Origin of the sequence: Paraburkholderia haematera, assembly GCF_905220975.1 — a bacterium.
Lineage (GTDB): Bacteria > Pseudomonadota > Gammaproteobacteria > Burkholderiales > Burkholderiaceae > Paraburkholderia > Paraburkholderia haematera.
The window spans coordinates 459,881-547,498 of sequence record NZ_CAJNBK010000003.1 but is presented as its reverse complement, the minus strand read 5'-3'; the positions used below and the strand labels follow the sequence as shown (position 1 = coordinate 547,498).

Here is an 87,618-nt window from a genome sequence, read left to right as displayed (position 1 = left end):
GTTGTTCTATCTGTACTACGAGCAGCACTACAACACGCGCGCGCTCGGCGCATTCGTGCTGCTGGTGATCAGCGCGGCGGTCGGCTTCCTGATGTGGTACTCGGTCGCGCGAGACGCCCAGCAGATCCAGCCGCTGGTTCCCGCGCTGCAGAGCTGGTGGATGAAGATCCACGTGCCGGCTAACTTCATCGGCTATGGCAGCTTCGCGCTGTCGGCGATGGTCGGCGTCGCGTATCTGGCGAAAGAGCGCGGCGTGCTGGCGGACCGCCTGCCGCCGCTCGATGTGCTCGACGACGTGATGTACAAGTCGATCGCCGTCGGCTTCGCGTTCTTCACGATCGCGACGATCCTCGGCGCATTGTGGGCCGCTGAAGCCTGGGGCGGCTACTGGAGCTGGGACCCGAAGGAAACGTGGGCGCTGATCGTCTGGCTGAACTACGCAGCCTGGCTGCATATGCGCCTGATGAAGGGCCTGCGCGGCGCGGTGGCGGCCTGGTGGGCGCTGACCGGTCTGCTGGTGACGACCTTCGCGTTCCTCGGCGTCAACATGTTCCTGTCGGGGCTGCATAGCTACGGCAAGCTGTAAAAGAATGCCGCAGTGTCGTACCCGCGCCCAAGCCCGCGCCTGCACCCTTCGCCAGAGGCTCCGGCCCACGGAGCCTATAGTTCCGTGGGCGGCACACCCTGCGGGTCTCTACCCATTCCGTTCGATGAGCATTCCTACTTTATGGCGCCGCCAATCCGCGCAATGATGTAGCCACGGGGCAGGGTGAACCCCGATCTACGGTCAGCGAGGCCACCATGAGACGCATATACTTTTTGCTGCCGAGCACACAATGTGCGCGGATGATTGTTGACGAGCTTCTGTTGAGGCGGGTCGATTGGCGGCATATCCACGTGATTGCCAACCATAGTGTACGGCTCGACGATTTGCCGGAGGCCTCGCTTGCACAGAGCAGCGACTTGCTGCACGCACTGACGCGAGGCACGGCGGCGGGTTGCGCGACCGGCATGTTGACGGGACTGGTTGCATTGGCTTATCCGCCTGCGGGCCTGACCATTGCGGGCGGCGTTGTCGTTGCGCTCACGCTCGCGGGCGCCGGGTTTGGCGCATGGACGGCGACGATGATCGGTGTCGATGTGCCGAATACGCGGCTGAAACGTTTCGAAGAGGCGATCGAGCGCGGTGAACTGCTGATGATGATCGACGTCCCGAAGGATCGCGTCGAGGAAATTGAAGCGATGATCAAGCTTCACCATGCGGAGGCCGAAATCCGGGGAACGGAGCCGACCATTCCCGCGTTTCCGTAATCCGTTCGCGGGCTCAGCAACTGTACGACCAGGCCGGCGGCCGGTCATGCGCGGAGTGTCCGGGAGGCCCGAATAGCCCAGAAGTCATGGATACCGGCGCCGGCTCGCCGCCCGGGTACGCAACGTTAGCCCGCTGCGAGCATGCGCCGATAGCGCGCCAGAACCCGTGGCACGTAAAGCCGCGTTTCCGGCAGAGAGGGCACGCGATACCCGGCCCGAATCACGGCATTCTCCCCTGCGTTGTACGCGGCCAGGGTGAGTTCGACATCGTCCTTGAAGAGATCGAGAAGGAAGCGCAGATAGCGTGCTCCGGTCAGCACGTTGTCGCGCGGATTGAACATGTCTCGACCGGCAAAGCGCCGTGCTGTATCCGGCATCAACTGCATCAATCCTTGCGCACCTTTGTCCGAGACCGCTTTCGGGTTGTAGCGGGATTCGACGTCGATCACCGCGCGCAAGAGTTCGGGCTGAACGCGAAAGGTGCGGCTGGCTTCGTCGATCACATCGGCGTACAGCGACGCGTCGCCCCCCCTGGACGATGCGGCTTCCGCACGTTTCGTATTGCGTTCGGCAAGCGGATCGCCGGCAACGATGACGGCCAACCCCGCTTTGCCAGGTTCGTTGGTCAGGATGATCGCGCCGTTACTCGCAACCGCTCCAAAAATCTCTGCGCGTACCGCACCCGGCGTTGCCACGATCAACATCACGCATGCGATGAAGATCGCGTTTCCCGGTCCGGATAAAGGGCTATTGCGCATGGTCGTGTTCCCCCGCATCTCAATTGTGGTGTGGAGAAAAGCCCATCTGCAATGGGGCACCTCCCTACACTTCGAAACGCCGGACAGACGCGTCGGAGGGCTGTACAGAATCGTTACGTTCGTAATGATCGGTAAACGTTTTAAATCCCACGCGTCATGGCCTCGTTACAGGTCGAGAGGGGAATATTTCTGATTCGAACAGGCGATCGGTAAGTCCTTCTCCGTTGATCCAGTCAGCGCGTAATACCTGCCTTATCGGTATTGCTACTGATCTCCCGCCGGGCGCAAATCAGTTCAGATTTGAATCATCCAGGTAGCTGTTTCCGGCCACTTCAAACATCGTATGAATTTCACATACTGATCAACGCTGGCTTTCAGAGGCCTGGCGCGAACCTTGCGGAGGAGAGACGTGTGCTGCGTGGCTGCCTGCGAAGTGAAAGAGAAGGTTAGGAATTCGAAGGTAGGGGATGTCAACAAGACGAGACATTGGGTCGCCGTTTAACGGCTGCACCGCATTGTCGCGACCGGTTCCTGGCTGCCGGGGGAAAAACATGAATACCAAGTTCCGCGTTGTGATCGCCGAAGACCACGATCTGCTTCGAAACGGTCTGCGCTCGATGCTTTCCGCGCAAGGGGGCTTTGACGTCATCGGTGAAGCGAGAGACGGCAAGGAAGCCTGTCAAATGGCGATGACGCTGAATCCCGATCTGATGCTGATGGATCTGTCGATGCGAGGCATGAACGGAATCGATGCCAGCGCGGCGATCAAACGCCGGTCGCCGAACATTCGAATCGTGGTGCTCACGGTTCACCAGAGCGAAGAGTATGTGCGTGAGGCGTTGAGGGCCGGCGTCGAGGGTTACGTGCTGAAAGATGTCTCGTTCGACGAGCTCCTGGTCGCCATGCGTATGGTGATGCAGGGGAAGAAACATCTGAGCGCCGACGTGTACGGGTACATGGTCGACTCGTTCGTCACGGGCCGCGAGGCGCCCGCGCCAAAGAAGGCATGGGACGTTCTGACGGCGCGGGAGCGCAGTGTGCTGAAACTGATCGCCGAAGGGCGCACCAACCGGCAGGTCGGGCAGTACCTGAATCTCAGCCCGAAGACGATCGAGAAGTATCGGGCCAGCATGATGCACAAGCTCAATATCGCCAATCTGACGGAATTGGTGCTGGTCGCTATCAGTATGGGTCTGCTGACTTCTCTGGCCGAGAAGTGCTCCGAGCCCCATGCAAACGACACACTTGTCCGATTGCCGGTCGACCCGGATCGACTGCCGGAATCGCCGGTGGACACGGGGTTGCTCAAGTACCAGCTTGGCGGGGGGGCGCGCTGAGCACGAACGGAAATTGCATCAGGCGATCCATGCCGCCGAGACCAGCGTTCCGCCCGTACCGATCGACTGGATTGAAAACGTGCCGCCGTGCGATTCGACCCGGTGTTGCATGCCGATCAGGCCAAGCCCGGTTGCACAGGCGTCCCCGGTGGACAGGGGATGGTTTTCGTAGCCGACGCCGTTGTCCTGAATCGTCATCAACAGGCCGCCCGCGATACGCCGGAACCCGAGCGTGACTTCCGTGGCAGCCGCATGCTTGACGGTGTTGTTCAGCGCTTCCTGAGCGAGCCTGAATATGTCGGCCTTCAGATGCTCGGGCACGTCCTCGTCGCCGACGTCGCAGTTGAACACGACCGAGATGCTTTCGGCGCCGCGCTCGATGCGCCGGCATAGCGAACCCAATGCGGCGGGCAGGCCGAGTTGATCGAGCATCACGGGGCGTAGTTCGCCGCATATCTGCCTCACGTCGCCGATCGTCTCGCGAATTCTGAGCACGGTTGCATCCAGCAACTGAGCCGCGTCGTCGACCTGCCCGCGGCGTATCCGCATCAGCGCGTCCTCGGCCATGAGTTTCACGAGCGTCAGTGCTTGCCCGAGGCCGTCGTGCAGTTCCGCGGCAAGTCGTTGACGTTCTTTCTGTTGGCCCATTGTCAGGTACGTGAGACGCTCCCGTGCACTCGCATCGAGCAAACGCATGGTATCCGCAAGCTCCGGTCCGGGAATCAGGGACTCCTCAAAGAGCGTCAGCAACGCACCGCGCCCGGTCTGGCCGGCAGGGACCGACTGCTGATGCAACATGAGCCGGGTGGGGTGGCCGGTGCGCCCGCACAGTACCGCGGGAAAGGAATGAAAATCGCGATGCGCACTCACGGACAATTCTCCTGCGAGCGCTGAGCAAAAGTCCTCCGGCGCCATGTCGGCGAGTTGCTTGCCGACCAGTTCGGCGCTCGAGTAGCCCAACAGGGCTGCCGCAGTACGGTTCGCCGAAAGGAACGTTCCGTCCGGCGCGAGAACGGCAAGAGCCGCGCCGCGCGCATCGGTGACGCTGCCGGTACCTGGCTCGTGAGTCCCGGCCGCAATGCAAAGCTTGCGCATCGCTTCGATCAGGTCGAGCAGTTTCACTTGCGGTCCGGCAGGCTTGTTTGCATCCATTGGCGCTCCCGATGCGTTTCCTTAAGGGAATCTTAAGCCTATGCGAATTGTAGGCCTCGACGCACGCTCGCCGCAACGGGGCAATTACTAAGTCGCGACGTGGGGACTCCCCGGATAAGCGCGGCGGGTTTTCCCGCAGGCGGACATGCCCTACCTCGCTTTGGGGGCTCTCATCCAATGACGCTCACGTGCAAATTCATGAGACTGAACATACACGATGGCGCGCCTTTCATGCGGTCACGCCGGTATCGGCGCCGTGTTCGTGACACTTCGGGAGCCAGCGATGAGAACGACCCACGTAGTCCTGATCGGCGCGGTCCTGTTAGCCGGCGCCGGACTGGCAGGTCCCACGGCATGGTGCGCATCTGCCGCGCCTGCTGCGGATGCCGCCGATGGCGCCGACGCGCACATGCATCATCACATGATGTCGGGCACCATGCGCTCGACCGTCGACTACACGCTGCCGCCTGTGAAGCTGGTCAGGGACGACGGCAAGACGGTCTCGTTGATCGATGAATTGAACGACGGCCGGCCGGTGATCCTGACGTTCGTCTACACCACGTGCACCACCATTTGCCCAATGGTCAGCCAGACGCTCGAGAGGTTGCAAAGCGAGTTGGGCAGCGACCGGGCCAAGGTGCATATCGTGTCGATCTCGATCGATCCTGAGCAGGATACGCCGGCACGCCTTAGAACCTATGCAGCCCGATTCGACGCCGGCCCGGAGTGGCAGCACTACACCGGCAGCGTCGAGGCCAGCATTGCGACGCAACGCGCCTTCAACGTCTATCGCGGCGACAAGATGAATCACACACCGGTTGCCTTCCTGCGTGCGGCGCCCGGAAAACCGTGGTTGCGTATCGACGGCTTCGCGACGCCGGCGGAACTGCTGAGCGCCTACCATGACGCCGTTGCGGCCAACTGATCGCGCACGGTGCTGCAAGGAGCGACGAAATTGGACAACCAGCATCGCGTGCTGATTGCTGAGGATCAGCATCTATTGCGCACCGGCCTTTGCCGTATGGTGTCCGAACTATACGACTACAGGATCGTTGGCGAGGCGAGCGACGGGCTCGAAGCATACCGGCTGGCGATTGCGACGATGCCCGACCTGATCCTGATGGACCTGTCGATGCCGGGCGGAAGCGGTTTCGAGGCGATCGCCGCAATCAAGCGCCGCGCGCCGCGGATCCGCATCATTGTCCTGACGGTTCACCGCAGCGAAGAACATGTGTGGGAGTCGTTTGCCGCGGGCGCCGACGGATATGTGATCAAGGACGCGGCATTCGAAGACCTGGTGGATGAAATGCGGCTTGTCATGCAGGGCAAGCGCCGCACGAGTCTCGACGTTCGTGGCCGCTGTGCCGGATCGCTTGACTTCGCTGCGGGCACCCCGCAAAAAGCGCACCTCTGGGATACGTTGACCGGCCGCGAGCGGTCGGTGCTGCGGCTCGTTGTCGAGGGGCACACCAATCGGCAGGTCGGCGAGCAGCTGAAGCTCAGCCCGAAAACGGTCGAAAAGCATCGCGCGAGCCTGATGCGCAAGCTGGGTATCACGAACGTGACAGGGCTTGTGCGTATCGCCATCGATATGGGTGTGCTGACGCTGCCGGACGAAGAGCGCGTGCATAGCCCCTCCGAGTAAGGGCGGTGCAACTGGAGGGTCTTTACCCATGTCTTTGGACGGCTCTTCCTACTTCTTACCCGAATCGACCTGAACAAGAATGCATTCAACAGCTTCGGCAATGCCGAATCTGTGGGTCGATACAGGGGGAGCCGTGTACAACGAATTGTCCTCTACCAAGCCCGGCATGCCCGGGCGTCCGTGGCCGTGCGTCCGCCCTGAAAAGGGCGCGCGACGCAGCCGCGGTTTCACACTGCTCGAGCTGCTCGTGGTGATGGTCATCATCGGCTTGCTGGCGGGTCTGGTTGCCCCTCGATATTTCGAACAGGTCGGCAAATCGAATACGAAAATCGCGCGCGCGCAGATCGTCTCGCTGGGGCAGGCGCTCGATCAATACCGGCTGGATGTCGGGGAATATCCGACGACCGAAGAAGGGCTGCAGGCGCTCGTGGCGAAACCGCAGGACGCGGCACATTGGAGCGGGCCGTATCTGGCGAAGGCGGTGCCGGTCGATCCGTGGGATCGCCCGTATCAGTATCGTTCGCCGGGTGAGCACGGCGACTACGACCTGTTTTCGCTCGGCAAGGATGGGCGCGGCGGCGGCGTCGGCGAGAACACGACCGTTTCTTCGTGGTAAGGGTGCGCCGCGGGTAAGCCGCGCGGTTGCCGCGGCACCGGGCCGGTAGCGGGTGGTTTGCAAGGAGAGTCGACGTGAAGTACGTGCTGCGTGTCTTCGATACCAGTGGTGCGGTCCAGACGCTTCGCATCGATAGCGAGTCGTCGTCGACTGCGGCGTCGCTCGCGCGTGCCCGTGGCCTTCGCGTCGTATCGGTTCGCGCCGACGCGGGACGTCGTCGCCGGAGGAACTGGGCGGCGCTGCCCGGCACGAGGTTCAACGTCGAACTGTTCGCGCGCGAGCTTGCGGCATTGCTCGATGCAGGCGTCGGCGTCGTCGACGCATTGCGCACGCTTGGCGGCAATGAGCGCCGCGAGGCTTCGTCGCAGGTGTACCGCGAACTGTTGCGGTTACTGGAAGAGGGGCAGTCGCTTTCCGCCGCGCTCGAGCACGCGAGCCACGTCTTTCCGCCGGTGCTGGTCGCCTGCGTGAAAGCCAGCGAACAAACCGGCGGCCTCGCGGATAGCTTGACCCGCTATTCGCGCAACAGCGCGATGCTTCACGAACTGCGCGGCCGCGTGGTGTCGGCAGCGATCTATCCCTCTGTCCTGCTGCTGGTGGGCGCGGCGGTCGTGCTGTTCCTGCTGGGTTTCGTCGTGCCGAGGTTCGCGACCCTGCTTGAACACAGCGGGCGCGAGCTCCCGCTGCTCTCGCGCTTGCTGATCACCTGGGGCAGCATGGTGCACGCCCATGGGGCGGGGTTGAGCGCCAGCCTTGCCGTGCTGGCGATGGCGGCCGGTTTCGCGCTGCGCAGACCGGCGGTCCGGACCTGGATCGCCGATCGCATGTTTGCCCTGCCGGGCATCGGGCAACACTTCCGGATCTTTCGCCAGTCGCAGTTCTATCGTACGACCGCCATGCTGGTCGACGGCGGCATTCCCGCCGTGCGCGCGTTCGATCTTGCGCGTGGGCTGGTAAGCCGCGCGGACCAGTCCGCACTCGCGGACGCGCTGCAGCAAGTGCGCAACGGCACAAAGATCTCCGACGCATTTCAGCAGGGCGGGCTCGCCAATCCGATTTCCTATCGACTCCTGACGGTGGCGGAGAAGACCGGCGGTCTTGGGCCTGTTCTCGACAGAATCGCCGCGTTTCAGGAGGCCCAGGTGTCACGCACGATCGATCTGATCTCGCGTTTGATCGAACCCGCGATGATGATTTTCATCGGTGTGGTGATCGGCGGAATTGTCGTGCTGATGTACATGCCGATTTTCGAGATCGCATCGAGCATTCAATAGATACTCGTGGAGAAAAGACGTGGATATCGTCAGCACGACTCTGGCAAGCCTCGACACCGAACCGCGTACCGAACCGCGAACCGAACCGCGAGTCGAGTTGCGCGACGCATTGCGAACGCTCGGCGAGCGGCATGGTTCCGGCATTCGTGCGCTGGAGGAATTGATGACGCAAACGGCACTGAGCGCGGACGAGATGCGTGCCCAGCTGGCCGTGCAATTCCGCATGAAGCCGATCAGCATGCGCGAGTTGAATCAGTACGAACCCGATTTCGACGTGATGTCGTTCGTCGAAGCGACGACCCGCCTGTGCTTGTGTTTTCGCGAGGCAAACAGCACGAACGGCGGCCAGGGTCTGCTGTTCGTCATTGCCGATCCGCTCGATGCGCGCACACGAGGCTGCGTCGAACACCGCATGCGCTCGCGGCCGACCGTGCCGTACAGCTGGGCACTCGCGAGCGCGGGGGACATCAGCGCGTATCTGGCCGTGCGCGAAAAAGACGTGCGGGCGATGGATTCGCTCGCATTCGACGACCCGATTCAGAGTGCGGTCGATCCGTCTTCGCTCGCGTTGACACTGCAGGGCATCAGCAGTGACGACAGCCCGGTGGTGAGGCTGCTCAACTCGACAATCTATGACGCGCTGAAGATGATGGCAAGCGACATTCACCTCGAATGCCGTGCCAATGGGTTGATGATCAAGTGCCGCGTGGACGGCGTGCTGACTGTGGTGCGCCGGGTAGAAGGCCGTGATGTCGCGGACCAGGTCCTGTCGCGCGTGAAAGTGATTTCCGAACTCGATATTGCCGAGCGACGCGTTCCGCAGGACGGGCGTTTCAAGGCGCAATACGCGGGGCGTGACATCGATTTCCGCGTGTCGATCATGCCGAACCAGTTCGGCGAGGATGCGGTGCTGCGGATTCTTGACCGCTATCAGCTTTCGCAGGCCTCCGGCGGGTTGACGCTCGAGGCGCTGGGTTTTCAGCAGGCCGATACCCGCTTCATGCGCTCGGTTGCGTCGATGCCGTATGGAATGCTGCTCGTGACCGGGCCGACCGGCAGCGGCAAGACGACAACGCTCTACGCGATTCTTACCGAGATCAACAATGGTCTCGAGAAGATCGTGACGATCGAGGACCCGGTCGAATATCAACTGGGCGACATCCTGCAGATTCCGGTCAACGAAGCGAAAGGGCTGACGTTCGCGCGCGGACTGCGGTCGATCTTGCGGCATGACCCGGACAAGATCATGGTCGGCGAAATCCGCGATGCGGAAACCGCGCAAATCGCCGTGCAGGCAGCGCTGACCGGTCACCAGGTGTTCACCACCGTGCACGCGAACAACGTGTTCGACGTCATCGGCCGCTTCACGAACATGGAGGTCGATCCATACAGCTTCGTGTCCGCGCTCAACGGCGTCGTCGCCCAGCGTCTCTTGCGGCAATGCTGTCCGGATTGCACGACCGACGAAGTGGTCGACGCTGACACGCTGGTCCGTTCGGGCATCGATCCGGATACCGCTGGCAGCTACCTGTTTCATCGCGGCACGGGTTGCGCGGCGTGTCGCGGCAGCGGCTACCGCGGACGCCGCGCAATCGCCGAAGCGCTGCGCATGAACGACGAGTTGCGGCAGCTGCTGTCGGAGCGCGCGCCGCTTGGTGCGATCAAGGCTGCGGCAATGCGCTACGGCATGCAGTCGCTGCGTACCGCCGCGGTCGAACTCGTGAAGCGCGGCGAGACGACTCTCGAGGAGATTAACCGTGTCACGATGGTTGAATAGTCCGGTTGCAGTCGGGGTCGGCACCCGTGAGGTTGTCGTCGGTGCGCGCGTGCCCCGGCTGTTGCGCCTGCGCAAACCCGCACCTTCCGCTGAGCCGGCCAGCGTTTCGATTCCCGAGGAGCAATGCTGCACTGAGCCGGGTGTACTCGATACGCTGCGCGCAGCGCTTGCCGATACGCTCGTCGTCACGCCCTCAGCCGATGCCGCGCCAGTGCCGCAGGAGGGTGTGCAGAGACGCAGCGCACACATGGTGCTGGATGATTTCTGGGGCAATCACGCTATCTTGCGTGGCGATTTCCGCGCGCTGCGCGCGCGCGAACTCGAAGAGATCGCGTTAGCCCATTTCACCGATACCTACGGGATGGACGGCGCGTCGCTGGTGGTGCGTTTCAGCGTGCAGCGTGGCGGTCGGGCGCTGTTTGCCAGCGCGATGTCGCGCGAACTGGTTGAGGGTATCCACGACGTGAGCACGGCCGAACAAGTCGGGATTAGCCGTTTGACGCTATGCCTTCCGGAGATGCTCAATCGCATCGGTGACGCGGTCGAGGGCGGTGAGGCGCTGCTGCTGTTCGTCGCGGACGAGCAGATGCAGGCGGTCATGATCGAACAGAATCGCTGGGTCGCCTATGACGCACAGCGCCTGTTTCCCGGTGATGCTGGCGACTCGTCCCGGCTGGCCGAACTGGCCGAGCAGTTGTTCGAACGCTCCGCGACCCGGGCGAACCTGAAGCACGAAGACTGCAAGATCTATCTGTTCGGGGTCGAGACCGAGCTGGCGCCGTTCGAAGCGCGTTTCGCCGCGGCAATCCGGCAGGCACCGGCAACGGACCGCTCGCCCGCGCATCGGCTGATGGAGTGTGCACAATGATCCCGCGCCTTGACCTCGACTTCAGCGGGCGCCGCGCCACCCCCGCGGCAGGCGGCATGATCCTGCTGTGCGCCGCTGCCGTGCTGTTGCTCGCAAGCAGCGCGCGGCTCTGGCATGTGCACGCGGAAAACGATCGCGTGCAGGCGCAACTGGAGGCCGTCCGGCAGCAGACAATGGCAAGCCGGCACGTGGCGAAGGCGCCGTTGACGCCGGCCGCCAGGCTCGCGGAAAAGCAGAGCCAGTCGGTTCTGCGGGAACTGACCGTGCCGTGGCAGGACCTCTTTTCGATCGTCGAAGACTATCCGGATCACGATGTCGCGCTGATCGGCATCGATCAGAACCCCGCGCAAAGCCAGATACGTATCACGGCCGAGGCGAAGAACTTCGACGCGATGATTGCGTACCTGAAGTATCTGCAAAGCAGCGTTCTGTTGCGCGAAGCCGTGCTTAACGACCACCTGATCGAGGCGAACGTGCCGGGCAAACCCGTGCGCTTCCAGATCACTGCTGTCTGGAGGAAATCATGAAAACGGACCAGCTACAGGACAGGCTGTTGACGCTGCGCTTCGAGATGCAGCGCTCGTTCGGGCTGCCGGGACTGCTTGGCGCGCTGGTGATCGGCGTTGCCGCCATCGTCGCCGTCTCGACTCCCAGTGTGGACTCCGGGACGCACGGAATGCGTGAGATGCAGGATCCCGCGCGAGTCGCGCGGACGGCGAACGCGCATCGCCTTGCAGGCGAGCCCGGCGCGGCGGTGGATGCGGTCGCACTCGATACCTTGCCGGGACTGTTCCCGGGTTTCACGCAAAGCGCGGACGATATCGCGGTGATTCTCGCGCAGGCTCGCGACAGCAATCTGACGCTCGGCTCAGCCGAATATCAGGTGACGACCGAAGCCGGTGCGCCCTTTACGCGGTATCAGGTGCTGTTGCCTGTCAAGGATCAGTACAGTGCGATCCGGCGCTTTCTCGCGGCGGTTTTGAACAATGTGCCCAACGCGGCGCTACAGGCGATCCACGTCGAACGTCCTGCGGTCGACGGCAATATTCTCGATGCACGGGTCCGCTTCGAGCTCATCTATCGGACAGCACAGCCATGAAAGCCGCTCTGGTCAATCGCGTTCGAGCGCATCTTTCGGACAGCGCTGCCATGAACCTCGCTCTGGTCAAGCGTGTTCGAGCTTGTCTGCCGGACAGCGCAGCCAACAAACCCGTTCTGGTGAAACGCGTGCTGCTGACGCTCTGCGGGATCGCCGTTTTGGGGCTCGGGTATCGCGCCCAGGTGGCGGCGACCCAGACGCCGGTGGTGCTTGCCGCGGTCCGCGGGCAGGGGCACGACGACGTGCGGGCACGGCCTGCTTCCGTTCATCTCCAGTCTTCAGCATCCGCCGCATCCGCCGCCTTGCGCGCAACCTCGCACGCAGCGGCGCCAGCCCCGGTTCCTGCGTCGCGTGTGGGCGCCGCCAGCGCGAAGCCGGTCATTGCGGCAACGCCACGCGCAAAACTGATGGCCCTGCGCGCGCCTCTGTCCGTCGACTCGGCCAACAATCCGTTTGCCACCTCTTCGTGGCTCCCGCCGCCGCCTCCTGTCGAGGTGGCGGTCGTACCCGAGGTGCGCGCGCCGGCGCCGACTGCGCCGCCAGTGCCGTTCACTTACCTGGGCGAACTGGATGCGAAAGCGGCCAAACCGCAGGTATTTCTCAGCAATGGCGACCGGTTGCTGATCGTTTCACCGGGTGACGTTGTCGATGACCAGTACCGGGTCGAGTCGGTTTCGGAATCCGACGTAGTGCTGACCTATCTACCGCTTAACCAGACGCAGGCCGTATCCATTCCAAGAGAGGCAAAGTAGATGAAAACCTCACGCACACGGGGTGCGGGCCGCATTGGGGACAGCGGCCCAGCGAACCATCTCTCGCCGACTGTCCCGTTCCGTGCCCAGTGCACCCCAATAGGGGGGATCGCGAGAAAGCGCGCGCTCGCGGTCGCTATCGCCATGCTTGCCGTCAGCGGTTGCGTGCAAACGCCGATCCTGCAGGACACGCCGACCGGCGCCGAGGCGAAAGTCAACTATCTGAACGATCGCAACAATCAGGTCAACGCGCTGCTCGATCAGGCCGACCAGTTCCGTCTGAGCTACCAGTTCGATGCCGCGATCCAGAAGCTCTATGCGGCAAGCCAGATCGATCCGACCAGCGAACGTGGCCGCAAGATCGGCGCACTGATCGACCAGGACCGCCGGGATCTCGCGACCCTGCAGGAAGCGGACCGCATGATGCAGCGCGGCTCGTATGGACCCGCGGCCGATCGCGTGCACCGCGTGCTGTTGGTGAATCCAACCAGTGCGCTGGCGTTGCAGTTGAAAAAGGAAATCGACGAGAAGATCCGGCAGCAACGCGCGGACAAGGAGGAGGGGCTTGCCGCTTCGTCGATCATGCGCACACCGATCACGCTGCAGTTTCGCGATGCCAACGTGCGCATGGTCTTCGAAGCGTTGTCGCGCACGTCGGGATTGAACGTCATCTTCGACCGCGATGTCCGTGCGGACCTGAAGACGACGATCTTCGTCACGAACGCGTCGCTGCAGGATACGGTCGATATGATCCTGATGCAGAATCAGCTCGACAAGAAGCAACTCAACGCGAATACGCTTTTCATCTACCCGGCGACGCCGGCCAAGCAGCTCGAATATCAGGAATTGAAGGTACGCACCTTCCAGTTGTCGAACGTCGAAGCCAAACAGATCCAGTCGTTGCTGAAGAGCCTGCTGAAGATCAAGGAAGTGGTGATCGACGAGCGCGCGAATACCGTGACGATTCGCGGCACGCCGGACACCATCAAGGTTGCCGAAGAGATGATCGCCGCGCAGGATTTGCCTGAACCGGAGGTGATGCTCGAAGTCGAGGTGCTGGAGGTGTCGCACGAACGCCTGTCCAATCTCGGGATCGAATGGCCGAATTCGTTCACGATGTCGACGCCCTCCACGGTGGACACATGGGGCGCGTTGCACCATCTCCCCCTCAATGCGCTGAATGTCAGCGGTTTATCCGCGACGGCGAACTTCAAGCTCACCGATACCGACGCGAATCTGCTGGCGAGTCCACGTATCCGGACGCGCAACAAGGAGAAGGCGAGGATTCTGATTGGCGACAAGCTGCCGGTGATTTCGAGTTCCAGCACGCCTAGCACGAGCGGTCCGTCATACACGCAAATGATTCAGTACATCGATGTCGGCATCAAGCTCGAAGTGGAGCCGCAGGTCTATCGGGATGGCGATGTCGGCATCAAACTGAATCTCGAAGTCAGCAATATCACCAATACGATCCAGAGCGGCAATTCGCAAACGGGCTTGAGTTCGCTCGCTTATCAGATAGGAACGCGTAGCGCGTCGACAAGCCTGCGCCTCAGAGACGGTGAAAGTCAGATTCTCGGCGGCCTGATCTCGGACCAGGACCGCAGGTCGGCCGACAAGGTGCCCGGCCTCGGGCAATTGCCGGTGCTCGGGCGCCTGTTCTCGGATCACAACGGCGACCATGTGAAGACGGAGATCGTGTTGCAGATCACGCCGCACATTGTCCGCCCGCAGCTCGCGGCGGATGTGGACACGCAGGAGGTGTGGTCCGGCACCGACGTCAACGTGCACGCCGACCAGCTTCGGCTCGATCCCGTCATCGCCGCCGCGGCGGTGCCAGGCGCGCCTGCCGTGAAGCCGATGCCCGGTAGCGTAGGTGGCGGCACGACGGGCAGCAAGGCCGCTCAAGCCGGCTCGGCGGCGGGCAGTTCGGCGACGGTGCCCGCGACCGGTTCGTTTGGGCAATTGCCGCCGCCGCAGCGCACGACGCCGCCACCCCCGCCGTATGGCGGACGCTTCGCGCCGCAGCCAACCGCGCCGGCCCCGGTGCCGGTTCCCAGTGCGCCGCCGGCTGCGGAGCAGGCGGGCGGCGAAGCGGAGCCGGCCGGCGGGGCAAATGCGGCGGCCGCCCAGCCGGCCGCGCCTGCCCAGGCGGCGCCCGCACCGGCGCCCGCGCCCGCTCCGTCGATCCTGCAGATGCCGCCGGGTGACATGGGGAACGATAACCCGCTTCGCTCGATTCAGAACGGGTATTGAGTCGTGGCCATGCTGACGAAAACGGTCCGCTCGCGTGGCGCAAGCCAGCTCGATCAGCGTGGGTTCACGCTGATCGAGCTGGTGATCACGCTCGCGCTCGTGTCCATTCTGGCGCTTGCGATCATGCCGTTCTCCGAACTGATCGTGCAGCGTCAGAAGGAACAGCAGTTGAGCGCCGCGTTGCGCGAGATTCGCACGGCACTCGACGCCTTCAAGGATTCGAGCGACGCGGGGTTGATCGACAAGGAGGCGGAGGCGTCCGGCTATCCGCCGTCGCTGACCGTGCTCGTGACGGGCGTGCCGAACGCGAAGGATCCGAAAGGCAGTTTGCTGATGTTCCTGCGCCACGTGCCGCGCGATCCGTTTTTTACAGGCGACCCGGACACGGCCGCGGAAGACACCTGGAACGTGCGGGCCTATGGGGTGCCGCCGGATCAGACCGGTGCCGATGTGTCGCCCGGGAATGATCGGGCCGGCATGGACGTGTTCGATGTTTCGTCGAAATCAGATCGCGCCGGCATCAACGGCGTGCCGTACAAACAATGGTGACGGTGCATCATGAAACCCGCTCATACGCGCAGATTCCGTGGTTTTACGCTGATCGAACTGGTTGTCGTGATGGCGATCATCGGCCTGCTTCTGACGATCGCACTGCCGCGTTATATGCACAGCATCGAGCGCGGCAAGGAGCAGGTCCGGCAGCAGAACGTCGCCGTCATGCGCGATGCGATCGATAAATACTACGGCGACAACGGCCAGTACCCGGACACGCTCGATGAACTGGTGGCGAAGCACTATCTGCGGGCGGTTCCGGTCGATCCGGTCAACGGCGATGACAAGTGGGCGGTGATCGCCTCGCCCGACGAAACCAAAACGGGCGTGTACGACGTCGTGCCGGCGAGTGGTGCGCAGGGCATGCCCGCCGATTCAGCGGGAGCCGCCAAGTGAGTCGCGGCGCTTTTCCGGCGCGAGGCGGCGCGCGCATTTCGTCGGCATCGAAGCGGGCTGCCCGGCACCGAACCGGGCCTCGCACCACGCGCCAGCGTGGGCTCGTGCTGCTGGCGCTTTTGATCGCGCTGACGCTGATGTCGATCGCGTTGGCGGGCGCGCTCGACGTCTGGTCGCTGGAACGGCGGCGCGAGCAGGAGAAGCAGCTTTTGTTCGTCGGTGACCAGTACCGGCAGGCGATCGTGCGGTATTACCGCGTCGGCCGCGTCTATCCGGCGTCGGTCGACGATCTGCTGGACGACACGCGCTTTCAGGTGCCGATGCATCATCTGCGTCAGGCCTATCCGGATCCGCTCACCGGCAAGACCGATTGGCTCTTCCTGCGGCAGGGCGATCGCTTTTTTGGCGTGTATAGCAGCTCGGAGGCGCCGACGATCAAGCGCGCGGAGTTCCCGCGGCGATATGCGGACTTCGAGACCGAGGAGACCTACGCCGGGTGGAAATTCATCTATCTTGCTCCGGGGCTGCGCAGCACGCCCACCAATGCGGCTACCGCAGCGCCGGGTCGTCCGTTGCAGACCATTAATCCGCAGAATGGCGGGGGACGCTTTCCGTCGACCGGCTTCGGCGCAAACAGGATTGGCGGTCATTAGCGTTGCGGGCGCCAATGGCGCAAGCGCGCGCCGCTTCACGATAAAGCCGTTTTTTGCATGCTACGATGCTCCGCGAAGCGATTCCCGGCGAGGTCGAGTAAGCAATGGCAACCCTATATGACATGCTCGGCGTGCCCATGCACGCCACAGACGAAGAAATCAAACGGGCCTACCGCAAGGCCGCCATGAAATGGCATCCGGATCGCAACAACGGCGCCGAAGAAGTGGCGCGCGCCACCTTCCAGGAAATCAAGGACGCTTACGCGATCCTCTCCGACGCGGCACAACGCAAGGTGTACGACGCGGTCTATAACGAGCAGATGCGCGGCTGGGAAGCGCAACGTGCTCGCCGGCAAAGTGCCCAAGCCGAACGCGAGGCGGCGGCGCGGACAGCGGACGAAGCGGCCTACGCCGAAATGGTGTCGCTCGCCATGCGTTTCGCCGACGAAGGCCACAATCGCGATGTGCTGTTCGGCGTGCTGCTAGGACGCCGATGCGAGGCACAGCGGGCCGCGCAGATCGCCGACAGTGTCTCGGCCTTGCAGGCGTCGCGACGCGAGGCGGAAGCGATGGAAAAAGCGGAGGCGGCTGCCCAGGCGGCAGCAAAAGCGGCGGACGCCCCTGACGTTTCAGCCGGGGCGCAGGCGAGCGCCGTGAACGGCGAGGCCGTCGATCGTGGCACGCCGGCTAACCACGCTCACCCAGGCAAGCGCGAAGAAAGTACAAGCGATGAGCACCCGGCCGGCGGATTGGGGGGACTCTGGTTCCAGTTCCTGAACGGCTTGCGCTTTTGAAAAGACGATTTTGGCCGGTAGACCATAGACCTAGACCGAATTGATATAGAGCGCGGCCTTCGGCGTTTGGATAGCCGCTTCTAAAATCATAAATAAGTCTGTGACATGTTCGCTTGACCTCCACGTTGCAGATTTTGAGAGGCACGACGGCCATGGTTACCTTTATTTTTGTTGTTGCGGTAGCGGCGTTTATCCCGTACATCGCAGCGCCCGGCATTGCGAACGGCATCAAGTCGCTCACCGCGCAGCCTGCGGCAATGCTGTTCGAAACCCCACCGGCGGCGTCTGACTGCAAAAGCGATGCTGCAAATCGGATCGTGTCCGAACCGCGCGACAGCGCAGCTTCTGTCTGAGGAAAAGGCGCCGTGCGAAAGCGCGGCGGCACTTCGCGGGCCGTGCCGCGAAGGCTGCGGCGGAGCGTATGCGTGATTGACAGTGAACTGAAAGATTCCAATTTACGCTGCCGCACTTCGTCGCAAATTCAACACACCACGCCCTTGGCTTGACCACCCTGGTAAAAATTCTCGTGGCGCAACAAATTAAGACATCGTAGTGTCACGGGGGCGCAAGACTGGGCCGGCAGAATGACACAGATCGCTAAAAAAACACGGGTACGGGGTGAGCGTGACCAGAAAATACAAAGTGCTGTTTCTCTGTCGCGAGAATTCAGCGCGCAGCATTATTGCCGAAGCATTACTGCGCGAACTGGCGGGACACCGGTTCGACGCATTCAGCGCGGGGCCTGAGCCCGCCGCGCGAGTTCATCCCATTGCGATCACGCAATTGCGGCCCGGTATATCGGACCTCGGCGTGCTCAGCCCGAAAAGCTGGCTGGAGTTCACGGGCGAGTGGGCGCCGCGCATGGACCTCGTGATCGCCATGGACGAATGCGTCGCCGGACATCATGCGCCGCTCTTTCCCGGAACGCCTTCGTTGAGTAGCTGGATCTTTGCCGATCCGCTCGCCGACGGCATGCCCGAGCCGGAGCGGGGCCGTGCGTTCGAAAAGGTGTTCTGGCAAATCGTGCGGCAGCTCAGCACATTCATCGAATCGCCCCAGTACGCGGCGCAGCGGAAAGCGGCCGCAAGCGTGGAGGCGCCGGCTTGCATTAGCGACACGTTATGACCACCCCCCGACGCCTTGAGCGCGTCGACGAACGTGTCGAACCAGCGGATGCCACCAGGAAAGTGCGGGGGTAATACCGACGCGCTAGCGGTTTAACAACCTGACGGCTTAGCGGTTGTTCGGACGTGCAAGCGGACTGCCTGCGAACGGGTCGTTTAGCCAGTCCACCTGTTTTTTCGGCTGCGGGGCGGGTGCCGGCGTGGCCGACAATTCGAAGTGGTCAATTGATTGACCTGCGCTGATTGCCTGTTTGAGCCATTGGGGCATTTCACCCTGGCCGTCCCAGCTATCTCCGGTTGCACTACGGTAGCGTGCAGCCTTTTGCCCCTTCGGTTCGGCCGCCAGTACAGCGGCGAGGTCTTCTGGTTTGATGCCAAACTCTTCCATGCGATGGCGGAGATACGCAATCATGCTATCTCGCTTCCTTTCGTCCATAAGATATTCGTCCTTCTAAAGCGTCTGGCGTTCTGTCAGTTGCAGATTGCAGGGGGAAGCCGCGAAAGCATTGAGCCCACGTGAATGAGGTCAGCTCGCGGTAAAGGGTTTGATCGAAGGAAATCCTATTGGCAGCGTCAAAAAACGCTGCGTCATACATTTCGGTATTGCATATGCCCGGTGAGGCCGCCTATACGGCTGGTCGCGCCAATCAGTGAATATTCAAGTGCTTCGCCGCGCGGCAGGTACGGCTGGGTAAGCCCTACGGCCGCTATGGAAAAAACGGTGATGACGACGCACTGACGGCGAATCGCCGGTCTCATGCCTGCGCTCCGTCTCTCGCCGGTGCCTCGCGCGGGGCTGATTTTTACGTTATGGCAACATCATAACGCACTGTTCGGGTAAAGCACGCGCCTCGCTGGCTGATTTTGTTGTTGTATCGCCTCGACCGGGCGGCAACCGGGGCCGCTAACAGCGTGCGCCGCCGGGTTTGAAATCCTGAGCGGCCGACCTATAACGAAACTGCGGAGCAACACTCTGCGTTTCCAGCCTGGTGGCGACCGATTCCGGCTAGGCGCGCGTGCACGCCTGACATCGGTTTCAGGTCTGGCAACTATTTACTCGTTTAATTCGGTGACTCGCGGCAGCAGTCCCGCATAGGCATTCGCCCGTCCGTCAGTTCGTTCGATTTGGTGACGCGACGTTTTTCGCGGATCAATTCTTTTTGAGGGGGATGAGCGCTGCTGCGCCGGATTCGAGGAGTCTGGATATGAAACTACGTTTATTGATGGCGTTGGCAAGCGCCGCGCTGTTTCTGGTGCCGAACACAGCCGGCGCACAGGAAATCCAGCAAGGCGAAAGTGTGTCGGGCCGGGCGCTCATGCAGAACGCGAACGAATCGGCGCAGGACATTACCGACATGTCGTTTGGTGAAGCTGGGCGGGCCGTGATGCCTGCCGCTCAACCGATACAGAACGTTTCTTATGGCGGTGTGGCCGCAGGCGCTGCGCAAGCGGGCAGCCGGCAGGAACGGCCATGCTCTTCCGGGCCGCAGTGCAGGATTTATTTTGGCCAATAGCGGGCCGGCAGTTCAGGAGGCGGCGGGGGAGCAGCACACACCGCCTCTCACCGATTCGCGCCGCGGCACCCTGATCGGAATACCCACACGCCCAACTGCAATTTTACGGAGTGGTCAGCGGGCGATTTAATACGATGTTAAGGTGTGTTTCATTCAGGGTGTCACCCGCTGTTTTTTCCAATCGCAATCAAAAGCAGGCCAATACCGCCTGCTTTTTTATTCACGATTTGCTGGCCTTGAATTGCGTCCGTGAATGGATTAGAGCGGTGCGGCTGCGCCAATCCCACCCGTTGTTTAGTTACTCGCAAACAATACTATGTTAATGGAAGATAATCTGCCGGCGAGCATTGCCTCGCCGGACGATAGTGCCTCGTCGTCTCTGCGCTCGTGGCTTGCTGTCGTGGCCGTTGCAATCGGTGCTTTTGCATTCGTGACCACGGAATTTTTACCTGTTGGACTGCTGCCACGCATCGCGGCGGAGCTGGGCGTGATGCCCGGCACGGCAGGATTGATGGTCACCGTGCCGGGTGTGATTGCCGCCATCTCCGCGCCCGGTTTGATGCTGGTGGCCGGGCGCATGGATCGTCGGCGAGTTTTTCTGCTGCTGACGGCCTTGCTGCTGGCGTCGAATCTGATTTCCGCGTTTGCGCCCGATTTTCTGGTCATGCTGCTCGGCCGCGCGCTGCTCGGTGCGGCGTTGGGCGGATTCTGGACGTTGGCGACAGCGGCATCGGGGCGCCTCGTGCAGCCGAAGGATTCGGCCAGGGCCATGGCGACGATCCTGACCGGCGTGACCTGCGCGACGGTGATCGGTGTGCCGCTCGGCACCTTCATCGCCAGCTTCGCGTCGTGGCGTACTTCGTTTATGGCAACCGGCGTCCTCGTCGCTATCGCGCTCGTGGCGCAGTTCGTCTTCGTGCCGTCCTTGCCGTCGTCAGCGGCATTGCGGCTGCACGATCTGGTGGCGCTGCTGCGCCGCCCCCATCCGCGTCGAAGCATGCTGATGGTGGCGCTTGTATTCGGCGCGCATTTCTCTTCGTACACGTACATCACGCCGTTCCTGTTGCGTAATGCGAATTTCACGATGTCGACGATTACCTGGCTGCTGCTCGGCTTCGGCATGATCGGGTTCTTCTCGAACTTCGCCGTGTCCTCCACGGTCACGCGCAACCTGAAAATGTCCGTGGGCGCGATGGTTTCCCTGCTGATGCTTGCGCTGTCAGCGATGCCGCTGCTGCAACAATCGTCGATCGGCGTCGCAGCGCTCGTCCTTGCGTGGGGTGTTTCGTTCGGCGCGCTGCCGCTGTGTTTCAGCGTCTGGATTCAGCGTGCCACGCCGGATTCGCCGGAGGCGGGCTCGGCGCTGTTTGTCAGCATCATTCAGGTTGCCATCGCGCTGGGATCGCTCATTGGTGGCGTTGTGGTCGACCATGTCGGCGTTTCGGCCGATTTCCTCTTCGGCAGCGGTTTGGCGTTGCTGGGTCTCGCGGCGCTCGCGAGATTTGGGCGCGACGAGAAGACGGTGCCCGCGCAAGCGATAGCGTGTCCGGCGTGTACTGACTAGTGGTCGCAGTGGGGGCGTCGCAGCCGGTGCGCGTCCTCGAGCGGAGTTGCATCTTTGGCCGGCTAAAGCGACGCATTGTCACAATCGGTTGATATACAGGAGGTGCATTCCGCGTAGGAGATTGATTTGGGCGTTCAAAAATCAGTGTTACACGTCGAAACTGCAACGAAGCATCCGTTTGAGAGCTGCTTCGTTGACCTCGGTGGCCATTCCGCCGAGCAGGCCCTTACTGTACTCACCGCAGCCGTCCATGCCGCTCAACGCGAAATGAACGCGTTTGACTGGATTTCAGACGCGCTTCCCGGCGCGACGCTCAAACCCGCCCTGGCATTCGGCACGGTTGGCGAACTGTACCGGTCATACACCAGACCGGCAGAACTGGTGCGCCTGAAGGGCGTGCTGCGTTCCTGAGCGCATCCATCGGCTGTCGGTCGCCGCGCTCGCAAGTTGACGCGCGCGCGACGCTCAAGAAGTGCCTCCTGGAGGCCGTTATCCTGACGGTCGGATGGACCTGAGGCCATGTATGGTTAAGCCGCACCCCAATCGTTCAAACAGCGGGCAGCCGCGGCAACGTGAAACCATAGCTGTCGCCGGGTTGACGTTCAACCGGGAATTCGCCCGCAAAGCTTTCGTGGCAATTGCGGTCGCTTTCATTCTCTCCGCGATTGGCATCAACACGTTTTTGGCCCATCGCCAGACCTCCGAGCAGGAGAATTCACTCAGGACGCTGCGGGAATCGGGCCGGCTGAAGCATGACCTCGACCAGGTCCAGCAGATGATGCTTGACGAACATGGCGAACTCTACACGCTGATCAGCACACGTCCGTTTTACAAGCGCGCCGGCTACACCTTTCCGATGTCGACGCTACTTGAGTTGACGGCGGATGCACGCGTCGGATGTCGTGGCCGTGGAGATTGCGTCTCGCGCCTGAACGAACTCGACGAGATGATGCGAAAGCTGGGCGAACGCAGCAATGCGTTGGCACGACGCGTCAACCAGCTTCCTGGAAGCGTCGGCCTTGGAGATCCGGCGCTGGGTGAGATCGATGCTTACTTCTATAGCGTTCTTGAGCACGTGGTCGATGTCCGTATGGAAGCCGACGCGACGCTTGACTCCGTTGTCGGTCAGTCTTCGTCGGACGCAAAGCGGGTGTCCGCTGCGCTGCTCGCGAGCGGGTTGACGGCTGCGGCGCTGCTGCTCGCCCTGATGCGCTGGAACGCCAGAATAGCGAGGCGGCTCCGTGCAGCGCTTCGTCTGGCTGACGGAACGCGTGCCCGGTACCAGCGGTTCTTTGATGAGCATCCCTTGCCAATATGGATCTACGACAATCAGTCGCTGAGCATTGTCGCGGTCAACGGTGCCGCGCAGCGGACCTTTGGGTACGAGGAAGCGGAACTGCTCAAGATGTCGTTGGAAGACGTCCATCCCGCGGATGAATTTAGTCGTCTGAAGGAGGGCTTCCAGTCAACGCTCGGGATCACATCCGGCGAGACGAAGGCAGTCGGCGTGTGGGTCCACCGCACCAGGTCGGGCGAGCGAAGGTCCATGGACGTTCACCACCTGAATGTTTCGTTTGAAGGCCGCGCTGCCACGATGGCCGTCATGGTGGACGTCACGCTGGAAATGGTCGCGAGAGCCGAACTGTTCGAGTCCAAGCAGACGCTTGAGTACGTGCTCGACCATATTCCCCAGGGCATTGCCTGGAAGGACGCGAGACACCGCTACGTTGGCGGTAACGAGATCTATGCGCGCGATGCGGGCTTGCCATCCCGGGACGCGTTGATTGGATTGAGCGACTTCGATCTGCTTTGGGGCGACGACGCAAGCGCGTCGCAACTCGAAGACGACCGGGTCATGTCGGGTGAACTCACCCGGCGCCATTTCGAGCGTACCGCGATAGCCGTCGATGGAACGGAAGTGTGGATTTCCGAAACCAAGCTCCCGCTGGAAGACCAGAATGGAGCGGTCGTAGGCGTTCTGATCGCCTACGAGAACATCACAGGTCGGCGCAAAGCCGATCTGGCGTTGCGTCTTCAAGGCAGGGCGATCGATGCGAGTATCAATGGGATTGTGATTGCCGAGGTGCGGCAGGATCTGAACGTCGTGATTTTTGCTAACGCGGCGTTTGAGCGCATCACGGGGTATTCATCCGGCGACGTGAGCGGGGTGGATTGCAATTCGCTGTTCAATCTCGCGGATGAACCCCATAAATGGGCTGAAGTTCGGCACGCCATGAACAGCAATACAGAGGCAAATGTCACGCTACTCTGTGTCCGAAAGAACGGTGAACGTTTCTGGAATAACGTTCTGGTGGCACCCGTGCGTGATGAGCAAGGGCATATCACCCACCATGTCGGTGTCATGAGCGACGTGACCGCGCTGGTGGAATATCAGGCGCGCCTCGAGCACCAGGCGAGATACGATGCGCTGACGGAACTGCCCAATCGCACCTTGCTTGATGAGCGGCTGGGTGAAGCGATCAGACGCGCTTCAGAGGCCGGTAGCGAGGTATCGGTCATGTTCCTCGACCTTGACCGTTTCAAGGAAGTCAATGACTCCCTTGGCCATCGCGTAGGCGACACCCTGCTGGCGAGCGTGGCAAGACGGTTGCAGCGACTGGTCCGGTCAAATGATCTGGTGGCGCGTTATGGCGGCGACGAGTTCATCATTGTTGCCGCGCGTTCAGGCGGCGAGCAGTTGATCCCCATGCTTGACCGGGTCATCGCCGCGATGACCGAACCGTTCTATGCCGGTGAGCGGGAGTTGTATGTCGAGGCCAGCATAGGCGTCGCCACCTATCCGCAGGACGGCTCCGATGCCGATACGTTGATTCGTAATGCTGACGCGGCGATGTATCTGACGAAGTCGCACGGGCGCAACGGCTATCAGTTTTACCGGCCCGAACTGAATCGTGCCGCCGCCGAACGCTTGCATCTGTCAACCCGGCTGCGGCGAGCGGTCAAGGCGAGGACGCTTCAGGTGGCTTATCAACCTCAGATCGACATGGTCACCGGACGGATCTTCGGCGCCGAGGCGTTGTTGCGATGGCACGATGCGGAGCTTGGCGCGGTGTCGCCTGCCGTCTTCATCCCGATTGCCGAAGAAACGGGCCTGATTCAAGGCATCGGCGAGTGGGTGCTGCGAACCGCCTGCCTGCAGGTAAGCAAGTGGCGGGAGCAGGGCCTTCCTTCGATTCGTGTTTCGGTGAACGTCTCCCCGCTTCAGTTGGAGCGGGGAGACATCGTTCGCGTAGTGCGTGACGCGTTGCACGACGCGGCTTGTCCTGCCGAATTGCTTGAACTGGAAGTGACGGAAGGCGCGCTGATGCGCAATGCCGATGACGCGGCCAGGGTGCTTCACGACTTGCGCGCACTCGGCGTCAAAGTCGCCATCGACGATTTCGGAACAGGCTATTCGAGCTTGAGCTGTCTGAAGCGCTTCAGTATCGACCGCATCAAGATCGACAAGGTTTTTGTGCATGAAATCGGCCGTGGAACAGAATACGAAGCGCTGACACTCGCCGTCATCGCGATCGCTGAGGCCTTGAAATTCGATGTCATCGCAGAAGGCGTCGAAACGGACGTACAGAGGGGATTTCTGGTTGAGCACGGGTGTATCGAGGGGCAAGGATTTCTGTACAGTGCCGCTGTTTCCGGAGACGCCATTGCAGACATGCTTCGATTGCCGGCTTCAGAGGCAGGCCACGCTGAAACGGGCGAGGGAATTCCTGCGGGCTCGTGAGGTGCAGGTGTCCTCCAGCATTGCCGGGGCAGCGGCCGGGATTTCGTGTCGGCTGGACATCAGGGAACGTCGGGGAGCGTCGCGGGTGAGGGGAGGTGTTTCAAATTACACGTCTCGTTACACACAAAAACACCGGTAATCTGCTGTCTGAATATAGTGCGTTCACAACTTACAAGTGAGGCACGTCATGAAGAGAATTTTTGCGCTAACACTGCTGGCCGTATGCCTTGGAAGCGCGCTGGGCGGCTGCATCGTGGTGCCTGCAGGCGGCTATTACCACCGCTATTAAACCGCGGGCAAAGCGGGCGGCGCAGGGGCAAAGGTCCGATGCGCCGCCGGCAAGACGAAAGGCGCGGATATCGCCGAAACCACAACACCGCGGAAGTGCCGCGATTCCAGATCGGGAGTGGCCCGACCTGGGAATGGCCGCGTGTGGGCAGTCCAGAAAGTTTTACTGGACAGTCTTTGTCGACATGCTGCTGTCTTCGGGGTGCATAGTGGACATACCCATGCCGCTCGTGGTGTCCGCGCGCTTGCTCATGTCGCCAGGATCCCGGTTCCACGGACTCGATACAGGCTCGCTGTGGTAGGTCATCCCTGCGGTCGCGGCACCGTGTGCGCCGCCGCTGCCATTTCCGCCGTTGCCATTTCCCCCGGCCTGCGCAACGGTCGCGGCACACACGCAGAGCGACGCGACAGCGACACGCGCGAACAGCGCTTTCATCGTCAACTTTTCCATGATATTTCTCCTGTAATGTCGGCTCGTGCCCTGGCAGCGCCGAATTTCCGAACGCCGCGAGGGACCGACACTTTGCGCGGCGGCAACGCGCAAGAAGTTACTCGCACCTGAACAGAACACGCATGGGCCGCGTCCAGACGCGATGCTTGAGTGTCAGTCGTGGCAACGCGCCGAAAATGACAGTGCCGCGGTGAATAATTCAAACCCGTGACGGTGCGCGCCGGCCTCGCTACTTCGGCATCAGAACCTTGTCGACGACCATGATCACGCCGTTGCTCTGCGTGACGTCATAGGTCGATATGTCGGCCGTGTGGCCACCGGCATCCGTCACTACAATGTTGTGCGGGCCGTTCTCAGTGAATGTCAGCGGCTCTCCATTGACCGTTTTCAGTTCCGCCTTGCCGCCACCAGCCTTGATAGCCTGGTCGAGCTTGCGGAAGTCATAGCGCCCGGGAATGACGTGGTACGTCAGGATGCTGGTCAGCATCGCCTTGTTTTCAGGTTTGACCAGCGTATCGACCGTGCCGGCCGGCAATGCCGCGAAGGCCTCGTTCGTCGGCGCAAACACGGTGAACGGGCCTGGGCTCTTTAACGTATCGACGAGGCCTGCGGCTTTGACTGCGGCAACAAGCGTCGTGTGGTCGGCCGAGTTGACCGCGTTATCCACGATGTCTTTGGTCGGGTACATGGCCTGGCCGCCGACCACGACCGTGTCGCTGGCAGCAAAGGCACCGGAAACCGCTGCCGACAATGCGACAGCAACCAACATAGTCTTGCGTTTCATTGCGTACTCCCGCTGAGTCGCCATGCGTCATTGCGTGGCTCTGACCGTATATACGGGGAATACTTGCGACTGGATTCGAAATCGGGCTGCGTCGCGACGATATAGCTCGATGTGTCGTTCCTCAGCGCAGGATTTTTCGTTGTGTGCAAAAATCGGCGCGCGCGGTATCTGCGGCAGCGAAGGGGGCGTCCGGCATCATGATTCGGTTCCCCTTCCACGCCGGTATCCCGGCGCCGATATCGCCAACGTCCACACATTCTTTTGGGTCAACGAGATGGACAATCTCGCACAAATTCAGCTTGCCAGCTCCTGGCTGAGGGCGGCAGACGGCGTGCTGGTCACGGCAGGTGCCGGCATGTGCGTCGATTCGGGTTTGCCGGATTTCCGGGGGGCAGAGGGTTTCTGGCGGGCCTATCCTGCTTTGAAGTGGCACAGGCTGACCTTCCAGGACATGGCGAATCCGCGTGTTCTGGGGCGCGAGCCGTTGCTGTACTGGGGATTCTACGGTCACCGGCTCAACCTGTATCGCAAGACAAAGCCGCACGCGGGCTTTCAGATTTTGCGTCGATGGCACGCCAGCGTGCCAAAAGGGTTGGCCGTGTTCACGAGTAATGTCGACGGCCAGTTCCAGAAGGCCGGCTTCGCCGACGATGAAGTCGCCGAGTGCCACGGCTCCATCCATGTGCTGCAATGTTCGGAAGTTTGCTGTTCGGCTTTATGGCCGGCGGATGAATTGCAGCCTGTGGTCGACGAAGAGACTTGCCAATTGCTCAGCGAAGTACCGCGGTGCCCTTTCTGCGGAGCGGTCGCTCGTCCAAACATTGTGATGTTTGGAGATTACGACTGGATAGCGTTGCGGACCGAACATCAGGAAGAAAGACTTCGAACCTGGCTGGCAGGGGTGAGTAATCTGGTCGTTGTGGAAATTGGCGCGGGGACGACAATACCCACGGTCCGCCGGTTTGGAGAGCAGCAGAACGCACGCCTGATACGCATCAATCCGTTTGAATCCCGGATCGACGCGCGACGAGGCATCGGACTCGCCATGGGCGCGGAAGAAGGTTTGAGACATCTCGACGAGTTTTTCTGAGCGTCTTGACTGTAAGCTTCGAAAGCGCCGGGCGCATTGGCATTCAGGAATTTGTCGTTGTACGATTTGAATCAGTGGGCCGATCACGTTCGAAATCCCGGCACGTTCTGAAATTCCCCGGCGGGCCGATATTCGTCGCTTACGGCCACTGCACATCCTGTCGTATTCGAGGGCATCCCGGAAATGAGCTCCCAGATTCTCGTGTCGGCAACAACAGGAACGTCCGCATCGATCGCCGACGACGACAGCGGGAAAGCGAATTCGATAAACCTGTCCATGTCGACGGCCGACGGGTTTGCATGTCTGGCGACGTCAATTTCTGAGGATGCCGCCCGGCGTGCCCACGCATTGGATTTGAAAGCAGACCCTGACGTACTGCACAAGCTTCGCGTCGCGCTGCGCCGTTTGCGTTCGCTCTGGTGGGCGTACGAACCGCTACTCGACAGGAAAGACTCCGCGCTGCAGCGCGGCGAGTTCAAATCCCTGGCCAATGCTGCAGGCAAAACGCGCGACTGGGATATCCTGCGCGATCTGCTGACAGCCGACCGCTCGACGCAGCACACGTTTGCCGCGCTTCTCGAGTCTGTGGACGAGCATCGTGCTGACGCTCTGTCGTTCAGTCGAAAAACGATCGGCAATGCTGGTGTCGAGCGGATACTGCAGCGCGCATTGACAGGTGCTCGACAGCAACTGGATTCGCGATCCACCATGCCCGCGCTGCCCCGGTTTGCCGAGGACCGTGTGGAATCCGCCGAGAATGCGTTGCGAAAGCGGGTGAAGCGAGCGGCATCGGATAAAGACTCAGGGTACGTTGCGCTTCATGAAGTGCGCATCGCAGGGAAGAAGTTGCGATATCTGCTGGAGTTCTTTTTGCCGGTTCTCGATGGCAGTCATCAGGCCACGATTGAACGGTTGAGGTCGGTGCAGGACGAACTCGGGACGCTCAATGACCTCGTCACGAGCGAAACGTTGCTTCGGGAGTACTCGTTCCAGCTCGGTGAGTCAAAGGTGGTCAGAGAGGCCGTCAGGTATCTGCAAGACCAGAAGAAGCATCACATGCACAACGTGCACGAGACATTGCGTACGGCATGGTAGCCGCCGGGTTGCTGCACGGCCGCAACCCGGACGGCGACTCACCTCCCGATCGTCAACGCCGCGGATACCGTGAAGCCATGTGATGCACGCTGAGGCCGTCGCCTAGTGCCGGTCTTTCGAAACACTGCGCAGATTTTCACGAACACGCTTGGTGACGAGGACAGTGAGGTAGTCAAGAACTCGCGCACCGTCACTGTATTCGGCCCAGACGTCCGCGTACATTTTCGACACGGTCTCAGCAGGTGTATTGGTGTCAGAGGCAATTGACCTGACCACATGCTCAAAATTAGATGGTGCCATGGTGTGTTCCTGGCTTTCGGCGAGAGGGGCGCGCGCGGAAAGGCGATTAGACGATGTTGCCGACCTGTATGCAAATTGAATCGACCTATCGTTGAGGCAGAATCGGTTGCCATCGTTTTGTCTACACAGATTCTTTCGCGCACCTGACCAAGGGGGTGCGTACTCCGCAGTTCGGTGTCCGTCAGTGGTCACCCGTCAAATGCACGCGCTCGGTGCGCACTGCACAAATCCAATCGTTTCAGCAACTTGCCTCGCTTTCCAGTGAGTTTTCCACAGCTTTGCAAACAGATTGTGTGGACAACTTGCGGGCCATACCCGTTTGGCGGCCGCCTCGATGCCTTTCTGAAAATGTTTTAAAACTATATATACTGTTTATATCGTTTATCAGGCGGAAGACGAATGTGAGCAAAATCAGCATCAGGATGGCGAAGAAGGAGTCCTTTCACTTTCCCCGGCACGCAAACGGCCAGGCGAAAACCGCCGCTGTTCATATGAACCGGGGCATTGTGTAACTGGGCATTGCGTTGCGGGCCAGTTTGGCTGAGGAGTGAAGATGTCGGATAAGCATCTTTCCAGTGGGTTTGACTTCGACCTCAACCTGCTTTTAACCCGGTTGCTCGAAATGGGCGGCTTGGTGGAGGCGCAGATTGCATGCGCGACGGAGGCGTTGAACACGTTCGATCTGGCACTTGTTGAGCAGGTCCTGGAGGACGAACAACGGCTCAACGCGATGGAAATAGAAATCGACGAAGAAGTCAGCAACATCATCGTTCGCCGGCAGCCCACTGCTCGCGACCTGCGGCTCCTGATGGCCGCCTCGAAATGCATCACCAACCTCGAGCGTGCGGGCGATGAGGCACGGAAGATTGCGAAGCGAACACGCCGCATTGCCATGGAGGCCACCGCGCGGACCGTCAATATCGCGGAAATCAAGGCCTCCGGCAAAATGGCCGCCGATATTCTTCGTCACGCGCTGGATGCTTTTGCACGGATGGATACCGTTGCCGCAGCGCAGATTGTTCGGGATGACGAAGCGATCGATAACGAGTTCCGGGCCTTCGTGCGCAAGCTCATCACGTCCATGACGCAGGACCCCCGGACCATTCAGATCGGGTTTCACTATCTGTCCATCGCGAAGGCCATCGAGCGTATTGGCGACCACGCCACCAATATTGCCGAGCTTGTTGTCTACATTGTTAAGGGTACCGACGTTCGCCACGCACCCCGAGAGCAGATCGAGCGTTGCTGAATTGGGCGAGTGGCCTCGAGGACATCCGCCGCTCGTTCGGCAACCCCGACCGGTTCGCGGTTCCGGGCCAAGACCCTGGTTTCGTTACGCATGACGTCCATCGCCATGAGGCTGGTTCGGCGTCAGTTTCCGATACGGCTGAGCCCATGCCGGCCGCATTGTTCGCTCTGTAGCAATTGTGATTTCACCCTATTGGTATAGAAAAAAGATAGGCGCCGCCTAAAATGGATCCTGTCAGCGCCGTGCGTCTTATTCGGCTTGCGGCGCTCCTAAAATCGCATTGGGATCCATCATGAAAAGCAAACTTTTTGCAGCTCTGCTCATCGCGGCGACTACCGGTATCGCTGCGCCTGCTTTTGCCAGCGGGTACGGCCCGGCACCTTCGTACCGGCCTTCGGTGGGCGCGCCGGCGTCGCAGCGCGGCCAGAGTGCGCAAACCGTTGCAGCCGAACGCACCGATGCGGTTGGCTCAGTCAATGATTCGTACGGTGGCGTAGTTGCGTCGTCGTCGGAATCTGGCAGCCGTGAAACTGCCGGGTCGGTTGGTCGCGTGTACGCGGGCCACTAATCTGAAGGTCGTCAGCTGACTGAGGCTGTAGCGAGGTGTCGACATGTTGAAACTTATCGAAGGTGCGATGGTATTGGGTGCGCTGATGCTGTATCTTGTGCCGGCAATGATTGCGGACGCCAGAGAACGCGAAGACGCATTTGCGGTGACGATGGTGAACATCCTGCTCGGATGGACAGTCATCGGCTGGTTCGCAGCGCTGGTATGGGCGCGGCATCCGGTCAGCGATCGCCGTCTGAAGCATTTCGCGAGGCGAGCACAGCGCGCGGTTGCACGAGTCACGATTGATGCAATCGTTGCGCGAGCAGAGAGTCGTGGTAGCGCGATCCCGACGTTTAACCCTCGCCTGGTGCCAATGGTTGCGCGTATTGCAGCAAGCAGTATGCGTCGCCAAAGGGATTAAGTTCTAATGCGCAATCAATTGAAAACGAACCCGACCTCGCTGAACCTGCATCGTTGGTGGCGCGCCTAACCTGGGCGGCCCGATTTTCTTCGACCATCGAAAAACGTGATGCCGTCAGTCCTGGCGGCATTTCTGTTTCTGCGCGCTAATGACTGGTGGTGTTGCAAACACGGATAGGTGACCATGTCGCACGCAAACGAATCTGAAAAGCAACTCGTCATCCTCACGGGTGACCGTACCACCGGCCCGCTTCACCTGGGCCACTACATCGGCTCGTTGCGCTCGCGTGTGCAACTCCAGCACGAAGCGCAGCAGTTTCTTCTGCTTGCCGACGCACAGGCCATGACCGACAACGTCGGTCGACACCAGAAAGTCACAGAAAACGTCATCGAGGTAGCACTCGACTATCTTGCGGTCGGAATCGATCCAACGAAGTCGACCATCTTTATCCAGTCGCAAGTGCCGGAGTTGGCAGAACTGTCGCAGTACTTGCTCAATCTCGTGACGGTCGCGCGCCTTGAGCGGAACCCGACCATCAAGGCGGAAATCGTGCTCCGCGGTTTCGAGCGGGACATTCCCGCCGGCTTCCTGACGTACCCGGTCAGCCAGGCTGCCGACATTACCGCGTTCAAGGCGACACGCGTGCCCGTCGGTGACGACCAGTTGCCGATGATTGAACAAACCAATGAGCTGGTGCGTCGTTTCAACAACACGGTCGACAAGCCGGTGCTGGTGGAATGCGAAGCGGTGCTCTCGCACGTGGCGCGGTTGCCTGGCTTGGATGGCAAAGCCAAGATGAGCAAGTCACTGGGCAATGCCATTACGTTGGGGGCGAGCCCGGACGAAATTACCAGGGCCGTGAACAACATGTACACGGACCCTAACCATCTGCGCGTCAATGACCCAGGCCAGGTCGAAGGCAACGTTGTATTCGCGTTCCTCGATGCGTTCGAGCCGGACGTACCCATGGTCGACGAACTCAAAGCGCACTACCGCCGCGGTGGTCTTGGCGACAGCGCGGTCAAGCGTGTGCTCAATGAACGGTTGCAGGCGATGCTCATGCCTATTCGGGAGCGCCGCCGCGAGTTCGAGGCCGACCGCGCGGAGGTGCTGAATGTCCTGCGCCGTGGGACTATGCGTGCGCGGGAAGTGGCAGGTGCGACGGTATCGGAAGTGAAAGATGCGCTCGGGCTGAATTACTTCCGGAACTGAGCGGCCGACGAGAGGGCGTCGAAGCAACGGGTACACACCGTCAGGTAAGACGACACGTTGTTGCCTCAAGCAAGCCATTTCAAGCTTGAAGTCAAATCTGTCCAGGACGAGTTGCCCACCGTACGGTTTGCCTTGCGGGGTGAGTAGGGGTGAACAGCGATTTCGTCCGCCGATCCGCTTTTGTTATCACCCCCTTCAATACACGGATTGTTAGCGCATCGCACCGCTCGTATATTTGCTGAACGAAAGCAGGCGCAGCACGAACAGCAGAAATACAACAACTGAACGGCAAACCGCCCGGGCTTGCCACAGGAGCACAGCGATGAATCGAATCGATCTGGAGGGGCGTGTCGTCGCAATTACCGGCGGCGCGCGCGGCATTGGCTACGCGGTGGCCCAACGGGCCCTGAACTCGGGGGCATCGGTCGCCCTATGGGATATCGACACCGAGCGTCTCGCCCGCAGCGAGCGCGAACTCAGCGAACTGGGCAAGGTAACGGCCGTCACGGTCGAACTCACCCAGGAAGCCTCCGTTGTTCAGGCCGTGGCGCAAACGGTCGCCGCCCATGGCGCGATCGACGTGCTGATCAACTGCGCCGGCATCACCGGCGGCAACGGCACGACATGGGAGCTGGACCCCGAGGTCTGGCGCCGCGTGATCGACGTGAATCTGATCGGCCCGTATCTCACCTGCCGCGCGGTTGTGCCGCAGATGCTCAAGCAGGGCTACGGCCGGATCGTCAATATCGCGTCGGTGGCCGGCAAGGAAGGCAACCCGAACGCGTCGCACTACAGTGCCTCTAAAGCCGGGCTCATCGGCTTGACCAAGTCCCTCGGCAAAGAGCTTGCGACGAAGAACATCCTCGTCAACGCAGTCACGCCCGCAGCGGCCAAAACGGAGATCTTCGATTCGATGTCGCAGCAGCATATCGACTACATGCTCTCCAGGATTCCCATGAACCGGTTCCTGTTGCCGGAAGAGGCGGCGTCGCTGATTCTCTGGCTTGCTTCCGAAGACTGCGCGTTCAGCACCGGCTCGGTTTTCGACCTGTCCGGCGGCCGCGCCACTTACTAGGTCGTCATCGCGTAGCCGTAGCAGTCATAGTGCAAGCGGTAATAAGCAGCGCGTGATGCGCCTGCCCGGCGAAGCGGATGACATGAATCCGCGCGTTCGACGCACCAACAACGGAGCCCTCTTCATGGCCATGCCTACTATCCGGCACGTGCGTGCCTTCATCGTCCGCGGCGGCGGCGCGGATTATCACGATCAAGCCGACGGACACTGGATCGACGATCACATTTCCACGCCGATGGCGCGTTATCCGGAGTATCGCCAGAGCCGCCAGTCGTTCGGGATCAATGTGCTCGGCACGCTGGTTGTAGAGATAGAAGCAAGCGACGGCACGGTAGGCTTCGCGGTGACGACGGGCGGTGAGATCGGTGCCTTTATCGTCGAGAAACATCTCGCGCGTTTTCTCGAAGGTCAGCGCGTCACCGACATCGAAAAGATGTGGGATCAGATGTATTTTTCGACGCTGTACTACGGCCGAAAAGGCGTGGTGCTGAATACGATCTCGGGCGTCGATCTCGCGTTGTGGGATCTGCTCGCGAAGGTCCGCAAGGAGCCGGTGTACCAGCTATTGGGCGGCCCGGTGCGCGACGAGCTCGTGTTTTACGCGACTGGCGCGCGTCCGGATCTCGCGAAGGAGATGGGTTTTATCGGCGGCAAATTGCCGTTGCAGCACGGTCCTGCTGAAGGCGAAGCGGGTCTCAAGAAGAACCTGGAGAAGCTCGCCGACATGCGTAGCCGCGTCGGCGACGACTTCTGGTTGATGTACGACTGCTGGATGAGCCTCGACGTGCCGTATGCAATGCGGCTCGCACAGGCCGCGCATGAATACGGCCTGAAATGGCTCGAAGAGTGCCTGCCGCCGGACGACTACTGGGGTTACGCCGAACTGCGCCGCAACGTGCCGCGCGGCATGATGGTGTCGACCGGTGAGCATGAAGCGACGCGTTGGGGTTTTCGCATGCTGCTGGAAATGCAGTGCTGCGATCTGATTCAGCCGGATGTAGGCTGGTGCGGCGGCATGACCGAACTCATCAAGATTTCCGCGCTCGCCGACGCCCACAATGTGATGGTGGTGCCGCATGGTTCGTCGGTCTATAGCTATCACTTCGTCGTCACGCGGCACAACTCGCCATTCGCCGAGTTTCTGATGATGGCGCCGAAAGCGGATGAGGTGGTGCCGATGTTTACGCCACTATTGCTCGATGAACCGGTGCCCGTGAATGGACGGATGAAAGTGCCGGAGACACCGGGTTTCGGTGTGCGGCTCAATCCGGAATGCGTGCTGGTGAGGCCCTATCCGCGTTGAACGCGTGATGAAGGTGGGGCGAACCCGTCTTCTATCTGCAAGACTTCATATTGATCCAGCCAACAGGAGAATGACGTGTTGCTCAAGGACAAGGTCGTGATCGTTACTGGCGGCTCGCGTGGCATCGGCCGTGCGATAGCGGTTGCGTGCGCAACCGAAGGCGCGGATGTGGCGATCAACTACTGGGGCGAAAACGACGCATCTTATGGGCGCCGTTCGGCCGTCGCTGAAGTGGTCGAGGAAATCGAAGCATTGGGGCGGCGCGTGATCGCGATCGAAGGCAACGTAGCCGCGCATGAAACCGGCCAGGAGCTCGTTCGCCAGACCGTCAAAGCCTTCGGCAAAGTCGACGTGCTCGCGAGCAATGCCGGCATCTGCCCGTTTCACGCATTTCTCGACATGCCGCCGGAAGTATTGGAGTCGACGGTGGCCGTCAATCTGAACGGTGCGTTCTACGTCACGCAAGCCGCCGCGCAGCAGATGAAAGCGCAGGGCACGGGCGGCGCGATCGTGGCGACGAGCTCGATCAGCGCGCTGGTAGGCGGCGGCATGCAAACGCACTACACGCCGACCAAAGCGGGCGTGCATTCGCTGATGCAGTCATGCGCGGTGGCGTTGGGGCCGTACGGTATTCGCTGCAATTCGGTGATGCCCGGCACGATCGCGACCGACCTGAACGCGGAAGATCTCGCGGACGAAGCGAAACGGGCCTACTTTGAAAAGCGCATTCCGCTGGGCCGACTGGGCCGCCCGGAAGATGTTGCGGATTGCGTGGTGTTTCTTGCTTCCGACCGCGCGCGTTATGTAACAGGCGCCGCGCTGCTGGTGGACGGTGGGCTCTTCGTCAACTTGCAGTAACGCGCGATGCCGATGTCAATTGACCGGTGTGGATGCGATCACAGGCTTAGCGGCCGCAGAAGCGGAATCGTCGCGCGCGAGCTTGCGAGAGAAGCCACGCAGCAAATCGATAAAACGCAGCGCCGGATCGGCGAGGGCTTCTTCCTTGCGCGTGAGAATGCCGAACCCGGCGAGGCTCTTGCCGATTTCGAGCGGCAGCACGACCAGCAGCTTGCCGCGCACATGATCGCGCACCACCGACTCGGGCAGCATGGCTACAGCGTCGTAGTTCTCGAGCAATTGCAGCGTAGCGAAGATCGACGCGCACTCGGTCAGATTGACAGGCGTTGCAAGGCCCGCACGCGCAAGTTCTTCCTCGAACAGCACGCGCGCCGGACTGGTAACGGGTTGCGCCACCCACGGCCAGTCGATCAGTTCTCGCAGTGTAATGCGGGAGCGTTGCGCCAGCGGATGCACCGAACGCACCACTAGCAGCAAGGTTTCGCGTGCCAGCGGCTCGAAACTGAAATCGTTGTGTTGCAACGGGCTGGTCAGGCGCCCAAGCGCCAGATCGATTTCGCGGCGATGCAGCAATTGCACGACCTGGTCGCTGGTTTCGCCAAGAATGCGTACGTTCAGCAAGGGGCTTTCGGTTTTCAGGGCGGCGACCGCCATGGCCAGCAGATCGGGCGCGGCGCCCATGATGGCGCCGACGGTCAACTGTCCATGCCCGCCGCGGCGTTTGACGTCGAGGTCTTCGGCGAAGCGGGTCAGCTCGGCGAGTGCCCGCCGCGCATAGGCCAGCGTGACTACGCCGAGCGGCGTGGGCGTCATGCCGCGTGCGTTGCGTTCGAACAGCAGGAAGCCGAACGCTTCCTCGATGTCGCCGAGCATGCGGCTCGCGCTGGGTTGCGCGACGTTGATCGCCTCGGCGGCCTGATGGAGATTGCGCGCGTCGTCGAGTGCGACGAGCAGCGCGAGGTGCTTGAACTTGAGCCGGTTGACGAGTGCGATGGCAGCTGAATGTTGGCTCATGGTGGCGGTGCGATTCGGTTTGTGGATCGCCCAATCCCAACAACGGATTGAGATGCTATCGACGCAGGAATTATAGTCGTATCAGACGCTTCCACGCTTCTCGGGGAAAGCGCCCGGATACGACGGGAGACAGGCCGCAATGGAAACAATCGCTTTCCGGATGGTGCTCAACCCCGGCATGCGCGAGGAATACGAACGACGTCATGCGCAAATCTGGCCCGAACTGGTTGATGCATTGCACAACGCCGGCGTGCGCGAGTACCGGATTTTCTTCGACGCGGATTCGCATCATCTTTTTGCCGTTCTCACGCGCACCACGAATCACACCATGAACGCATTGCCGCAACTCGAGGTTATGCGCAAATGGTGGGATTACATGGCCGACATCATGCAGACGGCCCCCGACCATACGCCGCTTGAGCGACCACTCGAGCCGGTCTTTCATCTGAATTCGCTTAGCTAACGTTACTGACTGTGCCTGGGCCCGGGCCTGGGTCTGGGTCTGGGTCTTTCGGCGGAGGATGTCGCATGCAGGTTGTCGATTCGCATATCCATCTTTGGGATCTGAAGACGCATCGCTATCCGTGGCTGGAAAACCCTGGTGTGTCGTTCGTAGGGGACGCGCGCGATCTGAAGCATGACTATCTGCTCGACGATCTGCTTGGCGAGGCGGGCGATATCGAGGTGCTGAAACTGGTACACGTGGAAGCGAATCACGATCCCGCCGATCCGGTCGAGGAAACCCGCTGGTTGCAATCCATTGCGGATCGTCCGGGGTCGCGTGGTATGCCGAATGCGATTGTGGCCGCCGTCGATCTGTCTGCCGCGAATGCGCCTGCAATACTTGAGGCGCACACATCGTTCGCCAATACGCGTGGCATCAGGCAGATCCTGAACGTGCACGAGAACAAGCTGTTCGATTACGTGGGCCGTCATTTCATGCGCGAAGCGCAGTGGCGCGAGCATTTTGGCTTGCTGCGCCGTTACGACATGTCGTTCGATCTGCAACTGTATCCGGCACAGATGGAAGAGGCGGCTGAGTTGGCGCGTGCGCATGGCGATACGATTTTTATCATTAACCATGCGGGCATGTTCGTGGACCGCAGCAGCGTCGCCGGCTATCGCGCGTGGCGTGACGGCATGCGGGTGCTGGCCAGTTGCAGGAATGTCGCGGTGAAGATCAGCGGACTCGCGATGTTCGATCATCAGTGGACCGTCGAAAGCCTGCGGCCTTATGTGCTCGAAACGATCGACACGTTCGGCGTCGAGCGCGCGATGTTCGCGTCGAATTTTCCGGTCGACCGGTTGTTCGGCTCTTACCGGGATGTGTGGCGTGCGTACGCGTCGATCGTCGAGGGCGCGAGCGTTGCTGAGAAAGAAGCACTGTTTTGCCGTAACGCGGAGCGCTTTTATCGTATCTGATGGTCGGTATGGGCAGCATTCCAGAAAGCGAAGAAGAAGGAGACACGTAGTGCAGCAATCCCCATCCGCTGTGCCCAGGCTCGAACTACGGCACGCGAGCAAATCGTTCGGCCGGGTCCGTGCGTTATCCGACGGCGATCTCGCGTTGTGGCCAGGCGAAGTGCATGCGTTGCTCGGCGAAAATGGCGCGGGCAAATCGACGCTCGTGAAGATTCTCGCGGGCGTGCATCAGCCGGACACCGGCGAGCTGCGGGTCGACGGCGTGGTGCGTCGTTTCGCGACGGCAGCCGTTGCGCGCGACGCGGGTCTCGCGGTGATCTATCAGGAGCCGACGCTGTTCTTCGATCTCTCGATCGCGGAGAACATCTTCATGGGGCGGCAGCCGGTCGACCGGATCGGCCGCATTCAGTACGACACCATGCGCCGCGAGGTGGACGGTCTGCTGGCCTCGCTCGGGGTCGATCTGCGCGCGGATCAACTGGTGCGAGGTCTGTCGATTGCCGATCAGCAGGTGATTGAAATTGCCAAGGCGCTATCGTTGAACGCGAACGTGCTGATCATGGACGAGCCGACCGCCGCCTTGTCGCTGCCCGAAGTGGAGCGGCTCTTTGCGATTGTGCGCAAGCTGCGCGAACGCGACGTGGCGATTCTGTTCATCACGCACCGGCTCGATGAAGTGTTCACGCTGACGCAGCGCGTGACGATCATGCGCGACGGTGCAAAGGTATTCGACGGGCTGACCGCCGATCTCACCACCGAATCCATTGTCGCGAAGATGGTGGGCCGCGATCTGGAGACCTTCTATCCGAAGACCGACCGGCCACCGGGCGAGGTGCGCCTGTCAGTGCGTGGACTCACGCGCGTGGGCGTTTTCAAGGACATTTCCTTCGACGTCCGCGCCGGGGAGATCGTCGCGCTGGCGGGCCTCGTCGGCGCGGGCCGCAGCGAAGTGGCGCGGGCGATCTTCGGCATCGATCCCCTCGACTCGGGCGAAATTTTGATTGGCGGCAAACGCCTCGCGCGAGGCAGTCCGCCCGCTGCGGTGCGTGCCGGCCTTGCTCTGGTACCGGAGGACCGTCGCCAGCAAGGGCTGGCGCTGGAATTGAGCATTGCGCGCAATGCCTCGATGACGGTGCTCGGACGTCTCGTCAAACATGGCCTGATTTCCACCCGTAGCGAGACGCAGTTGGCCAATCAGTGGGGCACGCGCTTGCGACTCAAAGCGGGGGACCCGAATGCGCCGGTCGGCACGCTGTCCGGCGGCAACCAGCAAAAGGTTGTGCTGGGCAAGTGGCTCGCTACCAGCCCGAAGGTCCTGATCGTCGACGAGCCCACACGCGGTATCGACGTCGGCGCCAAGGCCGAGGTGTATGGCGCGCTGGCGGAACTGGTGCGTGACGGCATGGCCGTGCTGATGATCTCGAGCGAATTGCCGGAAGTACTCGGCATGGCCGATCGCGTGCTGGTCATGCACGAGGGCCGTATCAGCGCCGATATAGCGCGTGCCGAAGCTGACGAAGAGCGCATCATGGGCGCCGCACTCGGCCAGCCGGCTTCATTGCTGGGGCAGGCTCCCAAGCAGGTTCTCCGCCCCGAAGGAAGTGCCCCTGGGGGATTGGGGGGCGCCGCATGATGCGCCATTCTTCGACCCATCCCGTGCCGGTTCAGGCGCCCGTCTCCAAGCGCAAGGCCGGCGCGCCGGGCGGCTTTATCGCAAGCATCGCGAAGAGCCGCGAGACGACGCTCTTCGTTGTGCTGATTCTGTTGATCGCGGGCACGGGGCTCGCGAAACCGCAGTTTCTGAATCTGCAAAATCTGCGTGACGTGCTGCTCAATGTGTCGATTGTCAGCTTACTGACAGCCGGCATGACGGTGGTCATCCTGATGCGGCATATCGATCTGTCGGTAGGGTCGACGGTCGGTATCAGCGCCTATGCGGTCGGCAGCCTGTACGTTGCGTTTCCGCATATGCCGGTTATCGTCGCGCTGCTGGCCGGACTCGGGATCGGTCTCGTGGCGGGCGGTATCAATGCGTTGCTGGTTGCCGTGGGGCGCGTGCCGTCGCTGGTGGCGACACTCTCCACGCTCTACATCTTTCGCGGCGCGGACTATGCGTGGGTACACGGCGGGCAGATCAACGCGACCAGTTTGCCCGATGCGTTTTCCCGTCTTGCCACCGGCATGTTCCTCGGCATACCCACGCTCGCGCTGATCGCGATCGTCGTGCTCGCCGGTCTGGCTGTCTACATGAAGCAGTTTCGCGGCGGACGCGAACACTACGCAATCGGCTCGAATCCGGAGGCGGCACGGCTTGCCGGCGTGAACGTGGAACGTCGCGTCATGGCGGGTTTTTTGCTGTCCGGTGCGATTGCCGGTTTCGCGGGCGCATTGTGGCTCGCGCGCTTCGGCACGGTCGATGCAAGCACGGCGAAGGGCATTGAATTGCAGGTCGTTGCCGCCGCCGTGGTGGGCAGCGTCGCGATCACAGGCGGCGTGGGCACGATTCTCGGCGCGACGCTCGGCGCGCTCGTGCTGGGTGTGATCAGCATTGCGCTCGTCGTGCTGCACGTCTCGCCATTCTGGGAGCAGGCAATCCAGGGCGCGCTGATCGTCGCCGCGATTACCGCCGACACCTTGCTGGCCCGCTCCGTCGCTAAACGCATGATGAGGAAACGCGATCATGGCTAAACCCGATTCCGGCCTGCTCACGCGCAAACGTGAAACACCGTTGCAATGGGAAGTGTTGCTGGTCGTCGTGCTGGCTCTGTCGCTCGCGCTCGGGCGTTTTTTGTCGCCGGTGTTTCTCACCGGCGCGAATGTCAGCAACATCCTTGCCGATCTGACCGAGATTGCCTTGATGGCGCTGCCCATGACCTTGATTATCGTTGCCGCTGAGATCGATCTTTCGGTGGCATCGGTGTTGGGGGCGTCCAGCGCGCTGATGGGTGTGCTGTGGCACATGGGCCTGCCGATGCCGGTCGTGATCGTGCTGGTGTTGATTGCCGGCGCCTTGGCGGGCTTGCTGAACGGTCTCGTGATCGTGAAGCTCAATCTGCCTTCGCTCGCGGTCACCATCGGCACGCTGGCGCTGTTTCGCGGTCTGGCATACGTGCTGCTCGGCGATCAGGCGGTCGCGGATTTTCCGGCGGGTTATACCGCGTTCGGCATGGATACGGTCGGCTCGACCTTCATTCCGTTGCCCTTTGCGATCGTGATCGTCGGCGCGGTGCTGTTTACCGTGCTGCTGCAGTCCACCGCGTTCGGCCGCAGCCTCTACGCAATCGGCGCGAATCCGACCGCCGCGGCTTTCTCCGGGATCGAAGTCGCGAAAATCAGACTGCGTCTATTCGTGCTGTCCGGCGCAATGAGCGCGCTGGCAGGCGTCGTCTATACCCTGCGGTTCACCAGTGCGCGCGGCGATAACGGCGAAGGTTTCGAATTGTCGGTGATCGCGGCGGTGCTGTTCGGGGGCGTGAGTATTTTCGGCGGACGCGGCTCGATGTTCGGCGTCCTGCTGTCGCTGCTGATTATCGGCGTACTGAAGAATGCGCTGACGCTCGATGATGTGTCGAGCGAAACGCTGACCATCGTCACGGGTGTCCTGTTGCTGGCATCGGTGCTGATTCCGAATCTGGTTGCCCGCTGGCGCGCGGCGCGTGACCGGCGTTTCATCGCGAAGTCCGCTTCTTCTTTATAACGTTCCCCTAAAACCGGCTTCAGAAGAAAAATTCAATACCCCATACCGACAACCCGGACAGCATGTCGTCCAACAACAAGGCAGGAGACACCTCATGTTCAATCTTCTACGTCACACCGGCAAGACCGCGCTCTGCATTGCTTTAGTCGCGATCAGTTGTGCCGCATCCGCGGCGGGCCTGAAAAGCGGTCTGAAGATTGCCTTCGTGCCGAAGCAGATCAACAACCCTTACGAAGTAATTGCCGACGACGGCGGCATGGCCGCGATCAAGGAATTCAACGGCGTGGGTAAGGTAGTGGGGCCGTCGGATGCGGGCGCATCGTCGCAGGTGCAATACATCAACACGTTGATCACGCAGCGGCAGGACGCGATCGTGATCGCGGCCAACGACGCGAATGCGGTCGTACCGTATCTGAAGAAAGCGATGTCGCAAGGCATCAAGGTCGTGACCTTCGATTCGGACACGGCGCCTGAAGGACGCCAACTATTCGTGAATCAAGCGAACGCGGAGGGCATCGGTCGAGGTCAGATTCAACTGGTGGCGAAACTGATGGGTGGGGAGGGGGAGTTCGCCGTGCTGTCGGCCACGCCTAACGCGACCAATCAGAACACGTGGATCAAGTGGATGCAGGAGGAATTGAAAAAGCCTGAGTACTCGAAGATCAAGCTCGTGAAGATCGCGTACGGCAACGATGACGACCAGAAGTCGTTCGTCGAAACGCAAGGTTTGCTACAGGCGTATCCGAATCTGAAGGCGATCGTTGCGCCGACCACGGTTGGCATTGCAGCGGCGGCGCGTTATATCTCGTCGTCGTCGAGCAAGGGCAAGGTACAGGTCACCGGGTTGGGCACACCGAACCAGATGCGCGCGTTCGTGAAGAACGGGACGGTCAAGGCGTTCCAGCTTTGGGATCCGAATCAGCTTGGTTATCTGGCCGGTTATGCAGCCGCGGCGTTGGCCTCGGGGACGATTGCCGGCAAGGAAGGTGAATCGTTCGATGCCGGCAAGCTTGGCAAGCGCACGATTGGACCGCAAGGCGAAATCATTCTCGGACCGCCGACCACGTTCGACGCGAGCAACATCGATAACTTCAGTTTCTGATCAGCGAGCCCGGCGCCGTCGCGCAAGGTGCGCGGCGGCAGGCGGCTAGCAGCCGCCGTACTCAATATGGCACTCAGTTTGGTACGGAATATGCGTGCGGGGCGATCAAGCCGGAAGCCGATGCCGACGTACGCTGGAGCCTTCGGCGTGAACTTTAAGACCTATACTTTGAATCGGCAAATCGACCGTGGGCGTCGCGGGCCTGCACTGCTATCTTGGGTGAGAGCGGTTCGGACAAATCCCTGCCTGGAGGTGCATGATGATCGAAGTGACCTGGCTGGTTGTGGCTGACGGTGGTCGCGCGCGTGTTTTCCAGATGCCAGGGCTGACGCTCGACCTGCAAGAAAAAGAAGAGCTCACCAACACGGAATATACCGGCACGATGCTGACGGAAAAGGACCGTGAGAAATTCGCAAAGCGCGTTGCCGAGTATCTGGAGGCTGGTCGGCTCCATCAACGCTACAACCGGCTGAGACTCGCCATCGAGCCAAAATTTCTCGGCATGGTCAAAGCCGATCTCAGCGAGGAAACCCGCCGAATGATATTCGAGCAAGTTAGTGAGGATCTGTCGACGCTCGATACCCGGGACATTGAGGCGCACCTGCGGCGACACTGATCGGCCGCCTTGGGTGTCATCGCGCATTCATATAGTGATTCCGACCTTGCCTCGGGTCGTGGCCTCGCAGGGCCTGCGCGTACTGATGCGTGACCAAGCGCGGCGTATGCGCGACTTAAGGGCGACTTAAGCGCTGGTTTCCGAGTCACCCGATTCCTCGGTATCACGGAACCAGCGTTCCGCATGCGACCGCTCAGCGACCCAGGAACGACCCTGCGGCGTGTTGAACTCACGGTCGATGAACCGGCGCCCCCATTCGACCCCGTCTCTGATTGCCTCTTCTTCGGTTAGCCACTCGGGTTGAACGGTTTTGGGGCGAATATCGATGACTGTTCGGGCGCCGTGACTCACACTCACACTGGCGATCCAGGCGCCGAGCGGGTTACGCTCAGGGCGCACAGCGATCTCGAATTCGCCATAAGAAACAGTGCGTGCTGGCATCGTTCTCTCCTTTGCAGCGTTCAACGATTGACATCCGCCCGCGAGGCAGCGTGCGCGCTCCTCTCCAGCACCATCATGCCGTAACCCCGGCAGTCCGACACGCGGATATTGCGGTTGAATGACAAACCGGTAGACGTATTTCACCAATATCTAGCATCGGAGAAATCCATGTTCACATGGTCATGACTTGCTCATAGACTTCGACTACAAAGCAATGGTGAGTCTCAAACGTTTCAGTTGAGGGGAGGTTTCATGGCACAGAATGAACTTTCATATCGGCGGTTTCTGATCGCCTCAACGATCGCACCGCTGCTGGGTAACCGGGGGATCGTCACGGTCGATGTCACCGCCTCGGATCCGGAGCGAATCGCCGATCTCGGAACGGCACGCTTTATCCATGTGGAACGGTGGGTTGAAAGAAATGAACCCGCTTTCCTTCAGGTTGTGGTGGACGAGTGTAAGGTCGCTATCGACCACTACGCGGACAACGTCGACGATAGTTGATTCTCCCGTCTCTCGCATGAGGTGTTGCCATGCAGGAATTCGATTTCTACATCAATCAGAAGAAACCGACACTCGGGCTCTACGTGCGCAAGGGTGCAGGCCTCCCCGACCTCGTTGACACAAGAGAGTGGCAATTCGACGGACACGTGTGGCAAAGCGAGCTGACACCCGACATCCTGAAGGGGCTCGAGGCCAACGGCCACGCATTTCAGGAGCTGGGTGGGTGATGGGTGATGGGTGATGGGTGATGGGTGATGCTACGGCGACCCGTGCGCGCTCTTGCGAAGCGGCCGCGCATCGATTCCACAAGTCGCTCAACCCGGGGGGGCCTTGTATCGGTCGAGGCAGCGCTTTGATCTCTACAAATTAGTACTATCCTAGCCTTAGGCTGGATGAAAGCACGCCGTTGCATGACGTTGCATGATCGTCATTCGGCGCGAATCGCATGTCGGCCATGGCGAGGGAGAGAATCATGCCGGAGCGGCCAGTCAATTTGAGTGACGATTTCATTGCGCTGCAGCGCAGGCGCCTTATGGCATTGCGCCAGCAACTCCTGGGCGGAGAGGAGAATGCGATCGCGGACGAGCGGACGGCCCGGGAGGAGCATGGCGATGAGGCCGAAGAGTCCGAGGACGCGGCGCAAGGCATGGCACAGAATGAGGTCAACCAGGCGCTGCACGACGTGAACGACCAGCGCATTGGCGATATCGTGCGGGCGCTGCAGAAGATCGACGAAGGCACCTACGGCCTCTCCGATGAAAGTGGTGAACCGATACCGAAAGCCCGGCTCGAAGCGACACCCTGGGCGATCCTGACCGTTGAAGAGCAGAGTCGCCGCGAGGCACGCAAATGACGGCTTCCAACGCCCAGCGCGCGATATCGCTGGGCGGCTCGCATGCCAAAGAATCGGATCGTTGGGCTGAGACGCCTCGGGCAGAGGCCACCAATGCCTATCATCGGAAAAACCAATATTCCCTTATCCACGAGCCACTCTTAGAATCCAGGTGCGGATTCAGGGCTTCGTTATGCTAATCATCCTGAAGTCGGCGTTGTAAACAACCCGTGTTCTTCGGACAGCGTTCGTCGAAAACGGACGGGATCACGAACCTCGCGACATGCCGCGTTCGATGCGCCATCGCTATCGCGGTTCTCCGCTCAATGAACAAAACAAACGGACCGTGGACGGCGGGTCTGGAGTGTTCGCAATTCACATGGACGCGTCCTATAACCTTTGAACTGGCCGCGTGTTTTAACCGAAAAAGGTGACTCTCGATGCCCGCCCTCTGCGAAATCTGTAACGCCCGTCCCGCTGTCGCCCGCGTAACCGTTGTGCAAAACGGCGAGCGGAAATCCATCTCGATCTGCGACTACGACTACCGGCAATTGATGCGGCACCAAAGCATGCTCAACCCATTCGATTCACTGCTAGGAGGAAGCGGTCTGTCGCGCTTCTTCGGCGGCATGGAGGATGGGGCCGAGGACGAAGATGCCGGGTTCGCCGCCGAGGTGCCGCGTGAATCGGTCGATGCGACCGATGCTTTCAGTGAGCAGACGCTCGAGTTGTTGCAGCGCGCCGCGGAGAAGGCACATGAGCTTGGCCGCAGCGAACTCGACACCGAACACCTGCTGTACGTGCTCGCGGACACCGACGTGTGCGCAGCGCTGCTGAAGGAACTCAAGCTCTCGCCGCAGGACATCAAGGGATATATCGATCAGCATGCGCAAAAGGGAACCGTCGATCCCGACGCGCCGATCGAGAAGATGACCGTCTCGCCTCGTTTGAAAAAGGCGTTCCAATATGCGTTTCAGGCATCGCGCGATCTGGGGCACTCTTATGTCGGCCCGGAGCATCTGCTGATCGGGCTTGCGGCGGTGCCGGACAGCATTGCGGGCACGCTGCTGAAGAAATATGGTGTGACGCCGGAAGCGTTGCGTCAGAAGGTCGTGAAAGTCGTGGGTAAAGGCGCGGAGGACGGCCGTGTCGACACGCCAACCGGCACGCCCAACCTTGACAAGTTCGGACGCGACCTCACGGCCATGGCGCGTGAGGGCAAGCTTGACCCGGTGCTGGGTCGCGCGCAGGAAATCGAGAGCACGATCGAGGTGCTCGCGCGGCGCAAGAAGAACAATCCCGTACTGATCGGCGAGCCGGGTGTCGGCAAGACCGCGATCGTCGAAGGGCTGGCCCAACGCATCATCAACGGCGACGTGCCTGAAGTGCTGCGCGGCAAGCGGCTCGTCGAGGTGAACATCAACTCGATGGTGGCCGGTGCGAAGTATCGCGGCGAATTCGAAGAGCGTGCCAAGCAGTTGATCGATGAAGTCACGGCCAAAAAGGATGAACTGATCCTGTTTATCGACGAACTGCACACGATCGTGGGCGCGGGACAAGGCGGGGGCGAAGGCGGCCTCGATATTGCGAACGTGCTCAAGCCCGCGCTTGCGCGTGGCGAGCTCAGTCTGATCGGCGCGACGACCCTCAACGAATATCAGAAGTACATCGAAAAGGATGCCGCGCTCGAGCGGCGTTTCCAGCCGGTGTTGGTGCCGGAACCGACGGTCGAGCAGACCATCGTCATCCTGCGTGGCCTTCGCGACAAGCTCGAAGCGCACCACCAGGTGACCTTTGCCGACGATGCGTTCGTTGCCGCCGCCGAACTGTCGGATCGCTACATTACGTCGCGCTTTTTGCCTGACAAGGCCATCGACCTGATCGACCAGGCGGCGGCGCGCGTGCGCATCGGCGCGACCTCGCGTCCGGCGGCCATCCAGGAGCTTGAAGCCGAGATGGTCCAACTCAAGCGCGAGCAGGATTATGCGTCCTCGCGCAAGCGCTTCGATGAGGCGAAAGCGTTCGAGGCACGGATTGGCGAAAAGCAGGAGAAACTCGACGAGCAGATGGAGGCATGGCAGCGCAAGACCGGCTCGGAAACGCTCGAAGTGACCGTGCAGTCAATCGCCGAAGTGGTGTCGCGTCTCACCGGCATTCCGGTCACGGAGCTCACGCAGGAGGAGCGCCAGAAGCTTCTGGAGATGGAGAAGAAGCTGCGCGAGCGCGTGATCGGCCAGGACGACGCGGTGGTGGCCGTAAGCGATGCCGTGCGCCTGTCACGTGCGGGACTGGGCCAGACGAACCGGCCTATTGCGACGTTCCTGTTCCTGGGACCCACTGGCGTCGGCAAGACCGAACTCGCGAAGGCGCTGGCGGAAACAGTGTTCGGCGACGAGCAGGCGGTCATCCGTATCGACATGTCCGAATACATGGAGCGTCACGCGGTTGCGCGGCTGATCGGCGCGCCTCCGGGCTACGTCGGTTACGACGAGGGCGGACAACTGACCGAGCGCGTCCGGCGGCGCCCTTACAGCGTGATCCTGCTTGACGAGATCGAGAAGGCGCACCCTGACGTGAACAACGTGCTGCTGCAAGTGTTCGACGACGGGCGGCTGACCGACGGCAAGGGCCGCGTCGTGGACTTCAGTAACACGATCATCATTGCGACGAGCAACCTCGGCGCATCGATCATCATGGACAACCTCGAGAAGCCCGAGGCGGATCGCCTGAACGAGAAAGCGATCCGCGAGGAATTGATGGGCGTGCTCAAGGGGCATTTCCGCCCCGAATTCCTGAACCGGATCGACGAGATCATCGTCTTCCATGGGCTTTCGCGCGACAACATCCGCTCGATCGTGCAGATCCAGCTCGAACGGGTCGTGCGCACCGCGGCCGCGCAGGACATTACCCTCAAGATAGACGAGTCGGTTGTCGATCACCTCGCCGAGGCCGGCTATCGGCCGGAGTTCGGTGCACGCGAGTTGAAGCGCCAGATTCGCCAGGAACTGGAAACCCGGCTTGCGAAGGAGATTCTCGGCGACGCCCTGAAGTCGGGCGATAGCGTCGAGGTCCGTTATGACAAGGAAAGCGGCGAAGTGAAGTTCAGCAAGCGCGAGGCACCTCCTCCCGCACCTAAGGCGACGGGCGGGAAGGGGGCTAACGGCCGCGCGAAGAAAAAGTCGCCCAAAGAGGTCAGCAGCCCCGAGCCAACTGATAGTGCCGCCTCGAAGGCGTGATGTTTGCAACAAGCCGGGAGGCGCCGCCGCGTCATCGCCGACCGTGTGCGGCTCCCAGCCTGGTCGTGACCGGCGGCGGTGTCACCGTATCTGTACTGTGCTCTCCCGTCACCGGTCGATCTGTACCGTTTGCCACGCATCAACCCAACTAGACTGAACCCGTATCCAAGCCTGTGCCGTGATACGGCGTAACCCAACATAAGATAGCCTTAAGGTATCCTAAGGCAGTTCATGGAGTCTCATATGAGCACGCGACGCGAAGTTCCGGGAATCCGGCCGTATGACGCACCCGCTGGCGGGTGGGGGGCGCTTCGAGCGACAGCTCAAGCCGTCCGAACCCAGATGGAAAGCATTGAGGCGCCGATTACGTTGATGCGGACCAATCAGCCTGACGGCTTCGATTGTCCGGGTTGTGCCTGGCCGGACAAGGAGCACAAGTCGACCTTCCAGTTCTGCGAAAACGGCGCCAAAGCGGTCACATGGGAAGCGACAACCAAGCGGGTGACGCCGGAGTTTTTCGCAAACAACACGGTGTCATCGCTGCTGCAACGCACGGATTTCGAACTGGAGGATCTCGGCCGGTTGACGCATCCCCTCGTTTATGACCGCGCTACGGACAAGTTCCTGGCTGTCGAGTGGGAGACCGCATTCGCCCGCATCGGTGAAGTGCTTCGAGGACTGTCTTCGCCCGACGAAGCCGAGTTCTATACGTCAGGCAGGGCGTCGAACGAGGCCGCCTACCTCTTTCAATTGCTCGCACGAGAGTATGGGACGAACAATTTCCCTGATTGCTCGAACATGTGTCACGAGCCGACCAGCGTTGGGTTGCCCCAGTCGATCGGGATCGGCAAAGGCACGGTATCGCTGGATGATTTCGATAAGACCGAACTCATCCTCTCGATCGGCCACAATCCGGGGACCAATCACCCGCGGATGATGGGGACACTCCACGAGTGCTCGCGGCGCAACGTTCCGATCATCGTGTTCAATCCGCTGCGCGAGCGCGCGCTTGAGCGCTTTGCCGATCCGCAGAGCGTCATTGAAATGGCGACCTTCGGATCGACCCGGATCGCGTCGACCTATTTTCAGCTCGACGCGGGCGGAGACGCGGCCGCGCTCAAGGGCATCATGAAGGCGCTCCTGCAGATGGATGCAGAACAGGGCAACACCGTCCTGGACCATGAGTTCATCGCGACGCATACCCAGGGTTTCGACGCGTTTGCCGCCGATCTGGAAGCGACGTCATGGGAGGATATCGAAAAGGCCAGCGGACTCACCCGTGAAGATCTCGATGAAGTTGCCGTTGCCTACGCTAAATCGAATGCGACGATCGTCACCTACGGAATGGGCGTCACGCAGCATAACAAAGGCACCGCCAACGTCCGTCTGATTGCCGATCTGTTGTTATTGCGCGGCAACATCGGCAAGCCCGGCGCAGGCATCTGTCCTTTGCGCGGGCATTCCAATGTGCAGGGGAACCGCACGGTCGGCATCACCGAAAAACCGTCCGCGACCTTCCTCAAGCAGATCGAAGATGTGTTCGGGTTCACGCCGCCGGCGGCGCACGGGCACGATGCCGTTCAGGCGATGCAGGCAATGATCGCCGGCACGGCCAGGGCGCTGATTTGCCTCGGCGGAAACTTCGCGGTTGCGTTACCCGATTCCGAGCAGTCCTTTCCGGCGATGGGCAAGCTCGATCTGAGCGTCCATCTCGGTACCAAGCTCAATCGTTCGCACCTGCTCGTAGCAAAGGAAACGTACGTGCTGCCGGTTGTGGGCCGCACGGAACTGGATATCCAGGCGACCGGCCGGCAATCCATTACGGTCGAGGATTCCATGTCGATGGTCCACGCTTCGTCGGGCAAGCTAACGCCCGCGTCCGAATACCTGCTATCCGAACCGGCGATCGTCGCCGGTATCGCCACGGCAACATTGCCGAACAGTAAGGTGGCATGGTCGGACCTGGTTGCTGACTACGACAGGATCCGCGACCTGATCGAGCAAACCGTGCCGGGATTCGAGGCATTCAATGAACGAATCAGAGTGCCAGGGGGATTCCGTATGCCGCTTCCCCCGACGGAACGTGTGTGGCCCACCCCGTCGGGCAAAGCGATGTTCTCGGTGTACGGCGGCGTGAAGGAAGACGCGGATGTTCTAGGCGCTGAAAATGTGCTGCGTCTCATCACGATCCGCAGCCACGACCAGTACAACACCACCATCTACGCGCTCGACGATCGTTACCGGGGCGTGTTCGGCCGGCGTGACGTGCTGTTTATGAACGAAGACGATCTCGCCGATCGTGGGCTCGAACATGGCGATCTGGTCGACATTGAAACCATTTCAGCGGGCAGACAGCTTCGCCTGAAGAAGATCACGGCAATCGCCTACAACATCGCGCCGGGTTCGGTGGCGGCCTATTATCCTGAAGCCAACGTGCTGGTGCCACTCGACTTCATTGACAAGGAGAGCGGCACGCCTTCGTACAAGTCGGTTCCTGTTCATGTTGTGCGCTCGGCGGAAGATTGACTTCAAGCGATGACGGGGTGATCAACCGGATGCGCGCGTCCCGTTGACCGCCCTGCAGGATCCCGGGCGCGAACGCTGGTTGGGCAGGGATATCCGGCGGGAGTCGCCTATCCGCATTGCCTGACCTGCGTGCGATTCCTGTTCGGTCGATTTGTCAGTAGACGTTGTGTTATCGCGCTCGATGAGCCGCGTAGCCGTTCCGTCGCCACATGGCGCCCGTTTTTACGCCATTGCCGTTATGACCTGGAGCCATTGATCAATCATGGAAATCTTCGATGCATTCCACCTTGCCAGGTTGCAGTTTGCGTTCACGGTTTCGTTTCATATTATTTTTCCCGCGATCAGCATCGGCATGGCGAGCTTCCTCGCCGTGCTCGAATGGCGCTGGTTGCTGACCGGCGACGTTGCCTACAAGGACATGTTTCTGTTCTGGTCGAAAATCTTCGCGGTCGGCTTCGGTATGGGGGTGGTCTCGGGTGTGGTGATGGCCTATGAGTTCGGTACCAACTGGAGTGGATTTTCCAGCTTTGCCGGCAACATCACGGGACCGCTGCTGACTTATGAAGTGCTGACGGCGTTCTTCCTCGAGGCCGGATTTCTCGGCGTCATGCTGTTCGGCTGGCAACGCGTCAGTCCACGCGCGCACTTCTTCGCCACGCTCATGGTGGCGGTGGGCACGCTCATTTCCACGTTCTGGATTCTCGCGTCGAATAGCTTCATGCAGACGCCGCAAGGATTCGCCATCGAGAACGGCCGAATCGTTCCGGTCGACTGGATGAGAGTGATTTTCAACCCGTCGTTCCCGTTTCGCCTTGCGCATATGACCATTGCGGCGTTCATTGTTGCGGGCTTCATCGTCGCCGCGTGCGGCGCGTGGCATCTATTGCATGGGCGGCGCGACAAACCTGTCACGCGTAGTTTTTCGATGGCGCTGTGGATCCTGCTTTTCCTGGCACCGATCCAGATTGTCGTTGGCGACGCGCACGGCCTCAACACACGCGAATATCAACCGGCCAAGATCGCTGCGATCGAAGGGCTGTGGGAAACCGAAAAAGGCGGGACGGCGCTCAATCTGGTCGGCCTGCCTGACATGGAGGCGGAAGTGACGCGTTACGCGATCCAGATACCGCACCTGGGCAGCCTTATCCTGACCCATAGCTGGAACGGAGAGATCCGCGGGCTGAAGGAGTTTGCGCCGCAGGACCGCCCGTACTCGCCGATCATATTCTGGACCTTCCGGATCATGGCGGGTCTGGGCATGTTGATGCTTTTGACGGCGCTGCTCGGCTTACTGCTCAGACTGCGCGGCCGCCTCTACGAGACGCGCTGGTACCAGATCCTCGTGCTGTGCATGGGACCTTCTGGAATTGTGGCGCTATTGGCAGGGTGGATAACGACGGAGGTTGGCCGCCAACCGTGGACGGTCTACGGTGTCTTCCGTACTGTGGACTCTGTCTCGCCGGTCAGCTCGCAGCAAGTCGGCGTTTCGCTGCTGATCTTTGTGCTGGTGTATGTCCTGGTGTTCGGCATGGGGTTCTACTACATGATGAAAATGATGAAGCGCGGACCCGAGGAGCATATCGACCGTGGCAAGTCGCGCAGGTATCCGGTGCTGACTAATCGCCCGCTCGACGCACTGGAAGGGGAGTGACGCCATGCAAATCGATCTCCCTGTCGTGTGGGCCGCGATCATCGGACTTGGCGTGTTCATCTACGTGATGCTGGACGGATTCGATCTTGGCATCGGCCTGCTGTTTCCGTTCTTCGAGGAAAAAGGCGATCGGCAAGTGATGCTCAACACCATCGCGCCGGTTTGGGACGGTAACGAAACCTTCCTCGTGCTCGGCGGTGCCGGGCTTTACGGGGCGTTCCCCGTGGTCTATTCCACACTGCTGCCGGCGAACTATCTGCCGTTGATCCTGATGGTGGTGGGCCTGATCTTCCGCGGGGCTGCCTTCGAATTACGGGCCAAGGCCGTCAGGACCCAGCACGCGTGGGACCTCGCCTTCATTGGCGGCTCCGCGCTCGCGGGGCTCTGCCAGGGCATTGTGCTGGGCTCGCTGCTGCAAGGCATCAAGATCGTCGATGGCCGTTTCGCCGGCGGCCCGTTCGATTGGCTCTCGCCGTTCAGCCTGTTCTGCGGAATCGGTGTGCTTTTCACGTATGCGACGCTCGGCTGCGGCTGGCTCATCCTGAAGACCGAGGGTGAACTGCAGCGCAAGGTACGCGAGGTGATGCGGCCGCTCGTGAGCATCCTGCTCGGGGTGATGGTTATCGTGAGTCTCTGGACCGTGATCGGCTTGCCGGCGGTAGCGTTTCGCTGGTTCGGAAGCGGCAATCTCGGCTGGTTTCTGCCGGTGCCGATTCTTGTCGTTGCCTGTGTATGGGGCGTGTTCCGTTCGCTTCGGCTGAAGCACGAAGCGATCCCGTTCCTTCTCACGCTCGCGCTGTGCTTTCTCGGCTACAGCGGCTTGCTCATCAGCATCTGGCCGAACATCGTTCCACCGTCCCTGACGATCTGGGAGGCTTCGTCGAGCCACTCGAGCCAGTTGTTCACGCTGGTCGGCACCGTGATCGTGCTGCCCGTCATCCTCGTCTACAACGCCATGCAGTATCGCGTTTTCCGGGGCAAAGTGCGGGAAGGGGACGCCGGCTACCACTGAGGGTGACGGCGCAATCAGACGACTAAAAGAGCACATCATGATAGTAAGACCAGGGGAGAACTGGTTCCGGCTGCTGTTTATCTGGAACGGTTCCGTGTTGCAGTCGATTATTCCGCAGCTCGTTTTCATGGCGATCGTCAGCAGTGTTGCTGTCGTGACGCAAGGGCGCATTTTCGGCGAGAAGATCCCACTGAATACCGCGCCGTTTACATTGTTCGGCCTCGCGCTCGCGATCTTCCTTGCGTTTCGCAATAACGCGAGTTACGAGCGGTTCAATGAGGCGCGCCATCTCTGGGGCAGCATCCTGATCTCGGCGCGCGCACTAACCTCACAGATGCTGTGTTACGTGCCGCGGGGCGATCACAACGTTCAAATGGCCCATACACTGATTGCGACCGTGTACGCGCTGAAGCACCAGTTGCGCGGGACCGACCCGACGCCTGATCTCCTGCGCTTTCTCGGACGTACGCGAACCGAGGCATTGCGGCAGACCTGCTACAAACCGACTGCGCTGCTCAATGACGTTCGTCGTGACTTCGCCGATCTGCACGTTCGGGGCTTGATGTCGGATACGAAACTCTGGATGGTCGACGCGCAGATCAACGAGTTGGGAAGGACTGTAGGAGGATGTGAGCGGATCGCATCCACGCCCATTCCGTTTGCCTACAGTGTGTTGCTGCACCGCACCGTCTATGCCTATTGCGTGTTGTTGCCGTTCGGTCTTGTCGATTCAACGGAATTCTTTACGCCGCTTCTTTGTGTTTTCATTTCTTATACGCTGATTGCGCTCGAAGCGATTGCCAGCGAAGTCGCGGAACCGTTCAGCCTCGCGCCGAATGCGCTGGCGCTTGACGCCATGACCCGCAACATTGAACGATCGATTCTCGAACTGTGTGGCCGTGAACTTCCCGACGAGGTCGTACCGGTGCGCTCGTACCAACTGACTTAGGATGCGTTTTTCGACGCATCGGGTCGGTCTACCCAGCGGTATGCGCGTCTGCCTCGCGGTGACACCCGATACGGCGCGCAAACTGTACTCCTGGCATTCAGCACAGACTGTGCGTCCCCCAAGCAGGACCGACGCACTATCCTGCCAGAAGGTCATGCAATGGCGGGCGGCTTGTCCGGCCAGAAAGATCGACTGCTGTTGCTCCCTTGCTCCCTTGCTCCCTTGCACCGTTCGCCGCCGCACACTGCCCACCTTCGGATAGATCGTGAACATCATCGACCAGCCCATACCCGCCGATACGGCATTCCGCTATAACGTATCCGCCGGCGGTGTCGCGACCACGCTCGACAAGCTCGATCGTCCGCTCCGGGATTTACGTCTGTCCGTCATCGATCAATGCAATTTTCGCTGTACGTACTGCATGCCGCGGGACACCTTCGGCGCAGACTACCGGTTCCTGCCGTCTTCGGAACGCCTGTCGTTCGAACAGATCCTTAAGCTCGCGAAAGCGTTCGCGCTGCTCGGGGTGGAGAAGATACGCATCACTGGCGGCGAACCGCTCCTGCGGCGCGGGCTCGAATCCCTGATCGAACAGCTCGCGAAACTGACGACCGAAAGCGGCAAACCGATGGAGCTCGCGCTGACGACAAACGGCTCCTTGCTTGCCGCGAAAGCACGCTCGCTGCGCGACGCGGGTCTCGGCCGCGTGACAGTTAGCCTTGATGCAGTGGATGACGCTGTGTTTCGCCGGATGAGTGACGTCGACATGCCCGTCGCGCGGATACTGGACGGGATCGAGACGGCGCGCGCGGTGGGACTCGCGCCGATCAAGGTCAATAGCGTGATCGAGCGAGGCGTCAACGACAGCCAGATTCTGCCGCTCGTGCGGCTGTTCAAGGGCACCGGCGTGGCCGTGCGCTTCATCGAGTATATGGACGTCGGCGGCGCGGCCGGATGGTCGAATACGAAGGTGATCACGGCTCGCGAGACGCGCGAGATCGTCGAATCGGCGTTCCCGCTGGTGCCTGCTGTTGTTCGTGAGCAGACGGGCACCGCCGTCAACTATCGCCATGCCGACGGCACAGGCGAAGTGGGATTCATCGCGAGCGTATCGCAACCCTTTTGCGGATCGTGTTCGCGCGCCCGCGTATCCGCCGACGGGCAGCTTTATTCGTGCCTTTTCGCCACACAAGGCACGGACCTCAGACCCTGGCTCACTGACACCGCCGCGATCGAGCAACTGGCCGGGGTGGTCCGCAGCCGCTGGGCCCAACGCGACGACCGCTATTCCGAGCTTCGCTCAACGCCGCGCAGGCCGGAATCGGGAAGAGCCTATCCCACCGTTCGTATGTCGCTGGTCGGCGGTTGACGGCTGGCTTGTCCTTGCGAAGCAGACACAGACCGGAGAGCCGCCATGACAATACCGTCGTCCAGTGATCGCGCCCGTCCCGACGCACCGCATGCCGACGAGCGTGCGAGCGATCCGGCGATGCTTGATGCCAGCATCGCGTCGGCCTTTGAAGTACGTGTCCAGCAGCAGCCGATCGATATCCAGTCGGAGATCATGCCGATCACGCGCAATCCCAACGTGGGGGCGATCGTGAACTTCCTCGGCGTGGTGCGTCATAGCGGTGATGTCGACGACGTCGTGGCACTCGAGCTTGAGCACTACCCGGGGATGACCGAGCAGTCGTTCAGCAGCATCGTCGACGAGGCGATCGCACGATGGCGTCTGGAAGCGGTGAAGATCGTGCATCGGGTTGGCCGTGTGGCGCTCGGCGACGCTGTGGTACTCGTCGTGGTCGCCGCGCCGCATCGTGGGGCGGCATTCGACGCGTGCGAATTCCTGATGGACTTCCTGAAGGCCCACGCGCCGCTCTGGAAGAAGGAAATCCGACGCGACGGCGCGCTCAAATGGGTCGAGGCCAAGGCAGGCGATGAGCGGTCGATGCTGAGGTGGGGGTGATGCGCCATTCGCGCACATTGTGCCGGCAACAGGAACAGACGAATGAAACTCACCATCAGATATTTCGCCAGCGTTCGTGAACAACTCGGCATCTCGCAGGAGATCGTGCACATTGACGCGCCTGAGTTGCCGGTTGAAGGTTTGCGGCTCAGGCTCGCATCGAGAGACGAGCGGATGGCCGAGGCACTGCGCGCAGGCCGGCCGCTCCGTACGGCCGTCAACCACGAGATGGTCGCCGACACGTTTGTCGTGCGCGAGGACAGCGAAATCGCGTTCTTTCCGCCTGTCACGGGGGGCTGAGGTCTCCCTGAAGCGCCAGATTCACCCGTGCCGCACGCGCTCCGGCAGCGGCCGGCGTGCCGCTAACGGGCGCACAGCTAACGGGCGCACATCGCGACGAGCTTGCCCACGGTAATCACCGCCTGTTCGATTTCGCTCGACCAGGGGCTGCTGTAGTTGAGGCGGATGAAATTCCGATAGGTCGTCTCAGAGACCGAGAACATGTAGCCGGGGCCGATGGTGATACCCTGGTCGAGAGCGAGGTTGTAGAGCCGCATCGCGTCGACCTTGGCCGGCAGTTCGATCCACAGCACGTATCCGCCCGCCGGGTTGGACATGCGCGTCCCTTCGGGAAAGAAACGCGAAACGGTTGCCTTCATCAGGTTGGCCTGCTGCGCATAGGTCCTTCGAACCCTTCGCAGGTGATGCTCGTAACCGTCGCGCTCAAGGAACTCCGCAATCGCCATTTGCGGAATCGACGGAGAGGTCAGCGTGTTCAGAAACTTGAGCTTCTCAACCTGATCGCGATAGCGGCCCGGCAGCGCCCAACCAATCCGGTAGGCTGCCGTGAGCGTCTTCGAGAACGAGCCGCAGTGAAGCACGAGCCCCTTTGTGTCGAACGACTTCAACGTGCTCGGGTGCGTGCTGTCATAGTAAAGCTCGTTGTAGACACCGTTCTCGATGACCGGAATGTCCCGCTTCGTCAGGAATTCCACGAGTTCGCGCTTGCGTTCGTCAGGCATCAGAAATCCCAGCGGATTCTGGAAATTCGGCATGACCATGCAGGCTGTGATGGTCTGCGACTCCACGATTGCCGCAAGCGCCTCGATGTCGATGCCGTGCTGCGGATGAGTCGACACCTCGATCGCTTTCATGCCCATCCGTTCGATTGCATGAAGCATCGCGTAGAACGTCGGGGATTCGACTGCGATCACGTCGCCAGGCTTGGCGACCGCCTGAAGGCACAGATTGATCGCCTCAGTCGCGCCGACCGTGATGATGATCTCGTTCGGATCGACGGCCATGCCGTTCTCGAGGTAGCGGCGCGCGATCTGCCGCACAAGTGCCGCATTGCCGGGCGGGAGCGCGTCCGTCACGCCCCACCGCGTCTTGCCGCGTCCCGCGTCGTAAGCGTAGCGGTTGAGCTTTTCGAAGGGAAAGAGACCCGGGTCGGGATAGGGCGAACCGAGCGGCACGGCATCGTCGACACCGATCGAGCGCAAGGTGGAAAGCACCAGCCGGCTGACGTCGACCGGCGACGATATCGGAATCGGTTTCGACGGCCGGAGCTCAAGCGTTTTCCGTTCGCCCCCGTCGCCCCGGAAGTTGACGAAATAGCCCGACTGGGGCCGGGCCGTTAGCAAGCCACGGCTTTCGAGCAGCAAATAGGCACGGATAACAGTCGTCACGCTGAGCCGATGCTGCTGGCTGGTCTGCCGCACCGACGGCAGGCGTTCGCCATGGCCGTACACGCCTTGCCGGATCAGCTTCTCGATATCGTCTGCAAGCTTCTCGTAGAGATTCATCGGACGATTCCCTTAGCGTTTCGTCGCGGCGAGGTGTACCGGTCTCTCCCCGGCTTGCACGCGGCCGTTACACGCGTTCGCGTCGCCGTGCCGCCGCCCTGGTGCGGCCCTCGTGCCGCGATCGTAGCAGAACTGTACTGACGCGAGCCGGCCCAATGTGTGCACTCTGCGACCGATCTCCCGGCCTTAATCTGTTCTCCATGGAATGCACATTGACAGGTTCCCACGCCGGGGCCCTCCAGTGCGCAACGATAGGTTCGAACAATGCGGAATCGGTACAAAGGGAGAGTGGTCACTATGAATCTGCTAGAAGCCATGCGGATTTACGTCAGGGTGGTTGAGCGAGAGAGTATCTCGGGCGCGGCAAGGGACCTCAATATCGGACAGCCGGCGGCAAGCGAACGCATCGAGCGGCTGGAGAAGTACCTGGGCTGCCGGCTCCTGCTCCGTAGCGCACGCGCTTTCAATTGCACGCCCGAAGGCGTCAGCTTCTACGAGCACAGCAAGCGGATTCTGCACGCCGTGGAGCAGGCGGTTGCCGAAGTGTCGAACGACGGGCAGGAACTGAAGGGAACGGTTCGCATCGCGGCGCCTCATTGCTTTGGCGAGACGATCGTGCCGCAGGCGTTGACGCTGGTGCGCGCGACCTATCCGCAACTGGATCTGGAGCTGGTTCTGAACGACAGGATCGTCGACCTTGTGACGGAGGGCGTCGACATTTCGTTTCGTCTTGGGCAACTGGGCGAGGGGGCCTTCATTGCCCGCCAGCTCGGTCAGGTGGGACGCGTTCTGGTTGCCGCGCCTGGCTATCTGAGCCGGCACGGTGCGATCACGGAGCCGTCTGATCTCGTGAAACACCCGTTCATCCGGGTTCAGGGCATGTTCGGCACGGACCAGTTGCCGCTCAGGCACGTGGCAAGCGTCGTGGAGAGCGTGCCGATCCGTACCGCAATCAGGATGAGTCATTGGCGGCCCATGTACGAAATGATCCTTTCGGGTGCGGGCATTGGCGTGCTGGAGGAGCCGGCGTGTGTCGACGCGCTCGCGGAGGGCAGGCTTGTCCGAATCCTGCCGGAATTCGAGGTGCTGCCTTTCGATCTGAACGTGCTGATCCAGGCGCAACGTCCGGTGCCGCCACGCGTGCGGATGATGGTGGCGATGTTAAGAAAGTGCACGTCGGAAATCCTGGAAAGAGTGCACGAGAACTGTGGCGAAGTGACGGGCCGCTTTGAAGTCCTTCCCGACGATGACGTGGCCGCCCTGCTAAAGCCGACGTTGCGAGCCTGAGCTCGCAACGACAGCCGGGACGGCGCTTACTCCACTTGCGTCAACGACACCGACGCTTCGCCCGTCAGCATCAGGAAGGTCAGCGTCTCACGCAGATAAAGGCGCACTACCGTATCGGTATGGCTTGCATAGCCGATCGACAGCTCTTCGCCAAGATGTAACTCGAAGTCGCCGCCGCGCATGGAGACCACGCTGCCGCCCGCGAGTGCGGGCGCCCAGATGATGTCGCCATTCACGATCCGCTTGATGTGCTCGATGACCGGATAACCTTGATCGCGTGCCTCGCCGAGCGCCGTGTATGCATCGGCGCCAAGCAGCACCGAATAGGGCCCGTCAACGCCGGCAAGCCGCAGCTGTTCGAGCGCGTTGCCAATCGTGTTCGGATAACCGCTGATGTCGGCCGGCAGCGCGAACGGCGGATTCGACGAGCCTTCGCGAATGCCGCCTATGCCCGCAGCCTTGTATCCATCGAAAATCGCGCGATCTTCGGCATAGGCGAGTTCTTTTGCTGCTTCCTTTGCCGGTTGCCAGTCCGCATCTTTCGCGCCGCGCAAGACACTGTCGATCGCTTCGCGCTTCAGTTCGAACGGCACAGTCAATTCGACAAGGCTCCTGACCTCGGACAGCTTTGCCACGACGCCTTGCTGCGGCGCGGTGATCGCGATCTGGTGCCCCGTGCCGACGCCGGACAGTTCCGTTCCGCCAGGACCCTTGACATCAACCACACGACGGCCGGCAACGCTGCGCTTGAAGGTGCGCGCCACTTCGTCTTCGATCTGCGACCAGGCTGCGTGGGAGATGGGGGCAAGCTCGCGATGCAGATTATTCATGTTGAGAGATTCCCTTGAGAGAGCCAATATTCAGCGAGCCGTCGTGACGCGGCTCGGCGGACGAAGACGATTCAGGTTGTGGCCCGGCTGCTGCGGCAGCTTGCGGGTCGCGATCGGCGAGCGCGTCGAGCAAGGTCGCCGACGGGACGAAGAAGAGGCCCCCCGTGACCGCGCGGCTGTAGTCGAGCAGCCGGTCGTAATTGCCCGGCGGCCGCCCGACAAACATGTTTTCCATCATCAGCTCGATAGGTTCGGGCGAACGGGCATAACCGATGAAGTACGTGCCGAACTCGCCCATGCCGGGGCGGCCGAATGGCATGTTGTCGCGAAGGATTTTCACTTCCTCGCCGTTCTCGGTGATCGTTGTGAGGGAGCTGTGCGAACACGACGGTTTGACCGCCGCGTCGAGTTCGATGTCGGCCAGTTTCGTGCGACCGATAATGCGCTCCTGAGTCTCGACGGAAAGCGCGTTCCACCCGCTCATGTCGTGCAGGTACTTCTGCACGATGACATAGCTGCCGGCCTCGAACTCCGGATCTTCATCACCGATGAGGGTGGAATCGGTGGCCTTGCGACCGGCCGGATTCTCGGTGCCGTCCACGAAGCCCACCATGCTGCGCAGATCGAAGTTGCGAAAGCCGTGTACTTCGTCGACCACTGAGACCGCATCGCCGAGCCGTCCTGTCAGTTGCGTGGCGAGTTCGAAGCAAAGGTCCATCTGATCCGCGCGGATGTGCAGCAGGATATCGCCCGGTGTGCTCACGGCGCGGCGTTCGCCTGCGCCGAATTCGCGAAACGGGTGAAGGCATGCAGGGCGCGGGGCGCCGAACAGCGTGTCCCACACGTCGGAGCCGAAGCCGACAACGCACGACAGGTTGGCGGACGGGACGCGTTTGCCGACCGAGCGTACCAGGGCGGCAACGTCCGAGCACCACGCGCGCACCTTTTCGGCGGGGTCCTGGCCGCCCACGAAGGTCGCGACGATGAAAATCGCGCTACGTGTGATGTCATTACAAACGGCTTGCGGATCTGGAATGTCGTTGGGCATCGGATTGAATGGAGATGAACCGTTAGTGATTCCGGGAATGGAGCGAATGTTTTCCGCTTGCGTGATCACCTGTGCAAGCCGCGCGCAAATTATTCGCGCGGATGACTGAAGCACGTTTGCTGCTCGGGCCCTCGCGGACATCCATGAAGCATTGCCTCACCAACAAGCGGTGCGCAGATAGAGGGGACGGGGTTGATGCTCGTTATGCGTCCGGAGATGTTATACCGGTCGGGCACTTTATGGAAACAGTGCAAAGGCATGGCGTGAGTTCAAATGCGGCATCCCTAAGTCAGATTGGTGTCAAGCAATGTCAGGCGAGATCGTATGTTGAAAGCGATCGACATTATTCTGTCGTAAATCTATGCATCTCCTTCGATACTTCATATCGGGTCTCGCGGTCTTTTATCCTCCCGTCCTATCGTTACCATCCGATTGGCAACATCGAAGCAGGATGGTTGGCGTCAATTCATTCGCAATGCGAATGGCGGTTGAGTACTGTAAATCTGCCCGATACCATGCATCGGAAATAAACGAATGGCGCGCGCCGCGGAAATCACTATCTTTGATAGAGAGCGTTAAGGATACGAGCGATACGAGGAGCTATCAAATGGCACAACAGTTGATCGTCGCGGTTTTCGACAGCGTTGACGTCGCCGAAAGAGCGGGTCGAGACTTCCGGAATTTTGAGGAAAAGGACCTTGGTTTCAAAGTCGAGAGCGGCGTGCTGGTCCAAAAGGACGCCACAGGTAAGCTGATCCTGCTCGACAAGCAAACCCGGCCGTTTTGGGGAACCGTGATCGGCGCGCTAACGGGCGGGTTGATCGGCATGCTCGGCGGACCGGTAGGGGCGCTACTCGGCTTCACGATCGGGGCGAGCGGAGGACTGGCGGAGCATGCGATCAAAGACGCGCTCGATGACGACCTGTTCGCGTGGATGTCCAGCAAACTGACTCCGAATCACGTTGCATTCATCCTCGAGGCGCAGGAGGCGTCACCGTTTGAAGTCGACAATATCGTGCTCGGTTACGGCGGGAGCGTTTTTCGCAAACCGCTTGCCTGATCCGCGCCAGAACGTACAGGCGCCAGAGAAGTGGCACTGCTAGTGGTGCATGGCTGCAGTAACCAGAAGATGAAACGGGAGCACGAGGAGTGCCGTTCCGCCGACGCCGAGCAACCACAATGCAATGAACCAGAGCAGGCCGTGGCGAGACGTCTTACGGGTATCGCGGCTTGTCTGTGACATGGCATTTTCCTCCCGGCGAGTGATGCGCTTGTCCCGTTCGTTCGATTCATTCTAGGCGATTGAATCGGCAGGATCTATCTAAAAGAAAAGGAGCGAGACGCGGCGAAGAATCGATCTTCGCCGCGTCTCGCTCCGCTTGCGCTGCTTTGGCGTTCCAGATGCGTCATCCGTTCCAGACGCTTCAGAACCGGTGCTGGATCCCCGCCGTCACACCCGCTTGCGTATCCGCCGCGCCGATCAGATCACGCGAGAGACTGACCGCCTTGTCATGCTTGGCCATCGCATAGCCCCCCGACATATACAGCACCGTTCGCTTTGACAACGCGTACTGCGCGCGCAGCGAGAACAGTGTCGGATCGGCGTCGCTCGCGTCTTTGATGTCCTGATGGTAGACCGCGGCAAACAGCGAGATAAACGGCGTCACGTCGTATTGGCCGCCGAGCCAGTACATATCGCTGCGCAACGTCGGCGTGGCCGTGTGGAAGGTGCGCCGATAGTTGCGATACCCGGCCATCGCCTTCACCGAACCGAAGTCATAGCTCAAGCCGGCATGAATGCCCTGAATGTAGTTGGTGGTGTCCGCGGGCGTCACGCTGTCGTTGGCGCCGTTCTGCCGGTCGAACGTGGCGACGACAGCGAACGGACCGGTCTCGTAGCCCAGGCCGAAGTCATACTTGGAACTCGACTTCATGCTGCCCGGCACGTTGCCGAAGCCGTACATGGCGCCGAACTTGAAGCCAGCGTAGGTACCGTCATAACGCACGGCGTTGGCCGAACGGGAGAATATGCCGTCCTTGCGTCCCCCCGTCGCGGTGGATGACGTCGCCCACGAGTAGTTCGGTGCGTAACCCATCGGGTCGAACTGCAGCATGTAGTCGTAGGTGGTCGTGAAATTGCGGCCGAGCGTGACTTGTCCGAAGCGGTTTTTCAGGCCGATCGTAGCGCGGCGGTCGAAGATCGCGCCGGGGCCGTCGTCGAACTGGCCGTTCGCGATGTTGATGCCGCTCTCCAACTGGAAGACGGCCTTCAACCCGCCGCCGAGGTCCTCGACGCCGCGCAGGCCCCAGCGTGAGGTGTTCTTGCCGCCCGAGACGAGACGCGTCGCGCTGCCGTCCTTGCTCGCGTGATTCACGTATTCGACGCCCGCGTCGACGATCCCGTACAAGGTCACGCTCGATTGCGCATGCGCCGTTGCTGCCAATCCGGCGAGGCCGGCGCACGTTACGCCGAGGGTCGCCTTCGTCATACTCCACTTCATCAACAGTCTCCTGGGGTTGGTTTTTTTACTTCGGTTAGGGATGGGGTGCTGCTGGGTCCATCAGTACGCTTCAGCTCGCCTGCGCAAACGCCCAGCAGTCGTTGGCGGGGAATTCGATCCAGTGACGGCCGGCCGCGCGCGGCACGTGGCCGAAGGCGCGCAGGCGCAGATCGCCGCAATGGAACAGGTACTCCCAGCGGTCGCCGAGATACATCGACGTGATGAGGTCGGCCTCGAGGCGGTTTGCGCCCGGACCGTCGGCGACCTGCACGCGCTCGAGGCGAATCACTGCTTGCGCGTTTTGCCCGGTGGTGAGCGCTTCTCGCGCCTGGGCTTGCAATTGCCAGCCGTCGCCGGCCAGCGTCACGCGTTCGCCGTCGACTGCGGCAACGCGCGCATCGATCCGGTTATTGCTGCCCATGAATTCCGCGGTATAGAGCGAGCGGGGCGCGCCATACAGTTCGGCGGGCGTGCCTTCCTGTTCGATGCGGCCGTTGCGCAGTAGCAGGATGCGATCGGACATCGCCATCGCTTCGGTCTGGTCGTGCGTCACGCACAATGCGGACAGTCCCAGCGAAACGATCAGTTCGCGCAACCAGGCGCGCGCTTCTTCGCGCAACTTGGCGTCGAGATTCGACAGCGGTTCGTCGAGCAGAATGACGGGCGGGTTGTAGACCAGCGCCCGCGCAATCGCCACACGCTGCTGCTGGCCACCGGAAAGCTGATACGGATAACGCGCGGCGAGATGACCAAGGCCGAGTTGATCGAGCGCGGACTGCACGCGTTTCCTTTGCTCCGTGCTCGACACGCGCCGCAACTTCAATCCATAGCCGACGTTGTCCGCCACGGTGCGATGCGGCCACAGCGCATACGACTGAAACACGAGACCGAGCGAACGTTGCTCGACCGGCAGATCCACATGAGCCGCGCCGTCGAAGAACACCTTGCCGTCCAGTTCGATACGGCCCGAGGAGGGCTGTTCGAGTCCCGCGACCGCGCGCAGCAACGTGGTTTTGCCGCTGCCCGACGCGCCCAGCAGGCACACCACTTCGCCGGGGTTCAGTTCGAACGACACGCCTTTCAGGATCGGATTGTCGCCGTAGCTGAGAAACAGGTTGTCGACCGAGAGCTTATCCATGCAATTTCACTCCGAAGCGCAGGGCGGCGCCAAGTCCGACGCCGACCATTGCGATGTTGATGACAGAAAGCGCCGCGACCTGATCGACCGCGCCGGTCGCCCACAGCGACACCAGGAGCGCGCCGATCACTTCCGTGCCGGGCGAGAGCAGATAGACCGCGGTCGAGTATTCGCGCTCGAAGATCATGAAGATCAGGAGCCATGCAGCCAGTAGACCGAAACGCACGAGCGGCAGCGTCACGTCGAGACTGACGCGTGCCCGCGTGCCGCCGACGCTGCGTCCCGCTTCTTCGAGTTCCGGTCCGACTTGCAGCAGCGCGCTCTGAATCAGGCGCATGCCGTACGCGAGCCACACGACCGTGTAGGCGATCCAGATGCTCCACATGGAGTTCTTCAGTTCCTTCAGGCCGGGCACGAAAAGGAAGATCCACAGGAAGGCGAGACCGGCGAGCAACCCGGGCACCGCACGCGGCAGCAGCACGAGGTAGTCGAGCAGGCGCGTCGCCCAGTCGTTGCGGCGGTGGCCGGCAAATGCGACCAATGAATAGAAGCCCACGGCAAGCGCACCGCCAATCACGCCAATGCCGAGCGTGTTGAGAATCGCGCGGACCAGGTTGTCCTGCTCGAACAGCTCGGTGAAGTTGGCGAGCGTCAGTACGTCAGCCAGATTCACGCCTTCGCCCCAGTTGGTGACGAACGCGCGCAGCGTGATGCCGGAGAGCGGCACGAACACCGTGAGCAGCAACCACAATGCAACGATCGCGAGCGCCACCCAGCGCCATGCGCCGAGCGGCAATACGGTCTGACGTCCCGCTTTACCCTTGACCGTGACGAAGCGGTTCGCGCTCTTCAGCAAGCGCCGTTGCAGCAGCACCAGCGGGAACGTGATCGCGACGATGCACACGGCGACCGCGGCCATCAGGTGATACGAGGGCACGCCGAGCTTGTTGGTGAGCTTGTACAGGTACGTCGCCAGCACGAGGTGGCCTTCAGGGTCGCCGAGCACGAGCGGCAGGCCGAACACTTCGAAGCCGAGGAAGAACACCAGTACGCCCGCGAACAGCAGGGCGGGCAACGTCATCGGCAGACTGACGTCGAGCGCGACGCGGAACGGCCGTGCTCCGGCAACGCGGGCCGCTTCCTCGACATCCGAGCCGAGATTGCGCAGCGCCGCCGACGAATACAGGTACACGTGCGGCACATGCGTGAGGCCGACGATGATCGTGATCGCGAGAATCGAGTACACGCTCCAGGGCGCTTCGGCCGCGCCGAACAGGGTCTTCCACCACACCGAATAGAAGCCGACCGGGCCGGCCGCGACTACGTAGCCGAACGCGAGCACCATCGGCGAAACGAATATGGGAGTGAGCAGCAACGGTTCGAGCCAGCGGCGGCCGGGCATGTCGGTGCGCACCATCAGGAACGCGAGAATGCCGCCGAGCGGGATCGAGATGAACAGCATCCCGCCCGCGATGATGAAAGAGTTCTTCAGCGCGGACCAGAAATCGGGGTCGCTGAAAATGAATTCGAAGCCTGCAAGACCAAGCGTGCGCTTCGCGTCGAAGAACGGCGCGTTCAACACGCTCTGGAAAAGAATGAAACCGAGCGGCAGCGCCACCGCGACGGTCAGCACCGCGACGACGAGCCAGCGCAGCAGCCCCGCAAACGGCTGCAGACCGCCGCGCGGCAGCGCGCCTATCGTGCCGCCGTCGGCCGCGCGGGGTGGTGCATCGCGGTGTCCGGTTGCGCTAGTGGAAAGCATGAGTGTCCCCCTGCAGCGTGAAGCCGCATATCGACAGGTAATCAGGAAAGGCGTGGCGTCCGCGCGTTTCAGCGCAGACGCCGTCAGGTCAGTCGAGGCTTAGCGCTTGATCGACTGTTGCCATTGCTTGAGGAATTCAAGCCGCTTGGACTGGTCGAGATAGACCAGCAGGCCGGCGCCGATCGGGATCGGCTTGAGGGAGTCGCCGAGCTGCTTCGTGAGACCGGCCATCGACGTTTCGCCGTCGACGTCCGCGCGAATCGAGAACAGGCTGGCCTGATTCGCGAGCAAGGTCTGACCGCGCTGCGACAGCAGGTAATCGACCCACAGCTTCGCGGCGTTCGGGCTTTGCGCCTTCTTCGAAATCGTCACGAGGCGGCTCACCACCAGCGTGTAGTCCTTCGGATAGACGTAACCGATCGACGGGTCTTTCTTCGCTTTGCTGAGCGCGTACGAACCGAGAATGTTGTAGCCGATCAGGTTTTCACCCGACGAGATGCGCTCCATCATCGCGCCGGTGCTCGATTGCAGTTTCGGGCCGGTTGCGCCCATGGCTTTCACGAGGTCCCACGTGACTTGCGGATTGACGCGCGCGTCTTGCGTCAGATAGTTGAAGCCGACACCGGATTTTTCGATGTCGTAAGTCGTGACCTTGCCTTTGAACTGTTCGGCTCTGGTTTGCAGCAGCTTGATCAGATCCGCGCGCGTTTGCGGCACTTCGCCCGCGGGCAGGAGGCGCTTGTTGTAGACGATCGCAAGGGGCTCGTACGTGGTGCCGTACGCCTGCTTCTGGTACTGCGCCCATTGCGGCAACTGCTTCGCTTCGGGCGATTCGTAGCTGGCCATCAGGCCGTCGTTGACGAGCTTGACCTGCAAGTCCATCGCCGAGCTCCACAGCACGTCCGCGCTCGTGCTGCTGGCCGCGTTTTCGCTGATGTAGCGGTTGTACAGCTCGGTGCTGTTCATGTCGTTGTATTCGACCTTGATGCCGTACAGGCTTTCAAAATCCTTGATAAGCGGACGTACGAGGGCGGTGTCCGTGACCGAATACACGATCAGTTTGCCTTCCTTCTTTGCCCCATCGACGGTGGCCTGATAGTCGCTGGGATAACCGGCCGGGAAGGCCGCCCATGCTGAGTTTGCGGCGAATGCAACGGCTGCGGCGAGATACTTCAAAGAGATTTGCACGTCTTCCTCCAGAAAACATTGTGTTTGTTTTGTGTAGGCGAATGGTAAGAGAAGCATGCTTTCTGAATGCTTTCAATTTTCGAAAGAAATGCGTCACAATGGTCGAATTCGCCTCATGGATTTCCCTGGGATTCTGCTTATGCGTGTGCTGCTCGTCGAAGACAATCCAATCCTTTTCCGCTCGCTGACCGATGCGCTGACCAGCGCGAAACTCACCGTCGATTGCATGCATGACGGTGAGTCCGCCGACTACGTGTTGAGGACGCAAGACTACGCGCTGGTGATTCTCGATATCGGTTTGCCGAAGCTCGACGGCCTCGAAGTTTTGCGCCGTCTGCGCGCGCGCCGAAACGCGGTGCCGGTGTTGATGCTGACCGCGCACGGTTCCGTGGAAGAGCGCGTGCGCGGCCTCGATCTCGGCGCCGACGATTACCTCGCCAAGCCCTTTGCGCTCACCGAACTCGAAGCGCGTGCGCGGGCCCTGCTGCGCCGCAGCCATGGCCAGGAGCCGCTGCGCGCGCAGTGCGGCACGCTGCTTTACGACAGCGTCGACCGCGGCTTCACGCTCGACGGCGAGCCGCTCGCCTTGACTCCGCGCGAGCGTTCGGTGCTCGAGGTGCTGATCCTGCGCAACGGCCGCGCGATCAACAAGGACACGCTCTCGGAGAAAATCTTTGGGCTCGACGAATCGGTGAATGCCGATGCCATCGAAATCTACGTGCACCGCTTGCGCAAGAAGCTCGAGCGCAGTTCGGTCGGCATCGTGACGCTGCGCGGGCTCGGCTATCTGCTGGAAGCGAAAGGCGCATGACACGGCCGAATCTGCGCGTGCGTGTCGCGCTCTGGTTGTTGCTGCCGCTGCTTCTGCTGCTCGCCTTCGATGCATGGCTCACGTACCAACGCGCCATGAACGCGGCGCACGCGGCCTTCGATCGCACGCTGGAGTTTTCGCTCCGTTCGATACGCGACGGCATCCGGTTGCGCGATGGTCAAATCGAGGTCGATCTGCCCTATCTGGCGCTGGAGATGTTCGAATCGAACGGCGGCGGCAACATCTACTACCAGATTTGCGAGGAGGGCGGCCGGGTGGTGACCGGCTATCCAGATCTGCCGGCAGGCACGAAGGCGCCGGCCGACCCCTACAGCGTGCAGTTTTATGACGACGTGTTTCGTGGGCGCCCGCTACGCATCGCCATGCTGCGATTGCCGGTCCACGACGTGCCCTCAGCGCAGACGCGCGTGGTGCTGGTGCGGGTCGGTGAAACGATCGAGCAGCGCCAGGCGTTGGCGCGCGAGATTCTGACCGGCTCGTTGCAACAGGAATTTCTTCTGGTGGTGCTCGCGCTCGGCATTGTGTGGCTGGGTGTTGCACGCGGCTTGCGGCCGCTGAACCGCTTGTCGGCCAAAGTTGCCGCGCGTGCCGAAGACGATCCGGCACCGCTCGATACGGTGGGTTTGCCGAGCGAAGTCGCGCCGCTGGTCGATTCGATCAATCAGTACATTGGCCGCACGCAGTTGATGCAGTCGTCGCGTCGGAGGTTTTTTAACGATGCCGCGCATCAGTTGAAGACACCGCTTGCCGTCATTCAGGCGGAGTCTGAACTCGCGCTGCGCGATATCGACGGTGGTGAGGAGCCGTTGAAGGGCAGCCCCCGGCAAGGCGTGCATTTGCGGCGGCTGAATCGCGCGGTGCAGCAGGCGGTGCGTATCGTCCAGCAATTGCTGTCGCTCTCGCGGCTCGATGCGGACAGCGGTTACACGATCAGGCATGCCGCCGTGCCGTTGCACAAAGTGGCGCGGAGCGTGACGCTCGACTGGTCACCGGTAGCGCGCTCGCGCGGCATCGATCTTGGCTTCGAACAGGACGTGCGCATAGACGTGATGGGCCAGACCGATCTGCTTGCGGAACTGGTCGGCAATCTGATCGACAACGCCATTCGTTATTCTGGCGATGGGGCGGTGATTACCGTACGCGTTGCATGCGAAGATGAACAACCGGTGCTGCAGGTGATCGACAACGGTCCGGGGATAACCGCGGGTGAACGCGACGCGGTGTTCGAGCGTTTCTATCGCAGCGAAGCGAATCAGGCGGTCGAGGGCAGTGGCCTGGGTTTGTCGATCGTGCGGGAAATCGCGCGCGTGCATGGCGCGTCGATTGCGTTGAGCGATGCGCCCGGCGGCGGCCTCGTGGTCAGCGTGCGGTTTCCGGCGTTAAAGGCCGCGTGACGTTCACACAGCGCTCACACAGCGCTCACGCTGCAACCGCAACGTTATGCGCGGATGGTGAAGCTCTGCGCGTAAGCGTTGGATATCGAATGGTTACCCCACACCTTGCCGTCAATTAGCACTTGTGCATGCTCGTCGCCTGGTACCGCTACACCGACGCGTGCGGCCGCCTCGCGATACAACTGCGTCTGATTGATTTGCGCCGCGATTTGCGCATAGTCCGCGCGTGCGTCGATCATGCCCCAGCGTTCGAATTGCGTGAGGAACCAGGCGCCGTCGGCGGCGCGCGGGTAGTTCACCGCGCCGTTGTCGAAGAACCGCATGGGCAGGCCGCCCGGCGCCGAGGTGGCGATCTCGTTGCCGAATCGCGCGGCGATCAGGGATTCGTCGATACCGATGAATTCGGGCCGCGCGAGCCAGCGTGCAATCTCCTCGCGATGGCCCGCGCCGTCGAGCCAGCGGCACGCTTCGAGCATCGTTTGCACGAGGGCGCGCGCGGTATTCGGATTCGCGCCGACAAAATCGCGCCGGCAGGCCAGCACTTTCTCGGGATGATCGGGCCACACCTCGCTCGTATAAGCGATCGTTCTGCCGACGCCGTTCGCTTCTGCCATCGCGTTCCACGGTTCGCCGACGCATAGGCCGTCGAGTTGGTCCTTGGAAAGCGCGGCGACCATTTGCGGCGGCGGAATCACGACGCTCTCGATATCGCGCAACGGATGCACGCCTTGCGATGCGAGCCAGTAGGACAGCCACATCGCGTGCGTGCCGGTGGGGAAGGTCTGCGCGAACACCGGTTTGCGGCCGAGCGTCGCCAACGCCTTGGGCAAGGTGCCGTGTTCGGCCAATGCATCGGCGAGACGCGTTGAGAGCGTGATGGCCTGGCCATTGCGATTGAGCACCATCAGCACGGCCATATCCGTTTGCGGACCGCCGAGGCCGAGTTGCACGCCGTAGACGAGACCGTAGAGCACATGCGCCGCGTCGAGATCGCCCGACAGCAGTTTGTCGCGCACGGCGGCCCATGACGGCTGGCGGCACAATTCCAGCGTCAATCCATGCGCGTGGCCGAATTCGAGCAGCTTCGCGGCGACGAGCGGCGCGGCATCGGACAGTGCGACGAAACCGAGCCGAAGATGGGTTTTCTCGAGCGGCACAGGCGCGGAGGTTGGAGAGAGGGGGGCTGAAGAGTTCATGAGCGGCGCTTCATTTGAGCGATTCTGCCGACGCGATGACGTCGCGCGCGACATCGGCGAGTTTGATGCCCTGGTTCATCGCGCGCTTGCGCAGGTTGGCGTACGCAGCGTGTTCGGTGATCTTCTGTTGATCCATCAGCAGGCGTTTGGCGCGATCGATCAGCTTGCGTTCGCTGAGTTCGGTCTCGACTTGCGCGAGGCGTTCGCGTAACTGCGACTCCTGCGCAAACCGTGCGAGCGCAACTTCGAGAATCGGCGCGAGCCGTTCCGTGGCGAGACCTTCGACGAGGTAGGCCGTGACGCCCGCGCCCACCGCGTCGCGAATCAATTGCTGGTTCGCGTCGTGACTGAACATCAGCACCGGACGCGGCGCGGTGGCGTTCATGACCGCGAGTTGTTCGAGCGTGTCGCGCGACGGCGATTCCGTATCGATGATGATGACGTCCGGCCGTTCGCTCTGAACCACGCTGTGCAGCGCTTGCGGCGTCGCGGTGCCGGCCAGCATCTCATAGCCGAGCCGCGCGAGGGCATCGCGCAGATCGCCAATGGGCTTATCGGTATCGGTGACGAGGAGAACACGCAGCATGGAGTGTGATTGAAGGACGGCTGGATACCATTAAAGCAACAGGTATGCCAGACGATCGGCGCTGCGATAAAGCGAGCGCAATCACGAGCTTGCGAACGGGGCAGGGATCGGTGCCTGCACCGGCGCGGGGCATGCGGGCGACATGCACCGAAGCGGCGCGTCGCACCATTCAGGCGGCGCGCGGCGCCGTCAAATCAATTCCATTCCCCATAACTCCGGGGCGAAAACACAAAACTGACTGCAATCATGGCGGCAACGCTTGCAGCCAGCATGATCCAGGCGGCCGCAAAGCTGCCGCTCCAACCCCGAACAACCCCGGCAATAACAGGTGCAATGGCTGCCACAACGAACCCGACACCTTGAGTAAACGCGACGAGCTTTCCAGCAACGCTGTGATGCGCGGCGTGATCCATCGCGGTAACGAGGGTCAACGAAAAAGTCCCACCGAGCCCGGCACCGGCGACGCCCACCCATAGCAACGGTGCAGCATCGGGCCAGACAATCAACCCAAGCAAGCCGGCCAATTGGGCGGACAAACCAAGAATCAACCACGGCCTCCGATCACGAAACCGCGCAGCGGCAAGCGGCAACAGCAAAGCCGCTGTGGCTTGAAAAACGGTCATCCCGGCAAGCAGCGAACCGCTCTTCGCCACGCTCAGGCCATGCTGCTGATAGAAAGCGGGCAACCAGGCAACGAGACTCGTATATCCCCCGTTGACGATCCCGAAGTACAACCCAAGCGTCCACGCGCGCCGCTTGCGCCAAAGCGACAAAGCCACCGCGTCCACTGGAGCCGCGTGTACCGGCGCGCCGTTCGAAGGCCCGCGATTCAAACCCAGCCAGCACAGCAGGGCGACAAAAGCAGGAATCGCCCACACGGCGAGCCCCGCATGCCACGACCCCATCGTGCTGCTGACCCACGGGCTCATACTGGCGCCGAAGCCGCCGCCGCCCATGATCGATGCTGAGAAAACGCCCATCGCCAACGGAACGCGTGCAGGAAAGCGCTGCTTCATGACGGCGGGCAGCAGCGCCTGGATCGCCGCGACGCCGACGCCCGCGAGCGCCGCCGTCGCAAGGAGCGCGGCGCCGCTGGTGGTCGACCAGCGTGCGCCGCAAGCAAGCGCGATCGCCAGCAAACCGAGTGCAACGCCGCGCGTTTCGCCGATCAGCCGGGTGAGCGCGCCGGCGCCGAATGCGCCAATGCCCATCGCGACGACCGGCAGGCTGGTGAGCAACGAGGCGCCGGAAAAGCTTAGCCCGGTTGCCGCGCGGATCGTCGTCATCAACGGACTGATCGACGTCAGCAAGGGCCGCAGATTGACGCCGATCACAACAATCGCGCCCAGCCATAGCGCGTCCCGCCACGTGAGTGTCTGGGATGCGTTGTTGACGTGGGTTTGAATCGGATTGGCGCTGGAGTGCGAATTCACAATAGACCTGGAGGTGAGTGTGGGCGACGCCTTGCGAGCGGGAAGAGGACGCTGTGCGACGGCGACGGCGGCGGCAAGACGGGTAACGATGCTCGAGCACGTTGAAAAATACCGTGCGAGACTATTTTGGTCAACCATAGTAACCTAAAATGGTTAACCATTTTTCTGATGTCCGGTATAAGCGCCCGGGCGCCGGTAGATGGCGTCCGCCGCTGCGCGTCGCTACAATGCCCGGCGATATCGCTCCGTTCTCAACTACCGAATTCATGGCCTCCCGTTCCTCGCGTTCGCCGTCCGCCGACGCCGACCTACCCATCCGCAGCGTGTCCGGAGACGACTCGATCAGCGTCGAGGAGCGCATTTACGCGTCAATTACCGCGGCGTTGTTGCAAGGCCGTCTGCGGCCCGGCGCACAACTGGTCGAGCGTGACCTCGCCACGGCGTTCGGGTGCACGCGCGGCGCGTTGCGCAAGGTGCTCGCGCGGCTGGGGTTCGAGGGCAAGCTGGTGCTCGAGGCGAATCGCGGCGCATTTGTGCCGTCGCCATCGGAAGAAGATATTCGTCAGGTGTATCGCGCCCGGCAGATTGTCGAGGCGGGCATCGTCGCGGCTTTGTGCGGGTGTTTGAATGCGGCTCACAAGCGCCGTCTGCGCGCCCATGTGCGCAGCGAAGAGAAGGCGTCATGCGCCGGCGCGGTCGAGGACTCCGTGCGGCTCGCGGGCCAGTTTCACGTGTTGTTGACGGAACTGGCGGGCGGTACGGAATTGCTCGGTCTGGTTGGGCAACTCGTCGCGAAGACGGAGTTGTATAAGGCGCTGTTCGACCCGTCGAAGGGTTCGACCTGTTCCGCTGACGAGCATATGCAGATCATCGAAGCGCTCGATGCGGGAGACCTGCATGCGGCACTGGCGGCGATGCGCGAGCATCTGTCGGAGCTGGAGGAGCGGGTGGTCGAACAGGTGCGCAGAAGCGCCGCCGGAGAGGATCTCGGTGCGGTGTTCGGGGTGTAGAAGGGGAAGGGCAATTGATGCGACGCCGCAGCGCGCCGCTCAGGCTCGAGTCATCGAGTCAAGCCGGAGAAGGCGCGTGTAAGGCTTCGCGAACAACGAACAACGAACAGCAATGGCCACGCAAAGACCGTCAAGAAGCGGTCAGCGTGCCGGCAGCCTTAACGGCGACGGAATTGCGTATTGCGTGCGCCACCACCACCGGTGGCACGCTCGTCTTTGTGACGGAAGTTGATCCGGCCTTTGGTCAGATCGTAAACCGACAGTTCAAGCGTCACGCGGTCGCCCGCGAGAATACGGATATGGTTCTTGCGCATGCGTCCGGACGCGTAAGCGCCAACCACGACGCCGTTGTCGAGCGTCACGCGGTAACGGCTATCCGGAAGTACTTCGTCGACGATACCGTCAAGTTCAAGCAGTTCTTCTTTCGCCATGCATAACTCCTGGTCGATGGGATAAGTGGGTGTTGGCCGCACGGCCAAGCCGCCGGCGCAACATCTGATACGGTTAACAGTTGGCTTTCAGGCCAACTGCTGCGGCACCAGCGGATTCGCTGATGGTACCGCTCAAAGATCGGCGACGGACTGGCCGTCTACGCGGCCGTCGATCAATTGCTCGGCATGGGCCATGCACGCAATGCGCGCCTTGCCCGTGCCGTCGAACGGAAACAGATACTGCAGACGAAACACACGCCCGTCGGCTGCCGGATTGGCGCCCACGCGGCAAATGCGTACCGATGCGTCATAGCCTGCGTCCGGATTGCGGCTCGTCTGACCGTCCGTCGGGCGGCGCGGATAGACGAGCGGGTGAATTTCATAACCCTTGTACGTCTTGACAACTGAATTCATGAAGCACGTGTCCTGTATTACGTGGCCCCCGTGTCACGCGTGTTACGCGCAGCACAACAGGCCCGGCAGCGCAGCACCATAGGGCGCGCCGCCATGGAAAAAGGTTGGCACAGGCCCGCTGGCAAGGGCATGAGCGCGGCCGCGCAAAATCGCGGATTCGATGGAGAAGAAACACGCTGATGTCGCGCAGACATCGGGCGCGTAATAGCTGAACAACTCAGCTGCACAACTCGCGACGGCGAATGCAGGCGGCGCATTGCCGGAGTGACGGGATCGCCGACAGGCAGCGGTCGAACAGTCGGGGGTGGTGCGGAGACGCCGATTGGTACTGCCAGTGTTGCGGATGCGGAATACAGCTATTCCAATATGATGCACTAAATGGGGCTAATTGGATAGCAAAAAGTTCCGCGCGCGGGCAAACCGCCCAGCCGACGGGGTGTTGGGCAAGAAAAAATTGCCGTGAACGGCGCGCCGGGTTGGGCCGGCACGCCGTGTGCGAGGGATGGCGCCGTGGCGGCGAAGGCGAAGGTGACGGCGGAGGTGACGGCGGAGGTGACGGCGGAGGTCAGCGGGCGGTTTCGGCGACGCGCTTCTGCAGTTCGCGTGAAGCGGCGAGCGGAATACGCGCGTCATCCCAGCCGGCCAGCCATTCGACCTCTTTCGACGTAAAAATTTGTCCGTGATTGCGCAGCGTGTATTGCAACGAATCGATGATGTGATTGCGAATGATTTCCGGCGTGCCGTCATCATCCAGCACGGCACGAAACGCTTCGAGCGTGGCCATCTGTTGCTCCGTGAAAGTGTTGATTCTTTTATCGCACGAAAAAAATGCGTGTGCCACGCGAACAAAAATCGTTCGGTGCGGATGCAACAACTGGAACGTGGGGGCAGCATGCGGCCGGGCATCCACCAAGGCTCTGCGCGCGATGCGGCCCCGCAATAAACTGACCGCTACGCTGTCGTTATGCCGCCGCGCCCACCGCTGCCGATTGGGGTCGTTACAATGGCGAGTTGCAGCGCCTGGCTGCCCGGCATTGCTGTGCTTACCTCGCTCGCCGCCCATACCCTCGGCGCCCCGATTGGCTCGTTTGGGCGAAAGCGGCGCCGGATCCCTCGAACACTGCGATTTCTTGATGCGCAAGACAACCGTCTCCCCTGTGAAAGACCTGCTGCTGGACCGCTACGCACCCATTGCGGACGGCATCGCGGCGCTGTTCTATCCGTGTGCCGAAGTCGTGATTCACGACCTGCGCGATCAGACCATCGCGTATCTCGTGAACAACCTGTCGAAGCTCGAAGTCGGCGGCCCGTCGGTGCTCGACGAAGTCCACTACGCGGCACGCGGCCGGACGATCGGGCCGTACGAGAAGCTGAACTGGGACGGCCGTCGCATGCGCTGCGTGAGCAATATCCTGTTCGACGACGACGGCAAGCCGGCCGGCATGCTCTGCGTCAACTTCAACATCGCGGTGTTCGAAGACGTGCGCTCCACGCTCGATCTGTTCATCAAGGGGGGCACGCTGACGGACGCACCCGCGGAGGAACTGTTCCGCGACGACTGGCAGGACCGCATCAACACGTTTCTGCACACCTGGCTGCGTGAGCGGCAAATCGGCATCAATGCGCTCACGCGCGAGCACAAGCGCGAAATCGTCGAGGCGCTGCATGCGCAAGGCGCGTTTCGCGGCCGCAGTTCCGCGAACTATGTGGCCGCCGTGCTGACAATGGGGCGCGCCACGGTCTACAAGATTCTGAAGCAGATGAAAGAGGGCGGCTGACGGTTTTCAGATTGCGGCGGGATCGTTCTGCCCGCCACCGGAGCCGGCACGGAGCCGATGCGTCCTCGAATACGAGACCGCGTTGCGCGACCGCGCGTAGCGCCCACTCAATACCGGCGTAACGAGACGCTCGGTTTCACCACTGCATTGCCGTGTCGATCCGTGTTCCCCGTTTGATGAACAGGGTGACAGGCGTTTTCTCGCAGATTTCGGCCAGGCGGGTCCGCTGGCTATCGTCGAGAGGCCCATCGACGGATACGGTGCGCCGAATGTATTGACCGCCGTCGCGCTCGATGTGCAATTCCGTGGCGACCTTGATCCGTTCGCCCGGCCACGCTTTCTTTTGCATGTACATCCTGAGCGTGGCAGCGGTGCATGCCGCAAGACCCGAGAGCACGAATTCGAAGGGGGCGGGGCCGCTATCCTGCCCCCCTTCGCGGGCCCCTTCGTCACCGAGCAGGTTGTGAGTGCCGGCATCGATCTGGACGAGATAGTTCGGTGAGTCTGCGTCTGAGATGGCGGTTGCGGTCGCGAGAGTCATCATTGTCCTCACTGGTGTCACGAGGGCGTGACGTTGCTTTGCGGGTCCACCGGGCATGGGTGGGTCCGGATGGCGGCACTGCGCGGCTGTTGCCGAGTGTGCGCGCCATCGTTCCATGTGAGGATACCTCGCGCCATCTACCCGTGTCATAGACCCCCGTCTACGCGCGTCGAGCAGATCGACGCGACAGGGCGGCCTTTGCGCGCCAGCATCCGCGCGGCTCCTGCTGCGACGACGAACCGCCCGCCGGATCTCAGATCGGCACCGTTCAGCACGCGTGGAGCGCTCGATGCGACAAGGCGCTGTTTACCCTTGCTTGCCTCCGTGAAAAATAGATGTTATTTTTTCATGAAATTAATGATTGATTTTTTCACGGAGCAGCACCAATGTTCCATCAGTCCACCGAGCACGTCGCCAGCTATTACGCGCGCACCTATCCAGGCCCGATTCCATTGCGCCTGGCTCTGGAAGAGCATCTGGATACTGAGGTGTTAATTGTCGGCGCAGGTTTCAGCGGCTTGCACACGGCGCTGCGACTGGCGCTCGCGGGCAAGCGTGTCACTTTGCTCGAGGCGAGCCGGGTGGCCTGGGCAGCGTCGGGGCGTAATGGCGGCCAGGCGCTGCTCGGCTGGTCCTGCGATATGCCGCCGCTGGAGGCCGCGCTGGGGCTGGAACGCACTCGCCGGCTATGGGACAGCATGCGCTGGGCCGCTGCGGAAATCCGTGAGCTGCCCGAGCGGCATGGCTTCGATGCTGACTACCGCGCCGGCAGTCTGTGGGCGGCAGTGTTGCCGCGCCGCGTTGCGCTGTTGCAGCAGGCCCAGCACGAGGCTGCGGTGAAGTGGGGCTACGACCGGATGCGGTTCATTCCTCGTGAGGAGATGCCTGAGTGGATTGCCAGCGAGCGCTACCATGCGGCGCTCTACGATCCCGAGGCGGGCCACCTGAATCCGTTGAAGCTGGCGCAAGGCCTGGCGGCGGCGATCGAGCAGGCGGGTGGACGCATCTTCGAGCAGAGCCAGGTGCTGGACTACCGCGAAACGCCGGGCGGTTATGTCGTGCGTACCGACAAAGGGGAGGTGCGCGCGGACATGCTGGTGCTCGCCTGCAACGCGTATATCGACCGCCTCGACCGCACACTTTCGAGGCGCATGCTGCCGGTCGGCACGTATCAGGTGGCTACGTCGCCGCTGCAGCCCGACCTGGCCCGTTCGCTGCTGCCGCGCAACAGTTGCGTCATCGATAACCAGTTCGTTCCCGACTACTTCCGCCTCAGTCCTGACAACCGCCTGCTATTCGGCGGTGGCTGCACGTACGCGGGCGGCATTCCAAAAGATATTGTGGCCGCCACCCGGCCCTACCTGGAACGGGCGTTCCCGCAATTGCGCGGAGTGGAACTGGAGTTTGCCTGGGGCGGGCATATCGATATCAGCATGAAACGCACGCCGGATATTGGCCGGCAAGGCGAGCGCTACTGGTTGCAAGGATTTTCGGGGCATGGCGTGCTTCCCACGCTCGCCGCGGCCCGCGCGGTCGCCGACGCGATCCTCGGTGACGACGAATTGCTGGATCTGTATCGGTCCATCGACAATCCGCGTTTTCCCGGCGGAGCGCTGATGGCAGCGCCGCTGGAGGTCATAGGTAAGACCTGGTATCGTCTACGCGATCGAGTCTGAGGGAAGGGGCGGAAGATGAACAAGCAGGAAGAAATTGAAGGTCTCGCGATACTGATTCGGGACCTGCGCAAGCATAAGAAAGTGACGTTGGGCGCATTGGCGGAAAAGATCGGCCGTTCGGTGGGGTTCCTCTCCCAGATCGAGCGCGGTCTTTCGCGTCCGACCGTGGGCGACCTGACCGCCATCGGCGAGGCGCTGGGCGTACCCACCACCTATTTTTACAACCTGAGCAAGCCACGCGCGTTGCCTTGGGTGACCCGGCCGGATGAACGCCGCACCCTCTATTACGCGGAGGGCGTGACTGATGTGCTGGTGTCGCCGAACATGTCAGCGGGCTTCTCGATGCTGGAAAGCCACCTGGCACCCGGCGCCAGCAGCGGTGATCGACCTTTGAATGACAGCGACGAGCAAGGTGGTTTCGTCCTTGAAGGCGAGTTGACCATCTGGCTGGAAGACGAGGCGCAGCCGGTGACCCTGGGCCCGAATGACGGCTTCCAGGTGCCGGCACACGCCCGGTTCCGCTACGCCAATCTCTCTGACGAGCCGACCCGGGTGCTTTGGGTGTTCACCTAGCATTCCGGCCGAACCTGAACGCAGCGGGGACGTTGCGCTGAATAAAAATTCGGATGGCTAATCAATGAGCTTGTGATTGCCGCGTCCTGTCATGCCGTCGACTTGCCTGCCTAATCTTGCCTGCTTAAGTCCGCGGCCACTTTGAACTGAATCTCAATCATCACTTTTTGCGTGAGAAGGACAACACCATGACTTCCCCCAGCGCCGAACTGCTTAGCGAAGTGCGGGCCTTCCGCGCGGCCAATCCCGAGGTGCGCTACGTCGACCTCATTTGCCTCGACATCCCCGGGCACTTTTACGGCAAGCGATACCCCTTGGACATGCTCGAGAAAGTCGCCGCCGGCAGTCTCCTGAAACTGCCGCAGAATTGCATTTTGCTGGGCGTGCAGGGCGGCTTGTACCCGATCGGCGACTATTGCTTCAACGACGGCGATCCGGATGCGGTACGCCGCCTGATTGCCGGCACCCTCAAACCTGTGCGATGGGAAGGCCAGCCGTTGGGGCAGATGCTGATCAGCTCGGACGGCACGGAGGCGCCCATCGAGTTCGAGCCGCGCGAGGTGCTGGCGCGCGTGCTAAAACGTTTCGAACGGCGCGGCATCCGCCCGGTAGTGGCTTTCGAGCTGGAGTTTTACCTGTTCGACGCCAGGCTCGCGGACGGTCTGCCGCAGTTCCCTCGCGACCCGTTCTGTGACGACAGGGACGACCAGCCGAACATGCATATCGAGCGACTGTCGCGGTTCTCCGGCGTGCTGGATGAGATGGTCGAGGTCACGCGCGAGCAGGGCGTGGAGGCCACCGTGATCACCGCCGAACTGGGACCGGGGCAGTTCGAGATCAACTTTGGCCACAACGACGATGGCCTGCGCGCAGCGGACTGGGCCGCCTTGTTCTGCCGCAGCACGCGCGGCGTGGCGATGAAACACGGCTACCGCGCCAGCTTCATGAGCAAGCCTTATCTGCATGCGCCGGGCAGCGGCATGCACGTGCACGTGAGTCTCTACGATGAGGCCGGCAAGAACCTGCTGGCTGTAGACGGCCGGCGGCCATTGCGCCATGCAGTGGCCGGGTGCCTCGCGCTGCTGCCGCATTGCATGCCGGTCTTCGCTGCCAATCACAATGCGTTTCGCCGTTATGGCTGGAAAGCGAATGCCGCCAGCCGTGGCAGCTGGGGCTTTGAGGACCGCGATGCCTGCATCCGCATTCCCGAATCGGATGATCGCAACCTGCGCATCGAACATCGCGTGGCGGGCGCCGATGCGAACCCCTACCTTGTGCTGGCCGCCATCCTCACCAGCATGGAACACGGGCTGGACGCCGGCCGCGAGCCTATCGCGCCGCTCAATGAGGACCGCGGGAGCGGGATCGACTTTCCGAAGGACATGCTCACGGCCGTCGCCGCTATGCAGAATCATCCGGTAGTGCGCGAGGGAATGGGCGAAGAGTTCGTCATGGTCTACTGCGAGAACAAACGGCAGGACCATCTGGAGTTCATGAACGAGGTGAACGCGCGGGAATACCGGTGGTTCCTTTGAACGGCGGCGGGTTCATCGCGCGGTTTCGTTACTCATGCCGCCATGTATCGCGGCTGTCGATCACGACCGCGTCAGCCTGCATCAGTGATCTTTCACGCACCGGCACGAGTTTAAAATAACGGTTGCAACAAAACCGCGTGCTCTGTTTCGGAGGACGTCGGCCCGTTTATAAAAAATCCGTTGATCTGGACAGGAGCAGTTGAATGGTGCGTTATCGACACTACAAAGGCGGCATTTACGAGCTCGTTTGCGAGGCCACGCTGGAGTCCGATCCGTCGGTCACAATGATCGTGTACAAAGCCAGCAATGGTACGATCTGGACGCGTCCGGCTTCGGTGTTTTTCGAGCTGGTTGAAATCGAGGGCACCAAGGTGCCGCGTTTCGCGCCGATCATCTAGCCGGGCCCGTTCAAGCGATCGCAAGCGCGATCGCACCCGTGGAGCGTGTCCTGCCAGGTCAATACAAACAGGAAATCTGAATGCGTCTATTGCTTGCCATCCTTCTGCCGTGGTTTCAGTTCTTCACGATCGGCCGGCCGTTTGCCGGCATCATCTGCCTGATCTTGCAGATCACGCTGATCGGCTGGATTCCGGCCGCGATCTGGTCGGTGTATGCGTTGAGCCAGTACAACACCGACAAGAAAATCGCCCGGGCGATGGGCAACGGGCGTTAAGGCTGAATGCGATTGCGGCGGCGCTAAGGGCTGCCTTGACGCTGCTGTAAATCAACGGCGTCTGGCGCTTCGATCACCACGTCGGTTTCCGCGATTGCCACGCACGGGGGCGGTTTAGTGTCGACGCTGTCAGGCGTCTATGCGGCGTGCGAGAGTTCTGGGAACACCTGGATATCGCGATGTGGTCTCTGTTGCGCCTGCCATAAGTCATATCGGGCTTGCATGATGCTCCACATCTCCGCGGAGGTGCCCAGCGCGGCCCCGAGTAACACGGCCATGTCCGCCGAAATTCCGGCATGTCCGTTCAGAATCCGTGAGAGCGCCGCTCGCGTGACGCCGAGCCTCTCAGCAACAGTCGTGACACTGAGGTCGCCCAGGTAGTCTCGCAGCACCAGTCCGGGGTGCGCCGGGTTATGCATTGAAGTCATCTTCGGCTCCTTAGTGATAGTCCTGATAATCGACAAGAACGGCATCTGTTCCCTCGAAGAAGAACGTGAGACGCCAGTTGCCGGTTACCCAAATGGACCAATGACCTTCGACGTTCTGCCCCTTCGGATTCTTCCCGGAAAGTTGATGTAGCTTCCAGGGTGCTGCATTCATGTCGACCGGTCCGGTCGCCGCATGAAGTGCCGTTAGGCGAATTCGCAACTTGTCGGCATGAGCAGCCGTGATCCCTTTCTTGGAACCCGTCAGAAAAAACTGCTCCAGTCCTTTATGTCGAAAGCTCTTGATCATGCGTATAGTGTATATGAACACTATACGCAGTGCAAGCGACCAGGCAGGTAAGACGTTGAGGCGGTGTCGGTGGTGCGGGAAGGGGAGGCGTCAAGTTAGGCTTTCACGAGACGATTTTCGACGCTTCTGGAACTTCCAGAACCAGATCGGACTGGGCAACCGCAACACAAGGAAGGATGAGGCCTTCAGCCTTTTCTTCCTTGCTTAAACCGGGCCACTCGATGGTGTACGAAACGGAGCCGCTGATTAATCGACACATGCACGTCCGGCACGTACCGTTGCGGCACGAGCGCGGCAGGCGCAGATTCGCGAAGCCGGCGGCTTCGAGGATCGTGAGCGAATCGGGGGCCTCGAAGCTTTGGCCGAGCGGCTCGACGCGAACGAGAGGCGGGCGGGTAGGGTCGGACATCGTGTGAATCGGTGACGGATTGCGCCACACTTTACACGCTGAACGGGGCGTTCACAGCACGCCACCGAACGCCCATACCTCTGCCTCGCCGTTTCAATGCGTCGTGTTCTCACGCCGCAAATACCGATACACCGTATTGCGCGCCAGCCCCAACTCGCGTGCCGCCGCCGACACATTCCCGTCGAGTCGCGCGAGCGTCTGCGCGATCAACGTGGCCTGCCAATCTTCCATCCGGGCAGGCGCCACATTCACCGGCGCAGCCGGCAGGGCGCGCCCGTCGTCGCCATCGCCGTTGCTGGAAACCGGCACGGGCGGTTGAGCGCTCACGTCGGCCGGCGCATCCTCGCAATCCTGCAAAAAATCCTCCGGCAAATCCTCGAGTTCGATCTGCTCCGCGCCTTCGGCCATGATGCTTGCGGTACGCAGCACGTTAGCCAATTGCCGCAGATTGCCGGGCCAACGGCACTGCGCAAACCGTTCCAGCACCGCATCGGACACGCGACGCGGCAAACGCTCGCCGTCCGGCTGCAATGCCAGCATGCGCTCGACAAGCGCCGCCAGATCGCTACGCTCGCGCAGCGCCGGCAAGGTGACGACGAGGCCGTTGATCCGGTAATACAGGTCTTCGCGGAAGGTGCCCGCTTCGATCATCGCGCGCAGGTTGCGGTGGGTCGCGCAGACGACGCGCAGATCGACCGGAATCGCCCGCGTGCCGCCGAGCGGGACGACAGTACGCTCCTGCAGCACGCGCATCAGGCGCACTTGCTGGGCGAGCGGCATGTCGCCGATTTCGTCGAGAAAAAGCGTCCCGCCGTCGGCCTGCACGATCTTGCCGACGCTGCCGCGTTTTTTTGCGCCGGTGAACGCACCGTCCTCGTAGCCGAACAATTCGGCCTCGATCAGCGTATCGGGCAACGATGCGCAGTTCAGCGCGACGAAGGGCGCGGCTCGGCGCGGCGAATCGTGATGGATCGCGCGGGCGAGCCACTCCTTGCCGGTGCCGGTTTTGCCGAGCACGAGAATGGGGATATCGCGTCCGCGCAGCTTGGCGACTCTGCGCAGGATGGCGGAGACTTGCGCGTCGCCTGTATCGAGGGTGTCGAGCGTGGCGAGGGGCGCGAGTGGCGACGCTTCGCAGGGCCGAGCCGCGGCACGCGCGCCGCCGGAAGTGGCCGCACGCGCCGCGTCTGGCAGCGGTTCTGCTGAAGCCACATAGCGCGGCGCTGCAAATTCGCCGCGTGCGACCACGCGCACGCCGCTCGGCAACGTCAGCACGATGTTTTCGCCTGGTGCTGCGCGGGCGATCTGTTGCAGCAGCCGGGCGAGCGCGATACCGAACAGCGCGTCGAAGGTTTGTCTTTGCAGATCGGCGAGCGGCTGCCCGAGTTGAAACAGCGCGCTGCGATTCGCGGACAGGAACGTGCCGTCCGGCGCGAACGCGGCGAGCCCTTCGTAGAGCGTGCCGATGAATTCCGCGCGCGCGTGAAAGTGAACGCGAATGGCGTCGACGAATTGATTGGAGAACAGATGATTTTCGATCATCTGCGCCGACATTCGCACGAGTGCGAGCGTGTGCTTGTGGAAGCCGCGCGTGTCGCCGCTGACATCGAGCGCGCCGATGGTGCGCCCGAACGGATCCGCAATCGGCGCACAGGAACAGGTGAGAATCCGGTTCGCGTGCAGGAAGTGGTCACCGGCATGAACCACGGTTGGCTGCCCGTCGATCAGGGCGGTGCCGATCGCGTTGGTGCCGCGATCCGCTTCGGCCCATGACACGCCCGGACACAACGCGACGCGATTGGCTTTTTCAACGAAGTCGCTGTCACCGAGACTGTGAAGAATCACGCCGTGATTGTCGGTGAGCAGCACCATGCTTTGGGTGTCGACGATTTGCGCGTGCAGCGTCTCCATCACGGGAAGCGCGTGGGTATAGAGCGACTGATTGCGATCGACAAGTTCGCGCAGCGCGGGGCGGCGCAGCGGATGAAAGTCCGGCGTTTCCGACGCACGCAGGCCGACTTCGAGCGAGCGGGCATGAGCTTGCGCGATGACATCTGGCCGACCGATGGCGGGCGGCGTGGCAGCACGATGATTCAAAGCATGTCTCCGGTGATCGGACCCGGCAGGTGCGTTGCCCGCCGTTGCGTTCCGCAGTGCAACATACGCATCCGCGGCCGAACACCGATATTACAGGACGAAACAGCAACTGGGCGAAGGCGGCGCGGCAGGGAAAAACCGGGTCGCGCGGTCGGGAAGCAGCACGTCAAAATGCCCCGTCAGGCACCAAAATAGAGCAAACAAAAAGGAAAACTTGCGCAGCGCGTGAACTCGTCTACAGTGAATCCAATCACCTCGCGGGTCGCGAAGTACGGCGTATTCGCCATTGTGAGGTGACGGACCCGCGCCATCAGCATTCGACAAGGAGGAAAAAGCGCTGCCGGAGCGACCAGACTCAACCAGCGTGCGCAGTACCAATCGACTCATGCGCAGCACCCAACCTTTCAGGTGAATCCCATGCAGATCCTATTCCCGAACGAAACTCCTGAATATTCAGGTCGCGAACTTACCTTGGCGTTCCCGGCGATGGTGGATGGGGAAAGGGTGGAGTGCATGATCACGGCTGAGGCGCTGGAGGATCACTTCGGCGCTGCTTCGCCACGTCTGGAAGACATGGTCGGCGCATTCGACGCGCACCGGGCCCGGATCGAAGCCGCCACGCGGCGTCTCCTATCGGAAACGCGGGCGCAATGCCTCGTGCTGAGGAGCGGCTACGTGCGTTTCTACGAAGCGAACTGGCGCAACTGAGCGAATTTGCGCGACACGGCGGGTTGTTTCATGAGGCTGCGCGCGCAAGCGCCAGCGCCTCGTGCGCCAAAAACCCGAAACTGATCAAACCATCCGCCGCAGCGTCCGATCCTTCAACACCACGTGATGCGCGATTGCCGCAAGCGCGTGCGCGCCGATCACCCAGTAAAACGCATTGCCGAGCCACTCATGCGCTGTCTTGAGGAATGGCCGCGCAAGCGGATCCGCGCCAACCAACGTGTAATTGATGTTGATCCAGGCCAGCGTGACGGGATGCCCACCGGTATTGATCATCAGAATGCCGAGCAGCGGCTGCGCGAAGATAAAGACGTACAGGGCGAGATGGGCGGCGCGCGCCAGAAACGCGAGCAGCCGGTTGCCTTCGACTTCCGCGGGCGCGCCGGCCCACAGCCGCCATATCAGGCACAGCACCGCCAATCCCAGCACCAGGGTCCCGGCACAGTAGTGCACGCTGCTCCAGAAAGCGCGGCTGTCAGACCCTTTCGGCCCGCGTATTTCGATTGCCAGATAAGCGAGCGCGATCAGCAGAAAAATCGCCCAGTGGAAGAAGATGGCGGGCGACTTATAACGGTCTGAGGCGCGGCGGTAGGACATGCAGGAAACTCCCGTGACCAGTTCGTTGGTTTTTATCAATCATCGGATGATAAAGGGTGCCCGTGCAGAACGGGCGCCTTCAATAAAACGATTGTTGATCCAGACCGAACCGTGGCCAAACACCGTGCCGCCGCCGCGGTGCTGTCAGCTTATTCGCTGCCGAGGTAGAAATACCGGAACAGGAAAATCGCCGCGATGATCCACACCACCAGTTTCACTTTGCGTGCTTGTCCGGTCAGCAGTTTCAGGCCTGCATAGGAGATGAAACCGAACGCGACGCCATTGGCGATCGAGTAGGTGAACGGCATCAGCAGGGCGGTGAGCGCGGCCGGCACGACTTCGGTGGCGTCGTCCCACGGCAGGTCGAGCATTTCGCGCAGCATCAGGCACGACACGTACAGGAGAGCCGGCGCCGTCGCGTAGCCGGGCACCACGGCCGCCAGTGGCGCAAAAAACAGCGCCGCGAGGAACAGCACGGCGACGGTGAGCGCCGTCACCCCAGTGCGGCCGCCGGCCTGCACGCCCGACGCGCTTTCGATATACGCCGTGGTCGACGACGTGCCCAGCATCGAGCCCGCCAGAATCGCCGTGCTGT

The 87,618-nt window shown here is 61.4% G+C and carries 92 protein-coding genes (1 of these 92 running past the window's edge); 62 read left to right on the top strand and 30 right to left on the bottom strand.

What is annotated here, in order from left to right:
* Together ccsB and KHO23_RS09755 are read left to right on the top strand one after the other, a co-directional pair.
* A partial coding sequence (ccsB, locus tag KHO23_RS09760; RefSeq protein ID WP_211610777.1) for a c-type cytochrome biogenesis protein CcsB occupies positions 1 to 586 on the top strand: 586 nt, incomplete at its 5' end.
* 215 nt (positions 587 to 801) lie between these two features.
* Entirely contained in the window at positions 802 to 1,311 is a 510-nt protein-coding gene (locus tag KHO23_RS09755; protein WP_211610776.1) for a DUF1269 domain-containing protein, read from the top strand.
* Positions 1,312 to 1,436: 125 nt separating this feature from the next.
* Here the strand turns inward: KHO23_RS09755 and KHO23_RS09750 are convergent, their stop codons facing one another.
* Positions 1,437 to 2,069, bottom strand: coding sequence for a lytic transglycosylase domain-containing protein (locus KHO23_RS09750; protein ID WP_328821954.1), 633 nt, complete (start codon positions 2,067 to 2,069; stop codon positions 1,437 to 1,439).
* 551 nt (positions 2,070 to 2,620) lie between these two features.
* On the opposite strand from KHO23_RS09750, the gene KHO23_RS09745 reads away from it, so the two are divergent.
* Entirely contained in the window at positions 2,621 to 3,406 is a 786-nt protein-coding gene (locus KHO23_RS09745; RefSeq protein ID WP_211610775.1) for a response regulator, read from the top strand.
* A gap of 18 nt (positions 3,407 to 3,424) precedes the next feature.
* Here KHO23_RS09745 and KHO23_RS09740 read toward each other — a convergent pair whose 3' ends face one another.
* Positions 3,425 to 4,558: a sensor histidine kinase gene (locus KHO23_RS09740; protein WP_211610774.1), complete on the bottom strand. Its 1,134-nt coding sequence runs from the start codon at positions 4,556 to 4,558 to the stop codon at positions 3,425 to 3,427.
* A 283-nt stretch (positions 4,559 to 4,841) separates the two neighbouring features.
* Here KHO23_RS09740 and KHO23_RS09735 point away from each other — a divergent pair, with 283 nt between their 5' ends.
* The 16 genes from KHO23_RS09735 to KHO23_RS09660 all read left to right on the top strand — a co-directional run bounded on the left by KHO23_RS09735 (position 4,842) and on the right by KHO23_RS09660 (position 18,365).
* Positions 4,842 to 5,483, top strand: a complete 642-nt coding sequence (locus tag KHO23_RS09735) for an SCO family protein (protein WP_211610773.1) — start codon at positions 4,842 to 4,844, stop codon at positions 5,481 to 5,483.
* A 30-nt stretch (positions 5,484 to 5,513) separates the two neighbouring features.
* A complete protein-coding gene (locus tag KHO23_RS09730) occupies positions 5,514 to 6,203 on the top strand; it encodes a response regulator (protein ID WP_211610772.1) in 690 nt (229 codons plus the stop codon).
* Positions 6,204 to 6,369: 166 nt separating this feature from the next.
* Positions 6,370 to 6,819 carry a type II secretion system major pseudopilin GspG gene (gene gspG / locus KHO23_RS09725; protein ID WP_211610818.1) on the top strand — a complete coding sequence of 150 codons (450 nt, stop codon included), beginning with the start codon at positions 6,370 to 6,372 and terminating at the stop codon, positions 6,817 to 6,819.
* 74 nt (positions 6,820 to 6,893) lie between these two features.
* Positions 6,894 to 8,093, top strand: coding sequence for a type II secretion system F family protein (locus KHO23_RS09720; RefSeq protein WP_211610771.1), 1,200 nt, complete (start codon positions 6,894 to 6,896; stop codon positions 8,091 to 8,093).
* Between the two features lie 163 nt (positions 8,094 to 8,256).
* Positions 8,257 to 9,870, top strand: coding sequence for a GspE/PulE family protein (locus KHO23_RS09715; protein ID WP_236066770.1), 1,614 nt, complete (start codon positions 8,257 to 8,259; stop codon positions 9,868 to 9,870).
* Positions 9,851 to 10,738 (top strand): hypothetical protein, encoded by an 888-nt coding sequence (locus KHO23_RS09710; RefSeq protein ID WP_211610770.1) that lies wholly within the window; start codon positions 9,851 to 9,853, stop codon positions 10,736 to 10,738. Before KHO23_RS09715 ends, KHO23_RS09710 begins: the two co-directional genes overlap by 20 nt.
* Complete coding sequence (locus tag KHO23_RS09705) at positions 10,735 to 11,265, top strand: hypothetical protein (RefSeq protein ID WP_211610769.1); 531 nt, start codon at positions 10,735 to 10,737, stop codon at positions 11,263 to 11,265. Before KHO23_RS09710 ends, KHO23_RS09705 begins: the two co-directional genes overlap by 4 nt.
* Complete coding sequence (locus tag KHO23_RS09700; RefSeq protein ID WP_211610768.1) at positions 11,262 to 11,837, top strand: hypothetical protein; 576 nt, start codon at positions 11,262 to 11,264, stop codon at positions 11,835 to 11,837. Before KHO23_RS09705 ends, KHO23_RS09700 begins: the two co-directional genes overlap by 4 nt.
* A 50-nt stretch (positions 11,838 to 11,887) precedes the next feature.
* Positions 11,888 to 12,589 (top strand): hypothetical protein, encoded by a 702-nt coding sequence (locus tag KHO23_RS09695; protein ID WP_236066763.1) that lies wholly within the window; start codon positions 11,888 to 11,890, stop codon positions 12,587 to 12,589.
* On the top strand, positions 12,590 to 14,845 hold the full coding sequence (locus KHO23_RS09690) for a secretin N-terminal domain-containing protein (protein WP_211610767.1): 2,256 nt from the start codon (positions 12,590 to 12,592) through the stop codon (positions 14,843 to 14,845).
* A 9-nt stretch (positions 14,846 to 14,854) separates the two neighbouring features.
* Entirely contained in the window at positions 14,855 to 15,394 is a 540-nt protein-coding gene (locus KHO23_RS09685) for a type II secretion system protein (protein WP_211610766.1), read from the top strand.
* 9 nt (positions 15,395 to 15,403) lie between these two features.
* Positions 15,404 to 15,793 (top strand): type IV pilin protein, encoded by a 390-nt coding sequence (locus KHO23_RS09680; RefSeq protein ID WP_211610765.1) that lies wholly within the window; start codon positions 15,404 to 15,406, stop codon positions 15,791 to 15,793.
* A complete protein-coding gene (locus tag KHO23_RS09675; RefSeq protein WP_407946044.1) occupies positions 15,790 to 16,446 on the top strand; it encodes a type II secretion system protein in 657 nt (218 codons plus the stop codon). Before KHO23_RS09680 ends, KHO23_RS09675 begins: the two co-directional genes overlap by 4 nt.
* Positions 16,447 to 16,550: 104 nt before the next feature.
* Positions 16,551 to 17,240, top strand: coding sequence for a J domain-containing protein (locus KHO23_RS09670; protein WP_211610764.1), 690 nt, complete (start codon positions 16,551 to 16,553; stop codon positions 17,238 to 17,240).
* 113 nt (positions 17,241 to 17,353) lie between these two features.
* A complete protein-coding gene (locus KHO23_RS09665) occupies positions 17,354 to 17,593 on the top strand; it encodes a hypothetical protein (RefSeq protein ID WP_236066762.1) in 240 nt (79 codons plus the stop codon).
* Positions 17,594 to 17,864: 271 nt separating this feature from the next.
* Positions 17,865 to 18,365 (top strand): arsenate reductase/protein-tyrosine-phosphatase family protein, encoded by a 501-nt coding sequence (locus KHO23_RS09660; protein WP_211610763.1) that lies wholly within the window; start codon positions 17,865 to 17,867, stop codon positions 18,363 to 18,365.
* A 108-nt stretch (positions 18,366 to 18,473) separates the two neighbouring features.
* On the opposite strand, the gene KHO23_RS09655 is transcribed toward KHO23_RS09660, so the two are convergent.
* On the bottom strand, positions 18,474 to 18,800 hold the full coding sequence (locus tag KHO23_RS09655; protein ID WP_211610762.1) for an H-NS histone family protein: 327 nt from the start codon (positions 18,798 to 18,800) through the stop codon (positions 18,474 to 18,476).
* 152 nt (positions 18,801 to 18,952) lie between these two features.
* Complete coding sequence (locus tag KHO23_RS09650) at positions 18,953 to 19,123, bottom strand: hypothetical protein (protein ID WP_211610761.1); 171 nt, start codon at positions 19,121 to 19,123, stop codon at positions 18,953 to 18,955.
* 446 nt (positions 19,124 to 19,569) lie between these two features.
* Here KHO23_RS09650 and KHO23_RS09645 point away from each other — a divergent pair, with 446 nt between their 5' ends.
* The 4 genes from KHO23_RS09645 (at position 19,570) to KHO23_RS09630 (ending at position 25,184) form a co-directional block, all read left to right on the top strand.
* On the top strand, positions 19,570 to 19,878 hold the full coding sequence (locus KHO23_RS09645; protein ID WP_211610760.1) for a hypothetical protein: 309 nt from the start codon (positions 19,570 to 19,572) through the stop codon (positions 19,876 to 19,878).
* Positions 19,879 to 20,194: 316 nt separating this feature from the next.
* On the top strand, positions 20,195 to 21,442 hold the full coding sequence (locus tag KHO23_RS09640) for an MFS transporter (protein ID WP_211610759.1): 1,248 nt from the start codon (positions 20,195 to 20,197) through the stop codon (positions 21,440 to 21,442).
* A 126-nt stretch (positions 21,443 to 21,568) separates the two neighbouring features.
* Positions 21,569 to 21,853, top strand: a complete 285-nt coding sequence (locus KHO23_RS09635) for a hypothetical protein (protein WP_211610758.1) — start codon at positions 21,569 to 21,571, stop codon at positions 21,851 to 21,853.
* Positions 21,854 to 21,965: 112 nt separating this feature from the next.
* Positions 21,966 to 25,184 carry a sensor domain-containing protein gene (locus KHO23_RS09630; protein WP_211610757.1) on the top strand — a complete coding sequence of 1,073 codons (3,219 nt, stop codon included), beginning with the start codon at positions 21,966 to 21,968 and terminating at the stop codon, positions 25,182 to 25,184.
* A 451-nt stretch (positions 25,185 to 25,635) separates the two neighbouring features.
* On the opposite strand, the gene KHO23_RS09625 is transcribed toward KHO23_RS09630, so the two are convergent.
* Together KHO23_RS09625 and KHO23_RS09620 are read right to left on the bottom strand one after the other, a co-directional pair.
* A complete protein-coding gene (locus KHO23_RS09625; RefSeq protein WP_211610756.1) occupies positions 25,636 to 25,923 on the bottom strand; it encodes a hypothetical protein in 288 nt (95 codons plus the stop codon).
* A gap of 229 nt (positions 25,924 to 26,152) precedes the next feature.
* Positions 26,153 to 26,707 (bottom strand): fasciclin domain-containing protein, encoded by a 555-nt coding sequence (locus tag KHO23_RS09620; protein ID WP_211610755.1) that lies wholly within the window; start codon positions 26,705 to 26,707, stop codon positions 26,153 to 26,155.
* A 274-nt stretch (positions 26,708 to 26,981) separates the two neighbouring features.
* Between KHO23_RS09620 and KHO23_RS09615 the strand changes: the two genes are divergently transcribed.
* Entirely contained in the window at positions 26,982 to 27,797 is an 816-nt protein-coding gene (locus KHO23_RS09615; protein ID WP_211610813.1) for an SIR2 family NAD-dependent protein deacylase, read from the top strand.
* Positions 27,798 to 28,073: 276 nt separating this feature from the next.
* The gene (locus tag KHO23_RS09610; protein WP_211610754.1) at positions 28,074 to 28,892 is read left to right on the top strand and encodes a CHAD domain-containing protein; all 819 of its coding nucleotides are present in this window, start codon (positions 28,074 to 28,076) and stop codon (positions 28,890 to 28,892) included.
* Between the two features lie 102 nt (positions 28,893 to 28,994).
* Here the strand turns inward: KHO23_RS09610 and KHO23_RS09605 are convergent, their stop codons facing one another.
* Complete coding sequence (locus KHO23_RS09605; RefSeq protein ID WP_211610753.1) at positions 28,995 to 29,192, bottom strand: DUF3562 domain-containing protein; 198 nt, start codon at positions 29,190 to 29,192, stop codon at positions 28,995 to 28,997.
* Positions 29,193 to 29,745: 553 nt separating this feature from the next.
* Between KHO23_RS09605 and phoU the strand changes: the two genes are divergently transcribed.
* From phoU to KHO23_RS09570, 7 genes are all read left to right on the top strand, one after another.
* Positions 29,746 to 30,441, top strand: a complete 696-nt coding sequence (phoU, locus tag KHO23_RS09600) for a phosphate signaling complex protein PhoU (protein ID WP_211610752.1) — start codon at positions 29,746 to 29,748, stop codon at positions 30,439 to 30,441.
* Between the two features lie 292 nt (positions 30,442 to 30,733).
* A complete protein-coding gene (locus KHO23_RS09595) occupies positions 30,734 to 31,009 on the top strand; it encodes a hypothetical protein (protein WP_211610751.1) in 276 nt (91 codons plus the stop codon).
* 43 nt (positions 31,010 to 31,052) lie between these two features.
* Entirely contained in the window at positions 31,053 to 31,412 is a 360-nt protein-coding gene (locus KHO23_RS09590; RefSeq protein ID WP_211610750.1) for a superinfection immunity protein, read from the top strand.
* Positions 31,413 to 31,595: 183 nt separating this feature from the next.
* Positions 31,596 to 32,624 (top strand): tryptophan--tRNA ligase, encoded by a 1,029-nt coding sequence (trpS, locus tag KHO23_RS09585; protein WP_211610749.1) that lies wholly within the window; start codon positions 31,596 to 31,598, stop codon positions 32,622 to 32,624.
* Positions 32,625 to 32,946: 322 nt separating this feature from the next.
* Positions 32,947 to 33,699: an SDR family NAD(P)-dependent oxidoreductase gene (locus tag KHO23_RS09580; protein WP_211610748.1), complete on the top strand. Its 753-nt coding sequence runs from the start codon at positions 32,947 to 32,949 to the stop codon at positions 33,697 to 33,699.
* Between the two features lie 124 nt (positions 33,700 to 33,823).
* Entirely contained in the window at positions 33,824 to 35,002 is a 1,179-nt protein-coding gene (rhmD, locus tag KHO23_RS09575; protein ID WP_211610747.1) for an L-rhamnonate dehydratase, read from the top strand.
* Positions 35,003 to 35,077: 75 nt separating this feature from the next.
* Positions 35,078 to 35,860: an SDR family NAD(P)-dependent oxidoreductase gene (locus KHO23_RS09570; RefSeq protein ID WP_211610746.1), complete on the top strand. Its 783-nt coding sequence runs from the start codon at positions 35,078 to 35,080 to the stop codon at positions 35,858 to 35,860.
* 15 nt (positions 35,861 to 35,875) lie between these two features.
* Here KHO23_RS09570 and KHO23_RS09565 read toward each other — a convergent pair whose 3' ends face one another.
* On the bottom strand, positions 35,876 to 36,874 hold the full coding sequence (locus KHO23_RS09565) for a LysR family transcriptional regulator (RefSeq protein WP_211610745.1): 999 nt from the start codon (positions 36,872 to 36,874) through the stop codon (positions 35,876 to 35,878).
* Positions 36,875 to 37,013: 139 nt separating this feature from the next.
* On the opposite strand from KHO23_RS09565, the gene rhaM reads away from it, so the two are divergent.
* From rhaM to KHO23_RS09530, 7 genes are all read left to right on the top strand, one after another.
* Positions 37,014 to 37,337, top strand: coding sequence for an L-rhamnose mutarotase (gene rhaM / locus KHO23_RS09560; protein ID WP_211610744.1), 324 nt, complete (start codon positions 37,014 to 37,016; stop codon positions 37,335 to 37,337).
* A 65-nt stretch (positions 37,338 to 37,402) separates the two neighbouring features.
* Positions 37,403 to 38,296, top strand: a complete 894-nt coding sequence (locus KHO23_RS09555) for an amidohydrolase family protein (RefSeq protein ID WP_211610743.1) — start codon at positions 37,403 to 37,405, stop codon at positions 38,294 to 38,296.
* A 49-nt stretch (positions 38,297 to 38,345) separates the two neighbouring features.
* Positions 38,346 to 39,929: a sugar ABC transporter ATP-binding protein gene (locus tag KHO23_RS09550; protein WP_211610742.1), complete on the top strand. Its 1,584-nt coding sequence runs from the start codon at positions 38,346 to 38,348 to the stop codon at positions 39,927 to 39,929.
* The gene (locus KHO23_RS09545) at positions 39,926 to 40,984 is read left to right on the top strand and encodes an ABC transporter permease (RefSeq protein WP_211610741.1); all 1,059 of its coding nucleotides are present in this window, start codon (positions 39,926 to 39,928) and stop codon (positions 40,982 to 40,984) included. The genes KHO23_RS09550 and KHO23_RS09545 overlap by 4 nt, the downstream gene beginning before the upstream one ends.
* A complete protein-coding gene (locus KHO23_RS09540; RefSeq protein ID WP_211610740.1) occupies positions 40,977 to 41,993 on the top strand; it encodes an ABC transporter permease in 1,017 nt (338 codons plus the stop codon). The genes KHO23_RS09545 and KHO23_RS09540 overlap by 8 nt, the downstream gene beginning before the upstream one ends.
* Positions 41,994 to 42,087: 94 nt before the next feature.
* Positions 42,088 to 43,095 (top strand): rhamnose ABC transporter substrate-binding protein, encoded by a 1,008-nt coding sequence (rhaS, locus tag KHO23_RS09535; protein WP_211610739.1) that lies wholly within the window; start codon positions 42,088 to 42,090, stop codon positions 43,093 to 43,095.
* 256 nt (positions 43,096 to 43,351) lie between these two features.
* Complete coding sequence (locus tag KHO23_RS09530) at positions 43,352 to 43,711, top strand: host attachment protein (RefSeq protein WP_236066761.1); 360 nt, start codon at positions 43,352 to 43,354, stop codon at positions 43,709 to 43,711.
* A gap of 126 nt (positions 43,712 to 43,837) precedes the next feature.
* Here the strand turns inward: KHO23_RS09530 and KHO23_RS09525 are convergent, their stop codons facing one another.
* Entirely contained in the window at positions 43,838 to 44,152 is a 315-nt protein-coding gene (locus tag KHO23_RS09525) for a DUF6566 family protein (protein WP_211610738.1), read from the bottom strand.
* A 252-nt stretch (positions 44,153 to 44,404) separates the two neighbouring features.
* Between KHO23_RS09525 and KHO23_RS09520 the strand changes: the two genes are divergently transcribed.
* The 11 genes from KHO23_RS09520 (at position 44,405) to KHO23_RS09470 (ending at position 57,128) form a co-directional block, all read left to right on the top strand.
* A complete protein-coding gene (locus tag KHO23_RS09520; protein WP_211610737.1) occupies positions 44,405 to 44,656 on the top strand; it encodes a hypothetical protein in 252 nt (83 codons plus the stop codon).
* Between the two features lie 29 nt (positions 44,657 to 44,685).
* Positions 44,686 to 44,883 carry a hypothetical protein gene (locus KHO23_RS09515; protein ID WP_211610736.1) on the top strand — a complete coding sequence of 66 codons (198 nt, stop codon included), beginning with the start codon at positions 44,686 to 44,688 and terminating at the stop codon, positions 44,881 to 44,883.
* Between the two features lie 245 nt (positions 44,884 to 45,128).
* The gene (locus KHO23_RS09510) at positions 45,129 to 45,509 is read left to right on the top strand and encodes a TraR/DksA family transcriptional regulator (RefSeq protein ID WP_211610735.1); all 381 of its coding nucleotides are present in this window, start codon (positions 45,129 to 45,131) and stop codon (positions 45,507 to 45,509) included.
* A gap of 419 nt (positions 45,510 to 45,928) precedes the next feature.
* Positions 45,929 to 48,724, top strand: coding sequence for an ATP-dependent Clp protease ATP-binding subunit (locus tag KHO23_RS09505; RefSeq protein WP_211610734.1), 2,796 nt, complete (start codon positions 45,929 to 45,931; stop codon positions 48,722 to 48,724).
* 243 nt (positions 48,725 to 48,967) lie between these two features.
* Positions 48,968 to 51,250 carry an FdhF/YdeP family oxidoreductase gene (locus KHO23_RS09500; RefSeq protein WP_211610733.1) on the top strand — a complete coding sequence of 761 codons (2,283 nt, stop codon included), beginning with the start codon at positions 48,968 to 48,970 and terminating at the stop codon, positions 51,248 to 51,250.
* 262 nt (positions 51,251 to 51,512) lie between these two features.
* Positions 51,513 to 52,901: a cytochrome ubiquinol oxidase subunit I gene (locus KHO23_RS09495; RefSeq protein ID WP_211610732.1), complete on the top strand. Its 1,389-nt coding sequence runs from the start codon at positions 51,513 to 51,515 to the stop codon at positions 52,899 to 52,901.
* A gap of 4 nt (positions 52,902 to 52,905) precedes the next feature.
* Positions 52,906 to 53,913, top strand: a complete 1,008-nt coding sequence (gene cydB, locus KHO23_RS09490) for a cytochrome d ubiquinol oxidase subunit II (protein ID WP_211610731.1) — start codon at positions 52,906 to 52,908, stop codon at positions 53,911 to 53,913.
* Between the two features lie 37 nt (positions 53,914 to 53,950).
* Positions 53,951 to 54,862 (top strand): bestrophin family protein, encoded by a 912-nt coding sequence (locus KHO23_RS09485; RefSeq protein WP_211610730.1) that lies wholly within the window; start codon positions 53,951 to 53,953, stop codon positions 54,860 to 54,862.
* Positions 54,863 to 55,127: 265 nt separating this feature from the next.
* Positions 55,128 to 56,231 (top strand): GTP 3',8-cyclase MoaA, encoded by a 1,104-nt coding sequence (gene moaA / locus KHO23_RS09480; protein ID WP_211610729.1) that lies wholly within the window; start codon positions 55,128 to 55,130, stop codon positions 56,229 to 56,231.
* A gap of 45 nt (positions 56,232 to 56,276) precedes the next feature.
* Positions 56,277 to 56,828 (top strand): molybdenum cofactor biosynthesis protein MoaE, encoded by a 552-nt coding sequence (locus KHO23_RS09475; protein ID WP_211610728.1) that lies wholly within the window; start codon positions 56,277 to 56,279, stop codon positions 56,826 to 56,828.
* A gap of 42 nt (positions 56,829 to 56,870) precedes the next feature.
* Positions 56,871 to 57,128 (top strand): MoaD/ThiS family protein, encoded by a 258-nt coding sequence (locus KHO23_RS09470; protein ID WP_120294685.1) that lies wholly within the window; start codon positions 56,871 to 56,873, stop codon positions 57,126 to 57,128.
* A 77-nt stretch (positions 57,129 to 57,205) separates the two neighbouring features.
* On the opposite strand, the gene KHO23_RS09465 is transcribed toward KHO23_RS09470, so the two are convergent.
* The gene (locus KHO23_RS09465) at positions 57,206 to 58,633 is read right to left on the bottom strand and encodes an aminotransferase-like domain-containing protein (protein WP_211610727.1); all 1,428 of its coding nucleotides are present in this window, start codon (positions 58,631 to 58,633) and stop codon (positions 57,206 to 57,208) included.
* A 297-nt stretch (positions 58,634 to 58,930) separates the two neighbouring features.
* On the opposite strand from KHO23_RS09465, the gene KHO23_RS09460 reads away from it, so the two are divergent.
* Positions 58,931 to 59,920, top strand: coding sequence for a LysR family transcriptional regulator (locus KHO23_RS09460; RefSeq protein ID WP_211610726.1), 990 nt, complete (start codon positions 58,931 to 58,933; stop codon positions 59,918 to 59,920).
* Positions 59,921 to 59,946: 26 nt separating this feature from the next.
* Here the strand turns inward: KHO23_RS09460 and KHO23_RS09455 are convergent, their stop codons facing one another.
* Both KHO23_RS09455 and KHO23_RS09450 read right to left on the bottom strand, forming a co-directional pair.
* Complete coding sequence (locus KHO23_RS09455) at positions 59,947 to 60,750, bottom strand: family 1 encapsulin nanocompartment shell protein (protein WP_211610725.1); 804 nt, start codon at positions 60,748 to 60,750, stop codon at positions 59,947 to 59,949.
* Positions 60,743 to 61,798, bottom strand: a complete 1,056-nt coding sequence (locus KHO23_RS09450) for a Dyp-type peroxidase (RefSeq protein WP_211610724.1) — start codon at positions 61,796 to 61,798, stop codon at positions 60,743 to 60,745. The genes KHO23_RS09455 and KHO23_RS09450 overlap by 8 nt, the downstream gene beginning before the upstream one ends.
* Positions 61,799 to 62,249: 451 nt before the next feature.
* On the opposite strand from KHO23_RS09450, the gene KHO23_RS09445 reads away from it, so the two are divergent.
* Positions 62,250 to 62,858, top strand: a complete 609-nt coding sequence (locus tag KHO23_RS09445) for a DUF1269 domain-containing protein (protein WP_328821953.1) — start codon at positions 62,250 to 62,252, stop codon at positions 62,856 to 62,858.
* Between the two features lie 39 nt (positions 62,859 to 62,897).
* Here the strand turns inward: KHO23_RS09445 and KHO23_RS09440 are convergent, their stop codons facing one another.
* The 5 genes from KHO23_RS09440 to KHO23_RS09420 all read right to left on the bottom strand — a co-directional run bounded on the left by KHO23_RS09440 (position 62,898) and on the right by KHO23_RS09420 (position 68,387).
* Entirely contained in the window at positions 62,898 to 63,041 is a 144-nt protein-coding gene (locus KHO23_RS09440) for a hypothetical protein (RefSeq protein WP_211610723.1), read from the bottom strand.
* A 181-nt stretch (positions 63,042 to 63,222) separates the two neighbouring features.
* Positions 63,223 to 64,299, bottom strand: a complete 1,077-nt coding sequence (locus KHO23_RS09435) for a porin (RefSeq protein WP_211610722.1) — start codon at positions 64,297 to 64,299, stop codon at positions 63,223 to 63,225.
* Between the two features lie 70 nt (positions 64,300 to 64,369).
* The gene (locus KHO23_RS09430; protein WP_211610721.1) at positions 64,370 to 65,437 is read right to left on the bottom strand and encodes an ABC transporter ATP-binding protein; all 1,068 of its coding nucleotides are present in this window, start codon (positions 65,435 to 65,437) and stop codon (positions 64,370 to 64,372) included.
* Positions 65,430 to 67,199, bottom strand: a complete 1,770-nt coding sequence (locus KHO23_RS09425; RefSeq protein WP_211610720.1) for an ABC transporter permease — start codon at positions 67,197 to 67,199, stop codon at positions 65,430 to 65,432. Before KHO23_RS09425 ends, KHO23_RS09430 begins: the two co-directional genes overlap by 8 nt.
* 99 nt (positions 67,200 to 67,298) lie before the next feature.
* Positions 67,299 to 68,387 carry an ABC transporter substrate-binding protein gene (locus tag KHO23_RS09420; protein ID WP_211610719.1) on the bottom strand — a complete coding sequence of 363 codons (1,089 nt, stop codon included), beginning with the start codon at positions 68,385 to 68,387 and terminating at the stop codon, positions 67,299 to 67,301.
* A 115-nt stretch (positions 68,388 to 68,502) separates the two neighbouring features.
* On the opposite strand from KHO23_RS09420, the gene KHO23_RS09415 reads away from it, so the two are divergent.
* Together KHO23_RS09415 and KHO23_RS09410 are read left to right on the top strand one after the other, a co-directional pair.
* Positions 68,503 to 69,198 (top strand): response regulator, encoded by a 696-nt coding sequence (locus tag KHO23_RS09415; protein ID WP_211610718.1) that lies wholly within the window; start codon positions 68,503 to 68,505, stop codon positions 69,196 to 69,198.
* Positions 69,195 to 70,613, top strand: a complete 1,419-nt coding sequence (locus KHO23_RS09410; protein ID WP_211610717.1) for a sensor histidine kinase — start codon at positions 69,195 to 69,197, stop codon at positions 70,611 to 70,613. The genes KHO23_RS09415 and KHO23_RS09410 overlap by 4 nt, the downstream gene beginning before the upstream one ends.
* A 44-nt stretch (positions 70,614 to 70,657) precedes the next feature.
* On the opposite strand, the gene KHO23_RS09405 is transcribed toward KHO23_RS09410, so the two are convergent.
* The 3 genes from KHO23_RS09405 to KHO23_RS09395 form a co-directional block, all read right to left on the bottom strand.
* The gene (locus KHO23_RS09405; protein WP_211610716.1) at positions 70,658 to 71,809 is read right to left on the bottom strand and encodes a CmpA/NrtA family ABC transporter substrate-binding protein; all 1,152 of its coding nucleotides are present in this window, start codon (positions 71,807 to 71,809) and stop codon (positions 70,658 to 70,660) included.
* 10 nt (positions 71,810 to 71,819) lie between these two features.
* Positions 71,820 to 72,395, bottom strand: coding sequence for an ANTAR domain-containing response regulator (locus KHO23_RS09400; RefSeq protein ID WP_211610715.1), 576 nt, complete (start codon positions 72,393 to 72,395; stop codon positions 71,820 to 71,822).
* A gap of 194 nt (positions 72,396 to 72,589) precedes the next feature.
* The gene (locus KHO23_RS09395; RefSeq protein ID WP_211610714.1) at positions 72,590 to 73,828 is read right to left on the bottom strand and encodes a cyanate transporter; all 1,239 of its coding nucleotides are present in this window, start codon (positions 73,826 to 73,828) and stop codon (positions 72,590 to 72,592) included.
* 266 nt (positions 73,829 to 74,094) lie between these two features.
* On the opposite strand from KHO23_RS09395, the gene KHO23_RS09390 reads away from it, so the two are divergent.
* The gene (locus tag KHO23_RS09390) at positions 74,095 to 74,838 is read left to right on the top strand and encodes a GntR family transcriptional regulator (protein WP_211610713.1); all 744 of its coding nucleotides are present in this window, start codon (positions 74,095 to 74,097) and stop codon (positions 74,836 to 74,838) included.
* A 158-nt stretch (positions 74,839 to 74,996) separates the two neighbouring features.
* Here the strand turns inward: KHO23_RS09390 and infA are convergent, their stop codons facing one another.
* The 3 genes from infA to KHO23_RS09375 all read right to left on the bottom strand — a co-directional run bounded on the left by infA (position 74,997) and on the right by KHO23_RS09375 (position 76,467).
* Positions 74,997 to 75,269, bottom strand: coding sequence for a translation initiation factor IF-1 (gene infA / locus KHO23_RS09385; RefSeq protein ID WP_012427521.1), 273 nt, complete (start codon positions 75,267 to 75,269; stop codon positions 74,997 to 74,999).
* Between the two features lie 132 nt (positions 75,270 to 75,401).
* Complete coding sequence (locus KHO23_RS09380) at positions 75,402 to 75,683, bottom strand: hypothetical protein (protein WP_211610712.1); 282 nt, start codon at positions 75,681 to 75,683, stop codon at positions 75,402 to 75,404.
* Between the two features lie 565 nt (positions 75,684 to 76,248).
* Positions 76,249 to 76,467 carry a hypothetical protein gene (locus tag KHO23_RS09375; RefSeq protein ID WP_211610810.1) on the bottom strand — a complete coding sequence of 73 codons (219 nt, stop codon included), beginning with the start codon at positions 76,465 to 76,467 and terminating at the stop codon, positions 76,249 to 76,251.
* 349 nt (positions 76,468 to 76,816) lie between these two features.
* Here KHO23_RS09375 and KHO23_RS09370 point away from each other — a divergent pair, with 349 nt between their 5' ends.
* On the top strand, positions 76,817 to 77,461 hold the full coding sequence (locus tag KHO23_RS09370; protein ID WP_211610711.1) for a helix-turn-helix transcriptional regulator: 645 nt from the start codon (positions 76,817 to 76,819) through the stop codon (positions 77,459 to 77,461).
* A 136-nt stretch (positions 77,462 to 77,597) separates the two neighbouring features.
* On the opposite strand, the gene KHO23_RS09365 is transcribed toward KHO23_RS09370, so the two are convergent.
* The gene (locus tag KHO23_RS09365) at positions 77,598 to 78,002 is read right to left on the bottom strand and encodes an OsmC family protein (RefSeq protein WP_211610809.1); all 405 of its coding nucleotides are present in this window, start codon (positions 78,000 to 78,002) and stop codon (positions 77,598 to 77,600) included.
* A gap of 386 nt (positions 78,003 to 78,388) precedes the next feature.
* Between KHO23_RS09365 and KHO23_RS09360 the strand changes: the two genes are divergently transcribed.
* The 5 genes from KHO23_RS09360 (at position 78,389) to KHO23_RS09340 (ending at position 82,459) form a co-directional block, all read left to right on the top strand.
* Positions 78,389 to 79,678 carry an NAD(P)/FAD-dependent oxidoreductase gene (locus tag KHO23_RS09360; RefSeq protein ID WP_211610710.1) on the top strand — a complete coding sequence of 430 codons (1,290 nt, stop codon included), beginning with the start codon at positions 78,389 to 78,391 and terminating at the stop codon, positions 79,676 to 79,678.
* A gap of 15 nt (positions 79,679 to 79,693) precedes the next feature.
* Positions 79,694 to 80,251, top strand: coding sequence for a helix-turn-helix domain-containing protein (locus KHO23_RS09355; RefSeq protein WP_211610709.1), 558 nt, complete (start codon positions 79,694 to 79,696; stop codon positions 80,249 to 80,251).
* A gap of 188 nt (positions 80,252 to 80,439) precedes the next feature.
* Complete coding sequence (locus KHO23_RS09350; protein WP_211610808.1) at positions 80,440 to 81,786, top strand: glutamine synthetase family protein; 1,347 nt, start codon at positions 80,440 to 80,442, stop codon at positions 81,784 to 81,786.
* A 203-nt stretch (positions 81,787 to 81,989) separates the two neighbouring features.
* Entirely contained in the window at positions 81,990 to 82,184 is a 195-nt protein-coding gene (locus KHO23_RS09345; RefSeq protein ID WP_211610708.1) for a DUF1653 domain-containing protein, read from the top strand.
* Positions 82,185 to 82,264: 80 nt separating this feature from the next.
* Positions 82,265 to 82,459, top strand: coding sequence for a YqaE/Pmp3 family membrane protein (locus KHO23_RS09340; protein WP_042325076.1), 195 nt, complete (start codon positions 82,265 to 82,267; stop codon positions 82,457 to 82,459).
* Positions 82,460 to 82,596: 137 nt separating this feature from the next.
* Here KHO23_RS09340 and KHO23_RS09335 read toward each other — a convergent pair whose 3' ends face one another.
* The 4 genes from KHO23_RS09335 to KHO23_RS09320 all read right to left on the bottom strand — a co-directional run bounded on the left by KHO23_RS09335 (position 82,597) and on the right by KHO23_RS09320 (position 85,700).
* Positions 82,597 to 82,887 (bottom strand): HigA family addiction module antitoxin, encoded by a 291-nt coding sequence (locus KHO23_RS09335; RefSeq protein WP_211610707.1) that lies wholly within the window; start codon positions 82,885 to 82,887, stop codon positions 82,597 to 82,599.
* 10 nt (positions 82,888 to 82,897) lie between these two features.
* Positions 82,898 to 83,194, bottom strand: a complete 297-nt coding sequence (locus KHO23_RS09330; RefSeq protein WP_211610706.1) for a type II toxin-antitoxin system RelE/ParE family toxin — start codon at positions 83,192 to 83,194, stop codon at positions 82,898 to 82,900.
* 103 nt (positions 83,195 to 83,297) lie between these two features.
* Positions 83,298 to 83,603, bottom strand: coding sequence for a 2Fe-2S iron-sulfur cluster-binding protein (locus KHO23_RS09325; RefSeq protein WP_211610705.1), 306 nt, complete (start codon positions 83,601 to 83,603; stop codon positions 83,298 to 83,300).
* Positions 83,604 to 83,696: 93 nt separating this feature from the next.
* Positions 83,697 to 85,700 carry a sigma-54-dependent Fis family transcriptional regulator gene (locus KHO23_RS09320; protein ID WP_211610704.1) on the bottom strand — a complete coding sequence of 668 codons (2,004 nt, stop codon included), beginning with the start codon at positions 85,698 to 85,700 and terminating at the stop codon, positions 83,697 to 83,699.
* A 417-nt stretch (positions 85,701 to 86,117) separates the two neighbouring features.
* Here KHO23_RS09320 and KHO23_RS09315 point away from each other — a divergent pair, with 417 nt between their 5' ends.
* Entirely contained in the window at positions 86,118 to 86,408 is a 291-nt protein-coding gene (locus tag KHO23_RS09315) for a DUF1488 family protein (protein ID WP_169484646.1), read from the top strand.
* Between the two features lie 84 nt (positions 86,409 to 86,492).
* Here the strand turns inward: KHO23_RS09315 and KHO23_RS09310 are convergent, their stop codons facing one another.
* A complete protein-coding gene (locus tag KHO23_RS09310; RefSeq protein ID WP_211610703.1) occupies positions 86,493 to 87,023 on the bottom strand; it encodes a cytochrome b in 531 nt (176 codons plus the stop codon).
* A gap of 149 nt (positions 87,024 to 87,172) precedes the next feature.
* Positions 87,173 to 87,618, bottom strand: partial view of an NCS2 family permease gene (locus KHO23_RS09305; protein WP_211610702.1) — the final stretch only. The gene runs 856 nt beyond the window's last position; 446 of the gene's 1,302 nt are visible here — the last part of the coding sequence; its start codon lies beyond the right edge, outside the window — the gene reads right to left on this strand; it ends in the stop codon at positions 87,173 to 87,175.

What these genes read in the sequence shown, in the direction of transcription:
- KHO23_RS09755 (WP_211610776.1), top strand. Translation starts at nt 802, where the DNA reads ATGAGACGCATATACTTTTTGCTGCCGAGCACACAATGTGCGCGGATG.
- KHO23_RS09750 (WP_328821954.1), bottom strand. Translation starts at nt 2,069, where the DNA reads ATGCGCAATAGCCCTTTATCCGGACCGGGAAACGCGATCTTCATCGCA.
- KHO23_RS09745 (WP_211610775.1), top strand. Translation starts at nt 2,621, where the DNA reads ATGAATACCAAGTTCCGCGTTGTGATCGCCGAAGACCACGATCTGCTT.
- KHO23_RS09740 (WP_211610774.1), bottom strand. Translation starts at nt 4,558, where the DNA reads ATGGATGCAAACAAGCCTGCCGGACCGCAAGTGAAACTGCTCGACCTG.
- KHO23_RS09735 (WP_211610773.1), top strand. Translation starts at nt 4,842, where the DNA reads ATGAGAACGACCCACGTAGTCCTGATCGGCGCGGTCCTGTTAGCCGGC.
- gspG (WP_211610818.1), top strand. Translation starts at nt 6,370, where the DNA reads ATGCCCGGGCGTCCGTGGCCGTGCGTCCGCCCTGAAAAGGGCGCGCGA.
- KHO23_RS09715 (WP_236066770.1), top strand. Translation starts at nt 8,257, where the DNA reads ATGACGCAAACGGCACTGAGCGCGGACGAGATGCGTGCCCAGCTGGCC.
- KHO23_RS09705 (WP_211610769.1), top strand. Translation starts at nt 10,735, where the DNA reads ATGATCCCGCGCCTTGACCTCGACTTCAGCGGGCGCCGCGCCACCCCC.
- KHO23_RS09700 (WP_211610768.1), top strand. Translation starts at nt 11,262, where the DNA reads ATGAAAACGGACCAGCTACAGGACAGGCTGTTGACGCTGCGCTTCGAG.
- KHO23_RS09695 (WP_236066763.1), top strand. Translation starts at nt 11,888, where the DNA reads ATGAACCTCGCTCTGGTCAAGCGTGTTCGAGCTTGTCTGCCGGACAGC.
- KHO23_RS09690 (WP_211610767.1), top strand. Translation starts at nt 12,590, where the DNA reads ATGAAAACCTCACGCACACGGGGTGCGGGCCGCATTGGGGACAGCGGC.
- KHO23_RS09685 (WP_211610766.1), top strand. Translation starts at nt 14,855, where the DNA reads ATGCTGACGAAAACGGTCCGCTCGCGTGGCGCAAGCCAGCTCGATCAG.
- KHO23_RS09680 (WP_211610765.1), top strand. Translation starts at nt 15,404, where the DNA reads ATGAAACCCGCTCATACGCGCAGATTCCGTGGTTTTACGCTGATCGAA.
- KHO23_RS09670 (WP_211610764.1), top strand. Translation starts at nt 16,551, where the DNA reads ATGGCAACCCTATATGACATGCTCGGCGTGCCCATGCACGCCACAGAC.
- KHO23_RS09655 (WP_211610762.1), bottom strand. Translation starts at nt 18,800, where the DNA reads ATGGACGAAAGGAAGCGAGATAGCATGATTGCGTATCTCCGCCATCGC.
- KHO23_RS09650 (WP_211610761.1), bottom strand. Translation starts at nt 19,123, where the DNA reads ATGAGACCGGCGATTCGCCGTCAGTGCGTCGTCATCACCGTTTTTTCC.
- KHO23_RS09645 (WP_211610760.1), top strand. Translation starts at nt 19,570, where the DNA reads ATGAAACTACGTTTATTGATGGCGTTGGCAAGCGCCGCGCTGTTTCTG.
- KHO23_RS09640 (WP_211610759.1), top strand. Translation starts at nt 20,195, where the DNA reads ATGTTAATGGAAGATAATCTGCCGGCGAGCATTGCCTCGCCGGACGAT.
- KHO23_RS09630 (WP_211610757.1), top strand. Translation starts at nt 21,966, where the DNA reads ATGGTTAAGCCGCACCCCAATCGTTCAAACAGCGGGCAGCCGCGGCAA.
- KHO23_RS09625 (WP_211610756.1), bottom strand. Translation starts at nt 25,923, where the DNA reads ATGGAAAAGTTGACGATGAAAGCGCTGTTCGCGCGTGTCGCTGTCGCG.
- KHO23_RS09620 (WP_211610755.1), bottom strand. Translation starts at nt 26,707, where the DNA reads ATGAAACGCAAGACTATGTTGGTTGCTGTCGCATTGTCGGCAGCGGTT.
- KHO23_RS09615 (WP_211610813.1), top strand. Translation starts at nt 26,982, where the DNA reads ATGGACAATCTCGCACAAATTCAGCTTGCCAGCTCCTGGCTGAGGGCG.
- KHO23_RS09610 (WP_211610754.1), top strand. Translation starts at nt 28,074, where the DNA reads ATGTCGACGGCCGACGGGTTTGCATGTCTGGCGACGTCAATTTCTGAG.
- KHO23_RS09605 (WP_211610753.1), bottom strand. Translation starts at nt 29,192, where the DNA reads ATGGCACCATCTAATTTTGAGCATGTGGTCAGGTCAATTGCCTCTGAC.
- phoU (WP_211610752.1), top strand. Translation starts at nt 29,746, where the DNA reads ATGTCGGATAAGCATCTTTCCAGTGGGTTTGACTTCGACCTCAACCTG.
- KHO23_RS09595 (WP_211610751.1), top strand. Translation starts at nt 30,734, where the DNA reads ATGAAAAGCAAACTTTTTGCAGCTCTGCTCATCGCGGCGACTACCGGT.
- KHO23_RS09590 (WP_211610750.1), top strand. Translation starts at nt 31,053, where the DNA reads ATGTTGAAACTTATCGAAGGTGCGATGGTATTGGGTGCGCTGATGCTG.
- trpS (WP_211610749.1), top strand. Translation starts at nt 31,596, where the DNA reads ATGTCGCACGCAAACGAATCTGAAAAGCAACTCGTCATCCTCACGGGT.
- KHO23_RS09580 (WP_211610748.1), top strand. Translation starts at nt 32,947, where the DNA reads ATGAATCGAATCGATCTGGAGGGGCGTGTCGTCGCAATTACCGGCGGC.
- rhmD (WP_211610747.1), top strand. Translation starts at nt 33,824, where the DNA reads ATGGCCATGCCTACTATCCGGCACGTGCGTGCCTTCATCGTCCGCGGC.
- KHO23_RS09565 (WP_211610745.1), bottom strand. Translation starts at nt 36,874, where the DNA reads ATGAGCCAACATTCAGCTGCCATCGCACTCGTCAACCGGCTCAAGTTC.
- rhaM (WP_211610744.1), top strand. Translation starts at nt 37,014, where the DNA reads ATGGAAACAATCGCTTTCCGGATGGTGCTCAACCCCGGCATGCGCGAG.
- KHO23_RS09555 (WP_211610743.1), top strand. Translation starts at nt 37,403, where the DNA reads ATGCAGGTTGTCGATTCGCATATCCATCTTTGGGATCTGAAGACGCAT.
- KHO23_RS09545 (WP_211610741.1), top strand. Translation starts at nt 39,926, where the DNA reads ATGATGCGCCATTCTTCGACCCATCCCGTGCCGGTTCAGGCGCCCGTC.
- KHO23_RS09540 (WP_211610740.1), top strand. Translation starts at nt 40,977, where the DNA reads ATGGCTAAACCCGATTCCGGCCTGCTCACGCGCAAACGTGAAACACCG.
- rhaS (WP_211610739.1), top strand. Translation starts at nt 42,088, where the DNA reads ATGTTCAATCTTCTACGTCACACCGGCAAGACCGCGCTCTGCATTGCT.
- KHO23_RS09530 (WP_236066761.1), top strand. Translation starts at nt 43,352, where the DNA reads ATGATGATCGAAGTGACCTGGCTGGTTGTGGCTGACGGTGGTCGCGCG.
- KHO23_RS09525 (WP_211610738.1), bottom strand. Translation starts at nt 44,152, where the DNA reads ATGCCAGCACGCACTGTTTCTTATGGCGAATTCGAGATCGCTGTGCGC.
- KHO23_RS09520 (WP_211610737.1), top strand. Translation starts at nt 44,405, where the DNA reads ATGGCACAGAATGAACTTTCATATCGGCGGTTTCTGATCGCCTCAACG.
- KHO23_RS09515 (WP_211610736.1), top strand. Translation starts at nt 44,686, where the DNA reads ATGCAGGAATTCGATTTCTACATCAATCAGAAGAAACCGACACTCGGG.
- KHO23_RS09510 (WP_211610735.1), top strand. Translation starts at nt 45,129, where the DNA reads ATGCCGGAGCGGCCAGTCAATTTGAGTGACGATTTCATTGCGCTGCAG.
- KHO23_RS09505 (WP_211610734.1), top strand. Translation starts at nt 45,929, where the DNA reads ATGCCCGCCCTCTGCGAAATCTGTAACGCCCGTCCCGCTGTCGCCCGC.
- KHO23_RS09500 (WP_211610733.1), top strand. Translation starts at nt 48,968, where the DNA reads ATGAGCACGCGACGCGAAGTTCCGGGAATCCGGCCGTATGACGCACCC.
- KHO23_RS09495 (WP_211610732.1), top strand. Translation starts at nt 51,513, where the DNA reads ATGGAAATCTTCGATGCATTCCACCTTGCCAGGTTGCAGTTTGCGTTC.
- cydB (WP_211610731.1), top strand. Translation starts at nt 52,906, where the DNA reads ATGCAAATCGATCTCCCTGTCGTGTGGGCCGCGATCATCGGACTTGGC.
- KHO23_RS09485 (WP_211610730.1), top strand. Translation starts at nt 53,951, where the DNA reads ATGATAGTAAGACCAGGGGAGAACTGGTTCCGGCTGCTGTTTATCTGG.
- KHO23_RS09475 (WP_211610728.1), top strand. Translation starts at nt 56,277, where the DNA reads ATGACAATACCGTCGTCCAGTGATCGCGCCCGTCCCGACGCACCGCAT.
- KHO23_RS09470 (WP_120294685.1), top strand. Translation starts at nt 56,871, where the DNA reads ATGAAACTCACCATCAGATATTTCGCCAGCGTTCGTGAACAACTCGGC.
- KHO23_RS09465 (WP_211610727.1), bottom strand. Translation starts at nt 58,633, where the DNA reads ATGAATCTCTACGAGAAGCTTGCAGACGATATCGAGAAGCTGATCCGG.
- KHO23_RS09460 (WP_211610726.1), top strand. Translation starts at nt 58,931, where the DNA reads ATGAATCTGCTAGAAGCCATGCGGATTTACGTCAGGGTGGTTGAGCGA.
- KHO23_RS09455 (WP_211610725.1), bottom strand. Translation starts at nt 60,750, where the DNA reads ATGAATAATCTGCATCGCGAGCTTGCCCCCATCTCCCACGCAGCCTGG.
- KHO23_RS09450 (WP_211610724.1), bottom strand. Translation starts at nt 61,798, where the DNA reads ATGCCCAACGACATTCCAGATCCGCAAGCCGTTTGTAATGACATCACA.
- KHO23_RS09445 (WP_328821953.1), top strand. Translation starts at nt 62,250, where the DNA reads ATGGTTGGCGTCAATTCATTCGCAATGCGAATGGCGGTTGAGTACTGT.
- KHO23_RS09440 (WP_211610723.1), bottom strand. Translation starts at nt 63,041, where the DNA reads ATGTCACAGACAAGCCGCGATACCCGTAAGACGTCTCGCCACGGCCTG.
- KHO23_RS09435 (WP_211610722.1), bottom strand. Translation starts at nt 64,299, where the DNA reads ATGAAGTGGAGTATGACGAAGGCGACCCTCGGCGTAACGTGCGCCGGC.
- KHO23_RS09430 (WP_211610721.1), bottom strand. Translation starts at nt 65,437, where the DNA reads ATGGATAAGCTCTCGGTCGACAACCTGTTTCTCAGCTACGGCGACAAT.
- KHO23_RS09425 (WP_211610720.1), bottom strand. Translation starts at nt 67,199, where the DNA reads ATGCTTTCCACTAGCGCAACCGGACACCGCGATGCACCACCCCGCGCG.
- KHO23_RS09415 (WP_211610718.1), top strand. Translation starts at nt 68,503, where the DNA reads ATGGATTTCCCTGGGATTCTGCTTATGCGTGTGCTGCTCGTCGAAGAC.
- KHO23_RS09410 (WP_211610717.1), top strand. Translation starts at nt 69,195, where the DNA reads ATGACACGGCCGAATCTGCGCGTGCGTGTCGCGCTCTGGTTGTTGCTG.
- KHO23_RS09405 (WP_211610716.1), bottom strand. Translation starts at nt 71,809, where the DNA reads ATGAACTCTTCAGCCCCCCTCTCTCCAACCTCCGCGCCTGTGCCGCTC.
- KHO23_RS09400 (WP_211610715.1), bottom strand. Translation starts at nt 72,395, where the DNA reads ATGCTGCGTGTTCTCCTCGTCACCGATACCGATAAGCCCATTGGCGAT.
- KHO23_RS09390 (WP_211610713.1), top strand. Translation starts at nt 74,095, where the DNA reads ATGGCCTCCCGTTCCTCGCGTTCGCCGTCCGCCGACGCCGACCTACCC.
- infA (WP_012427521.1), bottom strand. Translation starts at nt 75,269, where the DNA reads ATGGCGAAAGAAGAACTGCTTGAACTTGACGGTATCGTCGACGAAGTA.
- KHO23_RS09380 (WP_211610712.1), bottom strand. Translation starts at nt 75,683, where the DNA reads ATGAATTCAGTTGTCAAGACGTACAAGGGTTATGAAATTCACCCGCTC.
- KHO23_RS09375 (WP_211610810.1), bottom strand. Translation starts at nt 76,467, where the DNA reads ATGGCCACGCTCGAAGCGTTTCGTGCCGTGCTGGATGATGACGGCACG.
- KHO23_RS09370 (WP_211610711.1), top strand. Translation starts at nt 76,817, where the DNA reads ATGCGCAAGACAACCGTCTCCCCTGTGAAAGACCTGCTGCTGGACCGC.
- KHO23_RS09365 (WP_211610809.1), bottom strand. Translation starts at nt 78,002, where the DNA reads ATGACTCTCGCGACCGCAACCGCCATCTCAGACGCAGACTCACCGAAC.
- KHO23_RS09360 (WP_211610710.1), top strand. Translation starts at nt 78,389, where the DNA reads ATGTTCCATCAGTCCACCGAGCACGTCGCCAGCTATTACGCGCGCACC.
- KHO23_RS09355 (WP_211610709.1), top strand. Translation starts at nt 79,694, where the DNA reads ATGAACAAGCAGGAAGAAATTGAAGGTCTCGCGATACTGATTCGGGAC.
- KHO23_RS09350 (WP_211610808.1), top strand. Translation starts at nt 80,440, where the DNA reads ATGACTTCCCCCAGCGCCGAACTGCTTAGCGAAGTGCGGGCCTTCCGC.
- KHO23_RS09345 (WP_211610708.1), top strand. Translation starts at nt 81,990, where the DNA reads ATGGTGCGTTATCGACACTACAAAGGCGGCATTTACGAGCTCGTTTGC.
- KHO23_RS09340 (WP_042325076.1), top strand. Translation starts at nt 82,265, where the DNA reads ATGCGTCTATTGCTTGCCATCCTTCTGCCGTGGTTTCAGTTCTTCACG.
- KHO23_RS09335 (WP_211610707.1), bottom strand. Translation starts at nt 82,887, where the DNA reads ATGACTTCAATGCATAACCCGGCGCACCCCGGACTGGTGCTGCGAGAC.
- KHO23_RS09330 (WP_211610706.1), bottom strand. Translation starts at nt 83,194, where the DNA reads ATGATCAAGAGCTTTCGACATAAAGGACTGGAGCAGTTTTTTCTGACG.
- KHO23_RS09325 (WP_211610705.1), bottom strand. Translation starts at nt 83,603, where the DNA reads ATGTCCGACCCTACCCGCCCGCCTCTCGTTCGCGTCGAGCCGCTCGGC.
- KHO23_RS09315 (WP_169484646.1), top strand. Translation starts at nt 86,118, where the DNA reads ATGCAGATCCTATTCCCGAACGAAACTCCTGAATATTCAGGTCGCGAA.
- KHO23_RS09310 (WP_211610703.1), bottom strand. Translation starts at nt 87,023, where the DNA reads ATGTCCTACCGCCGCGCCTCAGACCGTTATAAGTCGCCCGCCATCTTC.